At 65.1% G+C, this 115,343-nt stretch carries 92 protein-coding genes and 3 tRNA genes (2 of these 95 running past the window's edge); 37 read left to right on the top strand and 58 right to left on the bottom strand.

The features are described from left to right. On the top strand, nucleotides 1–1,395 hold the 3' portion of the coding sequence (locus KTJ89_RS08100; RefSeq protein ID WP_259357343.1) for a bifunctional sugar phosphate isomerase/epimerase/4-hydroxyphenylpyruvate dioxygenase family protein. 507 nt of this gene lie to the left of the window's left edge; only the last 1,395 of its 1,902 coding nucleotides appear in the window; its start codon lies off the left edge, out of view; the stop codon is at nucleotides 1,393–1,395. Between the two features lie 24 nt (nucleotides 1,396–1,419). On the opposite strand, the gene KTJ89_RS08095 is transcribed toward KTJ89_RS08100, so the two are convergent. Continuing rightward, nucleotides 1,420–2,217 carry a DUF8548 family protein gene (locus KTJ89_RS08095; RefSeq protein ID WP_259357342.1) on the bottom strand — a complete coding sequence of 266 codons (798 nt, stop codon included), beginning with the start codon at nucleotides 2,215–2,217 and terminating at the stop codon, nucleotides 1,420–1,422. Between the two features lie 269 nt (nucleotides 2,218–2,486). On the opposite strand from KTJ89_RS08095, the gene KTJ89_RS08090 reads away from it, so the two are divergent. Further along, nucleotides 2,487–2,804 carry a transcriptional regulator gene (locus tag KTJ89_RS08090; protein WP_092010600.1) on the top strand — a complete coding sequence of 106 codons (318 nt, stop codon included), beginning with the start codon at nucleotides 2,487–2,489 and terminating at the stop codon, nucleotides 2,802–2,804. A gap of 223 nt (nucleotides 2,805–3,027) precedes the next feature. On the opposite strand, the gene gap is transcribed toward KTJ89_RS08090, so the two are convergent. The 13 genes from gap to KTJ89_RS08025 form a co-directional block, all read right to left on the bottom strand. Continuing rightward, a complete protein-coding gene (gap, locus tag KTJ89_RS08085; RefSeq protein WP_259357341.1) occupies nucleotides 3,028–4,023 on the bottom strand; it encodes a type I glyceraldehyde-3-phosphate dehydrogenase in 996 nt (331 codons plus the stop codon). Nucleotides 4,024–4,265: 242 nt separating this feature from the next. Beyond that, entirely contained in the window at nucleotides 4,266–5,363 is a 1,098-nt protein-coding gene (locus tag KTJ89_RS08080) for a GlxA family transcriptional regulator (protein ID WP_259357340.1), read from the bottom strand. A gap of 45 nt (nucleotides 5,364–5,408) precedes the next feature. After that, a complete protein-coding gene (locus tag KTJ89_RS08075; protein ID WP_229663963.1) occupies nucleotides 5,409–5,777 on the bottom strand; it encodes a carboxymuconolactone decarboxylase family protein in 369 nt (122 codons plus the stop codon). A 189-nt stretch (nucleotides 5,778–5,966) separates the two neighbouring features. Further along, nucleotides 5,967–7,886 (bottom strand): serine hydrolase domain-containing protein, encoded by a 1,920-nt coding sequence (locus KTJ89_RS08070; protein ID WP_259357339.1) that lies wholly within the window; start codon nucleotides 7,884–7,886, stop codon nucleotides 5,967–5,969. Between the two features lie 282 nt (nucleotides 7,887–8,168). After that, nucleotides 8,169–9,641, bottom strand: coding sequence for an outer membrane protein assembly factor BamB family protein (locus tag KTJ89_RS08065; RefSeq protein WP_259357338.1), 1,473 nt, complete (start codon nucleotides 9,639–9,641; stop codon nucleotides 8,169–8,171). Between the two features lie 194 nt (nucleotides 9,642–9,835). Then, a complete protein-coding gene (locus KTJ89_RS08060) occupies nucleotides 9,836–10,456 on the bottom strand; it encodes a response regulator (protein ID WP_259357337.1) in 621 nt (206 codons plus the stop codon). Then, nucleotides 10,453–11,790: a sensor histidine kinase gene (locus tag KTJ89_RS08055; RefSeq protein ID WP_259357336.1), complete on the bottom strand. Its 1,338-nt coding sequence runs from the start codon at nucleotides 11,788–11,790 to the stop codon at nucleotides 10,453–10,455. The genes KTJ89_RS08060 and KTJ89_RS08055 overlap by 4 nt, the downstream gene beginning before the upstream one ends. Nucleotides 11,791–11,916: 126 nt before the next feature. Continuing rightward, the gene (locus KTJ89_RS08050) at nucleotides 11,917–14,190 is read right to left on the bottom strand and encodes an MMPL family transporter (RefSeq protein ID WP_259357335.1); all 2,274 of its coding nucleotides are present in this window, start codon (nucleotides 14,188–14,190) and stop codon (nucleotides 11,917–11,919) included. A 138-nt stretch (nucleotides 14,191–14,328) separates the two neighbouring features. Further along, nucleotides 14,329–14,895 carry an isochorismatase family protein gene (locus KTJ89_RS08045; protein ID WP_259357334.1) on the bottom strand — a complete coding sequence of 189 codons (567 nt, stop codon included), beginning with the start codon at nucleotides 14,893–14,895 and terminating at the stop codon, nucleotides 14,329–14,331. Between the two features lie 108 nt (nucleotides 14,896–15,003). Continuing rightward, a complete protein-coding gene (locus tag KTJ89_RS08040; RefSeq protein ID WP_259357333.1) occupies nucleotides 15,004–15,894 on the bottom strand; it encodes a siderophore-interacting protein in 891 nt (296 codons plus the stop codon). Between the two features lie 147 nt (nucleotides 15,895–16,041). Beyond that, nucleotides 16,042–16,728, bottom strand: a complete 687-nt coding sequence (locus tag KTJ89_RS08035) for a GrpB family protein (RefSeq protein WP_259357332.1) — start codon at nucleotides 16,726–16,728, stop codon at nucleotides 16,042–16,044. A gap of 3 nt (nucleotides 16,729–16,731) precedes the next feature. Then, a complete protein-coding gene (locus KTJ89_RS08030) occupies nucleotides 16,732–17,220 on the bottom strand; it encodes a DoxX family protein (RefSeq protein ID WP_172171684.1) in 489 nt (162 codons plus the stop codon). 69 nt (nucleotides 17,221–17,289) lie between these two features. After that, on the bottom strand, nucleotides 17,290–18,438 hold the full coding sequence (locus KTJ89_RS08025) for a CPBP family intramembrane glutamic endopeptidase (RefSeq protein WP_259357331.1): 1,149 nt from the start codon (nucleotides 18,436–18,438) through the stop codon (nucleotides 17,290–17,292). Nucleotides 18,439–18,647: 209 nt separating this feature from the next. On the opposite strand from KTJ89_RS08025, the gene KTJ89_RS08020 reads away from it, so the two are divergent. Further along, nucleotides 18,648–20,195, top strand: coding sequence for an APC family permease (locus tag KTJ89_RS08020; protein WP_259357330.1), 1,548 nt, complete (start codon nucleotides 18,648–18,650; stop codon nucleotides 20,193–20,195). A 27-nt stretch (nucleotides 20,196–20,222) separates the two neighbouring features. Here the strand turns inward: KTJ89_RS08020 and KTJ89_RS08015 are convergent, their stop codons facing one another. Further along, complete coding sequence (locus KTJ89_RS08015; protein WP_259357329.1) at nucleotides 20,223–20,735, bottom strand: GNAT family N-acetyltransferase; 513 nt, start codon at nucleotides 20,733–20,735, stop codon at nucleotides 20,223–20,225. A gap of 130 nt (nucleotides 20,736–20,865) precedes the next feature. On the opposite strand from KTJ89_RS08015, the gene argG reads away from it, so the two are divergent. Both argG and KTJ89_RS08005 read left to right on the top strand, forming a co-directional pair. Then, nucleotides 20,866–22,287 (top strand): argininosuccinate synthase, encoded by a 1,422-nt coding sequence (gene argG / locus KTJ89_RS08010; protein WP_139467983.1) that lies wholly within the window; start codon nucleotides 20,866–20,868, stop codon nucleotides 22,285–22,287. 240 nt (nucleotides 22,288–22,527) lie between these two features. Next, complete coding sequence (locus KTJ89_RS08005; protein WP_259357328.1) at nucleotides 22,528–23,334, top strand: DNA alkylation repair protein; 807 nt, start codon at nucleotides 22,528–22,530, stop codon at nucleotides 23,332–23,334. A 34-nt stretch (nucleotides 23,335–23,368) separates the two neighbouring features. Here KTJ89_RS08005 and KTJ89_RS08000 read toward each other — a convergent pair whose 3' ends face one another. Together KTJ89_RS08000 and KTJ89_RS07995 are read right to left on the bottom strand one after the other, a co-directional pair. Beyond that, nucleotides 23,369–24,094, bottom strand: a complete 726-nt coding sequence (locus KTJ89_RS08000; protein WP_259357327.1) for a hypothetical protein — start codon at nucleotides 24,092–24,094, stop codon at nucleotides 23,369–23,371. Between the two features lie 100 nt (nucleotides 24,095–24,194). Then, nucleotides 24,195–24,267: transfer RNA gene (locus tag KTJ89_RS07995), tRNA-Arg, on the bottom strand. A 374-nt stretch (nucleotides 24,268–24,641) separates the two neighbouring features. Between KTJ89_RS07995 and KTJ89_RS07990 the strand changes: the two genes are divergently transcribed. Then, nucleotides 24,642–26,474 carry a phosphoenolpyruvate carboxykinase (GTP) gene (locus tag KTJ89_RS07990; RefSeq protein WP_172171692.1) on the top strand — a complete coding sequence of 611 codons (1,833 nt, stop codon included), beginning with the start codon at nucleotides 24,642–24,644 and terminating at the stop codon, nucleotides 26,472–26,474. A gap of 139 nt (nucleotides 26,475–26,613) precedes the next feature. On the opposite strand, the gene KTJ89_RS07985 is transcribed toward KTJ89_RS07990, so the two are convergent. The 5 genes from KTJ89_RS07985 to KTJ89_RS07965 all read right to left on the bottom strand — a co-directional run bounded on the left by KTJ89_RS07985 (nucleotide 26,614) and on the right by KTJ89_RS07965 (nucleotide 32,673). Beyond that, nucleotides 26,614–27,276 (bottom strand): hypothetical protein, encoded by a 663-nt coding sequence (locus KTJ89_RS07985; protein ID WP_259357326.1) that lies wholly within the window; start codon nucleotides 27,274–27,276, stop codon nucleotides 26,614–26,616. A gap of 511 nt (nucleotides 27,277–27,787) precedes the next feature. After that, the gene (locus KTJ89_RS07980) at nucleotides 27,788–28,021 is read right to left on the bottom strand and encodes a hypothetical protein (protein WP_172171696.1); all 234 of its coding nucleotides are present in this window, start codon (nucleotides 28,019–28,021) and stop codon (nucleotides 27,788–27,790) included. Beyond that, nucleotides 28,018–29,427 (bottom strand): inorganic phosphate transporter, encoded by a 1,410-nt coding sequence (locus KTJ89_RS07975; RefSeq protein ID WP_172171698.1) that lies wholly within the window; start codon nucleotides 29,425–29,427, stop codon nucleotides 28,018–28,020. The genes KTJ89_RS07980 and KTJ89_RS07975 overlap by 4 nt, the downstream gene beginning before the upstream one ends. A 265-nt stretch (nucleotides 29,428–29,692) precedes the next feature. Further along, nucleotides 29,693–31,108, bottom strand: a complete 1,416-nt coding sequence (locus KTJ89_RS07970) for an aspartate aminotransferase family protein (protein ID WP_259357325.1) — start codon at nucleotides 31,106–31,108, stop codon at nucleotides 29,693–29,695. An 80-nt stretch (nucleotides 31,109–31,188) separates the two neighbouring features. Then, entirely contained in the window at nucleotides 31,189–32,673 is a 1,485-nt protein-coding gene (locus KTJ89_RS07965; protein WP_259357324.1) for a CoA-acylating methylmalonate-semialdehyde dehydrogenase, read from the bottom strand. Nucleotides 32,674–32,786: 113 nt separating this feature from the next. Here KTJ89_RS07965 and KTJ89_RS07960 point away from each other — a divergent pair, with 113 nt between their 5' ends. Beyond that, on the top strand, nucleotides 32,787–34,484 hold the full coding sequence (locus KTJ89_RS07960; protein ID WP_259357323.1) for a PucR family transcriptional regulator: 1,698 nt from the start codon (nucleotides 32,787–32,789) through the stop codon (nucleotides 34,482–34,484). Nucleotides 34,485–34,571: 87 nt separating this feature from the next. Here the strand turns inward: KTJ89_RS07960 and KTJ89_RS07955 are convergent, their stop codons facing one another. The 6 genes from KTJ89_RS07955 to KTJ89_RS07930 all read right to left on the bottom strand — a co-directional run bounded on the left by KTJ89_RS07955 (nucleotide 34,572) and on the right by KTJ89_RS07930 (nucleotide 39,852). After that, nucleotides 34,572–35,576 (bottom strand): Ldh family oxidoreductase, encoded by a 1,005-nt coding sequence (locus KTJ89_RS07955; protein WP_139467960.1) that lies wholly within the window; start codon nucleotides 35,574–35,576, stop codon nucleotides 34,572–34,574. A gap of 105 nt (nucleotides 35,577–35,681) precedes the next feature. After that, nucleotides 35,682–36,773, bottom strand: a complete 1,092-nt coding sequence (locus KTJ89_RS07950) for a proline racemase family protein (RefSeq protein WP_139467959.1) — start codon at nucleotides 36,771–36,773, stop codon at nucleotides 35,682–35,684. Nucleotides 36,774–36,902: 129 nt separating this feature from the next. After that, nucleotides 36,903–38,150: an FAD-dependent oxidoreductase gene (locus KTJ89_RS07945; RefSeq protein WP_259357322.1), complete on the bottom strand. Its 1,248-nt coding sequence runs from the start codon at nucleotides 38,148–38,150 to the stop codon at nucleotides 36,903–36,905. 166 nt (nucleotides 38,151–38,316) lie between these two features. Continuing rightward, complete coding sequence (locus KTJ89_RS07940) at nucleotides 38,317–38,919, bottom strand: OmpA family protein (RefSeq protein ID WP_139467957.1); 603 nt, start codon at nucleotides 38,917–38,919, stop codon at nucleotides 38,317–38,319. Beyond that, complete coding sequence (locus tag KTJ89_RS07935) at nucleotides 38,916–39,533, bottom strand: hypothetical protein (protein ID WP_139467956.1); 618 nt, start codon at nucleotides 39,531–39,533, stop codon at nucleotides 38,916–38,918. The genes KTJ89_RS07940 and KTJ89_RS07935 overlap by 4 nt, the downstream gene beginning before the upstream one ends. A gap of 230 nt (nucleotides 39,534–39,763) precedes the next feature. Next, nucleotides 39,764–39,852, bottom strand: a tRNA-Ser gene (locus KTJ89_RS07930). A 375-nt stretch (nucleotides 39,853–40,227) separates the two neighbouring features. Between KTJ89_RS07930 and KTJ89_RS07925 the strand changes: the two genes are divergently transcribed. Next, a complete protein-coding gene (locus KTJ89_RS07925; RefSeq protein WP_259357321.1) occupies nucleotides 40,228–42,750 on the top strand; it encodes an LCP family glycopolymer transferase in 2,523 nt (840 codons plus the stop codon). Continuing rightward, entirely contained in the window at nucleotides 42,747–45,095 is a 2,349-nt protein-coding gene (locus KTJ89_RS07920; protein ID WP_259357320.1) for an FAD/NAD(P)-binding protein, read from the top strand. The genes KTJ89_RS07925 and KTJ89_RS07920 overlap by 4 nt, the downstream gene beginning before the upstream one ends. Nucleotides 45,096–45,461: 366 nt before the next feature. Here KTJ89_RS07920 and KTJ89_RS07915 read toward each other — a convergent pair whose 3' ends face one another. Both KTJ89_RS07915 and KTJ89_RS07910 read right to left on the bottom strand, forming a co-directional pair. Next, nucleotides 45,462–47,852 carry a YhgE/Pip family protein gene (locus tag KTJ89_RS07915; protein ID WP_259357319.1) on the bottom strand — a complete coding sequence of 797 codons (2,391 nt, stop codon included), beginning with the start codon at nucleotides 47,850–47,852 and terminating at the stop codon, nucleotides 45,462–45,464. Continuing rightward, the gene (locus KTJ89_RS07910) at nucleotides 47,849–50,809 is read right to left on the bottom strand and encodes an MMPL family transporter (RefSeq protein WP_259357318.1); all 2,961 of its coding nucleotides are present in this window, start codon (nucleotides 50,807–50,809) and stop codon (nucleotides 47,849–47,851) included. The genes KTJ89_RS07915 and KTJ89_RS07910 overlap by 4 nt, the downstream gene beginning before the upstream one ends. 63 nt (nucleotides 50,810–50,872) lie before the next feature. Here KTJ89_RS07910 and KTJ89_RS07905 point away from each other — a divergent pair, with 63 nt between their 5' ends. Genes KTJ89_RS07905 through KTJ89_RS07895 form a run of 3 tightly spaced genes read left to right on the top strand, consistent with a single transcriptional unit; the run spans nucleotide 50,873 to nucleotide 52,733 of the window. Beyond that, entirely contained in the window at nucleotides 50,873–51,016 is a 144-nt protein-coding gene (locus KTJ89_RS07905; RefSeq protein WP_259357317.1) for a hypothetical protein, read from the top strand. A gap of 2 nt (nucleotides 51,017–51,018) precedes the next feature. Next, nucleotides 51,019–51,675, top strand: a complete 657-nt coding sequence (locus KTJ89_RS07900) for a TetR/AcrR family transcriptional regulator (protein ID WP_259357316.1) — start codon at nucleotides 51,019–51,021, stop codon at nucleotides 51,673–51,675. Between the two features lie 41 nt (nucleotides 51,676–51,716). Further along, nucleotides 51,717–52,733: a hypothetical protein gene (locus KTJ89_RS07895; RefSeq protein ID WP_259357315.1), complete on the top strand. Its 1,017-nt coding sequence runs from the start codon at nucleotides 51,717–51,719 to the stop codon at nucleotides 52,731–52,733. 15 nt (nucleotides 52,734–52,748) lie between these two features. On the opposite strand, the gene KTJ89_RS07890 is transcribed toward KTJ89_RS07895, so the two are convergent. Both KTJ89_RS07890 and KTJ89_RS07885 read right to left on the bottom strand, forming a co-directional pair. Then, nucleotides 52,749–53,996: a C45 family autoproteolytic acyltransferase/hydrolase gene (locus tag KTJ89_RS07890; protein WP_259357314.1), complete on the bottom strand. Its 1,248-nt coding sequence runs from the start codon at nucleotides 53,994–53,996 to the stop codon at nucleotides 52,749–52,751. A gap of 44 nt (nucleotides 53,997–54,040) precedes the next feature. Continuing rightward, the gene (locus KTJ89_RS07885) at nucleotides 54,041–55,123 is read right to left on the bottom strand and encodes an MBL fold metallo-hydrolase (RefSeq protein WP_259357313.1); all 1,083 of its coding nucleotides are present in this window, start codon (nucleotides 55,121–55,123) and stop codon (nucleotides 54,041–54,043) included. Nucleotides 55,124–55,434: 311 nt separating this feature from the next. Here KTJ89_RS07885 and KTJ89_RS07880 point away from each other — a divergent pair, with 311 nt between their 5' ends. Both KTJ89_RS07880 and KTJ89_RS07875 read left to right on the top strand, forming a co-directional pair. Continuing rightward, nucleotides 55,435–56,871, top strand: a complete 1,437-nt coding sequence (locus KTJ89_RS07880; protein ID WP_259357312.1) for an APC family permease — start codon at nucleotides 55,435–55,437, stop codon at nucleotides 56,869–56,871. Between the two features lie 276 nt (nucleotides 56,872–57,147). After that, the gene (locus KTJ89_RS07875) at nucleotides 57,148–57,687 is read left to right on the top strand and encodes an MOSC domain-containing protein (protein ID WP_374990265.1); all 540 of its coding nucleotides are present in this window, start codon (nucleotides 57,148–57,150) and stop codon (nucleotides 57,685–57,687) included. 315 nt (nucleotides 57,688–58,002) lie between these two features. Here the strand turns inward: KTJ89_RS07875 and KTJ89_RS07870 are convergent. Next, a tRNA-Ser gene (locus KTJ89_RS07870) sits at nucleotides 58,003–58,090 on the bottom strand. A 205-nt stretch (nucleotides 58,091–58,295) separates the two neighbouring features. Next, complete coding sequence (locus KTJ89_RS07865) at nucleotides 58,296–60,806, bottom strand: maltokinase N-terminal cap-like domain-containing protein (RefSeq protein ID WP_259357310.1); 2,511 nt, start codon at nucleotides 60,804–60,806, stop codon at nucleotides 58,296–58,298. 266 nt (nucleotides 60,807–61,072) lie between these two features. Between KTJ89_RS07865 and ilvA the strand changes: the two genes are divergently transcribed. From ilvA to KTJ89_RS07840, 5 genes are all read left to right on the top strand, one after another. Next, a complete protein-coding gene (ilvA, locus tag KTJ89_RS07860) occupies nucleotides 61,073–62,344 on the top strand; it encodes a threonine ammonia-lyase IlvA (RefSeq protein WP_139468263.1) in 1,272 nt (423 codons plus the stop codon). A gap of 102 nt (nucleotides 62,345–62,446) precedes the next feature. Beyond that, nucleotides 62,447–63,451: an NAD(P)H-quinone oxidoreductase gene (locus KTJ89_RS07855; protein WP_259357309.1), complete on the top strand. Its 1,005-nt coding sequence runs from the start codon at nucleotides 62,447–62,449 to the stop codon at nucleotides 63,449–63,451. Nucleotides 63,452–63,454: 3 nt separating this feature from the next. After that, the gene (locus tag KTJ89_RS07850) at nucleotides 63,455–64,060 is read left to right on the top strand and encodes a proteasome activator (protein WP_259357308.1); all 606 of its coding nucleotides are present in this window, start codon (nucleotides 63,455–63,457) and stop codon (nucleotides 64,058–64,060) included. After that, nucleotides 64,057–64,629: a hypothetical protein gene (locus KTJ89_RS07845; protein ID WP_259357307.1), complete on the top strand. Its 573-nt coding sequence runs from the start codon at nucleotides 64,057–64,059 to the stop codon at nucleotides 64,627–64,629. Before KTJ89_RS07850 ends, KTJ89_RS07845 begins: the two co-directional genes overlap by 4 nt. Continuing rightward, the gene (locus KTJ89_RS07840; protein ID WP_259357306.1) at nucleotides 64,626–65,468 is read left to right on the top strand and encodes an HAD family hydrolase; all 843 of its coding nucleotides are present in this window, start codon (nucleotides 64,626–64,628) and stop codon (nucleotides 65,466–65,468) included. The genes KTJ89_RS07845 and KTJ89_RS07840 overlap by 4 nt, the downstream gene beginning before the upstream one ends. 68 nt (nucleotides 65,469–65,536) lie before the next feature. Here the strand turns inward: KTJ89_RS07840 and KTJ89_RS07835 are convergent, their stop codons facing one another. Further along, nucleotides 65,537–66,397, bottom strand: coding sequence for an HAD family hydrolase (locus KTJ89_RS07835; RefSeq protein WP_259357305.1), 861 nt, complete (start codon nucleotides 66,395–66,397; stop codon nucleotides 65,537–65,539). A gap of 108 nt (nucleotides 66,398–66,505) precedes the next feature. Then, nucleotides 66,506–67,786, bottom strand: a complete 1,281-nt coding sequence (gene serS / locus KTJ89_RS07830; RefSeq protein ID WP_139467941.1) for a serine--tRNA ligase — start codon at nucleotides 67,784–67,786, stop codon at nucleotides 66,506–66,508. A gap of 81 nt (nucleotides 67,787–67,867) precedes the next feature. Here serS and KTJ89_RS07825 point away from each other — a divergent pair, with 81 nt between their 5' ends. From KTJ89_RS07825 to KTJ89_RS07815, 3 genes are all read left to right on the top strand, one after another. Then, the gene (locus tag KTJ89_RS07825) at nucleotides 67,868–68,983 is read left to right on the top strand and encodes a diacylglycerol/lipid kinase family protein (protein WP_259357304.1); all 1,116 of its coding nucleotides are present in this window, start codon (nucleotides 67,868–67,870) and stop codon (nucleotides 68,981–68,983) included. A gap of 222 nt (nucleotides 68,984–69,205) precedes the next feature. Next, a complete protein-coding gene (locus KTJ89_RS07820) occupies nucleotides 69,206–71,395 on the top strand; it encodes a hypothetical protein (RefSeq protein WP_259357303.1) in 2,190 nt (729 codons plus the stop codon). Nucleotides 71,396–71,636: 241 nt separating this feature from the next. Next, entirely contained in the window at nucleotides 71,637–72,959 is a 1,323-nt protein-coding gene (locus KTJ89_RS07815) for a lipoprotein 17-related variable surface protein (protein WP_259357302.1), read from the top strand. A 145-nt stretch (nucleotides 72,960–73,104) separates the two neighbouring features. Here the strand turns inward: KTJ89_RS07815 and KTJ89_RS07810 are convergent, their stop codons facing one another. From KTJ89_RS07810 to KTJ89_RS07780, 7 genes are all read right to left on the bottom strand, one after another. Continuing rightward, nucleotides 73,105–73,980: a DUF1206 domain-containing protein gene (locus KTJ89_RS07810; protein ID WP_139467939.1), complete on the bottom strand. Its 876-nt coding sequence runs from the start codon at nucleotides 73,978–73,980 to the stop codon at nucleotides 73,105–73,107. Nucleotides 73,981–74,129: 149 nt separating this feature from the next. Continuing rightward, entirely contained in the window at nucleotides 74,130–74,570 is a 441-nt protein-coding gene (locus KTJ89_RS07805) for a heat shock protein transcriptional repressor HspR (RefSeq protein WP_062241058.1), read from the bottom strand. Nucleotides 74,571–74,584: 14 nt separating this feature from the next. Next, a complete protein-coding gene (locus KTJ89_RS07800; protein ID WP_259357301.1) occupies nucleotides 74,585–75,601 on the bottom strand; it encodes a DnaJ C-terminal domain-containing protein in 1,017 nt (338 codons plus the stop codon). Between the two features lie 181 nt (nucleotides 75,602–75,782). Continuing rightward, nucleotides 75,783–76,457 (bottom strand): nucleotide exchange factor GrpE, encoded by a 675-nt coding sequence (locus KTJ89_RS07795; protein ID WP_139467937.1) that lies wholly within the window; start codon nucleotides 76,455–76,457, stop codon nucleotides 75,783–75,785. Then, nucleotides 76,457–78,319, bottom strand: a complete 1,863-nt coding sequence (dnaK, locus tag KTJ89_RS07790; protein ID WP_139467936.1) for a molecular chaperone DnaK — start codon at nucleotides 78,317–78,319, stop codon at nucleotides 76,457–76,459. Before dnaK ends, KTJ89_RS07795 begins: the two co-directional genes overlap by 1 nt. A gap of 220 nt (nucleotides 78,320–78,539) precedes the next feature. Continuing rightward, nucleotides 78,540–79,187, bottom strand: a complete 648-nt coding sequence (locus tag KTJ89_RS19360; RefSeq protein WP_374990264.1) for an AAA family ATPase — start codon at nucleotides 79,185–79,187, stop codon at nucleotides 78,540–78,542. Nucleotides 79,188–79,265: 78 nt separating this feature from the next. Beyond that, the gene (locus KTJ89_RS07780; RefSeq protein ID WP_259357299.1) at nucleotides 79,266–80,294 is read right to left on the bottom strand and encodes an ABC transporter substrate-binding protein; all 1,029 of its coding nucleotides are present in this window, start codon (nucleotides 80,292–80,294) and stop codon (nucleotides 79,266–79,268) included. A 135-nt stretch (nucleotides 80,295–80,429) separates the two neighbouring features. Here KTJ89_RS07780 and fepB point away from each other — a divergent pair, with 135 nt between their 5' ends. Further along, complete coding sequence (gene fepB / locus KTJ89_RS07775) at nucleotides 80,430–81,461, top strand: Fe2+-enterobactin ABC transporter substrate-binding protein (RefSeq protein ID WP_259357298.1); 1,032 nt, start codon at nucleotides 80,430–80,432, stop codon at nucleotides 81,459–81,461. A gap of 145 nt (nucleotides 81,462–81,606) precedes the next feature. On the opposite strand, the gene KTJ89_RS07770 is transcribed toward fepB, so the two are convergent. Together KTJ89_RS07770 and KTJ89_RS07765 are read right to left on the bottom strand one after the other, a co-directional pair. Next, nucleotides 81,607–82,875, bottom strand: coding sequence for an alpha-hydroxy acid oxidase (locus KTJ89_RS07770; protein ID WP_062241048.1), 1,269 nt, complete (start codon nucleotides 82,873–82,875; stop codon nucleotides 81,607–81,609). A gap of 88 nt (nucleotides 82,876–82,963) precedes the next feature. Further along, nucleotides 82,964–84,652: an L-lactate permease gene (locus KTJ89_RS07765; protein ID WP_259357297.1), complete on the bottom strand. Its 1,689-nt coding sequence runs from the start codon at nucleotides 84,650–84,652 to the stop codon at nucleotides 82,964–82,966. A 239-nt stretch (nucleotides 84,653–84,891) separates the two neighbouring features. Between KTJ89_RS07765 and KTJ89_RS07760 the strand changes: the two genes are divergently transcribed. Continuing rightward, nucleotides 84,892–85,677, top strand: coding sequence for a FadR/GntR family transcriptional regulator (locus tag KTJ89_RS07760; RefSeq protein WP_259357296.1), 786 nt, complete (start codon nucleotides 84,892–84,894; stop codon nucleotides 85,675–85,677). An 81-nt stretch (nucleotides 85,678–85,758) separates the two neighbouring features. Here the strand turns inward: KTJ89_RS07760 and KTJ89_RS07755 are convergent, their stop codons facing one another. Both KTJ89_RS07755 and KTJ89_RS07750 read right to left on the bottom strand, forming a co-directional pair. Further along, complete coding sequence (locus KTJ89_RS07755; protein ID WP_259357601.1) at nucleotides 85,759–89,418, bottom strand: efflux RND transporter permease subunit; 3,660 nt, start codon at nucleotides 89,416–89,418, stop codon at nucleotides 85,759–85,761. A 337-nt stretch (nucleotides 89,419–89,755) separates the two neighbouring features. Then, complete coding sequence (locus tag KTJ89_RS07750) at nucleotides 89,756–90,934, bottom strand: CobW family GTP-binding protein (protein WP_259357295.1); 1,179 nt, start codon at nucleotides 90,932–90,934, stop codon at nucleotides 89,756–89,758. 206 nt (nucleotides 90,935–91,140) lie between these two features. Between KTJ89_RS07750 and KTJ89_RS07745 the strand changes: the two genes are divergently transcribed. Further along, nucleotides 91,141–91,542 (top strand): Fur family transcriptional regulator, encoded by a 402-nt coding sequence (locus tag KTJ89_RS07745; RefSeq protein WP_259357294.1) that lies wholly within the window; start codon nucleotides 91,141–91,143, stop codon nucleotides 91,540–91,542. A 45-nt stretch (nucleotides 91,543–91,587) separates the two neighbouring features. On the opposite strand, the gene KTJ89_RS07740 is transcribed toward KTJ89_RS07745, so the two are convergent. Next, complete coding sequence (locus tag KTJ89_RS07740; protein ID WP_259357293.1) at nucleotides 91,588–92,592, bottom strand: GTP-binding protein; 1,005 nt, start codon at nucleotides 92,590–92,592, stop codon at nucleotides 91,588–91,590. Between the two features lie 69 nt (nucleotides 92,593–92,661). Between KTJ89_RS07740 and ykgO the strand changes: the two genes are divergently transcribed. Continuing rightward, nucleotides 92,662–92,784, top strand: coding sequence for a type B 50S ribosomal protein L36 (gene ykgO, locus KTJ89_RS07735; RefSeq protein ID WP_139467916.1), 123 nt, complete (start codon nucleotides 92,662–92,664; stop codon nucleotides 92,782–92,784). Here the strand turns inward: ykgO and mobA are convergent. Continuing rightward, entirely contained in the window at nucleotides 92,765–93,388 is a 624-nt protein-coding gene (mobA, locus tag KTJ89_RS07730) for a molybdenum cofactor guanylyltransferase (protein WP_259357292.1), read from the bottom strand. The two genes, ykgO and mobA, sit on opposite strands and share 20 nt — an antisense overlap. A gap of 143 nt (nucleotides 93,389–93,531) precedes the next feature. Between mobA and KTJ89_RS07725 the strand changes: the two genes are divergently transcribed. Next, nucleotides 93,532–95,256, top strand: coding sequence for an amidase (locus KTJ89_RS07725; protein WP_259357291.1), 1,725 nt, complete (start codon nucleotides 93,532–93,534; stop codon nucleotides 95,254–95,256). Between the two features lie 372 nt (nucleotides 95,257–95,628). On the opposite strand, the gene KTJ89_RS07720 is transcribed toward KTJ89_RS07725, so the two are convergent. Next, nucleotides 95,629–96,549: a helix-turn-helix domain-containing protein gene (locus KTJ89_RS07720; RefSeq protein ID WP_259357290.1), complete on the bottom strand. Its 921-nt coding sequence runs from the start codon at nucleotides 96,547–96,549 to the stop codon at nucleotides 95,629–95,631. Nucleotides 96,550–96,689: 140 nt separating this feature from the next. Between KTJ89_RS07720 and KTJ89_RS07715 the strand changes: the two genes are divergently transcribed. Genes KTJ89_RS07715 through KTJ89_RS07705 form a run of 3 tightly spaced genes read left to right on the top strand, consistent with a single transcriptional unit; the run spans nucleotide 96,690 to nucleotide 100,041 of the window. Then, complete coding sequence (locus KTJ89_RS07715; RefSeq protein ID WP_259357289.1) at nucleotides 96,690–97,937, top strand: MFS transporter; 1,248 nt, start codon at nucleotides 96,690–96,692, stop codon at nucleotides 97,935–97,937. A gap of 31 nt (nucleotides 97,938–97,968) precedes the next feature. Next, nucleotides 97,969–99,012, top strand: a complete 1,044-nt coding sequence (locus KTJ89_RS07710) for a zinc-binding dehydrogenase (RefSeq protein WP_259357288.1) — start codon at nucleotides 97,969–97,971, stop codon at nucleotides 99,010–99,012. 30 nt (nucleotides 99,013–99,042) lie between these two features. Then, nucleotides 99,043–100,041, top strand: coding sequence for a quinone oxidoreductase family protein (locus KTJ89_RS07705; RefSeq protein WP_259357287.1), 999 nt, complete (start codon nucleotides 99,043–99,045; stop codon nucleotides 100,039–100,041). A 17-nt stretch (nucleotides 100,042–100,058) separates the two neighbouring features. Here the strand turns inward: KTJ89_RS07705 and KTJ89_RS07700 are convergent, their stop codons facing one another. The 3 genes from KTJ89_RS07700 to KTJ89_RS07690 form a co-directional block, all read right to left on the bottom strand. Beyond that, a complete protein-coding gene (locus KTJ89_RS07700) occupies nucleotides 100,059–100,676 on the bottom strand; it encodes a TetR/AcrR family transcriptional regulator (protein ID WP_259357286.1) in 618 nt (205 codons plus the stop codon). Between the two features lie 52 nt (nucleotides 100,677–100,728). Beyond that, nucleotides 100,729–101,949, bottom strand: a complete 1,221-nt coding sequence (locus tag KTJ89_RS07695) for a glycosyltransferase (RefSeq protein ID WP_259357285.1) — start codon at nucleotides 101,947–101,949, stop codon at nucleotides 100,729–100,731. Nucleotides 101,950–102,056: 107 nt separating this feature from the next. Then, nucleotides 102,057–102,791, bottom strand: coding sequence for a DUF998 domain-containing protein (locus KTJ89_RS07690; protein ID WP_259357284.1), 735 nt, complete (start codon nucleotides 102,789–102,791; stop codon nucleotides 102,057–102,059). A 99-nt stretch (nucleotides 102,792–102,890) separates the two neighbouring features. Between KTJ89_RS07690 and KTJ89_RS07685 the strand changes: the two genes are divergently transcribed. The 3 genes from KTJ89_RS07685 to KTJ89_RS07675 all read left to right on the top strand — a co-directional run bounded on the left by KTJ89_RS07685 (nucleotide 102,891) and on the right by KTJ89_RS07675 (nucleotide 105,047). Further along, nucleotides 102,891–103,664 carry an isocitrate lyase/PEP mutase family protein gene (locus KTJ89_RS07685; RefSeq protein ID WP_139467912.1) on the top strand — a complete coding sequence of 258 codons (774 nt, stop codon included), beginning with the start codon at nucleotides 102,891–102,893 and terminating at the stop codon, nucleotides 103,662–103,664. A gap of 66 nt (nucleotides 103,665–103,730) precedes the next feature. After that, nucleotides 103,731–104,492, top strand: a complete 762-nt coding sequence (locus KTJ89_RS07680; RefSeq protein WP_259357283.1) for a VOC family protein — start codon at nucleotides 103,731–103,733, stop codon at nucleotides 104,490–104,492. Nucleotides 104,493–104,561: 69 nt separating this feature from the next. Then, on the top strand, nucleotides 104,562–105,047 hold the full coding sequence (locus KTJ89_RS07675; protein ID WP_259357282.1) for a hypothetical protein: 486 nt from the start codon (nucleotides 104,562–104,564) through the stop codon (nucleotides 105,045–105,047). Between the two features lie 492 nt (nucleotides 105,048–105,539). Here the strand turns inward: KTJ89_RS07675 and KTJ89_RS07670 are convergent, their stop codons facing one another. Continuing rightward, on the bottom strand, nucleotides 105,540–107,678 hold the full coding sequence (locus tag KTJ89_RS07670) for a RecQ family ATP-dependent DNA helicase (protein ID WP_259357281.1): 2,139 nt from the start codon (nucleotides 107,676–107,678) through the stop codon (nucleotides 105,540–105,542). Nucleotides 107,679–107,772: 94 nt separating this feature from the next. Then, nucleotides 107,773–108,246 (bottom strand): hypothetical protein, encoded by a 474-nt coding sequence (locus KTJ89_RS07665; RefSeq protein WP_259357280.1) that lies wholly within the window; start codon nucleotides 108,244–108,246, stop codon nucleotides 107,773–107,775. 148 nt (nucleotides 108,247–108,394) lie between these two features. Between KTJ89_RS07665 and KTJ89_RS07660 the strand changes: the two genes are divergently transcribed. After that, nucleotides 108,395–108,979: a TetR/AcrR family transcriptional regulator gene (locus KTJ89_RS07660; RefSeq protein WP_259357279.1), complete on the top strand. Its 585-nt coding sequence runs from the start codon at nucleotides 108,395–108,397 to the stop codon at nucleotides 108,977–108,979. Between the two features lie 37 nt (nucleotides 108,980–109,016). Here KTJ89_RS07660 and KTJ89_RS07655 read toward each other — a convergent pair whose 3' ends face one another. Continuing rightward, nucleotides 109,017–109,916 carry an ArgP/LysG family DNA-binding transcriptional regulator gene (locus tag KTJ89_RS07655; protein ID WP_259357278.1) on the bottom strand — a complete coding sequence of 300 codons (900 nt, stop codon included), beginning with the start codon at nucleotides 109,914–109,916 and terminating at the stop codon, nucleotides 109,017–109,019. A 70-nt stretch (nucleotides 109,917–109,986) separates the two neighbouring features. Between KTJ89_RS07655 and KTJ89_RS07650 the strand changes: the two genes are divergently transcribed. Then, entirely contained in the window at nucleotides 109,987–110,586 is a 600-nt protein-coding gene (locus tag KTJ89_RS07650; RefSeq protein WP_259357277.1) for a LysE/ArgO family amino acid transporter, read from the top strand. A gap of 93 nt (nucleotides 110,587–110,679) precedes the next feature. Further along, complete coding sequence (locus tag KTJ89_RS07645) at nucleotides 110,680–111,399, top strand: AAA family ATPase (RefSeq protein WP_259357276.1); 720 nt, start codon at nucleotides 110,680–110,682, stop codon at nucleotides 111,397–111,399. A 341-nt stretch (nucleotides 111,400–111,740) separates the two neighbouring features. Here KTJ89_RS07645 and KTJ89_RS07640 read toward each other — a convergent pair whose 3' ends face one another. Further along, nucleotides 111,741–113,918, bottom strand: a complete 2,178-nt coding sequence (locus KTJ89_RS07640) for a YhgE/Pip domain-containing protein (RefSeq protein ID WP_259357275.1) — start codon at nucleotides 113,916–113,918, stop codon at nucleotides 111,741–111,743. 40 nt (nucleotides 113,919–113,958) lie between these two features. Next, entirely contained in the window at nucleotides 113,959–114,816 is an 858-nt protein-coding gene (locus KTJ89_RS07635; RefSeq protein ID WP_259357274.1) for an ATP-binding cassette domain-containing protein, read from the bottom strand. Between the two features lie 378 nt (nucleotides 114,817–115,194). Between KTJ89_RS07635 and KTJ89_RS07630 the strand changes: the two genes are divergently transcribed. Further along, a protein-coding gene (locus KTJ89_RS07630) for a tellurite resistance/C4-dicarboxylate transporter family protein (protein WP_259357273.1) crosses the window boundary here: on the top strand, nucleotides 115,195–115,343 show its 5' end (the start). It continues 931 nt past the right edge of the window; the window shows 149 of its 1,080 coding nt (coding positions 1–149); it begins with the start codon at nucleotides 115,195–115,197; its stop codon lies off the right edge, out of view.

Here is a 115,343-nt window from a genome sequence, read left to right as displayed (position 1 = left end):
CTCTCCCGCGGTACGGACCTGTCACGCATCGCCGAGATCCCGGGCGAGAAGATCTTCTTCCTCCAGCTCGCCGACGCTCCGGCCCTGTCGATGGACGTGCTCAGCTGGTCCCGTCACCACCGAGTCTTCCCCGGCGAAGGCTCGTGGGACCTCACCGACTTCCTCGCTCGCGTCGCCGGGACCGGTTATGCCGGACCGGTGTCACTCGAAGTCTTCAACGACTCCTTCCGACAGGCCGACACCCAGCGCACCGCCGTCGACGGACTGCGTTCCCTGCGGTGGCTCGAGGCGGCGACCGCGGATCAGGTGTCTGAGGACAATGACCCGGGTTCGGCCAGCGGCACTCCTGCAGCCGCCGGTGAGGGACGAGTGCGTCTCGACCTGCAGCGACTGCCCGAGGTCGCCGAACCTCGCGGCGTCGACTACGTCGAGCTCGGCACCGACGACCTCGGGGCACTGACCCGGCAGATCCACCAGCTCGGATTCCGCTTCGTCGGATTCCACCGCACGAAGCCGCACGTCCAGCTGTGGCGTCGCGGACAGGCACGCATCGTCGTCACCGAATCCGCTGGTGTCGACCCCGTGGAATCCGAGCCCTCTGGCGCACCCACCGGATCGGGAACCCATCTGCACGGCATCGGCTTCGCCGTGGCCGATGCCGACGCCGCGATCAATCGGGCGATTCTGCTCCAGGCGACCGAGGTCCCCCGCGACCAGGCCCATGACGAGGAGATCCTGCGCGGCGTCTTCGCTCCCGACGGGTCCGAGGTATTCTTCGGCAACGGAACCGGCATCGACCCCACGTGGACCGAGGAGTTCGGCAACGTCCCCGACGATCGCCGCTCGGCCATCGACCACGTCAACCTCGCACAGCCGGCCCACCACTATGACGAAGCGGTGCTCTTCTACACCTCTCTTCTCGCGCTCCACGCTCAGGTCTCGAACGATGTGCCCAGCCCCTCAGGTCTCGTCCGGTCGCAGGTGATGGCAAGCTCCGACGGGGCGATCCGCATGCCGCTCAACCTCGCGCCGCGTTCTGCCGAAACTTCGACGACCGGTGGCTACCCCGAGCACGTCGCTCTCGCCTGCGATGACATCTTCACGGCCGCAGAGACCGCGGTCTCACGAGGGTTGGACTTCCTGCCTGTTCCCGAGAACTACTACGAGGATCTCGAGGCTCGTTTCGATCTCGCCCCCGATCTGCTCGAACGGCTGCGGGCGAACAACATCCTCTACGACCGCGACGGCAGCGGCGAGTTCCTCCATTTCTACACCTCGACGATCGGATCGGTGTTCTTCGAGATGGTCGAACGCCGCAATGACTACCAGGGATACGGCGCCCCGAACGCGCCGGTGCGGCTGGCCGCACAGCACCGGCGCAACGCGGGTCGCTGAGCCGAGCGCACTGCTCGACACGGTTCAGAAGGGCCTGCCCGCCACCGGTTCCGGGCTGAACTCCCAGACCGAACTGGACGTCTCAGGACCCTCGATCGGACCGTCAGCCGGCAGAAGGTCCTCGTCCTTGAACAGTGAGAGGATACGGCCGTGCGAAGCCTGCCAGACGATCCTTCGGACGGCTGACACCTCGGTGTCGAGCACGCGGGCGACTGCGTGGATCTCATCGTGCACGTAGTCGACGGTGAGATCGGCTTCGGGGTCGGCCACCTCGGCGAGGTATCCGACCACCTTGTCGTCGACCTCGAACTGAGGGCACCCGGCGAGCATCAGCAGGTGGAGCCACGTGATGCCCGAGCTCTGGCTGGGCAGAGCTCGCCAGGCCTTCGAGACGTCGTTGTAGAACGCATCGTTGCCGACTCCCTCGCCGACCGCTTCAAGCAGATCACCGACATCATCGATCCCATAGTCGGCCATGACTCGGGTGGCGTCGTCGACGACCTCGGCCTTGAGCACCGCTCCCGGGCGGGTGCTGGCCGGTTTGAGGTTGCACGCCTCGAACTCAGCCCACGGACGTGCCCCACCTGCGGCGGCGATCGAGTAGCGCAGCGACTTCGCTCCATGGGTGTCTCCGTGCTGGGCGATGTACCGGGCGACGACTTTATCCACCGCCGTCGGGTGGGAGCCCGTCGAATAGATTGCGTCGAGGATGCACAGCGCGAGGCTCGCCGGGTAGCTCGGTGTCATCGTCTGGCCGAAGTCGCCGAGGAACTCTCCGCACCTCTGCGCCAAACGAGCGACGCTGTTGGTCGTGATCATCATTGTTCTGACCTTCCGTCGTGCGCCGCACCCTGCGACGCGTCACCTCCGACTCCGATGTCGGATGCGTGGACAGAACATTAGACCGCGGCACTGACATGACTTGCTCGGGAATGAATAGAACACCATTGGTCCGCAGTTTCACCTGCTTCTACACACTGCACCGGGCTGAGATGTGCGCAGCGATCCCAATTCGCCGCCGGCGGCGAATCAGGCCAAGAGGCCGGTCGCCCGTCCTTGGCAGCCATCATGGCCTCTGGCAAAGTGGAGCCATGAGCACAGAAGAGATCATCATCGACGGTCCCCTGGCACGCGCAACGCGGATCCTCTGCCAGGTCTCGGCCAAGCACGTGGCAGACAAAGCTGAGATCGACAAGTCCGAACTCAAGGACTACGAAAAGGGGACAGCGGACCTGACCGCCGAGCAGGAGCGTCGACTCATCCTCGCCCTCGAACAGTACGGCGCGCGGTTCATTCCCGACGGCAAGGAAGGCGGCTACGGCATCCGCCTGAAGTTCAGCCGCGCAAAGGTCCGCGCCATCGAACGCTGGGAAGACGAAGGCGGCACCCCCGGCGCCGACGACGTCTGAGCGCCGCGCGCAGACGCAGGGCCTCCTCGGTGAGGCGAAGCCCTGCCAGGGAGTCCCCTTGTGACTTCCGGGAATTCCGTTGCGACGACTGTGGCCTCGAATCCGCGCGGAGCGGATTCGAGGCCACAGGTGCATCCGTCGGCGCCGAGCAACCACCTCGGCGACGTTCGAAGTCACCGGCGGATATCGCCGATGAAGATCAGGCGAGTATCAGCGGAGAACGTCAGTTCTTGCTGATGAACTCGAGGTTGTCGACGACACGATTGGAGAAGCCCCACTCGTTGTCATACCAGGCAACGACCTTGACGTGGCTGCCGACGACGCGGGTGAGTGCGGAGTCGAAGATCGACGAAGCGGGCTGACCGACGATATCGGAGGAGACGACGGGCTCGGTCTCATAGTCGAGGATGCCCTTGAGCTCACCCTCGGCGGCCCTCTTGTAGGCGTCGAGCACCTCGTCGCGGGTGACCTCACGGGAGACGGTCGTGTTGATCTCGACGATCGATCCGACCGGGACCGGCACGCGGATGGCATCGCCGGACAGCTTGCCGTCGAGCTGCGGGAGGACGAGGCCGATTGCCTTGGCCGCACCCGTCGAGGTGGGGATCATGTTCTCGGCGGCGGCGCGGGCACGGCGGGGATCCTTGTGCGGGCCGTCCTGGACCATCTGGTCACCCGTGTAGGCGTGGACGGTGGTCATGAAGCCCTGCTCGATTCCGGCGAGGTCGTCGAGGACCTTGGCCAGCGGGGCCAGGGCGTTCGTCGTGCAGGAGGCGTTGGAGATGACGGTGTGCTCGGGCTTGTACGCCTCGTTGTTCACTCCGTAGGCGAGGGTGACGTCGGCACCCTTCGAGGGAGCGGAGACGAGGACCTTCTTCGCGCCGGCGGTGATGTGGGCGCTGGCCTTTTCGGCCTTGGTGAAGCGGCCGGTCGATTCGAGCGCGATGTCGATGCCGAGCTCACCCCAGGGCAGTTTGGCCGGATCCTTCTCGGCGAAGACCTTGATGGCCTTGCCGTCGATGACGATCTCATCATCCGTGGCCTCGACGTCATGGTTGAAGCGCCCGAGGGTGGTGTCGAACTTCAGCAGCCGAGCGAGATCGTCCACGGGGCCCAGGTCGTTGATGGCCACGACCTCGAGCTCGCTGCCGCGCTCGATCAGCGCGCGCAGGGTGCTGCGTCCGATGCGACCGAAACCATTGATGGCGATGCGAGTCAATGTCACTCCTTGTAGATGTTGAACACGGGATTCGTCTTGATATCTCCATCATGGGCGATTTCCACAAACGTCAACAGTGGCTAGACAGACAATCTACGCAAGGTTCTCGCCAGTCGTATTGCCAAAGGTCGAAAGTTTCTGGCCAGCGTTGTCTTCGTGTGATCTTGGCCCCTGAAATGTGCCGAAAAATGCTCCAGCTCGGCCCGGAAGTGTCAGATCCTCGCCCTGGCGAGCGCCCGCTTTCAGCCCTGGAAGGAGTGACGGTAGTCGTTCGGGGAGGTCGAGAGGATGCGCTGAAAGTGCATCCGCAGATTCGCACCCGTTCCGAGTCCCACCTGGTCAGCGATCTGCTCGATGCCCAGGTCGGAGTTCTCCAAGAGCTCCCGGGCGACATCGACTCGGGCTCTGAGAACCCACTGCATGGGTGTGTAGCCGGTGTCTTCGACGAAACGGCGGGAGAAGGTGCGCACGGAGACTCCGGCATTGGCGGCGAGATCCCGCAGGGTGATCTTCTCGCCGATGTGCTGAAGCGCCCATTCGCGGGTGTCGGCGAAGTCGTCGCCGAGCGGGTCAGGCACGCTGCGCGGCACGTACTGCGCCTGGCCGGCGCTGCGATAGGCGGCGGCGACGAGCCGCCGGGCGACCTGATTGGACAGTCCGACGCCGTGATCGCTGCGGATGAGATGGAGGCACAGATCGATCGCCGAGGCGGCTCCGGCGGAGGTCAGCAGCTGCCCTTCGTCGATGAAGAGGACGTTTTCGTCGACCTTGATCGAGGGGAACCGTCGGGCGAGCTCCTTCGCCGTCGACCAGTGCGTGGTGGCGCGTCGCCCGACGAGCAGCCCCGTGCGCGCGAGGACGAAGGTGCCGGTGGAGATGGCAGCGATCCGCGCGCCGCGTTCGAATGCCGAGAGCAGCGCCCCGATGACCGAGGCCGGAGGTTCTTCTGCCACCGCCGAGGTGGCACCCGGCAGGATGATCGTGTCCGCGGCCTCCAGGGCGTGAAGTCCCTGGTCGACGGAATAGTCGAGCCCGTCCGAACCGGTCACCTTTCCTGCGGTGATGCCACAGACCTCGACTTCATAGGGCCAGTTGCCTGCGGGCACGGTCGTCGGCCGTCCGCCGGGCACAGCGGAAGCCGCCTCACCGCTCGGATTCGGCTGGGAGCGCGGGGCCGCCTCGGCGCGGGTGCGGTCTGTGGCTGCGTTCGACTCCCGGCCGAAGACCTGGACGGGGACGCCGAGATCCATGGCAGACACCCCGTCCAGTGCCAGCACGAGGATGCGGTGCGGGCGGGAACGGGTTGTTCTGCGCGGAAGGGTGCGGGGCTCGTCACTCATGATCGCCTCTCAGTCTAGGCAATCGGGACTCGACCCGGGGCGAACTCAGTGCTCGTGGACCCCGGTGAGCTTGAAGCCCAAACGACCGTGGGCATAGGCTCCACCGGCACGAAGAGCCGAGGCAGTCCAGGCAGTCTCTGCCAGTTCGGTCTCCGTGGCGCCGGCCTTGACGGCGGCATTCGAATGCGCATCGATGCAGTAGGCACACTGGGTGGTCAAGCCGACGGCGTAGGCGATGAGCTCACGGTACTTCAGCGGGATTTCACGACCTTCGGAAGCGAAGACGGCGTTGTTGAACTCGCCGAAGGCCTTGAGGATGTCGGGAGTGGTTTCCTTGTAGGCCCTGTCGTACTTGCGGTCGTTCTCGCGGTCGAAGAAGTCGGTCATGGTCATATCTCCTGTGATCGGTGTCATTCCGATCCTCACGCTACCGAGTCCCCGCACCAATCGCTACGGAATTGTCACCTAAGAGGCGGATCGACACGTACACAGCTACGCCGGACGGGACTGCGGTCGGCGTGCCTCCTGTGGATAGATCCGCTTCGAGTATCCGCACAGTTTCGAGGTAGATCCGCCCGCAGGAGACACGCGAACCGCTCGGCCTCAGTACAGCGTGCCCTGACCGATGAGAGGGGCAGTCTGCGCTCCCGGCAGAGGCGGATCCTGAGTTGCAGCTGCGGCAGGCGTGATCTCAGGAGGTGCAACCGCTGCTTCATTCAGCGCAGCCCCAGCAGCTGCAGATGCAGGGTCTGCCGCTGCTGGGGCTGCCGGAATCGGGTCTGCGGGAGCCGGTGCCACGGGGGCATCTTCCGCCGGGGCGGGCAAGGTCTGTGCAGGGACCGATTCGACGGATTCCGCAGCCGCCTGCACCGCTTCGGCTGGTGACGCAGCCACCGGAATCGACTCCGCGGCCAGGGCCTCGGCGCTCTCCGTCTCGGGGCTGCCGATACTCGGGTCTGCGGGAGCAGCTGCGCTCGGCACTGCAGGCGCGGTGCCCGGTACAGAGTTCCGGGGAGCCGCCTCGGTGGGGGCAGGGTCTGCAGGCGTCTGACCTGCGGTCGGGACCGCCTTGGCGATGGCTTCGAACATGGCCAGGGTGCCGTGCTGAGCCGCGAGGCTCACCGGTTCTGGGTCGCTCGAGAGCTTGATGCCGACGGTCTGAGTGGCGCGGTCGATGTAGAGCATCTGGCCGTGGATGCCGATGCCGATGACGACGTTGCGGTCGGCCGAGGGCATCCAGAACTGGCTGCGGTACATTCCGCCCGGGTAGGAGCGTCCGGACGGAGACGCGGCGAAGACCTCAGCGGAGTCCTCGGCGCCAGTGAAGATGTCTTCGACCCATTCCGCCGAGAGCACGCGTTCGCCGTTGTCAGTGGTGCCGCCTCGGGCGATCATCTCACCGAAGCGGGCGAGGTCGCGCAGGGTGGCGCTGATGGCACCGTCGGCGATCGATCCGCCCCACCGGTCCTGGCAGACCTGGGCGGCGTGGGCGGCGCCGATCCGCGACCACACGTATTCGCTGGCGACGATGGAGAACGGCTGGCCGGTGACCGCCTCGGCGATCCAGGCGAGCACATCGGTTTCGCAGCTGCGGTAGACGAAGGCAGAGCCGTGTTCGCGGTCGCTGGTCAGCCCGGTGAGGAAGTTCTTGATCCCCTTCGCCGAGGCGGCCGATCGAGGCGCGAAATCGACGGCTTCGAACAGGGCTCGGATCTCAGAGCCCTCCTCGAGGTATTCCTCGGAGAACTTGATGCCCGAGCGCATATCGAGCAGATCGCGAATGGTGGCTCCCGCGTAGCCGCTCTTGGCCAATGCGGGCACATGCGTGGTGACAAGGTCGGTGGGGCGCAGCAGTCCGGCGTCGGCGAGCGCACCGATAACGGTGGCGACGATGGACTTGCTCACGGAGAAGAGCATGTGCTGGCGGGCGGGCTTCATCGGCCAGGCGTATTCCTCGGCCAGCGCCACTCCGTTGCGTGTGACGAGCCAGGCGTCGGTGTGGGTGTTGGCCAGCACGTCGCCGACGGTGGTCCAGTCCTCGTCGGCGGCCGGCCATTTCTCGCGGTCGATCGTCAAGGACCGGAAGTCGTTGTCTTCGGTGACGTATTCGCGCACCGGCCCGATGCCGCGCGGGATGCCGCCGGTCGGGAAGATCTCCTGCATTCGGGTGAGCGCGAAGGCGAAGAACTCGGGCCATTTCCAGGTGTCGAGGTCGATGCTCTCGAGCACCGCTTCCGATGGGTCGACGATCGCGTCTTCACTGGCAGAGGTGAGTTCCCCGACGTGCGGCAGGGTGATGTCCAACGCCGAGGCGTCGACATCATCGACTCCGGACTGCACGGTTGCAGGGTCCGCGGAAACCGAGGGCTGCTGGGAGTCCGCGTCCGCAGATCGACCGGGAGCCGCCTCGGTGGCGGTGTCTGTGGATGTGCCGATGCCCTTGGTATTGCCGGACAATGCACCGATTCGTCGGTTCGGCGGGGTCACCGGGCGGGGCGGAAACGTCTCGTCTTCGCCTGCCATGTCACCTCCACTGTCTCGACCTGGACCGCGCTGCGCATGCGCGCGGCTGTCCCGATGTGCAGGGAACAGACTACCGGCACGAGGTGAAACTCCGTAGTCGAGAAGAGCCGATTGGGGCGATGCGGCGTTCTCCGTCCCGATCGTCTGCGTCTCTCACCTGGAGTGACGGTAATGGTGATTACCTATCAGTTATTCATCTGACAGTTGGTCACAGTGCCGATGCGGCGCGCTCGGCTTCCGACTCACTGGCGCCGCCTCGGCCCGCAACGGCGGTTCGGCGTTTCACGTGTCGACCACAGCCCACATCGTCGTCGATTTCTCACCGGCGACGAGAATGGTGCTGTAGCCGGAGGTCAGCTCATCGTATTGGTCGGCCTTGTGCTCTTCGACGAGTCTGCCGGTATCCGAGTCGTAGAAGCTCGTCTTCTTATTGTCAGTGAGCACGACCAGCCCGACGTCGGGCAATACTCCCTCGCCGCCCCACGGAGTCGTCGATCTGTAGTCGCCAGCATTCCACGCCGTCTTCCCGGTCGCTGCATCGATGGCGACGACGCCTCCGTCGGGACCCGGCGCGAGTACCGCAGCCTTCCCTCGGCTGTCGAAAGGCACTGTTCTGGGAGCCCCCGAGTACAGCACGGTATCGAAAGCCATCTCCGGTGCATCCGCGAACCATCCTTCCGGCGACCCGTCCGAGCCCTGATATTTGACCGCCGAAGCGAACAGCTGCAGCTGCAGACACGCGGCCCGGCCTTCCGGCGTAAAGGTGAAGTCGGTCGAACACATCGGATCGGTCGTGTCCTCCATCGTCGCGGCGTTAGGGCCGGAGTCGGCGGCCAATGTCGCGCTGTCGGTCTCTTTGAGTCCAGCAGGAAGGGTCAGCTCAGCTGCTCTGCTGAACGCCTGGCTCATCGGGTCATCGGGGTCCTCGGCTCCGAAGAGGTAGGTCAGCGTGGTCTCATCGCTTGTCGGAAAGACGTCGAAGTGCTCGACTCCGGAGTCGTCGATCGCTCGAGCTTTGGTGATGGGAACAGTGGCATGGCGCCCGGTGTCCAATGAGATCCGTGTGACCATGGAGTCCTCCCCGGACTGCCATGACATGACTGCGTTCTTGCGGTCCGGCGCGAGGTGAATCAGGGTGCCGCCGAAGGTCCGACCGTCATCATCGATCGACAGCGACGGCCAGGCTTCAGCCCCTGTCGATGGGTCAAGGGCGAACAACACCGCATTGCCGGCTTCGGAGGTAGGTGTGCAGTGCCCGTCCATTCGCATGCCGCTGTATTCGAGCAGGAGCAGGTCATCTTCGCCGAGGCGGTTGCCGAGCCCTGTCGACCGGGAGCCGAACGCCATCTGTTCATGACACGCATCGTCGGGGCCGGGAATGTCGAATGACCAGGCTTCCTCGCCGTCTTCCCAGGTGTAGGCAGTGACCGTTCCCGAGTAGTCGTTGACGATCACCAGGTCTCCCGCGGAATAGGCTTCTGAGCCTCCGCCTTCGTCATTGATGTAGGCGTCGATGCTCCACAGCTCTTCTCCGGTGGAATCGATCGCCCGCAGCTTCTCTTCGACCCAGTCGATGACGAGCGCATGCCCCGCACCATCGTCGACGGTCAGTGTGGCGAAGTAATCGAGCTCGACCGGTTCGGCCAAGGTCGGGGTCGTCGTCGGCGATGGTTTTCCCTCTGGTTCGCCGCCGATGCTGCAGCCGCTCAGCGCCACTAAACCTGCCGCCACAACCGCCGCCCACATCCGCTTCATAATGCGTTTCTCCTGCTCATACCCCTGTGCATAGCTTGATCATATGCGGCGGCATTCACATTGGCACTTCGGGTGTGGTGAGCATAGAACCGCGCACTCGCCGAAAAACGGGCTGCGTGTCGAGAAACGGGGGTGCACATGCGTTTCTCGACGCTCAGCCCGTTTTTCGGCGGAGACTGCGAGAAGCGCGGCCGCTAAACCAGCCCCTGGTCCTCGGCGACTCGGATGGCGCGGGCCCGCGAGTCCACCCCGAGCTTCGTGAATACATTGACGAGGTGGCTCTTCACCGTCGCCTCGGTGACGAAGAGCTCCTGTGCGATCTGCGCATTCGAGGCCCCTGTGGCCAGAAGTTTGACGACGTCGCGTTCACGCCGGGTGAGCTTCGGGCTGGGGTTGCGCATCGCGGCGAAAACCTTCGACGAGATCTCCGGAGGCATATAGGTCTCCCCCTTCGCCGCTTTCTCGATCGCGGTCGAGATGTCCCCAGGGTCGATGTCCTTGAGCAGGTAGCCCGAGGCCCCGGCGTTGATCGCGGCGATGATCTCCGAGTCGAGGTCGAAGGTGGTGAGGATGAGCACCGCCGGCGGATTCGGCTTCGCTCGCAGCCGCTTCGTCACCTCGATGCCGTCGACCCCCTGCCCCAGCCGCAGGTCGCAGAGGACGACGTCGGGGTCGAGTTCGTCGACGACCGTCAGCGCCTCCTCACCGCTGCCGGCCTCACCGACGACCGCGATGTGGTCCGGAGCGTCGATGACGGACTTCAGGCCCGCCCGCACGACCGGGTGGTCGTCGACGAGGATGACTCGAATGCTCATGCGTTCTCTCCTGTGTCGGTGTTCTCGCGTGTGCCGTCTCCCTCGTCAGCAGTGCTGAGCCCCTCACCCCGGGTGTGCAGCTGGGACTGGCTCGGCAGGGTCGCGGAGATCGCAAAGCCGGATCCCTGACTCGATTCGATGACGAGTTCACCGCCGAGTTCGCGCATCCTTGAGCCGATGAAGTCGAGACCGAATCCCGAATCGGGGTTCCGCTGCCGATTGTGAGGATCGTCCATTCCGACGCCGTCATCGACGATGTCCATCCTGATCGCCCCGTCGAGGTCCATGAGGCTGACCATCACTCGTGTGGCCTGCGAATGCTGCCGAACGTTGGCCAGCGCAGACTGCGCGGTCCGCAGCAGCGCCACCTCCGCCTCGGCGGACAGAGTCGGCAGGGTCTCGTCGACGTCGAGGCGGCCCCTGATCGTACTGTCCTCCTCGAGCCGGGCGAGCAGGCGGCGGATGGCAGCGGTCAGTGCGCCGTCCTCAAGTTCGGCCGGGGCGAGCGCAGCGATGATGCGGCGGACGTCGCGGGAGCTCTGCGCGGCGAGCTCCTCGACCTGGGCGAGCACCTGCCCGGCGTGATCATCGGTGGTGCGCTCCGCCTCGGCGTGGGCGATGAGGCGGATCGACGAGATCGACTGCGCGATCGTGTCGTGGATGTCGCGGGAGACGCGGGTCCGCTCCTGGATCTCGCCTGCGTGGCGCTGGGTGAGAGCGAGCTCGTCCTGGAGGTCGAGCAGGTTCTGGTGTGCGAGCTCAAGCGAGCGCAGCAGTTCCTCGCGGCGGCGGCCCTCGCGCAGGAGTTCGATATAACCGCGGGACAGCCCGAGAGCGAACACGGCACCGATGAGGGAGCCGATGATGCTCGGGGTCGGCACCTGCCCGTAGTGCGCGAGTGGGGCGACGATTGTCGCGATGTAGGTGAGTGCGGTGAAGACGACGGCGATGCGCAGGGAGAAGAGGTGGCCTGCGAGCAGCCAGAGGAGGAAGGCGACCCAGATGAACTCGGCGGAGACGAGCAGGGTGCACAGCCAGGCGGCTGCGAGGACGATGAGCCACCATTTCGCGAGGACCAGTGCGCCGGAGCGCGCTGCGCGGACGGCGCCGAGGGCGTACCAAGCGAGGAAGACGACGCTCACGGTTACGGCAGCGAGCATCGGTGCACCGGCAGAGACCGCGCGGATACAGGAGATGAGCATGAGGACGAGCGCGATGGCGTGCTGACCGAACTCCATCGTGCGTTCCGTCCATTTGCGTGCGCCCACGCTGCCACCTTCCTGCAGATCGGCCTCGGCGATGAAACTGCCGAAGCGGTGATCCAGTGCTGTCATGATCTCCCTGCCAACTCAATCACATCCGAAACCCCGGTGGTACGACAAATGCGCGGCCCGATGCGAAAACCGAGGAGGCCCGGGCGACGATCCGCGTCGTCGCCCGAGCCCACCCAGCGTGACGGCTCAGTGCCTGCCGTGGTGAATCCCGGAACCGGAGTCCGCGAATTCCTTCTCGGCGAGCAGATGGGTGGAGTGTTCGTCACCGTCAGCCGCACCAACTGCCGCACGCTCGTGGAAGTGCGTAATCGCCTTGTTGGGCCACCACATCTTGTCGCCCACGAGTCCGAAGAGCGAGGGGACGATGATGGTGCGGACGATGATCGTGTCGACGAGCACGCCGACGCCGACAATGAGGCCGAGCTGGCCGAGCACCATGAGCGGCAGCATGCCCAACGCCGCGAATACTCCGGCCAGAACGATGCCGGCACTCGTGATGACGCCGCCGGTGTGGGCGACGGCTTCGACCATGCCCTGGCGTCCGCCGTGGAGGACGGACTCCTTCTTCGCACGGTGGGCGAGGAAGATCGAGTAGTCGATGCCGAGTGCCACGAGGAAGAGGAACGCGAGGATCGGCACCTGCGCATCGAGTGCGGACTGTCCGAAGATCGTCCGTGACAGGAATGCTCCGAGTCCGATCGCCGCGGCCGAGGACACCACGTTGACGAGCAACAGAGTGAACGCCGCGATGGGGGCACGGAGGATGACGAGCAGGATGATGAAGCTGATCGCCAGGACCATCGGGACGATCGTGACGAAGTCCGTCTGGTTTCCGTCGCGGGCGTCGAGCTCCGTGGCCGCGGCGCCGCCCACCTCGGCGTTCGCTCCGTCGATGGCGTGGACGTCGCCGCGGATGTCCTCAACGAGGTCGAATCCCTTCGTGCTGTCGGGTGCATACTCGCCGGTCACCATGATCTTCGTGACCGAGGTGCCGTCGATGTTCGTGTCCTCGATCGCCGAGGCGCGCACGACGCCGTTCATATCGTTGACCGAATCGGCGACCTCATCGGCATGGTCGGTATCGGCGACGATCCAGATCGGCTGGGATTCCCCGGGCGGGAAGTGGTCGGCCAGGACATCGAGTCCCTGCGCGGATTCGGACTGGACCCGGAACTTCTCGGTCTGGTCGAGACCGATCGAGGATCCGATGAACCCGGTGGCCATGACACCGAGGATGACGATCCCAGCACCGAGGTGGAGCCCCGGCCTGCGGACCACGCGGGTGGCGATGGTCCGCCAGATCGAGGTCTTGGCCGCACCCGCACGGGCGGTCGCACCCTCAGGTGCGGTGGCACGGCCGGCGGCGGCTGCCTCAGCGGGGGTGAGCTCTTCATCCGTGCTCTCCTCGGCCTTCGGGATGAAGGGCCAGAACATCTTCTTGCCGCAGATCGCGAGCACGGGCGGCAGGGCGAAGAGGACGGCGGCTGCGGAGACGAGCAGGCCGACGGCCGCGGTGATGCCCAGGCCGCGGGTGCCGGGGATGATCGCGAAGACGAGGCTGAGCAGGGACAGCACGACGGTGAGGTTCGAGGCGAGGATCGTCGTGGCGGTGTGCGTCCAGGCGTCAGCGAGCGCGCGGCGGTGGTCGGTGAAGCGGCGCAGCTCCTCGCGGTAGCGGGAGATGAACAGCAGCGCGTAGTTCGCTCCGGCGCCGAAGACGAGGACGCTGATGATACCCGCGTCGAACTGCAGGTCGAGCCAGTCGCCGACGGCCGCGGTCACGGTCGAGGCGAGTCCGTCGGCGGTGCCGATGACGATGAGAGGCAGCAGCCACAGGATCGGTGAGCGGTAGGTGATGATGAGCAGGAGGGCGACGATGACGATGGTGACGATGAGCAGCGTGAAGTCCGCGCCGTTGAATGCCGAGGCGATGTCGGCGCCGATCGCGGGACCGCCGGTGACCAGCAGGGACATGCCCTCATCGGTCAGTCCTGAAGCGGTCGGGTCGTCGGCGATGGCGGTGCGCAGGTCGTCGACGGTCTCGGCGGTGTCGGAGTTCGTCAGGCCGACCGTGATGGGCACCATGAGCAGCGCGGCCTGTTTGTCGTCGCTGAGGATCGGTCCGGTGACGGTCTCGGTGGATTCGTCGCCGACGGAGTCGCCCAGCGAGGAGCCGAGCTTCTTCAGCTCGGCCTGGTCGTCGGCGGAGAGTTCGGATCCGTCCTCGTTCGAGGCCACGACCATGACGGACTGTTTGTCCGCCTCGGGGAATTTGTCGAGGATCTTCTGTGCCTGAGTCGATTCGGAATCGGCCGGTGCGGTTTCGTTGGGCCGGTCTTCTCCTGCCCCGGACAGGAGTCCGAAGAGCAGGGCGACGAGGACGACGATCCCGCCGAGGACGAGCCACGAACCGCGCTTCGATGTCAGCGTATGTGCGGTTTTCGCCAGTGGTGAGTTCATGACTCCAGTCCATCAATCTATGGAGTCACACACATCGCCTGTGAGTTCGGATTCGATCTGCAACTTTCGATGGAGAAAACGCGCTGAACTGGGGCGATAGGTTTTCTGAGGGTGGAGGTTCCGCGGAGAGTCGGCGACTCAGACGAGCTCAGCGCCCGCCTTCTCGACCTCCGAGAGGGCGGCTCTGCTCGACTCGCCTCCGACGCCCGCGACGAGGTCGGTGAGCACGCGAACGCTCAGCCCCGCGCTCAGCGCGTCGAGTGCGGAGGCGCGTACGCAGTGGTCGGTGGCGATGCCGACGACGTCCACCTCGGTGATGGTGAGATCGCCAAGAAGCTCGCCGAGGCGGCTCCCCGTGTCCGTGATCCCCTGGAAAGCCGAATAGTCTGGTTTGCCTTGGCCCTTGCGGACTTCATGGGTGATGGCCGCGGTGTCGAGGAGAGGATCGAAAGCTGCGCCGTCGGTGCCTGCGACGCAGTGGACGGGCCAGGAATCGACGAAGTCCGGGGAGTCACTGAAGTGGCCGCCGTTGTCATTGTCGGCATCGTGCCAGTCACGGGAAGCGATGATGGCATCGTAGTCCCCAGCATGTGCTGTGAGGTGAGCGCTGATGCCTTCGGCGACGGCGTCACCGCCGGTCACGCCGAGCGCGCCGCCTTCGGTGAAGTCATTCTGGACATCGACGATGAGGAGTGCCTTGGCCATGCCTTGAGCATAGGCGTTTCTGCGTGGAATTCCAGAGATGTGGCGAATGGGGACGGAAATCCAGTGCTGTGGCGAATCGGAGGGTCGAGCGATTCGTGTCGGCGCGGCTCAGCCGGTGGGTTTGTCGGCGAACCAGTAGAACTGGGAGAACTGCTGCGAACGCCCCAGCCCCAGATCGCCCTTGGCGAAGCGACGGACCTCTTTGACCATGCTCCTCTCCCCCGCCGCCCAGACGTACAGTCCGGCGCTATCGAGGTCGAGTCCGCGCAGGTGATCGGCCACGGATCGATCTGTGCGATGCTGCGGGGCCGCCTCGGCGCTCACACCCTGACTCACCCAATGCCACGTCGCGTTGGGGTGTGCCGACTGCGGGAGCCCTGGCACCTCGGCCGGGTCGGCAGTGATCGCCACGGTGATGGCAATGTCGGCGGGGACGGCTTCGCACCAGGAATTGATGGCCGGCAGCGCGGTGAGGTCCCCCACCAGGAGGAGGCGGGAGGTGTCGTCAGGCAGGTCGAGACGGGCCGGGGTGAGGGCGGCTTCGATGGTGTCACCTGGGCGGACATGAGCCGCCCAGCGAGCAGCGGGACCGATGTCGGACGTGGATTCCGCCTCAATCGGGCTTGTCGAGGCTGCCGGGCCTGCCTGACCCGCAGAAACTGCCGGGTCCGCCGGAATTGCCCGGTTTGCCGGGCCGCCCGAATCGGCTTCCCCGAGGTCACCGTGGAGGACGAAGTCGAGGCTGAACGTCCCGGCGTGGAGGTCGATGGCCGAGAACGTGTAGCCGCGCTGACTCAGGTGGCCCTCGCCCTTCTCCGGGTGCGGGAACCACAGCCGGGTCCACAGAGTCGGGAAGACCTCATCGAGTTGGGCCAGCAGTTCGGCACCGGAGAAGTGGATCCGACGGTAGGTCGGGGTGAAGTCCGTGACCCCGGTGACGACCACTTCGTGATTCGTGATGCGCATCAGCCGCATCACTCCGCGTTGCCAGTTGACCATTCGCTCCACCCCTCGTTCGCAAGTCTTTGCTTAGCCTACCCTAAGCAAACGGCGACGGGAGTGTGAATCAGCGGATCAGACACTTCGGGACGGGAGTGTATGTGGAGTGGATCAGATCCATCGGAACTGGTGCATCAGTGGAGTGGGTCAGCCCCAGCCTCGGGCTTCGAAGATGCGGTGGTAGATCTCGCGGACGACGGCCTGCTTGCGGGCGTTGTAGCCCATGACCGTCTCCCCGACCGCGTTCGATTCCGCGGCCGATGTCCGCTTCACCGACTCGTAGGCCTCGCGCTCGACCGCATGCTCCCGCAGCCGATCTCGGAAGAGCCGCATCCGTGCCACTTCCGCGCACCGGGGTCCGAAGACGTGCAGATTGCATCCCGGCTGCCCGGGTTCCGGGTCGAGCCGCTTGAACATCCGATGCTCGTACCACGCAGGTTCGCGGAGGGTGAGACCGAATCCCGCTTCGGCGAGCGCGGGGACATAGTCATCTTCGGCCGCGGGGTCGGCTACGACGAGGGCGATGTCGATGATCGGTTTCGCGGGCAATCCCGGCACCGAGGTGGACCCGACGTGGTCGATGCCGACGAACGCACCGCTCGGGCTCAGGGCCCGACGGATCCGGTGGGCCGCCTCGGCGAAATGATCGGTCCAGACGGGGTCGTGGTCAACGATGGCGATCACGGACGGCGGCGTGGTCGGTCGCGTCCAGAGATCGGGATCCTTGACATCGTTGAAGGTGATGATGTCAGCGATCGCGGCTGACATCGGATCGGCGGACACACCGCCCGCGGCCTCCTGCTCAGAGGAGTCACCAGCGGACGGCTGCGTCATGCCTCAGGCCTGCTTGAGGGCGTGCTTCTCGGCCTTCTTCGCAGCTTTCCTGGCAGCCTTTGCGGCCGCCTTGTCGATGGCCTTCTGGTTCTCACCGGCGCCGATGAGGAGCAGCAGTCCGCCGAGCGCGGCGAGGTTCTTCGAGAACTGGGTCTGGTGAGCCTTCGCCTCTCCGCCTTCCATCTCCCAGAAGGAGTGTCCGGCGAGCGTGGTCGGGATGAGGGACCCGGCGAGTGCGAGTGCCGAGAGGCGCGGCTTGATGCCCAGCAGCAGGGTGGTGCCGGCGAGGATCTGGACGCCGCCGTTGATGCGCACGAGCAGCTCGTTGTCGTCGGGCAGCCCGGGCACGTATTCGCGGATGGCGTCCAGGGTCGACTCGGCCATCGCTGCTTTGCCTGCCGGATCAGTGACGGCCGAGTATCCGCCGCTGATGAAGATCGGTGCGGTGAACACGCGTCCGGCGGTCTGCAGCAGCGAAGGTCCGAAGGTCATATGGGGCTCCTGTGGGTTTGGGATTCCGGTTGATCGGGTTTTGAGCCTAGCCGACGCCGGGGCCGAGCCTCAAGATTCGGCGCCGGCCTTCGCTTTGATGCCCAGTTCCGGCTGCTTGCGGAACTGGCCGGTGACGACGAGCACTGCGATGACGACCGCTGAGACGATCCAGCCTGCGACTCCGAGGAACGCGACAAGCGCCGGATCCGGAGTCGGCGCACCTGCATCGACGAACAGGCCCAACAACATGGCCCCGCAGCCGTTGAGTGCCGCATGGGCGAATACGGCCGGCCAGACGGATCCGGTGCGCAGGCGCAGCCAACCGAAGAGGACGCCGACCATGATGCAGCCGCCGACCATGAAACCCACACCGGCGATGTCGGGGCGGCCGAAGTTGTAGCCGAGCAGGATCAGCGGTGAGTGCCACAGCCCCCAGACGACGCCGATGATGAGCAGTGCAGGCCAGGTGCCCAGGGGACGCAGACTGGTGAGCAGCCATCCTCGCCAGCCGAATTCCTCGCCGATCGTGACACCGACATTGGCCACCGAGCTGACGAACATGAGCAGCAGGTAGATGGCGATGGCGGCGGCAGTCGGCAATGAGTCCGTGCCGGGAATCGTCTCCAGCTGCGCCGTGAACCCGGACAACCCGTCGAGGTCGAGGGCGAGCCATCCGAAGGCCGCGCTGACCAGGTAGCCGAGGACGACGAGCACCATGATCCCGAAGAAGGCGGCGATGGTCATCCCGATGACTCGGCCGAAGCTGCGCAGCGGCCAGAAGCCGAAGTAGCGCGGAGCACTGGCCAGGACCTCTCCCCTGGCACGGGCGCGGCGGCGCTGGACGATGGAGGCAATGATGCTCGCGATGAGCGGAGTGAACATCATGGCGCTGCCGCAGGCCAGAAGCAGAACGGGATCGCCGATCCCCTCCGCGGAGAACCACAGCGGCAGGCAGGCCAGCCAAGCGAGCCCGAATGCGGTGACGGTGAAGATTCCGATCTCGAGCCACGGGACCCGAGCGGGCACGACGGCGAGCGGCCGTCCTTTCGCGTCGACATCCTCGGCGGGGGTGTGCGATCCATCCATCGCCGAGGCGGCAGAACCGGGCATGGAATCCGTCGTTCCGGGCCGGTGGGGTTGGATAGTGGGTTGAGGTGATGGCTCGGTCGGTCCGGTCGCCTCGGCGAATCCGTTGTGACTGTGCGTCTGCGTGTTCACGGTTCCTCCTCGATCCTGCACTGTGCCCACCGATTCGGCGGTGGTCCGTGCCTGTGATTCCACGCTATGACTCGTCGTTGTTCGACACCTCCGCCGCGAGGATGAAATAGCAATCAGCCGCGCGGGCGAGAACGCTTCCGCAGGTGAGAATCGGAGATACGATGCGAACAGCACAGAATCAACGACGATTCGAATGAAGGAACATCACCATGTCCGATCTCCCCTCGAACGCCCACCACCCCGCAGGCGTTCACAACTCCACCGGCAACCGGGCCGGCGACCACCTCTCCGATTCCGACCATCTGGCCGTCCTCGGCTACGAAGATTCCTTCGAACGGTCGATGAGTCCGTGGGCGAACTTCGCCCTCGGCTTCACCTACCTCTCCCCTCTCGTCGGTGTGTATTCGCTGCTGGCAGTGGCGCTCTCAACCGGTGGTCCGCCCTCGATCTGGTGGATCGTCATCGTTGCCTGCGGACAGCTGCTCGTCGCCCTCGTGTTCGGTGAAGTCGTCTCCCAGTTCCCCATCGCCGGCGGAATCTACCCATGGGCCAGGCGGCTGTGGAGCAAGCGATATGCGTGGATGGCCGCATGGATCTACATCTGCGCACTCATCGTCACGATCACCTCGGTGGCGGAGTTCGGTGCCGGGTTCCTCGCGAGCCTCTTCGGCCTCGAACTCAGCCGCAACTCCACACTGTTCCTCGGCCTGGCGCTGCTGGTGCTGGCCTTGGCGATCAACTTCTCGGGCACGAAATGGCTGGCCCGCATCGCGCGCATCGGCCTCTTCGCCGAACTCATCGGCGTCATCGGACTCGGCCTGTTCCTGCTCATCTTCGAACGCAAGCACAGCTTCTCCGTCTTCTTCGACACCATGGGCACCGCCGGCGACGGCAGCTACTTGCCCGTCTTCATGGGAGCCGCAGTCGCCGGGCTCTTCCTCTTCTACGGATTCGAAGCATGCGGTGACGTCGCCGAGGAAGTGTCGAATCCGGCTCGCGGCATCCCGAAGGCGATGCTCATGACGATCCTCGTCGGAGCGGTCTCGGCCCTGTTCTCCTTCGGCGGGTACGTGCTCGCGGCACCGAATCTCGAGGAGATCGTCTCCGGTCAGGTCGCTGACCCGATTCCCGCGATCCTCGAGGGCAGCCTCGGTGCGGTGGGGGCGAAGATCTTCCTCGTCGTCGCTGTCCTCGCATTCATCTCCTGCGTGCTCAGCCTGCAGGCCGCCGCGTCGAGGCTGATCTTCAGCTTCGCCCGCGACGGAATGATGCCCGGACACCGGTGGCTGTCGAAGGTCACCGACGGGACGAAGATCCCGCACAATGCGCTCATCGTCGCCTGCACGGCACCCGCTCTGATCTGCGTGCTCATCTGGTTCAACGACGGAATCCTCGTCGCCGTGACCTCGTTCGCGATCCTCGGCATCTACCTCGCATTCCAGATGGTCGTCCTCGGGGCGCTGCGGCAGCGGCTGCGCGGGTGGAAGCCGGCGGGTCCGTGGTCGCTGGGCGGTTGGGGCATCATCGTCAATTTCGCCGCACTGGCCTACGGCATCTTCGCGATGGTCCTGCTCTCGCTGCCCGGCGACTCCGGATCGTTCTTCGCCGACTGGATCGTGCTCATCGGTCTGGTCGTCGTGCTTGTCGCCGGATTCATCTATCTGTTCACGGCACGTCCGGATCGGAAGTCCGACGCTCCCGAAGGTGACGCCATCGCCGTCGCCGAGGCGATCCGGGCACACCGCGCGAAGCAGTAACTCACGCGGGTGGGGCGCGGCCCCGGATCAGACCCCGAACTCTGGCGCGAAGGCCAGGGCGCCCGCGGGTACCTCGCCTCCCAGCGGCATCGCCATGAGCGCTTCGTCGGGAACGTCGACGTGCAGGGTGATGCCGAAGCCTGAGGCTGGGGTGAACCCGAAGCGCGGATAGTACTCGGGGTGGCCGAGGACGACGGCGAATGCCTCACCACGGCGGGCCGCCTCGGCGAGGAGCGCTTCGATCACCGCAGTGCCTGCGCCAGTGCGCTGGTGCTCGGGCCGTACGGAACAGGGCGCCAGGCAGACGCCTGGGGCCTCGCCGAGGAAGCAGCGGGAGAGCATCGCGTGGGCGATGACCTCACCTTCGAGCACTCCGACGAACGACAAGCCCTCGACCCCATTGCCGGATCCGCGGAGGGCGTCGACGAGTTCTGCCTCGTCAACCTGGCCGAATGCAGCTGCGGTCAACGCGTGGATCGCGTCGAAGTCGCCGGAAGTCTCAGGGCGGACGGTGAACTGAGGTACGGGAGGATTCGTCACCCGCTCACGATAGCAATCGTCGGGGCCGCCTCGGCGAGATTCCATCGCCTCACTCACCCCACTCACATAAAAATACATTCCAATGCATAACAATTCGACAATCGACGGAGACTCACGTTACGCTGGTGACATGTCGAAAGTACTGTCTTCGCTCCCAGTCGGTGAGCACGTTGGAATCGCCTTCTCCGGCGGTCTGGACACCTCCTGCGCGGTCGCGTGGATGCGCCACAAGGGCGCCATCCCGTGCACATACACGGCCGATATCGGCCAGTACGACGAGCCCGACCTGGAGTCGGTGACCGATCGCGCCAAGGAATACGGTGCCGAGATCGCTCGCTTCGTCGACGCCAAGCGCCTGCTCGTCGAAGAAGGCTTCGTCGCCCTCCAGTGCGGTGCGTTCAACGTCCGTTCCGGAGGCAAGACCTACTTCAACACCACTCCCCTCGGCCGCGCTGTCACCGGGACCATGCTGGTCCGCGCCATGAAGGAGGACGGCGTCGACATCTGGGGCGACGGCTCGACCTACAAGGGCAACGACATCGAGCGGTTCTACCGGTACGGCCTCATGGCCAACCCGAAGCTGCGCATCTACAAGCCCTGGCTCGACTCGGAGTTCGTCGACGAGCTCGGCGGCCGACAGGAGATGAGCGAATGGCTCGTCGAACACGGCTACCCCTACCGCGACTCGGCCGAGAAGGCCTACTCCACGGATGCGAACATCTGGGGCGCCACCCACGAGGCGAAGACCCTTGAGTTCCTCGACGCCGGACTCGACATCGTCGAACCGATCATGGGCGTCGCCGCCTGGCGCGATGACGTCGAGGTCAAGTCGGAAGAGGTCTCGGTCCGCTTCGAAGCCGGCCGCCCAGTCGCCATCAACGGCGAAGTCTTCGACGATCCCGTTGCCCTGGTCTTCAAGGCCAACGAGATCGGCGGCCGCCACGGGCTCGGCGTCTCCGACCAGATCGAGAATCGCATCATCGAGGCGAAGTCCCGCGGCATCTACGAGGCCCCGGGCATGGCACTGCTGCACGTGACCTACGAACGCCTGCTCAACGCCATCCACAACGAGGACACCATCGCCCTCTACCACGAAGAGGGCCGCCGCCTCGGCCGCCGGATGTATGAGGGACGCTGGCTCGACCCGCAGTCGCTCATGCTGCGCGAATCCATGCAGCGGTGGGTCGCCTCGGCGATCACCGGCGAGGTCACCCTGCGCCTGCGCCGCGGCGACGACTACACGATCGTCAACACCGAGGGCCCGAACCTGTCCTACCACCCGGAGAAGCTGTCGATGGAGCGTGTGGGCGACTCCGCCTTCGGCCCCGAGGACCGCATCGGCCAGATGACCATGCGCAACCTCGACATCGCCGATTCGCGTGCCCGCCTCGAGCAGTACGCCGCCATGGGCATCGTGTCCGGTCCGACCTCGGAACTCGTGGGCTCACTGGAGGCCGGCGGCGCCGAGGAGATCGCGAACTCCAACGCCGAGGTGGACGAGGCAAGCGACCTCGCCAACCTCTCCTCGGCCTTCGACGCCGGCACGGACTGAAGTCCTGACCGGACGCAGGGCCCGGACGGACTGAGGTCAGCCCGAACCGAAGGTCCCCAGAACTTCCGGAGACACTGCGCAGCATGAGACTCGCGGCCTCCGGTTGAGAACAGAGAACGGCCGGCAGGCGCGCTCCCCGATCATCGCGCTCGACGGAGTCCGCCTGTCGGCCGTTTCGCATTCACTGCGATCTGCAGCGCCTGTACCCACTGGCAGCGGGGCCATGGAAAGATTCACTCCATGAATTCCGATTCCCGGAACAAGGCCCACACCCTCGCCGAGGCGGTCGACCGAGATCTGCGCGCCCGTGGCGGCAGCGAACGGGCCCAGAAGGAAAGGGCCTACCTCAAGAGCGAACTCCTCCATTACGGGGTGAGCGTCCCGGATACCCGAACCGTCGTTCGCGCGGCATTGCGCGGAACAGCGCTTGGCCACAATGAGGTCATCGAACTCGCCCGACTCCTCTGGGCCGTGCCGATGTCGTCGGACGACTCGGCTGCGAGTGCCGGGCCGACAGACACAGGTGAAGGGGCGACAGGCCACCTCACACCCGTCCACGAACGTCGCGCCGCGGCGACGATGGTGCTCATCCAGTCGAAGGACCGCCTCGGCGGCGGGGATGCGGATTTCATCGAGGGCCTGCTCCGCGAGGCGAAGACCTGGGCGCTCGTCGACCCTCTGGCCGGGGACCTCGTCGGGCCGTTGAGCGAACGGGATACTGCCTTCGACCCCGTTCTTGAGCGCTGGGCGAGCGATGGGGATTTCTGGATTCGCCGCTCGGCCCTGCTGGCGCACCTGGTCCCGCTGCGGCACGGCCGCGGCGACTTCGACAGGTTCTCCCGATTCGCCGATGCGATGCTCGAGGAAAAGGAATTCTTCATCCGCAAGGCCATCGGCTGGGTTCTGCGCGACACCTCGCGCAAAAGCCCCGACCTCGTCTTCGACTGGATCCTCCCACGCGCCAACCGGGCCTCGGGAGTGACGATCCGAGAGGCCGTCAAACGCCTGTCGACTGAACAGCGAGAAGGTGTGCTTGCCGCCAGGTGATACAAGGCTCGGCCGCGAGCGACCCGAGTCCCCACTATCTGATCCTGCCCCTGCCGACCGGAGGGTGGCCGGGCAGTTGTCGTGCCGCGTCCTCGGGGTTGCCGGTCAGCTCGACGACTCCGCGATCGAGCGCGGCCTTGGCCAGCTGCGAATACCCCGCCGCCGAGGCGGCCCGAGCGATCGCCTCGACCGCCGACCTCGCGGACTGCCGACCGGTCCCTGAGAACCAGATCCAGCGGCCGTCGATCGACCGTGGAATCGGGTCGAGGGCCAGCGTGAAACGTCTGCGTCCGCGCCTGGCATCCTCGGCCGAGCAGGCGACGAAGTGGACACCGTTCTTCGTCCACCAGGACGCCCGCAGGGTCGACTGCGCGATCTGTCCCTGGAGTCCGACCTCTTTGAGATATCTGTTCGCGCCGGCGACCCCGGCAACGCTGCCGGGCGTGATCTGCTGATAGGGAATGGCGTAGGGACGAACCCCCGGAGCTACGGAGCCGACAAGGATCCCACGCTCGCAGACGATGAGCCGCTCACCCGAGAGATAGAGAAGGATCAGGCCGAACATCACCGCGAAGATGATGCCCGGAGCAACCGCCAGCAGCGGCGTCTCCCCCGGGTTGATCAATGTCAGAGCTGTGAAGATCACCCACCCGAGGACGAACCCCGTCACCGTCTTCAGTCCTGGGCGGTCGGCGAACACCTCGATAACCTCACCGAACTCCTCCCGGTGACGGCGGGCTTTCCTCAGCTCAGCACCCAACAGAACCCAACCTTCGGATCGACGCCCGGATCAGCCTGACTCCAGGCACACGAAAAAGTCCCTCACCAGCAATCCTGCCAGGTGAGGGACTCTCCTTCTGTGCGCCACGAGGGATTCGAACCCCCAACCTTCTGATCCGTAGTCAGATGCTCTATCCGTTGAGCTAGTGGCGCATGTCGCTCGGACTCACGCCCTGCAACTCGAACAACTATACACACCAGTTTCGCTGAAGCTCAAATCGCACCCACGTGCGCTTCGCCACATTCGCACTCACGGTCAGAGCCACCTCGGCGAGAGGGGATGAAATCGCAGATTTCAGCCGTCGATCATCGCCGAAACAAACCGTCAATCACTTGAAACGACACGTCATCCGATTGTTGCTTTTACGTCAATGACCCTCTGGCTGTGATCCAATGCACATCTTCGAGTGACCGAAACGCGCGTTTTTCGCTTCCGCTCCCATCCTACGGTGGATATGTACCAACCGCTCGACGGACGCCAGCCGCCGGAGACGAAACCCCACACCCGATTGACCAGGAGACCACTCATGACTGTCCTCGACCATGATGTCGTCGCTGACCAGCTGAAGAACGCACCGACCGAGAACAAGTCGGTGCTCTCGTTCGTCAGCCGGATCGCCGCCCTGACCACCCCGGACGACATCGTCTGGATCGATGGTTCCGAAGCACAGAAGAACGAGATCGCTGAGAAGCTCGTCGAAGCCGGCACCATCCAGCGCGTCAACGGCACCAAGGACTCCTACTACGCGGCTTCCGACCCCGAGGACGTCGCCCGCGTCGAGGGCCGGACCTACATCTGCTCCGAAGACGAGAAGGATGCCGGTCCACTCAACAACTGGGTCGCTCCCGCGGAGATGAAGGAAACGCTCAACGGTCTGTTCGAGGGTTCGATGCGCGGCCGCACCATGTACGTCATCCCCTTCGTCATGGGCCACGCCGAGGCGGACCAGCCGATGTTCGGCATCGAGGTCACCGATTCGGCCTACGTCGTCCTCTCCATGCTCGTCATGGCTCGCTCGGGCAAGTACGCCCTCGATGCGATCGACGCCCAGGACGCGAAGTTCGTCGAGTGCGTCCACTCCGTCGGCGCTCCGCTGGAAGAGGGACAGGAAGACGTCGCCTGGCCGTGCAACACCACCAAGTACATCACCCACTTCCCCGAGGACCGCGCCATCTGGTCCTTCGGCTCCGGCTACGGCGGCAACGCTCTGCTGGGCAAGAAGTGCTACGCGCTGCGCATCGCCTCCGCGATCGCCCGCGACGAAGGCTGGCTGGCCGAGCACATGCTCATCCTCAAGCTGACGAACCCCGAAGGCGTCGTCAAGTACGTCGCCGCGGCGTTCCCCTCGGCCTGCGGCAAGACGAACCTCGCCATGATCGAACCGACCATCCCCGGCTGGAAGGCCGAGACCCTCGGTGACGACATCGCTTGGATGCGCTTCGGCGAAGACGGCCAGCTCTACGCCGTCAACCCCGAATTCGGACTCTTCGGAGTCGCCCCGGGCACCGGCTACACCACGAATCCGACCGCGATGCGCGCCATCGAGGCCGGCGGCAACATCTTCACCAACGTCGCACTGACCGACGACGGTGACGTGTGGTGGGAAGGCAAGACCGACGAGGCACCTGCTCACCTCACCGACTGGAGGGGCAACGACTGGACGCCCGAGTCCGACACCCCCGCCGCTCACCCGAACTCGCGCTTCTGCACCCCGATCGCGAACGTGCCGACCCTGGCTCCCGAGTGGACCAACCCGAACGGTGTGCCGATCTCGGCCATCCTCTTCGGCGGTCGCCGCAAGACCACGATGCCGCTCGTGACCGAGACCAAGGACTGGACCCACGGAGTGTTCATGGGCTCGGTGCTCTCCTCGGAGACCACCGCGGCTGCCACCGGTGCCGTCGGCGTCGTCCGCCGCGATCCCATGGCGATGCGTCCCTTCATCGGCTACAACGTCGGTGACTACCTGCAGCACTGGATCAACATCGGCAACACCGAGGGCGCTCAGCTGCCGAAGATCTTCTACGTCAACTGGTTCCGCCGCGACGACGACAACTCGTTCCTGTGGCCCGGATTCTCCGAGAACTCGCGCGTTCTCAAGTGGGTCTTCGAACGCGTCACCGGCACCGCCGATGCTCAGGAATCCCCGCTCGGCCTCACCCCGGTCGAAGGCGGCCTGGACACCGAAGGCCTCGACTTCACCGACGAGCAGCTGCGCAAGGCTCTCGCCATCAAGCCCGAAGAGTGGGAGACCGAACTCGGGCTCATCGAGGAATGGTACGCCGAGCTCGGCGATTCGGTTCCGGCCGAACTCCGCGCCGAGGTCGACAACCTCCGCCAGCGCCTCGGCCTCGCCTGAGTCGTTTGGCTGAGTTGCCTAGCTGTGTGGCTAGCCTGAGTCGTTTGGTTTCATCGCTGACAGTCTGAGCCGTCCGTTCATCGACAATCCCCCAACCGCCGCCGAGGTGGTTGGGGGATTGTCGTGTTCCGGTCCGAGTTCAGCGATGCGCCGTATGCGCCACGTGAACCTCACGGAGAAATACCAACACATCACGCGGTTTCGCTTTGAGCTCCCTTGATACGCGATATGTGACCAACTCCGGCAACCTGACGTTGCCGATCAGCGCGTTCCGATGAGCGGTCACACCGCGGGCCGTGATCGTTACGACCAGTGCGTCCGGGAGCATCCCTTTCCTCCACTGGAACTCTCCCCCGATGTCGACGATGCCTGACCACGGCGTTGCGAACTGCCTGACCCGCCCGCCAGGCTTCCAGCATGAGGACTCCACACCCCATCTCGACACGACGAACTGTGGTCGCACAACGGGAAAGACAAAAGTCCACAACAGCGCTCCGACGCCGAACAGCGCCAAACCGATGGCGAAGACCGCAAGGAGGAAGAAGACCGGCCACCCGCCGAAGCCAGGGGACATCGGGTTCCAGGTCGAAGCGGGGGTGACGGTGAACGTGAGGATGATCGCTCCGACGAACAGCCAGCTGACGAGTGCGAGGGCGAAAATCTTGACTAGATTTGTTCGCAGTACGACGCGTCCATCGCGCCGCATTGCTGCATGCCATTGGTCGATGCGCCGGCGATCGGCTTTGGCGATTTCCTTCTGCAGATCGGCGGATTGCCGAGGATTGTGCGGTGGAGTTCTCACAGATCGAGTCTAAGCCGAGGCACCAGGGTCTCAGGAAAGCCACCCGCAGCTGCTTTCACTGAGCCGCCCCGATTCCAACGCTCGGGTATCCCGCACCGTCAGCGGCATAACTACACGGCAGTGGCACTTCCTCTCGTGACGCAGGGATGCTTCATGCACATAGTCCGGAGCATCCCTCACCGCTGCTGTCGCTAGGCACCGGTGGGAGCAAAACACCGTCGCAGCGGCACGTTGCACCATTGCAACTGTAGGCACAGCCACTAAGGGCGAGGGATGGTGCGCTAGAGGGTGTACGCGACGCTACCGGTGAGTGATGGTCGTCCAAAAGCAGCTTGCCGACGGCAAGCGATCGCTGCCTGAGCCGTCACGCGGGGATCACCCAGAGAGCTCAGGCGAGCACTTCAGAAACGACACGTGGCCTGCAGCACGGAGGCGTCAGGCGCCGTGGCGAGCACCCCAGAGAGTCCAGGCGAATTACTCCCGAAGCGTCAGACGGTCGGCCCCTGAAGTGTCAGGCGCCGTGGAGGGCCGGGACGATGAGGTAGACGCCGAGCAGCACGACTGCCCCGCAGATGCCGAAGACCGCCCAGTAGCCGACCGGCAGAGCCGAGCTGCTGCGGCCCTCCTCGACACGGTCGAGGTGCGCGGCGCGCATCCGCACTCCGACGGAGAACAGCGTGATGACGATGATGGCCGAGACCCATGTCGCGGCCGCAACGATGGCGAACGAACTCCACTCGATCATTTCGCGTCTCCCTTATCGCTCGCATCTGCCCGGCCCGCATCTGCCCCGGTGTTCGAGGCCCGGCCCGCATCGGCTCCGGAAGCAGATCCGGTCGACGATGAACTCGTCTTCGCAGCCTCGGCGGGAACCGCCCCGTTCTTCTTCGCATCGCGGTGGGCACGGCGCTTCTCTTTCGCCGCCTGCTTCTCCGCCCAGGCCTCGTATCGAGCTTCTCTCTTCTCCTGAGCACGTTTGCGGTTGCGGTCCTTACGCAGCTTGCGCTTGCGGCCGCGGATGTTGACGGCCTCGCCGACGGTGTCGAAGTTCGAGATGTCCGTCTCCTCGACCCGGCGGGAACTGAGGTAGATCCACAGCACCACGACCACGGCGACGACCGTGTCGACGACGACGCCGACCGTTCCCAAGTGAGCGATGCCGGCTGCGATCCCGCCGACGATCGCGGCGGCCGGAATCGTCAGCAGCCAACCGGAGGCGATACGTCCGGCCGTCGACCACTGGACATCGGCGCCCTTGCGGCCCAGTCCCGAACCGAGCACGGAACCGGAGGCGACTTGAGTCGTCGACAGAGCGAAGCCGAGGTGCGAAGAGGCGAGGATAGCCGCAGCCGTCGACGTCTCGGCCGACAGTCCCTGAGCGGGCTTGACCGTCGTCAGCTTCGTGCCGAGGGTGTCGATGATGCGCCAACCGCCGACATAGGTGCCCAGCGCGATCGCCAGAGCACACGCGGTGATCACCCAGATATGCGGGCCGGTGCCGTGCTCCTGCAGGTTCGCGGAGACGAGCACGAGGGTGATGACGCCCATCGTCTTCTGCGCATCGTTCGTTCCGTGGGCGAGCGCCACCAGCGAGGACGAGAAGATCTGCCCGTACTTGAACGGTGCACGGCGAGCGGTCTTGCCCTCCTCGTTGCGGCGAGTGATCGCGTAGGCGATCTTCGTGCACAGATAGGCGCTGAACCCGGCGATGAGCGGGGCGGCCAGAGCCGGGATGACGACCTTGGACAGGAACACTCCGTAGTCGACGGAGTTGAGTCCGGCACCGACGATGGCCGCACCGATGAGGCCGCCGAAGAGTGCGTGGGACGAGGATGATGGTAGGCCGAAGCGCCATGTCGCCATGTTCCAGATGATGGCGCCGATGAGGCCGGCGAGGATGAAGTCGGGAGTGATCTGGACTCCCCCGCCGCCTTCCTTGATGATGCCGCCCGAGATGGTCTTGGCCACCTCGGTGGAGAGGAAGGCACCGACGAGGTTGAGGATCGCGGCAAGCGTGACCGCCGTCTTCGGTTTGATGGCCCCGGTCGCGATCGGTGTGGCCATGGCATTGGCCGTATCGTGAAAGCCATTGGTGAAGTCGAAGAACAGTGCCAGTGCGATGACGAGCACGACGACGAAGATGATTTCCACTAATCGACCTTGGGTGTAGACACTATTCGGACCGTGGATGATGCAGCTGACGGCCAGCCATCACTATCCCGCAGAAGTCTACCCACAGATTCAACCGCTCTTCACCCGCAATTCGACCCTACTCCACCTGATTCACCTTTTGTTCACTTTTGACGTGCGCAAACGGGCCCCGCCCGGCTGAGAGTGCAATAGCACTCACATTCCGAACGGGGCCCGAAACCAGCAATCCCTCGCCGAGGCGATGCCCCCTTCTCGCGGGACGAATCTACTCCGTGACGTACCGATCCGCGACGTCGAGTGCCCGATCCAGGGCGGCGAGTCCGAACCTGACGTCCTCATCCGGGGTGTTCAGCGGCGGCACGACGTGGATGCGGTTGAAGTTCGCGAACGGCAGCACGCCGTCGGCTTTGAGCGCTGCGATGATCTCGTTCATCTCCGGTGAGCTGCCGCCGTAGGCCGCCAGCGGCTCCTTCGTCGACCTGTCCTTCACGAGCTCGATGGCCCAGAAGCAGCCAAGACCCCGGACATCCCCGACCGAGGGGTGGCGCTGCGCCATCTCCTGCAGAGCCGGACCGATGATGTCCTCGCCGAGGCGGTCCGCATTGGCGATCATCCCCTCGTCCTCCATCGCGGTGATCGTCGCGACCGCTGCCGCGCAGGCGAGCGGATGTCCCGAGTAGGTCAGTCCGCCCGGGTAGGCCCGGTCGCGGAAGGTCTCGAAGATCGCATCCGAGATGGCGACCCCGCCGAGCGGGACGTATCCGGAGTTCACGCCTTTGGCGAAGGTGATGAGGTCCGGGGTGACATCCCAGTGGTCGAGGGCGAACCAGCGGCCGGTGCGGCCGAACCCGGCCATCACCTCGTCGGCGATGAAGACGATCCCGTACTTCGCCGTCAGTTCCCGCACGCCTTCGAGATAACCGGCCGGCGGGGCGTAGATCCCCGCGGTGCCCGGCACGGTCTCGAGGATGAGGGCCGCGATATTGCCGGGCCCCTCGAGGGTGATCATGTCCTCGAGGTGGGCGAGCGCCCGCTGCGTCTCCTCGGCCTCGGACGACGAGTTGAAGTACGACCGGTACGGGTAGGCGGGCATGAAGTGGACGATGCCCTCAGCGGAGTAGTCGTTGGCGAACCGGCGCGGGTCGCCGGTGACGTTGACGGCCAGCTGCGTGCCGCCGTGGTAGCTGCGGTAGGCCGAGAGCACCTTCGTCCGACCGGTGTGCAGTCGGGCCATCCGGATCGCGTGCTCGTTCGCGTCGGCTCCCCCGTTGGTGAAGAACACATGATCGAGGTCGCCCGGGGTGCGTTCGGTGATGAGTCGGGCCGCCTCGGAGCGGGCGTCGTTGACGTGCTGCGGCGCGATGGTGCACAGCTTGCCGGCCTGTTCCTGGATCGCCGCGACCACACCCGGGTGCTGATGGCCGATATTGGTGTTCACCAGCTGCGATGACATGTCGAGCAGCTTCCGGCCCTCGCCGTCCCAGACGTAGGGACCTTCGGCGTCGACGATCGTCATCGGCTGGAACGGCCCCTGCGCCTGCCAGGAGTGGAAGACGTGCGCCCGGTCGAGCTCGTGGGCGCGGCGCCCGGCCTCGAGGAGGTCGGGGTCGATCCGGTCGGCGCCGGTGCTTTCAGTATCGAGGTGCGATTCGGTGAGCGGGGAATCCGCGGTGGTGGTCATGTCAGGGCTCCTTCGCCGAGGTGGTTCGTCGTTGTGTGAACGTCCGCCCCGGGTCGGGGCGGACGTCCGTGGTGGTCGGTTCAGTCGTTGGTCGGGAATCCGAGGTTGAGGCCGCCGTGGCTGGGGTCGAGCCAGCGGGAGGTGACGACCTTCCCGCGGGTGAAGAAGTGAACTCCTTCGTCGCCGTAGGCGTGGGTGTCGCCGAACAGCGAGTTCTTCCATCCGCCGAAGGAGTAGTAGCCGACGGGGACGGGGATGGGCACGTTGATGCCGACCATGCCGACCTCGACCTCGTTCTCGTACCGGCGGGCGGCTCCGCCGTCGTTGGTGAAGATCGCGGTGCCGTTGCCGTACGGGTTGGCGTTGATGAGATCGATGCCTTCGTCGTAACCGGGGACGCGGACGACGGCGAGCACGGGCCCGAAGATCTCGTCGGTGTAGATCGACATGTCGGGGGTGACGTTGTCGAAGAGGGTCGGGTTGAGGAAGAATCCCTCGGCCGGGGTGTTCTCTCGGCCGTCGAGGACGACGGTGGCTCCCGCCTCGGCGCCGGCATCGATGTAGCCGGCAACCTTGTCGCGGTGGGCGGCGGTGACCAGTGGTCCCATGTCCGGCTCGGTGGCACCGTCACCCACGCGCAGTGTCTTGGTGCGTTCAGCGATCTTCGCCACGAGCTCATCGGCGATGGAGTCGACAGCGACGACCACGGAGATCGCCATGCAGCGCTCACCTGCGGCGCCGTAGCCGGCGTTGACGGCGGCGTCGGCGGCGAGGTCGAGGTCCGCATCGGGCAGGACGAGCATATGGTTCTTCGCTCCGCCGAGCGCCTGGACGCGCTTGCCGGTGGCGGTGCCGTTCTCGTAGACGTATTTTGCGATCGGGGTCGACCCGACGAAGGACACCGAGGCGACCTCGGGGCTCTCGAGGATCGTGTCGACGGCTTCCTTGTCACCGTGGACGACGTTGAACACGCCATCGGGCAGCCCGGCTTCCTTCCACAGCTCGGCGAGCCAGTTCGCGGCCGAGGGGTCCTTCTCCGAGGGCTTGAGCACGACGGTGTTTCCGGTGGCGATGGCCACGGGGAAGAACCACATCGGGACCATGGCCGGGAAGTTGAAGGGAGAGATGATCGCGGAAACGCCGATCGGCTGGCGCAGGGAGTGGACGTCGATGTTCGTCGAGGCGTTCTCCGTATGACCGCCGCGCAGGTGGCCCGCGATGCCGCACGCGAATTCGACGACTTCCTGGCCGCGGGCGACCTCGCCGAGAGCGTCGGAGACGACCTTGCCGTGTTCGGCGGTGATGATCTCGGCCAGTTCCTGCTTCCGAGCGTTGAGCAGTTCGCGGAAGTTGAAGAGGACAGCGGTCCGCTTAGCCAGGGACGTGTCGCGCCAGGCGGGGAACGCGGCGGATGCTGCGGCGATCGCCGATTCCACGGTGGCCTTCGACCCCAGGGCCACCTGGCCGCTGACGACTCCGGTGGCCGGGTTCGTGATATCGCCGAGGCGGGTGTCGGTGTCCGCGGTGACGGTCCGTCCGTTGATCCAGTGGGAGAGCGTTGCCATGAAGAGTCCTTCTGCGTCGTCGGTACGTCGGTTGAGTCCATCCTCTGTCCGCTTTGCCGATCTCGGAAGTGTCAGAATGTCAGAATCTTCGCCCTCGGCTTTACACTGTGTCAATGGACACTGCACGGGAGTCGAGCGGGGCATCGTTGAGCATCGCCGGTCTGCTCGAGTTCGAGGAGATCAGGGCTGCAGAGCCTGCGGTACTTGCCGGCGAGGCAGGCCTCGACCGGGCTATCCGCTGGGTCCACATCGCCGATTCCGAGCATGTCGAGCGCTTCCTCGAGGGTGGTGAGCTCGTGTTGACCACCGCCACGGCCTTCCGCCACTCGCCTGCGGCGATGACGGAGTTCCTCGACCAGCTCGAGCGCGCAGGTGCGGCTGGGACGATCATCGAACTCGTCGATGAGAACTCGACCCACGATGAGGAAGCGCGCGAGATCGCGGCCGCGGCCGCCTCGGCGAGGGAACTGCCTGTCATCGTCCTGCCGCGTCGGGTGAAGTTCGTCAGGATCACCGAGCTCGCGCACCGCAGCCTTCTCGCACAGCAGATCTCGCGGCTCGAACATGCCCGGGAGATCCACGAGACGTACACGCAGCTGAGTCTCGATCGGGCCGAGGCGCAGACGATCGTCGACCGCACTGCAGAGCTGTTGGGCACGGCGGTGGTCCTCGAGGATGTGTCCCATCGGGTTCTCGCGCATTCCGGCCGTGGTTCGCAGGCTCTCGCGCAGAAGTGGGTCGACCTCGTCAGCGGTGCGAGTACGACGCCCGGCGGTCACGCGCCGGCGCAGTGGCGGCAGACGCCGGTGGGGCTGCGTTCTCGCCGGTGGGGCCGGCTCGTCGTACCCGGCGCCGCCGAGTCCGTCGCCGATCTCGAGCAGGTCATCGAACGTGCGGGTGAAGCCCTGACGCTGACTCGAATGGCCGATCGCGATGAGCAGGATCTGCTGCTGCAGGCCCAAAGCGGCCTGATCCGAGAGATCACGGACTCAGAGGGCATCGACGAGCGTTCGGCAAGGGAGCGCGCCCGCTCTCTGGGATTCACTCCTGCGGAAGGAGCCGAACTCACCCCAGTGGTCGTCCGCATCGATCGTGAGGCCGACACCGATCCGACTCGGGTGCAGCTGCAGGAGCGCGGCCTGACGCAGGAGATCGCCTCTGCCGCCTCACGCCTCAATCTGTGTCTGCTCATGACGAGCCTGCAGTCAGGCGTGTTCGGGTTCGTTGTGGGGCCCTGTCGCGGGAGAAACCGACGATCGCAGCCGAGTCTGCGCGGTGCGGAGGAAGCCGATGAACGGCTCACCCGTCTGCTCGCCGAGCTCGATGGGCTTGCTGCGAGCTGGGTGGTCGGGGTCGGCCGTGGCAGCACTTCTCTGCTTCGCGCTGTCGCCGGTTTCGAAGCCGCTTCTCACGTCGCCGAGGTCGCGTCGACGCTCGATGTGCGTGAGCGTGCGTTCTACCGCTCCTCGGACGTGCGCATCCGCGGGCTGCTGTCTCTGCTGGCCGAGGACTCCCGGCTGCGTGCCTTCGCCGAGGGAGAGCTGGGGCCGCTGCTCGGCGAAGACGGACGCCGGGACGGCGTTCTGCCATTCGCTGCGAACGCCGCAGACGACGGACTGCTCGACTTCCTCGAGCTCTACCTCTCCCATGGCGGCAACAAGTCGGCGATGGCGCGGGCCGGGCATCTGTCCCGGCCCGCGCTCTACGCACGGATCAATCGCCTGCAGGACCGCCTCGGCGTCTCACTCGACGATGCGGAGTCACGCACGGCACTGCACGTAGCGCTGCTGTGGTGGCGGATGTACGGCTGAGGACCGTACTCGACGGAGTCGGCGACTCCCTCCAGCGGGGTCGTGTGCTGCCCGGGACAGAGCAGGCTTCGGCCGGTCGACAGAAGTTCAGTCGAATATAGCGCGAATCGTGTCGGTGACGGGGATTCCGCGTTCGGCCGCCTCGGCGCGATTGGCGTAGCGACGGTCACCGGGCTGACGGTCCATGCCCGCATCGCGGAGCATGTCGACGAATTCGCGCACCCGAGCGAGGTAGGCGTCGTTGCCGCCGCGCTCGGGATCAATGACGATGAAGAGCTGACCGGTCCGGAAGGTGTGGGCGCCCTCGGGGGCCTCCGCGTCGACCTCATAGGTGAAGGCACCGCCGGTCAGCCCTGCGGCAAGCGTTTCGATCATGAACGACAGCAGCGCACCCTTATGTCCGCCGATCGGGCGGATGCCGCCGCCGTCGAGGATGGCGTTCGGATCCGTGGTGTCCGCGCCGGTCGAGTCGACCCCGGTCCCGACCGGAACGTCCTGGCCTTCTGCCCGCAGCAGCTGCAGATCCCCGTGGGACATCGACGACGTGGAGAAGTCGAAGACGATCGGGTCCGCGTCAGCCACGGGTGTGGCGAAACCGAACGGATTGGTACTGAAGACCGGACGAGTGGCCCCCTCGGGAACAACGGCGAGCTTGCCGCTGGCGATCATCCCCATCGCCACCCGACCGTCGCGTGCAAATGCCTCGAGGTCGGGCCACAGGGCACTGAAGTGATGGGTGTTGCGCAGAGCGATGACGGCGACACCGGTGTCGTCGAGCGCCTTGTCGATCGTCGGCCCCGCCTCGGCAAGTGCAGGTTGAGCGAAACCATTGTGACCGTCGATGCGGATATAGGAAGGGCCGACGACGTCGATGCTCGCTTCTGCTGCCCCATCTGCCCAGCCTCGATTCAATGAATCGAGATAGCCGGCGACCCTGAAGACTCCGTGGCTGAGAGTGCCGTCGCGTTCGCAGGTGGCACAGTTGGTCGCCAGCACTCTCGCAACCGCCGAAGAGGCTCCTGCGGCGGTGAGCTTGGCTTCGATCGCCGAGACAAGATCATCGAAAGAGATGCGGTCGGGTTCGTTCGTCATTGTGCGCTCCTCGTGTGCAGCGAATCGTGTCGGCTTCGACCATTGGCCTTGATCAGCAGACTACCGCTCGAACAGTCATCGATCCTGCCCCGCCATATCCGCGTCTCAGCCGTCGACTCCTGGTTCTGCTGCCCTCGTACCGCCGCTCCAGATGTCTCCGACGGTGAAGCCGACCGGAAACGGATCATCGGCCTCGAGCACGAGCTGTTGGAATCCTGTGATCCACCCGCGCCCGGTAATCGAAGGGATGACGGCTGGACTACCGCCGATCTCGGTCTCTTCCTTCACCACGGCGGTGAAGGTCGTACCCATCATCGATTCGTGGACGAATCGCTGACCGACGCGCAGTTCGCCGCGGGCGTGTTTGGCCGCCACTCGCCCGCTCGTCCCGGTGCCGCACGGCGAGCGGTCGAAAGTCCCAGTCCACGTGCTCGGATCGTCGAGGTCGACTATGCCGTTGGGCAGGACGACGGCGTTGCGTCCGTCGGTGCCCTCAGTTCGTGCGGGTCCGTGGATCAGCGGCAGACCGATCGAATCGATTTCAGGGATGAGGGGATGCCTCACCTCGAAGGTCTCGTTCGCCGCCTGCCGCAACACGCTGGCAGCCCTGATGATCTCCTTGGCATTGCCAGGATCAAGATCCACGCCGAGGTTGTCCGACGCAGTCTGTACGTAGAACTGACCGCCGAAGACGATGTCGACGGGAATCGTCCCGTACCCAGGCACCTCGAGAGGCAGGTCGAGTCCGTGGACGAAAGCCGGGACATTGTCGAAGGTCACCGATTTCGCTCGGCCGGCCTCCACCTCGGCGCGGACCGTGACGACACCGGCGGCGGTATCGACCCGCAGCTCGGTGACCGGTTCGCTGACGTCGACGGACCCCGTCTCGATCAGCGCCGTGACGGTGCAGATGAGGTTCGATCCGGACATCGGCTTGAACCCGCCCTGCTCCATCACGATCATTCCGAAATCGCAGCTCGGATCCGTCGCAGGCACGACGATCGGCGAGCACAGGCCGGGATAGCCGCGGGGTTCGTGGAGGATGAGGTTCCGGAAGTCGTCGAGGTGCTCTTCGCAGTATCGGAGCTTTTCGCCCATCGTGGCACCTTTGACCCGCAGTCCCGAGCCGATGAGCACTCGGCCGGGTTCGCCGGCCGCGTGAACATCGACGGCCTGGATGAGCTGTCTGTTCTTCACGTTCCCTCGTCTCTGCTCGGGCGGGCCTCAGCCCACGACTTCGCTGCCGGCGACTTGCTGTGTGGTCATGGAACTTTCCTCATTTCGTGTGGGGTGTCGGCGAAGAGGTTCGATGCCGACGAGAGACGTTCAGAACCGGTTCGGTGAAACCCGGGCGAGAACTTCGTCTGGCAACGTCGAGCTTCCGTCAGTCATGAGTCCGGCCAGCAGACGGGCAGATCCCGGTGCCAGTGTCAGACCGAGCATCGCATGTCCGGAATTGATGTAGGCGTTCTTCACAGAGTCAAGTCGTCCGATGACGGGAAGGCCGTCAGGTGTCATTGGGCGCGACCCTGCCCATGGAGCCAGTTCTCCCTGACCGTCGCCCCAATCACGGAATGACTCCTGCGCGGAGCGGCGGATCGCACCGACGCAAACCTCGTTGACATCGTCGTCGGTACTGCCGAACTCCATCGTGCCTGCCAGCCGGAGCATGCCGTCCAGCGGAGTGACTGCGACTCGTGCATCTTCGAGGGTCAGCGATGTGCGCAGCTGAATCGGGGCCGGTGAGTAATCGATGCTGTAGCCCTTGCCGGAGTAGATCGGGATCTTCTGGCCGAGTTGCCTGGCCAATGCGCCGGACGGGACACCGGCAGAGATGACTAGAGCGTCCGCCTTGATGACCTCCGCGTCGGAGGTGACAACTGCGGTCACAGCGTCGCCTGAGCGAACAAAGCGTCCGACGCGAGTGTCTTCTCGCACGGCGACCCCGAGATCGGAGAGTTTCGTGAGGAGACCCGCCGTCAGAGAATCGGGTTCGATCTGTCGGTCAGCGGAGAAGGAGAGACCGTGGCGGATGCGTTCGCTGAGAGCCGGTTCGGCCTCGCGGACTTCGTCATCATGCAGTCGCCGCGGCCGGTGGCCGGCGGCCTCGAAAGCAGGCAAGCTCGCACAGTGCTCGTCGAAGCGTTCCCGAGTCTCGAAAGCCAGCAGCACACCGCGGTCGTGCATCTCGAAGTCGATGCCTTGAGCCTGATACTCATCGAAGAGATCGTTCGCATCCTCGCCGAGGCGCAGGTGGAGGTCGAGTCCGGCTTCGAAGTCACGTGCGTTGCAGTGCCTGGCCATCCGCAACAGGAAACTGAGATAGCCGGGCGCAAGGGACGGCTTGATCGATAGTGGGCTGTCGGGTTTGAGCATCCATCGGATCCCCTGAAGCAGCACACCCGGGGCAGGCACCGGGGTGCTCTCGGCGATGGCGATCTTTGCGGCATTTCCGTGAGAGGCGCCCGAACCGCAGCGGGCAGCCTCGATGACTGTGACGTCGTGTCCGCGCAGCGCAAGTTCGTACGCGATGGTCAGCCCGACCACACCGCCTCCGACGATGACTGTCTTCAATCGGTTGCCCTCCATTGGTCCCCGAATCGGCTGTTTCGCGGTCCGATCAGGGCCGACGTCACCGAAGCTGACTTTTGTATGACCATCTATTGAGAGAGACGCTATGCAGTGCGGTCAGGTTCGTCAATGGCCTCAGCCGCTCTTCCCGGACAGCCCCAGATCAGGCTCAGCCTTCGTAGCGGATTTCGACGCGACGGTTCTTCGCCCGGCCCTCGGGGTCGTCCTTGCCGTTCTTCTCGTTCGACTCGACGGGCTCGGACTCGCCGAAACCCTTTGCCGTCACGTCAAGGTCCGAGTCCTCCGAGGTGAGCACCTCGGCGACGGCTTTCGCTCGGTCTTCGGAGAGCTTCTTGTTGTAGTCGTCTTCGCCTTTGGAATCCGTATGCCCGCCGACGGTGATCTCGGAGTCGGACGGCAGATCCTCGACAAGGTCCTTGATCTTCTTCTTCGCTGTGTCGCTGAGCTCAGCCGAGTCGAAGTCGAAGAGGATATCCGTGTCGAGCGTGACCACGGTATCGCCGCCACTGGCTTTGGTTGTCTCCACGTCCTCGATGCCTTTGTCCAGGTCATAGATCTCCGGTTCGAGTTCGACAATGCTCTTGTCGATCTGCGACTGGTCGGGATCGGTGAAGTCCTCCGGAGTCGGGGCATCTCGGTTGGCGATGTCCTGCGAAGTCACTGAGTCTGCGAACGCGAGTGCGGGTGGACCGGCGACGACAATGCCGGCAGCAAGAATCACCGCTGCAGGACCGACGGCTGCCGGCTTCACGAGATCTTCACTCCGGTGGCGAGGTTCATACCGTCAACGACGGAGACCTCGACCTCATCGACATCCGGCGGCGGGGCCGCGAAGACAGCGAAGGCGTAGTGGGTCTGGCCGGGTTTGAACTTCGTCTGTTGGACATTCGTCTGCGCTCGCTGCGGGAACTTATCCAACACGTTGTGCTTGCGCAGGTTCTGCGAGTCGACAAGGAACGGCGCCCAGCTCCCGCCCAGATAGCCGTAGAGATCGTCACCGTCGTCGTCCTCGTCGGTCTGATCAGAGTTCACACTGAACGCGAACTGGGCCACGACCGTCTCGCCCTGACGCTTCAGAGGGAACAGCTCGACAGTCATCGTTGCCTTGTCATCGCCGTCAACGGCGGCGGGAATCTCCTGGGAAGCGACAGGATCGGGAAGATCCTTCGGATCGAGGCCGGCCGCCTCGGCGGATCCGGATTCACCCTTCGAACCTGCGGCCTCACCGGACTCCTGCGCAGCGCCTTGGGTCTCGGCACCCTCGGCGTTCGGCTCCTCTGTGTCGTCTCCGGACGAGCAGGCGGCCAGGGTCAGCGCCAAAGCTGCGGCGGCAGCGGACAGAGCTGTCTTGCGGATCAGGGGCATAGCGATGGGAGTTCTCCTCAGTACTCGCCGGAGCAGCATCTCTGCTGGTGAGCTCCGGTGGCGCGGGGGCGGACGCGGATCAACTTACCCCGGACAGGTGAACTTTCACTACATCGAACGTAAGTCGAGACGAACAAAGGCGTCGGTACTCGCGGGCAAACGCGATTCTGTGGGAACGCAAGAACCCCTGCGCCCGAATTCACATCGGATCGCAGGGGTTCTGCCAAACGCGGAGCCGGTGGGATTTGAACCCACGGTCCCCCTATTGGAGGACTTCACCTTAGCAGGGTGACGCTTTCGGCCGCTCAGCCACGACTCCATCTGCAATGCTGCGATCCGCTCCGGAGAAATGCATACCGACAGACCCTCCAGCACTACGGGATACAGCCTAAGGGAAAGGAGCCATCCAGGGCAAAGCGCAACCGCGGAGAGTGGGCTTCGTCATAGTCGAACCGACCCGTGACGGGCGCAAATCCGGGCCGAACGTCCCCTTTGTACCGCTCCCCCACACCGGAATTCCAGCATTCATCAATGTCCAGGCGTAAAATCGGCGTGATGTGCTTTGCGGTCTGGTCTCAGATCCTCGCAGAAACACCGGTCGGAAAACCGATAGCCGCGGTGTGCCCTGTGCCGGAAACGAGAACGGCGAGCGGGCCGTATTGCACGAGCAGACAGTTTTTGAGGAGTAGACAACTTGCCAGAGTTTCCCCCTGACAAGCGCGGACCGTATGGGAGCGACCCCGATTCCCAGACAACAGGTCGTCGGCTCCGTGCCTCCTCTCGCCCCCGGTTCCGCGGCGACACCGCCGCCAGTGAAAGCGACTCGACACCGCAGTCGAGCTCGCCGCAGCAGAATTCTCGGCAGTCTGAGCCTCGCCGCTCGGACTCCCAGCGTCGTGACTCCAAGCAGCTGCCGACCTCGGCGGTGAATCCTCGCCGGTCCCGCACGAACTCGGACCACAACCCCGGCCAGAACTCTGGTCAGGACTCCACACGGTCCGCCGACGCCCGATCCGACTATTCGTTCCGCACAAGCTCTCGCGGATCCGGAGAGCAGTCGGACAATCGACTCGGCGACAGCACCCGTGACACAGGATCAGCGACCCGCTCGCCGCATGCACCGCCTCCGCGCCCGGTCGCCCCACGCACTCGCCGCGAAGCCCGCATGCTACGAGCTGCCGCCGCCAGCGGAGCCTCCGCGGCCGGAGTGGCCGCGGCAGCAAGCTCGAACACACAGGACGATCCGGGCGCCGGCTCACGGCGCGATCCTGCCCACGATGCCCCACGCACATTCGCACGGGACGAATCGGCCGCCTCGGCGAGGGATTCCCGCGGTGACAGCCATGCTGACAACGACGCCGATACGGACACCGCTCCGACGACTCGCCGCGACGCCCGTGAACGGCACGCGGCCGAATCCCGAGGCCGGGGCCGAAAGAAGTCATCCGCCACACGGGGCGCGCGCAACGCCGCGGCCGCAGCAGCGGTCGGTGCGGGCGGCACTGCGGCAGCAACCGGCGCATCGTCTGCCGCGAGAGGAGCCGACGACAACGGCTCCGCCCACGACGAGAAGTCGACCGGTCACGGACCGGGACGGGCCCGCCGCCATTCCTCCCGCCTCGGCGAATCGTTCCCCAGCCTCGTCGGCTGGACCTCACTGAGCACCCTGCTGCCCGGTGTCGGACTGCTGCGCACACGCTTCCGGCCCGCCGGGCTCATCGTCTTCGGTCTCTTCGTCCTCACTCTGCTCGTCGGGCTCGTCTACCTGCTGGTCAAGGGACCGGTGCGTGCGATCGCCACGATCGTCGCCAGCCCCTCGCTGCTCAACTTCCTCGCCATCGCCGCCGTGCTCGTGGCCGTGATCTGGATCCTCGTGATGGTCGTATCCCACCTCGGGCTGCGCCGCGGACACCGATACCGGCCCTGGCAGAACAAGATGGCCGGCGTCCTCGTCGTCTCCCTCGCCCTCATCATCGGCATCCCGCTCGGCGTCGGCTCGGTCTTCGCCCGCGTGCAGTCCGACACGGTCGCCAGCCTCTTCGGCGACAGCACGGGCAAATCCCACAGCGCCGAAGAACTCTGGGCCGACAAGCCCTATATCAACGTCTTCCTCATGGGCCGCGACAACGGCGACGATCGTGAGGGCACCCGACCGGACACGATGCTCGTGGCCTCCATCGACACGAAGACCGGCAACGCCGCGCTCATCTCCGTGCCCCGTAACCTCGCGTTCCCGGTCTTCCCCGAAGGCAGCGAGCTCGAAAAGGCGTGGCCCGACGGATTCCGCCCCTCCGGTGACTCGTCAGAGGACCTCATCAACGCCGTATGGCAGTGGGGCGAACAGAACCCCGACAAGATCGGAAACCCGCACGGACTCGAACCGGGCATGTGGGCGACGATGCAGGCCGTCGAAGGCTCGTTGGGTCTCAAGCTCGACTATTGGTCCTCGGTCGACATGGCCGGATTCGAAGACGTCGTCGACGCCATCGGCGGAGTGAAGATCGACGTCGAACGCCCGATCCCGATGGGCGGCGGAAAATCGATGTCGGGTGTGAAGAACGAGATCTACGGCTGGGTCGATCCGGGCCCGCAGACGCTCAAGGGCAAGGACGCACTCTGGTACGTCCGCTCCCGTGAAGGCAGCGACAACTACGACCGCATGTGCCGTCAGCAGCGGATGCTCAAGACCACTCTCGAGCAGATCGACCCGCAGGAGATCGCCACGGCCTATCCGAAGCTCGCGAACTCAGCGACGCGGAACATCGCCACTTCGATCCCACAGAACGAGATCCCGGCCTTCATCGAACTCGCCATGATGATGCAGAAGGGCGACGTCACCACAGTCCAGATCAACAATGACGTCACCCCGACCTACGACCCCGATTACGATGTGCTCCACAAGTGGATCCTCGGCGAAGTCAAGGGTGCGTCCGACGGCGAGGAGACACCGAAGCCGACGAACGACGGCAGCAAGTCCCAGGAATCCGAGGACAGCACCGGCTCGACCGAGGACAGCACCGAAGACACCGCCACCGATGAACCGGCCGATTCCGCGGATGGTTCCACGGACGAGGCCGGCGCCGAGGCGGACGCCACCGAAACGGCAACGCCGGGTGAGCCCAACGCCGAAGGCAAGTGCTACCCGAAGGGCTTCAAGCCCGGTGACGACTTCCCCGGCTACCCCGGGCCCAACGGCGGAACCGGCGAGCAGGGGTGAGTCAGGCTCCACAGACTCCCGCCCCCGCGGTCGCGATCATCGGCGTCGGACCGCGAGGTCTCACCGTTCTGGAGAGGCTCGTGGCTCTGGCTGCGAAACGCTTCGCCGGCACCGTCGGCGCGTCCCGCAGCGCGGCTGACGCCACCACCGAGACCGCGCTGACCATCCACCTCATCGACCCGTACCCGCCCGGCGCGGGAATCGTGTGGCGCACCGACCAGCCCGAGTCTCTGCTGATGAACACCACCATCGCCGAGCAGACCGTCTTCCCCGATTCCAGCTGCAGCTTCCTCGGCCCCGAAGAAGCACCGACCGGACCGTCCATGGCCGAGTGGTACCTTGCCAACGGCGGCACCGAACCGCTGCACTCGACCTTCCCCAGCCGCAGTCTCTACGGCCGCTACCTCCGCGACGCCTACCGGCGCATCCGCGAGGGCGCACCGGACTTCATCGAGATCGTCGAACACCCGACGAAGGCCGAATCCGTCATCGACCTGCCCGCGATGGACCTCCCCCAATCGGTGGCAGAGAGTTCACGGGCCACTGTCCCCGAGCAGCTCGTGCGCTGCCAGAACGGCACGACGATCGTCGCCAGCGCCGTCGTGCTCGCCGTCGGTCACATCCCCAGCGCCCAGCCGGAGGAGCGCGCCCGCCTCGCCGCTTTCGCCGAACTGGGCGGCGGACTGTACCTGCCGCAGGGTCTGCCCGCGGAAACCCCCGTCACCGAGGTGGCCCCCGGTGAGCGGGTCATCGTCCGTGGCATGGGGCTCAACTACTTCGACCTGCAGACCCTGTTCACTCATGAGCGCGGCGGTCGCTATGAGACGCAGCCCGGCGGACTGCTGCGGTATGTGCCCAGCGGTGACGAACCGCGGCTGGCGCTGGGATCACGACGCGGAATCCCGTACCGCAGCAAACCGATCTGTCATGAACATCCTCGGCGGGACTGGCCCCTGCGGTACTTCACGAAGGACAATATCGCTCTGCTCGCCGGGATCGAGCACCTCGACGGGGAACGCAAGGCCGGTGCCCGATTCAATGATCAGCTGTGGCCGCTCATCCTCGCCGACCTGCGTCTGGCGTACTATCACACGCTCTCCCAGGTCCGTCCCGAAGCGTTCGCCGATGACCCCGGCCAGCTGCGCGAGGCCATCGGCGAAGCCGTCTCACGTCACCTGACCCGGCGCACCTGGCAGGAAACCCACCCGCAGTCGGGCGAAGTCGGTGCCGGCGAGGCTCGGACAACTGCGCCCGCTCGTGCCGCGGCAAGCGCTACGGCCACGTCCGGTGCTGCACGAACAGTCGGCGCCACGGCCACGTCCAGCGCTGCTCGAACAGCCGGCGCCACGGCCACCGAGGATGCCGCCCGTCAGGGCCGCGTCACCCGTGAGGCCTTCGCCTGGTCGGAGATCGAAGAGGCACTCGTGCCCGATCCTGCCGACCGCATGTCACTGCACACCCTGCTCAACCCGCTCGAAGGTGAGCTCTTCACCAGCCGCGAACCCGGCGAGCCTGGTTCCCTGCACGAGTGGATGCTCGATTTCCTGCGTACCGACCTACGCAACTCTCTGGCAGGTCCGACCGGCAGCCCGGAAAAGGCGCTCTTCACCGTGCTATGGCAGTCCCGGCTGCTGCTCAAGGAGCTCATCGTCGCAGGTCACATCGACCGCGTGAGCATCGACATGGAGATCCTCGGCTGGTTCGAGGGCTTCGTCTCCGGCATCTGCGATGGGCCTCCCCCGCAGCGGATCGCGGAACTCATCGCCCTCGCCGAGGCGGGAATCGTGTCCTTCATCGGCCCCGATATGCGCATCGAAGAAAGCCCTGACGCTCTCCGCGAGAATCCAGAGGCGCCCGAAGCTGAGGCAGAGACCGCAAGTTCCGGCATCGCCGCACGCCCGGACGGGGTCGATAGCACCACTGCCAAAGCAAAGGGACTCACCAATGAGGCGCAGAAGCCGCGGCCAGAGATCTTCACGGTCACCTCGGCGCAGGCCGCGGGAGCGATCACGGGCAGCGTCGTCATCGATGCCGCGTCCCCGACGAACTCCGTCTCGCGCGCTGCCGATGTCCTGCTCTACGGAATGCTCGAACGCGGTCAGCTCACCGCGGCCCGCCTGACCTTGGACGACGGTCGAGAGAAATTTCTCAACGGACTCGCACTCACGTCTCGGCCGTACCGCACCATCGATGTCGAGGGCAACGTCCACCCGCGCCGGTTCGCTCTGTCGATCCAGCTGTCGTCGAAGCAGTGGGGGTTGGCGATCGCAGCGAACCCGGGCACGAACGCGGCCACGCTCAACGACTCGCACGCAGCCGCCGAGGCGATCCTCGACCTCCTCTGAGGCCGCGTACTCGTCCTCTTCTAAAGCTCAGCAGGCTCTTCCCCGGACGCCAGTCGCCGAGAACTCTCGGCCCATCCGCGTCTCCGCGGACGCTGACGACCCACCCGCGACTCCGCTTCCGCCGCCAGCACACTGTCCATCAGCGGACCACACCACCCGCGACAGTTGCCGAACTCCGCGCCGCGCAATGCACGAGGCGAGTTTCGGTACACCCTTCCCTGTATTGCACATGGAGGAAAGTGGGGCGGCCGAGCATCGAACGCGAACAGCCCAGTCTAGGGTGAATGGCCCAGTTTCAAACATGGGCTATTCAACTCAGACTGGGCTGTTCGCAGAGGCGCCGCCGCGCCGCGGCCGCCCCGGCGGCTACGCCATTTCGAGGGCGGCTTCGGGCTTCGTGGTCCGGGCCCGGACGATGGCCAGCAGCGACATCACGATGCCGATGACCGCCCAGGCCAGCAGTCCGCCGTATGCGGCAGCCTGCCCGCTGGTGCCCGCGGCGATCGCTGCGAAGCCGTTCATCGACGGAGTCAGCGGCAGGATCGGCGCAACGAAGTCGAAGAACTGCGGCACCGCCCCGATCGTCCGACCCGCCACGGCCAGCACGACGGCGATGACCGACAGGAACCGGCCCACTCCCCCGAACCACGCTACGAGTGCGAAGTTCAAGATCATGAACACGATCGCTGAGACGAACGTGAGCACTGCGATGTCGAAGCCTTGGATCGCGTCGATGTCCATCACGGTGACCGCGAGGATCGAGAGCACGAGCGCCTGCAGCACCCCGACCACGAGGCCGGGCAGCAGTCCGCGCGCCCACACGGCGAGCGAGGACTTCGTCGAGAGCAGAGCCCATGCCGGGATCGGCTTGAGCACCGTGTAGGTGACGAGTCCGCCGATCCACAGGGCGAGCATGATGAGCAGGGCGATCGTCGATCCCGCCAGCACATCCGTGACGCTGTCCGTGTCCGGGGATTCGATATTCGCCGAGGCGACCTTGGCCAAGCGGTCACGTTCCGGAGCCGTGTAGGACGGCACTTCGTCCGCACCTTCCTTGACGCCGTCGGAGAACTTGCTCACGCCCTTCGCGTACTTGCCCGTACCCTCATCGAGCTTGTCGAGGCCTGCTGAGAGTTCGGAGGTGCCGGTTGCGGCCTCGGAGACACCGTCGGTGTACTTGCCGACACCGGTGCTGTATTCGCTCAGCCCATCGCTGAGCTGACCGGCACCGTCGGAGAGTTCCGAGGAACCGTCGGCGACCTTGCCGATGCCCTTGGACAGGGCCGGCATACCGTCGGCAAGCTGCTGGTTGCCGTCGGCGACGCCGGCGGCACCGTCACGCAGTCCCTTCGAGGCCTCGAGCAGCTTCGGGGCGTTCTTCGAGATGTCCTCCATGCCCTTCATCAGGTCACCGAGACCGTCCTCGAGTCCCTTGACGAACTTGGTCACGCCGTCGGACAGTTCCGAAGCACCCTTGGCGAGGTCATCGGACCCGCCGAGGAGGGACGAACCGTTCTGCTCCTGCTCGAGCCCGTCGACGGCCTGGTTCAGACCACCCGAGGTGCCGTTGAGCAGCCCCTGTGCGTAGGCCTGTTCGATTCCCTGACAGACCTGGTCGGGGGTGCCGGTCGGGCACATCTCGGCCCGTGCCTGCTCCGCCTCGTCCTTTGTCATGATGCCGGCAGCCACGAGCGCGTCGAGATCAGGCTTCGTCCCGGCCAGCTGATCGGCCTTGTCCGCGCCCTCTTTCAGCCCGTCTCGGTACTGGTGCAGTCCGTCGGAGAGGCCGGAGGCGCCCTTGGACACGCCGTCGGCGCCCTTCTCGAGCTCCTTGCCGCCCTTGGTGATGTCACCGAGACCGCCTTCACCCGAGTCGCCGGATCCGGCGAAGCCCTTGATGATCTCGTCGATGGATTTCGTGTATTCGTCGACGCCGTCGGAGAGCTCACCGGAGCCGTCGGCCAGCTTCTGCGTGCTGTCGGGCAGCTTCGAGGTCTTCTTGTCGAGTTCGTTCAGGCCCCCGGACATCTCCGAGGCGCCCTTGGACAGTTCGCCGGCGCCCTTCGACAGCTCCGTGGCTCCGGACTTGAGCTCGCCGCCGTTGTCACTGAGCTGCTTCATGCCTTTGGACAGCTCGCCGGCGCCTTCGGCCGATTGTCCGGTGCCTTCCTTGAGGCCTTCGGCACCCTTGTCGAGTTCCCCGGCTGCGTCGCCGAGGTCCTTCATCTGATCGCCCATCTTATTGAAGCCCACGTAGATGTTGTCGAGGTAGTTCTCGGTCATCTGCGTGTTGAAGGTCGTCCGCGCCACCTCGGCGACGGATCGGGAGATCTGCGTATCGAGCGCGGGAGCGGTCCCGGAGACGTCGACGTCGAGTTGCGTCTGCGTCGCCGACTTCGCATCATCGACCGAGGTCACAGCGCGGGAGAACCCTTCGGGGATCGTCAGCTTCGCAGCGTACGTGCCGTCGGACAGCCCGTTCTGCGCATCCTCTTCGTCGGTGATGACCCAGTGGATGTTGTTCTCGTCCTCACCCACCAGACCGCTGGTCAGCTGACGGCCGATCGGCACGGTCTTGCCGTCGACCTTCGCACCGTCGTCATTGTTGACGATGGCGGCTTCGATGGTCTCGAGCCGATCGCCGCTCTTCCACGTGGCGAGGATGAATCCGGCCGCCACGATGATCGGGATGAGGACCAGGCCGAGGAGGGAGAGCCAGTTCACCGGCTTCTTCGAGTTCGCACGTTCGAGTCTCACGACTGCACACCTTCCATGTTGGTGCTGTCGACGGCGTGGGTGTGTTCGCCGTCTGATTCGCTGTCGGTTCCGCCCCGCTCATCGGGTCGAGCCTCGTCGAGGTCGAGGTGGAAGTAGTTCGTTTCGGGATCGAAGATCCCTGTCACATCCCCGTCGGGCAGGCCGAGGATGACGGTGGTGCCTTCGGCGACGAGCTGCGGCAGCAGATCGCGCAGGTCCCGTGCCGGTCCGGCCGATTCCCGTGCCCCGGCCGCGAGCTTCTCCGCCCCGTCGATGACGAGCAGATCCGGCGCCGAGGCGGCCATCCGAGAGATGTCGCGCGGACTGATCATCCGGTCGGCTTCGCCCCGGTTGAGGTCGAGGTAGGGAACCTGTCGGCGGACCCGTCCGGCGTGTTCGGGCAGGACGTTCTGGCCGATCTTCATCTCCCCGGCCGTGAGTCCGACGCGGCCGGACACGGCGAGCAGGAGGGCTCGGCGGGAATCGCCGCCGGCGACGAGGATCTGGCCGGGCAGCAGGGAGATGTCGACGCGGGCGAAGCCGCGGTCTCCGGAGTACACGCCGATTCCGCGTCCGTAGACCCGGTAGTCCGAGTTCGGCTCCGGCCAATCGCGCAGGGCCACTTCGTGGGCGAGGCCCTCTCCTTCGACGTCGAGGCGCGGCAGGATCCGATCGAGCCACCTCGGCAGCCACCAGGCCTTGTCGCCGAGCAGCTGCATGATCGCCGGCACCAGCGACATGCGCACGAGGAAGGCGTCGACGAAGATGCCGGCGGCCAAGGCGAGCGCGATCGACTTGATGATCGGTTCGCCGGCGGGCACGAAGGCCGCGAAGACGGAGAACATGATGATCGCCGCGGCCGAGACGACGCGGGCGGAGGACGCGAAGCCGGCCCTGATGGCGTCCTTGGCCGAGGAGCCGTGGACATAGGCTTCGCGCATGCCCGAGACGAGGAACACCTCGTAGTCCATCGCGAGGCCGAAGAGGATGCCCATGACGATGATCGGCAGGAAGCTGATGACCGGTCCCGTCCCGTCGATGCCCAAGGGGCCGGCGAAGAGTCCGTCGTGGAAGACGAGGACGACCGTGCCGAAGGAGGCGAAGACGGAGAGGAGGAACCCGCCGGTGGCCTTGATCGGCACCGCCACGGAGCGGAAGACCATCATGAGCAGGATGATGGAGAGTCCGACGACGAAGATGCCGAAGGGCACCAAAGCCTTGCCGAGCTGGTCCGAGACGTCGATCTGGATCGCGGTGGCACCGGTGACGGCGGTGTCGAAGTCGAAGTCGTCCTCGATCTCCGTGCTCAGGTCCCGCAGCCGATCCACAGTGTCGAGGGTCGCCGGGTCGTCGGAGGCGGTCGTCGGAATGATCTGGAAGAGCCCGACGGTCGCGTCCCGGTTCGGGGTGGCCATGATGACCTGCTCGACGCCGTCGACCTTCTCGATGCGCTTCTCGATCTCCTCGACGTCTCCGAGCGGATCATCGCTGGTCACGATCTGGCTGGTCATGACCAGGGGTCCGTTGTAGCCGGGCCCGAAGTGCTCGTCGATGAGGTCGTAGGTCGCCCGCGCCGGGGTGCCCTGCTCCTGGTCGCCTGCAGTGGGCAGGGACAGCTGGAGCTGGGTGGCAGGGATCGCGAAGAGCGCGAGGCCGCCGACGATGACGACGATCGTCAGCAGCGGGATCTTCGTGACGACCTTGAGCCACCCGGCGAAGAACTTGTTCATGATCGTCGGCGGGTACGGGTCGCCGCCCTCGGCGCGCGCCTCGTCGGCGATCCTCTCCCGCAGCGCCGGGTCGGTCGCCTCGGCGGGGGTTCCTGTGGAACCGTCGCCCGCCTCGGTGCCGGTCGATGATCCCTTCGCCGAGGCGGTCGTGCCCGTCGTCGCCCGCTGAGCGGCCGCGGCGTAGGCCTTCCGGTAGCGCTTCGTCGGCTTCGGGGTGATCTTGGACTTCACGAGTCCCAGCAGGGCGGGGACCATCGTCAGGGAGATCATCACGGCCACGGCGACGGAGCCGGAAGCGCCGATGCCCATGATCGTGAGGAAGGGGATTCCGGCCAGGGACAGGCCGAGGAGTGCGATCATCACGGTCATGCCCGCGAAGACGACGGCGGACCCGGCCGTCGCGACTGCGCGTCCGGCCGCCTCGACGGGGTCGTGGCCTTCGGCGAGGAGGTCGCGGGCGCGGGAGACGATGAAGAGTGCGTAGTCGATGCCCACGGCCAGGCCGAGCATGAGCGCGAGCATGATCGAGGAGGAGTTGATCGTCGCGAATGCGGTGCCGCCGACGATGAGCAGCACGGAGATGCCGACGCCGATGAGCGCGGTGATCAGCGGCATTCCCGCGGCGCGGAAGGAACCGAGTGTGAGCAGGAGGACGATGAAGGCAATGACGACGCCGATGCCTTCGACCCAGGAGATCTCGACACCGGTGATCTGGAAGAGCTCACCGCCGCCTTCGACCTGCGCTCCCGGCAGGGCATCGCGCAGGGGGTCGAGCGCCTCGATGAGGTTGTCGCCGGCGTCCTCCCCGACGTCCTGCTGAGTGCCGTCGTATTGGACGGAGATCATGGCCGCCGTCTCGTCCTTGCTGATGGCGCCCTCGACGAGGTCGGAATACGGGGAGGTCACCGTGTCAACATGCGGGAGGTCCTCGATGCGGTCGATCTCGTCTTCGATCGCATCCTTGTACTTCGCATCTTCGACCGAATCGCCGTCGTCGGCGACGACGATCACCGAGGCGGAGACGCCGGCGGCTTCGGGGAACGTCGACTTCATCGAGTCCAGAGCCGTCTGCGCCTCCGAACCCGGGAGTGTGAAGTCATTGTCGAAGTCCTTGGAGAAGGCGGCGACTCCGGCTCCGACGAGGACGAAGATCAGAAGCCACGCGGCGATGAATCGCCACGGGGTCCGATACGCACGACGGCCCAGGGCGTAGAGGAAAGTTGACACGAAAACCTCGATACAAAAGTGTATTGGATACAGTATTGTATTGTTGTGCAATACCCACCCTCCATGCAAATGGATCCCAGGTTGAGCGGGGATTCCCATGAGATGCTCAGGCGCCTCGCTCTCCGCCACGCCGTCGCTGCCGGCTCCGATGCCGGCGCAGAGAACTGCACCACCTTGGCCATCGCCGACCCCACCGCAACGAAATGACGATGAACACAGACGAACTCAGCCCACGCAGACGCCAGACCCGATCCACCCTCGTTCAGGCCGGCACCTCGGTCTTCGCCGTCCGCGGCATCGACGGCGCCTCGATCGAGGAGATCTGCGAGGCCGGAGGCCTGACCCGAGGGGCGTTCTATTCGAACTTCTCCAGCCGTGACGATCTGGTGCTCGCGATCATCGAGATGCGCATCTCGGAGAACCTCGATCGCCTCGATGCCACGATCCAGCGGTGGTCCGAGCAGCTCATGGCCACTGCCGAGGTGCCGGAGATCAAAGCGCTGATGACGCAGTTCATCGACGATGTCTTCAATGAGAAGAAGCAGACCGTGGCCGAGACGATCACGGAACAGGAGATCGAGCTCTACTGCCTGCGGGTTCCGCATCTCCACGCCCGCTATGTCGAACTCAACGCCACTCAGCTCGATCGGCTGGCCGCACTCGTGACCACGGCCCTCGATGTCGCCGGCGCCACGACGAAGCAGCCGCTCGGCGACTTCCTCACGGTCATCATCTCCGTGTTCAACCGGATCGCCCTGACTGCGGCGGCCGGGAAGAAGATGGACGAGCACGTCGACATCGATCCGAGCCTCATCGTCGAGGTCCTCATGCACCTCATCGATTTCTGCCCCGACGACGAGAGCTGAACGCGCTCGACGAACCGGCTCGAGGCACTAAGGTGGTGCCCGTGAACGAACTCCAGCGCGAATTCTCTGCTTTCATCAACAATATGGACGTCCGCCTCGGCGCGTTCGTCCTCGCCGACCTCCCCGAAACCTTCGAGAAGGAGGACGGGGAGACCGTGAAGTTCCCGAAGGACTTCGGGCCGAAATCACTGCCGATGCTCGAACTCTTCGTGCTCTCGAAGTTCCCGAACACCGAAGAGATCCTCAAGCCGGAGAACCGCCGCTTCTTCGAAGGACTCATCCGCTACCTCGGCGAAACCTATCTGCGTGCGATCGGCGGCGTCTGGGACCACGACGAGTCGACAGGCAACGGGATGCCATTCATCCGCCCCGACAATGCCGACGGTCCGGCCGCCGGTGAGCCGATCCCGCTGGTGGGCATCGTGCTGGCCGCCGTCGATCAGCGCAGCGCCGAGGTGTTCACCGCAGTGCTCGACAAGGCCAGGGAGCTCCTCGGCGGGGACGGCCAACCGCGCCGCAAGTGCACGGGGCTCTCCCTCGGGGTGCTCAACGCCGAGAACTCGAGCGAGGAGGAGGTCGAATTCCTCACCCGCTTCATCGGCACCGTCGAACCGGGCATCGCCGCCTGGACTCAGGAGCAGGCCGATCCGAGTTCGTGGGGCTTCGACCGGGAGAGCCTCGCCCGTCTGGGCAAGCAGGTCGCGGTCCGCTACGACGGCCCCGACGACATGATCGCCGAGGACGAGACCCCCTTCACCGCCGGTGCCATGCGCTTCATCGGTGAGACGGTGCGCCGCGTCGCCTTCGGCCAGTGGCGCTACGGCGCCGAACTCGAAGCCGATGATCCGCGCAGCAAGCAGCCGTTCATCCGCTTCGTCATCGGCGATCAGAATCTCGACCTCGTGCCGTGGCGACTCATCCAAGCCGCACTGGAGAACGACGATGCGATCGCGTCTGCCCTCGACGCGGTCATCGAGATGCGCGAGCAGGAAGCCGCCGAGGCGGACGAGAGTTCCGATGATTCCGCCAGTGCGACGGACGGAGCAGACGAGAACTGAGCGGCCGCCGCCGGTTCAGAGTTGGAAGCGGCGGTTTCCGTGCAGACCGTCGGCCGGTGACCCGGGTGCGAGGTCGATCTGTTTGCGCGCCGGATCGATGCGCACGCTCACCAGGGTCGCCGAACGATCCCCGTAGGCGGCGCCGGGCGCCGGAGTGCAGCACACAGGCGCGTCTCCCGGTCCAGTCGTCAGCAGCTTCGTGAGATCTCCGACCGCGACGGGCGCGTTCTTCGCACCGTCGGTCGAGGCAGCGCCGTCGGGCTCAGCGGCACCGTCGGTATGGGCGGCGCTGTCGGACTCGGCGGCACCATCAGCAGGGGGCTCTCCGCCACGCGCCAGCGCACGTTCGGCTTCGAAGCGCACGACCGCCTCGGCGAGGTGACGGTACCGTTCCTGCGAGGTCGAATCGGGGCGCAGCTCGAGCCCACCGTCGAGCAGATCCGGGTGCAGGAAATGGTTTGTGTGGATGAGGAATCCGGACTCCCCCGTCTCCCCATCGGCCACGCTGCCCGCGCGGGCCCGTCGCTCGCGCTTGAGTGCACCGGCGATCTCGACCTGGACGGCCGCCTCGGCGGTGATGACGGTGATGATCGACGATGATGACGTCGGGGCGGAGTCGATGATCTCGAGCGCCTCGGCGAGGGTGCCCGCTTCGGCCAGGACACGGGCGAGGATCATGTGGATGGGCACTCCACCAGGCGCATCGTTCCGGTGCTTGAGGATGTTAAGCAGGACGCCGACGCCGGCCTCGTTGAGACCGATCTTGCCGAGCATTCCGAACTCGGCGATGCCCACATGCCGGTGCTGCCCGGGCACGGCACCGACATCGTTGAAGTGCCACAGAGTGGAGAAGTCCGCCGCCCAATCCCAGTTCTGTGCGGCCACGGAGGCGCCCGGGCTGGTGTGGCTCACGGTCGAGCATTCGGTCGGCGCGGCCGGTGCCTGGGTCATGATCTCGGTCCGGGCGACGATCTCCATGAGCTCCGTGACGCCGATGCCCGCTCCGGCGGCTACGGCTTCGACTTCCTCGGCGCCGGTCGGCCACCATTGCTGGAGTCGCTGCCAACTCGACGTTGCTGCCGAGTGCACGGCCGCCTCGGTGATGGACAGATGCGAGAAGTAGCGCCGATACGCGTCCAGGGTGGAGGCGATTCCCGTGCGCAGCTCCTCGCCACGGCGGTGGCCGCGTTCGACGTGGTCGCTCGCATGGACGGCGAAGGTCACGGGCCGCACCTCGGCGGCGGGAACGAATTCGGTGCTCATGCTGGTTCCTCCTTGCTGTCTCTCTTCTTCAGGCCGGGCCCGGCTCAGTCCTTGCCGACGAGAGAGCCGACGCCGATGTCGATACCGAGATAATGCATGTGCGCGGCGGTTTCGGCAAGGGCGGCGAAGAGGTTGAAGTTGTGCAGGCTCTCGAAGCCGCGGGACCAGTGCAGGCCCGCCGCGATCGAGTAGACGCTGTGGTCGTCGGTGGCCTCCATGCGGGCGCGGATCTCGCCGAGGCGCTCGTGATGGTGTTCGACGAGTTCGACCTTGCGGTCATGGAGTCCGGTGAAGCGGAAGCCGTGGGCCGGCAGCACCGCCACGTCCTCGTCGAGCTCGCCGATCTTTTCCAGTGAGCGCAGATAATCGCCGAGGCTGTGCGTGATCGCCCCGGAATCGAGGCCGATGTTCGGGGTGATCGTCGGCAGCACATGGTCGCCAGAGAAGAACAGTTTGCCCTCGTCGCGGACGAACGCCGAGTGCCCGTAGGTGTGCCCCGGCGTCCACATTGCCGTCACTCGACCTTCGTCGAGCGGGAGTTCGGTGCCGTCATCGAGGACGTGGATGTTCTCGGGCAGCCGGCTCATCGCCTGTCTGTACAGGTCCATCGAGGCGCTCTTCGACCTGCCCTTGCTCGATCCGACCTGGAGGCTTTCGACTTCGGCCCAGCGGTCCTCGGGGACACCATAGGCGCGGGCGATGTTGAGGTTGGGGTCGATGCCGGTGCCGAGGTCGACGGCGTTGGTGTAGAAGCGTTTGATCGCGCGCAGGTCCTCGCCGTGCATGGCGACCCAGGCGTCGGGGTTCTTCGCGAGGAGTGCGGGCACGAGCCCGATGTGGTCGCGGTGATAGTGGGTGATCGCGATTCCGTGGATATCGGTGACCGTGAAGCCGAGGTCGTCAAGCGCCGAGGTGAGCGCCAGGTACTGATCCTTGCCATCCCAGCCCGGGTCGATGAGGACGACGCCGGAGCCGTCGGCGAGGGCATAGCAGTAGGTGTAGACGAGAGGGTTGTTGGGGATCGGGACCGGGAGGGCCCAGACACCTTCGGCGACCTGTTCGACCGGCGGCAGGACTCGATCCTTCCATGCCGCCGACTGCTGGGAACTGAGCGTTTCGATCGCCATACTGCTCTCACACCTCTCGTGGGGCCACATTGTCCGTTGACTGCAATCTACTCTGTTTCGCGTCGGCGCTGACGGTTCGTTCGATAACTGGGCACGGCACCACCCGATCTGACTACCGATATCGTTGCCGATATTGACGGTTTTCATCGGAAAGGTCACGATTTCACACTGATACCCGTCCCGATCCTCGGCGATGGTTTCGTTTTCAGTACCTTGAGCGTTAAGATCATGACGCACATCACTTCCGGGCCGGTCATCGATGGCGACGTCGACGGCCCGGCGGGCGGCAAGACTCATTGGGGAGGATTGATATGGCTGCCTCTGGCTCACTGAAGCGCAACCTCGGACTGTGGTCCATCGTCGGACTCGGGCTCGGCTATATGACGCCGACGGTCGTCTTCGACACGTTCGGAATCGTCTCCGAACAGACGAACGGAGCAGTTCCGGCGGCGTACCTCGTGGCTCTCATCGTCATGATCTTCACGGCCTTCAGCTACGGCAAGATGGTCAGGGTCTTCCCGACCGCGGGGTCGGCCTACACCTATACGCGGGAGACGATGTCACCGGGGCTCGGCTTCCTCGTCGGGTGGACCTCCCTCCTGGACTATCTGCTGCTGCCGATGGTCAACTGCCTCATCATCCGGCTCTACATGGAGTCGATGGTCCCCGATGCGCCCCCGTGGGTGTGGGTCATCGTCTATACGATCGTCATGACCGGCATCGTCCTGTCCTCGATGCGGGGAACGGCGAACATCAACGGCGTCCTCCTCGTCTTCGCGGTCGTCCTCGTCGCCACGTTCTGCGTGCTCGCCGTCATGCAGCTCAACGCCGGCGAAGGGGCCGGAGTCGTCTTCAGTCCGGAGCCGTTCATCCATCATGGCGTCCACCTCGGCGCGGTCCTCACCGGTGCGACTGTCGTGTGCTTCTCGTTCATCGGCTTCGATGCGGTGACGATGTACACGAACGAGGCGAAGCACGTCAGCCTCATGCCGAAGGCGATCATGCTCACCGTTCTCGCCGGCGGTCTCATCTTCCTCGTCGCCGGCTATTTCGCGCAGCTGCTCTTCCCCGACAATTCGCAGTTCACCATCGTCGACGATCCGCTGCCGGAGATCGGCATGATCACCGGCGGCCACGTGTTCCAGCTGTTCTTCGTGGCTGCGGCATTCGCTGCGACCGCCGCCTCGGGGCTGGCCTCGCATGCGTCGGTGTCGCGGATGATGCTCGTGATGGGTCGCAACGGGGTGCTGCCGCGCAGGGCCTTCGGATACATCAACCCGAAGACGCACACTCCGGTGTTCAATATCGTGCTCGTCGGTGCGGTGTGCCTGCTGGCGATGTCGTTCAGCCTCGAACTCATCTCGGCGCTCATCAACTTCGGTGCGCTCATCGCCTTCACCTTCGTCAACCTCACTGTCATTGCGCACTACGCCTTCCGGACCAAGCAGGTCAAGGACTTCAAGTCAGCGTTCAGCTACGTCGTGATGCCCGCCATCGGAGCGATCCTCACAGGAATCCTGTGGGTGAGCCTGCACGGGACCGCGCTCATCGGCGGTCTCGTGTGGCTGGCGATCGGCATCGTGTACCTGGCAGTGCTGACCCGCGGATTCAAGCGTTCGGTGCGCAGCTTCGACGACCCCGAGGCCGATGCCGAGATGTCCGAACCAGAGGCGCCTGAGGCCGGGGGCGGCGCTGGGACGCCCGGGGCTGGCGAGGCTCCCGAGGCGGGAGCGCCGGTCCGGGACTGAGCGGTCGGCACCTGAGTGCACTATCGACCTAACGGTGCCTATGAGCGGCTTCGAAATTCATACGCGGTGATCTTGATCAGTGCGCATGAATTTCGAACCCGCGAGTTACGACACTTAGCGCTGGGCGTGCCGTTCAAGCGCTGCATCGCTGAAATCCCGTCGTTCAAGGCGAAGCGCGGTTATCGGTAGGTCTGCCTAGCGAAAAGCGCGCTCGGCCTTGAACGAGCGGAAGTGGAGTCTCTGTCGCGGGGCTGGCCCCATGGGAGAATCAGTTCCATGGTGTCCTCGGTCCGCGCAGTCCACTTCAGCCCTACGCATGACTTCAGCAAAGAGCCGATGCCCTCGATCACGCTCATCGAGGGCATCGGCGTCGCCGGTGACGCTCATGCAGGGACGACCGTTCAGCATCGCAGCAGAGTGGCCAGGGACCCGAGCACACCGAACCTCCGACAGGTCCACCTCATCCATGGCGAACTCTTCGACCACCTCAGCGACGAGGGGTTCACGGTGGAGCCGGGCAGCCTCGGGGAGAACATCACCACGGGCGGAGTCGATCTGCTCGAACTGCCGGTCGGCACTCGACTGAGAATCGGTGAGGCGACGGTGGTCGTCACCGGCCTGCGCAACCCGTGCCGTCAGATCGATGACCTGCAGCCTGGCCTGATGAAGCGCCTCGTGTTCAAGGACGACGATGGCCATGTTCGCCGGCTTGCCGGAGTCATGGGCATCGTCGCCCGGGGCGGGGTCGTTCGTCCGGGCGACGCGATCGTCGTCGAACTTCCACCCTTGCCGCACTACCCGCTCACTACCGTCTGACAAACTCACTGAAGGCACTGGGACACCCGGCGCTTCCGGCGGGCCTGGCCAAGAAGGGCCCTTGCGCGACCGAGTCTGCGCGACTCGGTCTGCGGCAGCGGCAGCGCTAGGACCGTCGTTCAAGCGCTGCACCGCGGGAATCTCGTCGTTCAAGGCTAGGTGCGGTTATCGGTAGGTCTGCCCAGCGAAAAGCGCGCTCAGCCTTGAACGAGCGGAAGCAGAGGATTCGCCGCGCGTGATGAAGCGCCGTAGTGAGCAAGTGAAAGCCCCCGGGCTCTTCGCTGTTGACGATGAGCCCGGGGGCTTTGCACTGGGCGGAAGCGGTGGGATTCGAACCCACGGTGCGGGGTTGCCGCACAACGGTTTTCAAGACCGTCTCCTTCGGCCGCTCGGACACGCTTCCCTCAGTTCCTCCATGCCTGTGACAGCGATGGAGCGAACCCGGCCTGCTCGACGCGAGGTCGAGCCACCATAGTTTCTCACAACCGCAACAGCATCTGCCAATTGGCGGATGCGCACACGAATGTCACCAGCTCAGTCAGCGACTGGCTCAGTCCGCGACCTTCACCGAGGCAACCGGCACCGTGGCGACGAGTCCGCGGAGGCGGTCAGTCCTTCTTGCGCTTCTTCATCCGGTTCCGCTTACGCTCGGTGCCCAGGAGGTCATCGAACACAGACCCGCCGGCAGGCTTCGGATCGTCCCGGGACTTATCCATTGATTCGTCGGGCCGTGCCGCGGAATCGTCGCGACTCTTGTCCGGCCGCTCGGAGATCTGCTCGCCGAATGTTCCGCGGTCGCTGCCGGAGTTCTGCGAACGTTCGCTCCACGTGTGGCCGAGCTTCGGTGCGTCCTTCGGCTTGGCCGGCTGCGATTCGTGTCCAGTGCTGTCGGCGTCCTCCGAGGTGGCGCCGCGCGCCGCGAACGAGGCCGGAACTCGTCGGACCGGAGCTTCCGATTCTTCCTCGTCGACGAATTCCTCGTCTTCAGCAGGAGCTGGAGCCACTTCGGGCGCATCGTCCTGGGGCGGGACCACGGTCTTGTCCTCGACATCGTCGATGTCGGAATCCGCGACCGCGTCAACGGTGTTCTCCGCAGTATCGGCGACCTCGACCTCGTCCGCTTCGATTTCACTGGCTTCGGTCTCGTTGGTCGCGGAGTCCCCGGCTTCGGGCTCACCAGCTTCAGACTTGTTAGTTGCCAAATCCTCGGAGCCTGAGTCATCGGAGTCTGAGTTCGCGATTGCGGCCGCGACGGCACCGGAGGTTCCACGGGGCGCCGCAGAGACCGACTCCGAATCGGCGGCGGTCGCCTCGTCGGCGGGTGGAGCCACGGCGAACGCATCGCTCGACGCCACTTCCAAATCCGAGCTCTCGGCACCGGCACCACCGTCAGCACCGGCTGCGTCGCCGGAAGCTGGAGAGTCCTCGGCCGCATCGGACCCCGCCTCGCCGGAATCAGACCAGTTGAGGCGGGCCTCAGCAGCCTCCTCGGTGCGGGCGGGCTTGCCCTTGAGAACGAGGGTGAGCGTGGCCAGCGGCACGGACAGCCAGTTCGGGCGGTTGCGCAGCTCGGTGACGACCTCGACGAGAAGCCGGTCGACCAGCGCCGCGCGCAGCACGGGATCGCTCAGCCCGATGCTGTCGCCGCGCGCCCGCGAATATCCGGACAGCAGCGAGTTCTGGACCTGCGAGGCCCACAGGTACTCGGGCGAATCGAAGATCGCGCGCAGCGCTCCCGGATCGTTGCCGAAGCCGCTGACGACCAGCGAGCCGTCCTCGGAGTCGAGCGCGTCGGTGCGCTGCAGACGAGCGAAACCGGCAGCGTAGTCGATGCTGCGCAGCAGAGCCACGAGGTCGAAGGCGGCGGGCTTGGGGTCCGAGTCCGTCGAGTCCGTGAACTTCACGACCGAATAGCCGTCGGTGGACGAGCTGACCACATGGTCGAGCGTCAGCTCGCCGTGGATCTTCTGCAGGGTGCCGATGGTTTCGAGGCTCTGCAGCCTGGCACGGTGGCCGCGCAGCTCCGGCACCAGCGAATCCAGGGCCAGGGGTGCCCGGCCCAGCGCCCAGTCGATGCGTTCGACCCACTTCTGCACCAGCTGCTTCGTCGGTTCTCCGGCGCCTTCGACGACACCGAACTCGGCGGCCATGTCCGTGTGCAGTTCGCCGATGCGCCGCCCCATCTCTGCGGCGTGGGCGTTGTAGGCCCCGATCGAACCGGAGTCGACGGCGCACACCGTGTTCACGGCTTCTCGCCATGCGGGTTCGGCGTCGACATCGACGTGGGAGAGCAGCGCCATCGGCGCCTCCATCTCCTGGACCTCGAACATGTCGTACCAGCGGCCCGAACCCCAGCCGATGACCTCGGGCACGCTGCGCGAACCCGCCTCGGTGAGCAGAACCGGAATCGTCAGCGACGACGGCATTCCGTTCTCGAGGACGCGGAAGAACGAGAGCTCCAGCGGCTCGTATTCGTCGTGGATGATGACGGTCGACTTGTGCTGCCCGGAGTCCGAGACCTCGATCGGGCGGATCTCGACGGGCATGACGTCCTCCGCCCCCACCGTGAGGTCACCAATCGATGGCTTCGGTGGGACCGCCTCGGCGGCGGTGTTCGTCGATCCATTCGCCGAGGCGGCCGCCCCGTTCGCGGTCACGGGGAACGGCATGGGCGCACGGTCCCGGGCCTCGGTCTTCTCCTGGCTGTGGCGCAGGGACTCGGTGGACAGCTGCCCGCCGTCGAAGACCTTGCGCTTCGTGATCGCGTCGGCCATGAGGTTGACGAAGACGGGATCGGCGGCGCCGTCGTAGACGTAGACGGTGCCGAGCGCGAGGTCGTCGATGCGGCCGATGAGGGCGTGGCGCAGGTGCATATCCTCGGCACCGCGCAGGGTCAGGGGGATGTTGAGGCGACGCAGGGTGGGACCGTCGCCGACGGAGATGACGGTCACGAGACCGGCGAAGCCCCCGAGCTCCTCGGCGGTGTAAGTGAACGCGCGGGCCACCGACATGGGGGTGATGTCGGGGTCGGTCCCGAAATCTGCTGCGAGCTTGGGAAACCACGGCTGTCGGGGTATCCAGCTGGCTAACAGTTGTTCGAGCTCACTGCTGATGGCCATGACGTCTCCTAGAAGGGATTACGGGCATCCTCCATCCAATCATGATATGGGGTGTTCGCGGTCCAGGGCGCACCCGAAACCCCGAAGTCGGGAGCCGAATCACCGGGTTCGGGTAGGTGCGAGGCGGGTACGGGAGGGACGCGGTACTGTCATAGCGGGGGCGGGCCGCGGCGAGTTCTCAGCGGCCCCGCAGTTGTCCTCATATCGATACGAGTTGCCAAATAGCAAGACAAAGGGCGCACAATAGTCTGGTGGTTGAAACAGACATGACTCCCCAGAAGCTCACACTCGCCGGCGAGGTCGAGGCGGCTGCGCTGCGAATTTCCGATTCCGTCATCCTGTCGCCACTTCAGATCTGCGAGCGGTTGACGACCGCGACCGGTTCCACGGTCTACCTCAAGCGCGAGGACCTGCAGATGGTGCGGTCCTACAAGATCCGCGGCGCCTTCAACTTCATGCTCCAGCTCGATGCCGACGAACGCGCCCGCGGTGTCGTCTGCGCCTCGGCGGGCAACCATGCCCAGGGATTCGCCCGGGCCTGCAAGGAACTGGGCATCCAGGGCACGATCTTCGTGCCGAAGACGACGCCGAAGCAGAAGATCGAACGCGTCCGCCACTTCGGCGGGGAGCAGGTGACCATTGAGATCGCCGGCTCCACCTACGATGACGCCTCGGCGTTGGCGCACCGGTTCGCCGAACGCAATGAGGCACTCCTGGTCTCGGCCTTCGACGATATGCGCACCATCGCCGGTCAGGGCACCGTGGCCGCGGAGATCCACGCTCAGCTCGAGACCGACCCGGATTACATCATCGTTCCCGTCGGCGGCGGCGGAGTGCTTGCGGGAATCGCCGCCTATGCGGCCGAACGGATGCCGAACACGAAGGTCATCGGCGCCGAACCCGCCGGAGCCGCCTCGATGATCGCAGCGCTCAAGGCCGGCCACCCCGTGACCTTGGAGAACATCGACCGTTTCGCCGACGGCACCGCAGTGCGCCGGGCCGGCAACATCACCTATGACGTCATCGCCGACCTCGGCCTCGACATCCGCCCCGTCGCCGAGGGCGCGGTGGCCACCGAGATGCTCGATATGTACCAGGTCGACGGAATCATCGCCGAACCCTCCGGTGCTCTGGCCTCGGCCGGGATCGGCGGCCCGGACTCGGACAAGCCGATCACGATCGAACCCGGGTCGACCGTGGTGTGCCTGGTCTCCGGCGGCAACAACGACATCTCCCGCTACCCGGAGATCCTCGAACGCTCACTCGTCCACGAAGGCCTCAAGCACTACTTCATCGTCGACTTCCCGCAGGAGCCCGGTGCCCTGCGCCGGTTCCTCAACGAAGTGCTCGGTCCCGAGGACGACATCGCGATGTTCGAGTACGTCAAACGCTCCGACCGGGAGACCGGACCGGCGTTCGTCGGCATTCAGCTCGGCTATGCCGAAGACCTGCCGAACCTGCTCGAGCGGATGGAGGCCTCGAATATCGAGGTCGAGCGCGTCCACCAGAACTCGCCGATGTTCCGCCTCTTCGCCTGAGCGGCTTCGCTGCCGCCCTGCCTCATCCCGAGTCGCCCTCCACCGAACCCAACCTCGCGGATGCCCCTGCCCACTCGCGCACCCAGCTACTAGAGTGGACGCATGCGCGCTATCACGATCTCCTCCCCCGGTGAGCCCGAGGTCCTGCAGGTCACCGACGAACCCACGCCAGACATCGCCGCCGACGAGGTCCTCGTCCGCGTCCATGCCGCCGGCGTCAACAGGGCCGACCTGCTGCAGCGCCGCGGATTCTACGATCCCCCACCAGGGGCCACCGAGATTCCCGGCCTCGAGGTCTCCGGCACGATCGAAGAACTCGGCGCCGACGTCACCGGCTGGTCCGTCGGCGACCGGGTGGCGGCTCTGCTCTCAGGCGGCGGATACGCCGAATACGTGCCCGTTCCCGCAGGTCAGCTGCTTCCCGTCCCCGCCGGCTTCGACCTCACCGAGGCGGCCGCCCTGCCCGAGGTGCTGTCGACCGTCTGGTCCAACATCGTCGGCCGCGCACAGGTGCAGGCCGGCGAATGGCTGCTCGTCCACGGCGGCGGCTCCGGAATCGGCACGGCCGCGATCCAGATCGCGCGCCACCTCGGCGTGAAGATCGTCGTCACCGTCGGCTCGGAGAAGAAGGCCGACTTCTGCCGCGAACTCGGTGCCGATGCCGTCATCAACTACCGCGAAGAGGACTTCGTCGAACGCGTCCACGAGATCTGCACCCACGACAACGGGTCGACAGGAGCCGATGTCATCCTCGACATCATCGGCGCGAAGTACCTCGAGCGCAATATCAAGGCGCTGGGCACCGACGGCCGTCTCGTCATCATCGGCATGCAGGGCGGAACGAAGACCGAGATCAACCTCGGCTGGCTCATGCAGCCACGCAAGTCAGTCTCCGCCACGACCCTGCGGGCGCGACCGAAGGACCAGAAGATCGCCATCGTCGCCGAGGTGGCCGACCGTCTCTGGCCGGCTGTGGTCTCGCGCGACATCCGCCCCATCATCCACGAAGCCATGCCGTTGGCCGACGTCGTCCATGCTCATCAGACGTTGGAGGACGGGGCGAACATCGGAAAAGTTCTGCTCATCGTCGATGAGGAAGGTGCATGACCAATGACTGAGAATCCCGAGTCGGCAGACGGCATCCAGAACTCCGCGGGTGAGACGAGCACTTCGGACGCAGCGAACACAGACGAGGCGGGGAACGCGAACGGTGTGTCGAACGCCGACGGAGCGCAGTCCGGCCTCGCCAAGGCGCAGCACGATCAGGCGGATGTCTCGTCACCGGCGAAGGTGATGCGCATCGGCACCATGGTCAAGCAGCTGCTCGAGGAGGTCCGCGGTACCGAGCTCGACGAGAAGGGACGCGAGCGCCTCGCCGAGATCCATCGCCGCTCCATCGACGAACTCGAAGATGGGCTGTCAAAGGACCTCATCGAGGAACTCGAGCGCCTCGACCTGCCCTTCGACTCGGCCGACGGTCCCCCGACGACCTCGGAGCTGCGGATCGCCCAGGCTCAGCTCGTCGGTTGGTTAGAGGGTCTCTTCCACGGCATCCAGACCGCGATCATGGCGCAGCAGGCCATGGCCCAGCAGATGGCCGGTCGCGGCCAATTGCCTCCGGGAATGGTTCCGCCCGGAATGACACCGTCCGACGGGCAGCCCGGCGAAAAGAAGGAGTCGGACCGCGACGATCGCGGCACCGGCAACTATCTGTGAAGCGCTTCTTCTCCGGTCTGCGCAAGAAGGCGACGACGGCCGCGGTCAAGGACGATGACCGGTTCGGCACCGGTCTGTGGCGCCACAACCGCGACCGCTTCATCCGCGCCGTCGACCGGTATTACACCACCGCGGTGGCCCTCCACGAGTCACGCGACTCCGGTGGCAGCGCCACGTCGGGAGCCGCCTCGGCGGGATCATCCGACGGCACGGCCACGGCCGCTTCGGCGAAGGATCCGATCGACGTCATCGTCGGCGGCACCCACCGGCTCAACGCACTCGTCGACGTCGTCGACGACCTCACCGCGACCCTCCACGCCCGCCACCCCGTCACCGGTCAGGTGGTGCCCGGGCCGGCTCGGCAGGCCGTCGGCGACGCACCGGAGCTGCTGACGAAGGCCTCGTCGAAGGTCGGCGAGGCTGTGCTCGCGGCGTCGATGGCACGGTCGGACGGGCCATCGGGACGGTCGATCGACTCGAGCGCCGAGGCCACGGTTCGGTTCATCACGGACGCCGAGGAGCTGCTGGGGCGGGCGCGGGAGATTCTCGCTAGGGTGGAGGCATCATGAGACCTCCGATCAGCCCCGATATCCTGCCGCCGGATGACTTCGACCTCGGCCTCGTCGCCAGCGATATCGACGGCACTCTGCTGCTGAACTGGAAGCCGATCTCGACGGCCACCATCGATGCGATCCACCGCTGTCAGGATGCGGGAATCCCGTTCGTGCTCGTCACCGGGCGGCCCATCCGATGGTTAGCGCCGATCGCCGAGCAGATCCCCGACCTCGGTCGCGTCGTCTGCCTCAACGGTGCGGTCGTCTACGACATCGCATCGCAGTCCGTCGTCGATGCCCACACCATCGATACGGAGACACTCACGGAGATCACCGAGGCGGTCCGCGTCGATCATCCCGAAGCCCGGTTCGCCTACGAGACTCTCAACGGCGGTTTCATCGACCGGGAGTTCGTCACCGGTCGACCGCGTGAGGCCAGGATCATCGACGATGTCTCCGAACTCGCCGGCGAGGACGTCGTGAAGGTGCTCGTGCGTCTGGAGACGAGCGATTCGCAGGCGATGCACGACCTCATCGATCCGCTCGTCGACGGCACTTGCCATGCCTCGTTCTCCGAGCCGGACAACGGCCTCGTCGAACTCGCACCGTTCGGGATCACGAAGGCGAAGACGCTGTCCGACCTGTGCGACCACCTCGGGGTGGCACAGTCGCAGGTGATGGCGTTCGGGGATATGCCCAATGACATCGAGATGCTGTCGTGGGCCGGGCACGGGGTCGCGATGGGCAATGCGCTGGGATCAGTCAAGGCGATCGCTGCGGCCGTAACGGAGGCCGTCGACGACGATGGCGTCGCCCGCTACCTCGACGCCGTCTTAGACACCCGCCCCAACTAGTCCTAATTGCTACCTGACGGCGGCCCAGCAACCTCGCGCGAGGTAGCTGGGTCGCCGTCAGGTAGTAATTAGGGGCGGGTGTTGGTGGTGCCCTCTGCCTCGAGGAGCGCTGAGTCGAGGCTGAAGTAGTCGACGAGGGCGGTGGCCAGTCCGTCGTCGTCGACCGAGTCGGTGACCACGCTCGCGAGCACCTTGAGTTCGTCCTTCGACTGCCCCATGACAATTCCGTGTTCGACCCATTCGATCATCTCGAGGTCGTTGAGTCCGTCTCCGGCCCCCACAGTGTGAGCGTGCTTGACCCCGAGTTCCTCGGCCACGATCTCCAGACCGCTGGCCTTCGAGACCCCGTCCGGGGCGATGTCGAGCCAGTTGCTCCAGCCCACCGAGTAGCTGACCTCATGCAGTCCGAGCGAGTCCACAGCGGCGGCGAACTCCTCGGCGGTGCCGTTGACCTCGCGCATGACGATGCGGGTGGCCCGCTTGGTCAGCAGCTCGTCGAAGTCGACGATGTCGAGTGTGTCGGATTCGGCGAGTTCGCCGACCGGGAACGCCCCAGACGCCCACCGGTGCAGGTCCGGATCCTCGACGAGGAACAGTGCCGTCGGCAGCGCCGCGTGCATCTGCTCGAGCGCATCCTTCGGGTCGAAGGACACGACATGGTGCAGCTCCCACCCCAACGGCAGCTCCGGGTCGAGGCGGACGACGACCGATCCGTTCGAGCACACGACGAAACCGTGCTTGAGGTCGAGCGCGTGGACGACCTCGAGCGCTCCCGGCAGGGCACGGCCGGTGGAGATCACAAGGTGGTGGCCCTCCTCGGCGAGCCGATCGAGCACCTGTTTCACCGACTCCGACAGGGTTCCGTCGTAGCCGACGATCGTGCCGTCGACATCGAGTGCGATGAGGTGCGGGGTCAATGTGTCTCCCAACGTATGCGTGAATCTTCTTGTCGTTCTTCCCGGCGCCGAGGCGACCGAACCCAACCGAGTCCCGCCGAGTTCCGCCGCACGGTCAGTGCCCCGCGTCCCGGCACAGGCTCAGTAGCGCGGTCCTTCCGGTCCCTGTGCGGTCATCCCGCCGAGGTAGGGTCGCAGCGCCTCGGGCACCGTGACCGAGCCGTCCGCCTGCTGATGGTTTTCGAGGATCGGCACCAGCCAGCGGGTGTTGGCCATGGTTCCGTTGAGGGTGGCGACGGGGCGGGTCGATCCGTCGCGGCGTTCGCGGATCTGCAGGCGGCGGGCCTGGAATGTCGTGCAGTTCGACGTCGAGGTCAGTTCCCGGTAGGTGCCCTGAGTCGGCACCCAGGCTTCGCAGTCGAACTTGCGGGCGGCCGAGTCACCGAGGTCGCCGGCGGCTGTGTCGATGACCCGGTAGGGCAGCTCGCACAGTCCGAGCATCTTCTCCTGCAGGGACAACATCCGCTCGTGTTCGGCTTCGGCGTCCTCGACCGGGACGTAGGCGAACATCTCGACCTTCTGGAACTGGTGGACGCGGATGATTCCGCGGGTGTCCTTGCCGTAGGAGCCGGCCTCGCGGCGGTAGCAGGAGGAGATGCCGGCGTAGCGCAGCGGACCGTCGGAGAGATCGATGATTTCGTCCATGTGGTAGCCGGCCAGGGGCACCTCGGAGGTGCCGACGAGGAACAGGTCGTCGGCTTCGAGGCGGTACACCTCATCGGCGTGCTCACCGAGGAACCCGGTGCCGCGCATGACTTCGGGACGGACCAGGGTCGGGGTGATGGTCGGGCTGAACCCGGCCTCCTCGGCGACGTCGCGGGCGAGGTTGAGCAGAGCCATCTCGAGCTTCGCGCCGAAACCGGTGAGGTAGTGGAAACGCGATCCGGAGACCTTTGTTCCCCGCTGGGTGTCGATGGCCTTCAGCTTCTCACCGATCTCGAGATGATCGAGCGGTTCGAAGCCGTCTTGGGTGAAGTCGCGGGGAACGCCGACGGTCTTGAGCGTCACGAAGTTCTCTTCGCCGCCGGCAGGGATGCCGTCGATGATGAGGTTCGGGACCTTTGACACGAGCTGGTCGAAGGCGAAAGTGGCTTCTTCGGACTCCGCGGACAGCGACTTCACGGCCTCGGACTTCGCCTTGCCCTCGGCGATGAGTGCCGGCTTGTCCTCTTTCGGTGCCTTCGCGATCTGGGAGGAGAACGACTTCTGATCCGCTCGTGCGTCTTCGAAGGCGGTGATGGCCGCGCGACGAGCGGAATCGGCGGCGATGACCTCGTCGATGAGCTCGACGGATGCCCCGCGAGCCTCCTGCGATGCCTTGAACAGGGCCGGGTTGTCTCTGAGAAGCGCTAGATCGATCACCCTCTCAGCTTAACGGGCCGGGCGTGTTTTCGACATTCGGCACTCAGCCTGCACACGACCGGAGCACTGTAGATTTGGGACATGATCATCGAGTTGGACCCCCTGATGACCTGGGTCATCGTCATCGGTGCCCTCGCCGTGCTCGTGGCCGCGTTCCTCATCGGCCGCCGCAACGGCGTGCGACGCACGCTCAACACGATGAGACGCTACGCCCACCCGGCGAACCTCGCCGACGAGGCAGTCGATGATGCGGCCCGATACCGTGCCGCGCTCATCGTCAATCCCACAAAGACCGATGTGCGCAAATTGGCCGCCACCGCCGAGGCGATCTGTCGTTTCGAGGGATGGAACCCTCCGCTCGTGCTCGAGACCACCCCCGAGGATTCCGGTGAGGGGGCCACGGTCCGTGCCCTCGACGAGGGAGTCGACGTCGTCATCGCCGCCGGCGGGGACGGCACCATCCGTGCGGTCGCCTCGGCGCTGGCCGGCACCTCCACTCCGCTGGGGATCGTGCCGTTGGGGACCGGGAATCTGCTCGCCCGCAATATCGACCTCGTCCTCGACAAGACGGAATGGGCGCTGCGGATCGCGCTGTGGGGACGCAACCGGGAGATCGACGTGGGGACGGCGAAGATCGCCCCCGACGGCGATACCCATGTCTTCACCGTGATGACCGGACTCGGCTTCGACGCCGCGGTCATGGCCGATACCAATGACGATCTCAAGGCCCGCCTCGGATGGCTCGCCTACGTCGAAGCGGGATCGCGGAAGCTCACCGGCAAACCCAGTCATGTCAAGGTCACCTTCGACGACGAGTATCGGATCTCGGCAAGGGTGCGTTCAGTGCTCGGCGGCAACTGCGGCCGATTGCAGGGAGGCATCCAGCTGCTTCCGCAGGCCGTGATCGACGACGGCATGCTCGACGTGCTCATCGTCAGCCCGAAGAACCTCGGCCAATGGGTCGGCGTGCTCGCATCGATCGCCGGCCGCCGAGCCTCACGCGGGCTGCACACGAACATCCGGAAGTGCCGAAAGGTCGTCATCGAAGCCGGCGACGAGGTCGATATCCAGATCGACGGAGACCCGCTGGGACAGTCGTCCTACCTGGAGATGGAGGTCGACCCCTCCGCCCTGACCGTCCGCGTGCCCACCGTCGAACAGCGCAAGCAGATCCGCGCCGAGGCGTGGCCTGTCTAGTTCGCAAACGCTGAATTCGCGCGGTCGACCCGTCCTTTCGCCGAGGCTGCACTGACGGTCATTCTTTTACCGACGAGTAGGTCACGAAACGGTTAAAGAAATTCACCTAAGTGTTACCGCTTCTAAACCTGAACAAAACGTACAGAAATAGTTTGGAAAACCCTCAGAACCTAGGATGAGTGCCGTATCACACCCCTCGCCACAGAGATTGAAGGCACTCCAATGAAGAAGATCATCCTCGCGCCGGCAGTCGCGCTAGCGTTCACCGGGCTTGTCGCGAGCCCGGTCGCTGCCGCGGAATCGACGTCTGCCCAGTCCGCCTCCACGCAGAAGGCCGAGCAGAAGAAGGTTGAAGCCGCAAAGGCCGAAGCCAAGAAGAAGGAAGAGGCCAAGAAGGCCGCGGCTGAGAAGGCTGAAGCCGAGAAGAAGGCAGCTGCAGAGAAGGCGGCAGCCGAAAAGAAGGCCAAGGAAAAGGCCGAGGCTGCCAAGAAGGCCGCTGAGAAGAAGAAAGCGGATGAGAAGAAGGCCGCCGAGGACAAGGCAGACAAGAAGGACGAGGCAAAGAAGCCTCCGAAGAAGGTCGATCCGAAGCCCGCTCCTGCCCCCAAGGACGAGGACAAGGACTCCAAGGACGACGACAAGTCCGAGGACAAGGCCAATCCGATCAATGCCTCGGTGCAGGTGACCTCGGGTGAAGTCACCGCCGAGGAGCTCCACGAGGACGGTGTGACCGTCAAGGTCACCGGCCTCGAGAAGGGCGACAAGGTCGCCGCCAAGTCCGGCCTGACCGGCCCGGCGACGACCGCTCAGGGATCGACCGCAACGATGAAGCTGCGCTCCTCCAAGAGCGCCGAGTCCCTCACCTCCGGCCAGCAGAGCCTTGCCGTTCAGGTCGAGCGCAAGAATGCACAAAGCGTCACGGAGACAACTAGCTTCTCGTACGCCCCGTTTGCAGATGACGGGACCGCCCCGATCGACGCCAAACTCTCGGTGTCCCCAAACGAGATCACCGCAGAAGATCTCGCCGACGAGAGCAAGGGCGTCGACGTCACTGTTACCGGCCTTGAAAAGGACGACACAGTCACTGACAGCCTGACCGGCAAAGAGAAGACTGTGCAAGCCGATGGTGATTTCACCTTCAGCGTCTACTACAAAGGCGATCCCGCGGATCTCGAAAAGGGCCCCGTCGATTTCACCGTCACCATCGACCGTGAGGACGAGGAATCAAAGACCCTCAACGGCACCATCAACGTCGTCGACGAAACCAGCGAGGTCGACCCGACCGTCAAGGTCGACTCGAAGGAGATCTCGCTCGAGGACTTCAAGAAGGACGGTCTGAAGTTCAGCGGATCCGGGTTCACCCCGAACGGAACCGTCAGCGTCAAGGGCGAGGCCGTCTCAACGCAGCGTGCCGCCGCACCGCAGGCTGACGAACTGCGCGCTGACGAAAACGGTGATGTCGAAGGCGTTGTGACCGCTCCCGAATCTCTCGAAGCCGGCACCTACTCGCTGACTTTCATCGACGATGAGACCAGCACCGCCAGCAACTCCGTCGAGGTCACCGTCACCGACGAAGACGAGGACGCCGTCGATCCGATCGACGCCTCACTCAAGGTCGATCCCAAGGAAATCACGGCCGCGGATCTCGCCAACAAGGACAAGGGCGTGACAGTCACCGTCTCCGGCGTGAAGAAGGGCGACACGATCACCGACTCACTCACCGGCAAGAGTGAGACCGCAGATGCCGACGGTGACTACAAGCTCCACCTCTGGTACGAAGGCAACCCCGCGAACCTCGAGGTCGGCAAGGTTCCGTTCACCGTCACCATCGACCGCGAAGGCACCGAGTCGGAGACTCTCAACGGCAACATCAACGTTGTCGGCGAAGACGACGGTGAGACCGAGGCTCCCGCCGAGGCGACCTTCAAGGTCTCGCCGAAGACGATCGAGGCGGCGGACTTCGCCAATGAGAAGAAGGGCGTCACCCTCGCCGTCGAGAACTGCGAGCCCGGCGCAGACGTCCACTTCGAGGTCAACCCGAAGGGCATCAACGTCACGGCCTACGAGAACACCGTCAAGGCTGACGACGAAGGCAATGCCTCCGTCAACGTCTTCGGCACCTCGTCGGATGTCTCCGCCTACGTCGGTGCGTACACTGCGACCGCGACCTGCGGCGACGACACCATGAAGGACTCCTTCACGGTCACTGAAGGCGCCAACGGCGGCGGATCTGACGGCGGAGACAACGGCAATGCTGGCAACGGCGGCGGAGATGACGGCAGCCAGTTGCCTCGCACCGGTGCCGACCTCGGTGGACTGACAACGGGAGCCCTGCTCCTCCTCGTCGGTGGCGCCGCGATCGCACTGACCGGCCGCAAGAACAAGTTCGGACAGACTCCGACGAGCTTCTGATCCGAGCCAGGCGGATGGCCTGAATCGAGTGGGAGGGGCGGCTCAGCACACGCTGAGCCGCCCCTCCCACTGTTCTGCAGTCTGTGACGAACCGGGTGTTCAGGGTGAATGAAGAATGAACTCTGCAACAGAGCCGACGTCAGTGCTGAACAAAACGACCACAACTATGTGTGTGGTGAATGTTGCATTACTGTTACATTCGTAATACTTCACACCCAGCTGTAATTTTCTAAGGAAATACATGAAGAAGCTCGCCCTCGCCCCCGCGGTGGCCATCGCCATCACCGGCCTGGCCGCATCCCCAGTCATCGCTGCTCCAAGCTCGGACAGCTACGCGCACACTGTCGTCAAGAACTCCGGCGACGCCCAGGAGAGCACTCCGTCTGAATCACCTGAGGCTGAAGCGCAGGCTATCGAGGCGAAGGTGACGACCTCCCCCAAGGAGATCACCGCCGAGGATCTCGCCAACAAGGACAAGGGAATCGTCGTCACGATCACCGGCCTTGAAGCCGGAGACAAGATCTCGGATTCGCTCACCGGCGAAGCAGGAAGTGCTGAGGGCGATACCTTCGAATACAACATCTACTCGACTCAGCCCGCCGAAGACATCGAGAACGGCAAGGTCGACTTCTCCGTCACGATCACTCGCGATGGCGAGGAGCGCACCTATGACGGGCTGAGCTTCTCCGTCGTCGACGACACAGACGAGCCCGAGGCTCCCGAGGTCGACCCGAAGGTCTCGCTCAACGCCGACAAGTTCACGGAGAGCGAGTTCGCAGAGAACGGCATCAAGGTCACCGGTGAGGGCTTCACCCCGAACAGCAAGGTCACCGTCGTCGGCGGCAACGCAACGTCGCCGTTCGCGACCAAGGAAGTCGAAGCCGACGACGAAGGAAAGATCTCCGCAACCCTGAAGTTCGAGGGCGACGAAGCGCTTCCGGCCGGCGACTACTCCGTCTGGGGCGTCGACCAGGAGTCGGAAACCAACTCCCCGGCTCAGGACTTCGTCATCACCGAAGACGAAACCGAAGAGCCCACCGCTCCGGTTGAAGAAGCCAAGCTGACCGTCTCCCCCGAGTCGATCACGCCTGCTGACTTCGTCAAGGAAGACAAGGGCGTCACCCTCGCCGTCGAGAACTGCGAACCCGGTGAAGACGTCCGCTTCCTCGTCAATCCCAAGGGCGAGTCGAGCGTCACCGCCTTCGACAAGACCGTCCAGGCTGACGACGAAGGCAAGGCCAACGTCAACGTCTATGGCACCAGCGCCTCCAACGCATCGGCCTACGTCGGCGAATACGACGTCACCGTCACCTGCGGCGATGACGAACTGATCGGTGACTTCTCGGTCGAGGAGGACTCGAACGCCGGCGGCGGCGATGAAGACGGCAACGGTGGAAACGACGATGGCGACAACGGAGATGCCGGCAACGGCGGCGACCTGCCCCGCACCGGTACCGAGCTGACCGGCCTCGTCGGCGGCGCCGGCCTCCTCCTCATCGGTGGAGTTGCAGTCGCCATGACCATGCGCCGCAAGAAGGTCGCCAAGGATCCCGCTGAGATCTGATGGCGACCGACTTGAGAACGTGCCGGCTCGACTGAGCCGGGCGTGAGTCGAAGAAGGGCGCGAACCCAGTTGGGTTCGCGCCCTTCTTCGTATCTCAGCGGCTAAACATCAGCGGCCAAACATCTGCCGCCGGGCAGAAGACTGCTCAATCCATGCGGTCGTACCTCGAGCGCAAGGCGAGGAAGACTCCGTAGAGGACCAGGCCCAAGCCCACCGCCAACAGCAGGTACGGCCCGAACGGCTGATCGCGCATGCCCTTGAGCGCACCGTCGATACCAGTGAACTCCTCCGGATCACCGGTCGCCGCAGACACCACGATGAGGATGCCCACCGACAGCAGCGTCGCACCTTTGCCCAGATACCCGACAACACCGGTGAACCCGACGAGGAAGCGGGTGAACGCGCTGCGCGGCCGACGAAGCTCATCTTTCCACTTCCGGCGCAGACCATTGATACAGAACACGATGCCGATGAGCGCAATCACGGCGCCGGCAGCCATGAGGATATACAGTCCGCCCGGGGCCTTCGCCACGGTCGTCGAGGCCTGTGAGCTCGCTTTGCCCGAGTCCGATCCTCCGCCGAAGACGAACTGGGAGAAGGTCGCGGCAACCACCACATAGGCAATGGCAGAACCGACCGTCGAGAAGAAGTCGATCCACTGTTTCCTCCCCTGCTTCTCCTGCGGGTCGCGAGTTCCGGCACCGCGCAGCGACGACGCACCGAAGAACGCGTTGACCAAGCACCACAACGCCATCAGCGCACAGCCGAGGAAGCAGATGACGATCAGCACCAGGCCGAAGGGCTGTGAAGCGATCTGTCCGACCGCTCCGGCCTGGTCGGCTTCGCCGCCGCCCTGCCCCAGGCCGATCGTCACGGCCGTCGCACCGAGGATCGCGTGGACCAACCCATTGGCAATGAAGCCCGCGCGGGCCACACGCTCGAACCAGCGGCTGTCCGCGGCTTCCTGAGCCGCCGAATCGGCACTGTCGGCGACCTGTCGAACCTTCTCTTTCTCGTTCACAGAGTCAGTGTCGCACAACACGTGTACTTTTCTGCGCCGCAATGAACTGGATTCGTCGAGCAACGCGAAAAGGCGGAGTGCGCACCGAAAGTTCGGTTCGCACTCCGCCTCGACGCTGTTCTCAGCGTCCCAGTCGGGCCTCGTCAGGATCAGCCGCGTCGGTACCGGTTGTACAGCACCAGAGCTCCCGGCTCAGGGCGACCCTGTGGGCGTCGTCCCCTCGAGATCGAGACGACGTCTCCGCCCACGGTTCCGGCCGCGAAGACACGCGCATCGCGTTCCTGCGCCGACCGGCGTGCCCGAACCTCGTCCTCAAGCTCCTCGTTGCGGCTCTTGAGCGCATCGACCTGATTCTGCAGGTCGATGATCTTCTTGATCCCGACGAGGTTGACTCCCTCGTCCTGCGACAGCTGCTGGATCAGTCGCAGCTTGGCGATGTCCTTCCCGGAATAACGCCGGCCCCGGCCCGCAGTGCGTTCCGGAGAGACGAGACCCAGTCGGTCATACTGCCGCAGCGTCTGTGGGTGCATGCCCGCCAGATCCGCGGCCACCGAGATGACATACACCGCCGCACTCGATGAAATGTGCATTGTGATTCACCACCTCAGCTGGCCTTGGCTTTGTCCAGCAAGCCGGCGCGTGGGTCCTCACCTTCAGTGGCGGCCTTGAACGACTCGACCGCTTGCTTGGCTTCCTTGGACAGGTTCTTCGGCGCCACGATCTCGACTGTCGCCAGCAGATCGCCGGTGCCCTTCTTCGTCTTCACACCTTTGCCCCGCACGCGCAGGGTCCGTCCCGACGGTGTACCCGGTGCGACCTTGACCTTGACGGGCATCCCGCCCAGAGTCGGCACCTTGACCTCGGCGCCGAGGGCCGCCTCGTCGAAGCTGATCGGCAGATCCATCCGCAGGTTGTCACCATCGCGGGTGAAGACCGGGTGCGGGCTCACGTGCACGGTGAGGATGACGTCACCGGGCTCGCCGCCGTTGGGGCTGGCCTTGCCCTTGCCGGCCAGGCGGATCTTCTGTCCGTCCTTGACCCCGATCGGGGTGCGCACGGTCAGCGGCTTCCCACCGGGCATGTTCAGCTTCACCGAGGCGCCGTCGATGGCTTCGGTGAACGACAGCGTCGTGCTCGACTTGATGTCGCCGCCCTTGACCGGAGGCTGGTAGCTGCCGTATCCGCCGCCACCGCCGAAACCTCCGCCGAATCCGCCGAGCAGATCCGCCAGGTCCGGGGGAACGTCTCCCCCACCGCCGTAGGTCGTGCGGGTCCGGGTGCGTCCGCCGCCTCCGAAGAGGTCGGAGAACACGTCGTCGAATCCGCCGCCGGCAGCCCCGCCGGGTCCACCGGAACCGGCGCTGAACCTGGCGCCGCCGCCCATGGCGCGAACCTGATCGTACTGGGCCCGGGATTCCTTGTCGGAGAGCACCTGGTGGGCCTGGCCGATCTCCTTGAACTTCTCCTCGGCCTTCTCATCACCGGGGTTGGCGTCCGGGTGATACTTGCGCGCGAGCTTGCGATAGGCCTTCTTGATCTCGGCATCGGAAGCATCCTTGGAGACGCCGAGGGTTTTGTAGAAGTCCTTGTCGAACCAATCATTCTGAGGTCCGGTATTCACCTGGCACCTCCTTTCCTTCCAATCAATCCTGTCATCAGGGTATTCACTTGTCCTCTCACAATCCGCATCCCCGGGGCGATGCCCCGGAGATCCGGACCGCCGCCGAGGCGGTTCCCCGGCCCCGCACGTCGGTGAACCGGCGTGCGGGGCAGGCAGCCGCCTCGGCGATCATGGTCGCTGCTCAGTCCTCCGGCTGCTGGACACCAACGCGGGCGGCGCGGATGATGCGCTCCCCGATCCGGTAGCCCGGCTGCATGACCAGGAAGAGCGTCGGATTCTCGACCTCATCCGAAGGCTGCTGCATGAGCGCTTCGTGGATATTCGGATCGAACTCGTCGCCGACCTCTCCGTACTGCTCGACGCCGAGCTTGTTCAGCGATTCGACCAGCTTGTTCACGTGGGTCTCGAAAGGCCCGGTGACATCGCCGTTGTCGCGAGCGAGCTTGACCTCGTCGAGCACAGGAATCAGGGCCTCGACGACCTTGATCGTGCCGCCGAGCGCCGCACGCTCACGTTCGCGGTCGGCCCGCATCCGGTAGGCCGCATATTCGGCGTTGATTCGCTTGAGGTCGGCCAGGTATCCCGCTGCCTCCGAACCCGGTTCGGGCTCGGCCTCCGGCTCGATGTCCTCGAGACCCGAGGCATCGGACGGGATGTCCACACCGAGGTCGCTGGCATCGGCCGCGGCAGCCTGTTCGGCATTCGGGTCCGCGGTCGGCTCCTCGCCGGCCCCGGCCGAGGCCGACTGGGCGTCGGCCTCGGGACGGACCTCACCGGTGTTCGGATCGACCCGGCGCTTGTCACTGAAGGTGAAGCCTGGCTCCTCGGACGACTTGTCGTTGCCCTCGGCAGTCATTACTTCTTCTCCTCATCCTCATCGTCGACAACTTCGGCGTCGACGACATCGTCGTCTGCGCTCGCATCGGCTGCGCCTTCACCGGCAGCTTCGGCGCCTTCGGCACCGCCCTGCTGGCTGTAGATGGCTTCGCCGATCTTCTGCTGGTTCTCCACGAGCTTGTCGTAGGCGCTCTTCACGGCGTCGTCGTCTTCACCCTTGAGGGCTTCCTTGACGGCGTCGACATCGCCCTGCATCTCGGTCTTGAGCTCTTCCGGCAGCTTGTCGGCATTGTCGGTCAGCAGCTTCTCGGTCTGGTAGGCGAGGTTCTCCGCATTGTTGCGGACGTCGGCAGCCTCACGGCGCTTCTTGTCCTCTTCTGCGTGCTCCTCGGCCTCGCGGACCATGCGGTCGATGTCTTCCTTCGGCAGTGCCGAACCGCCGGTGATCGTCATCGACTGCTCGGTGCCGGTGCCCTTGTCGGTGGCCGACACGTGGACGATGCCGTTGGCGTCGATGTCGAAGGCGACCTCGATCTGCGGCACACCGCGCGGAGCCGGAGCGATACCGGTCAGCTCGAAGGTGCCGAGGTTCTTGTTGTCGCGAGTGAACTCACGCTCACCCTGGAAGACCTGGATCGACACGGAGGGCTGGTTGTCCTCAGCGGTGGTGAAGGTTTCCGAACGCTTGGTCGGGATCGGGGTGTTGCGCTCGATGAGCTTGGTCATCACGCCGCCCTTGGTCTCGAGTCCGAGCGAGAGCGGGGTGACGTCGATGAGCAGGACGTCCTTGCGCTCACCCACGAGGACACCGGCCTGAACGGCGGCGCCGATGGCGACGACCTCATCGGGGTTGACGCCCTTGTTGGGCTCCTTGCCTCCGGTGAGTTCGGTGACGACGGCGGAGACGCCGGGCATACGGGTCGAACCGCCCACGAGGACGACGTGGTCAATGTCGCTGACGGAGACACCGGCGTCCTTCATGACTGCGTGGAACGGAGCCTTGGTGCGCTCGAGGAGGTCCTTGGTCAGGTCCTCGAACTTCGCACGGGTGAGGGTCTCATCCAGGTGGATGGGTCCGTTCTCGCTCATCGACAGGTACTGCAGCGAGATGTTCGTGCTGGTGGCCGAGGACAGTTCCTTCTTGGCCTGCTCTGCGGCTTCCTTGAGGCGCTGCAGAGCGGTGGCATCCTTGGTCAGGTCCACGCCGTAGTTGTTCTTGACCTGCTCGACCAGCCAGTCGACGATGCGCTGGTCCCAGTCGTCACCGCCGAGGCGGTTGTCACCGGAGGTCGCGCGGACCTGAATGGTGGAGAAGTCGTCTTCGTCCTTGCCGACTTCCAGCAGGGAGACGTCGAAGGTACCGCCACCGAGGTCGAAGACGAGGATGAGCTCGTCTTCCTTGCCGCGCTCGAGGCCGTAGGCCAGAGCGGCAGCAGTGGGTTCGTTGATGATGCGCGAGACGTTGAGGCCGGCGATCTCACCGGCGTCCTTGGTTGCCTGGCGCTCAGCATCGTTGAAGTATGCGGGAACGGTGATCACCGCGTCGGTGACCTTCTCCTGCAGGTACTCTTCGGCGTCGTGCTTGAGCTTCTGGAGGATGCGGGCCGAAACTTCGGGGGCCGTCATCTTCTTGCCGCCGATCTCGGTGGACCAGTCGGTGCCCATGTGGCGCTTGACCGATGCGACGGTGTTCTTGATGTTCGTGACGGCCTGGCGCTTGGCGATCTCACCGACGAGGGAGTCGCCGTTCTTGTTGACTGCCACGACGGACGGGGTCGTGCGACCGCCTTCCGCGTTTGCGATGACCTTCGGGTCGCCGCCCTCGAGGACGGTGACGACGGAGTTCGTGGTTCCGAGGTCGATTCCGACTGCACGTGCCATAGTTTTCTCTCCTTACAGATCGTGAGTTCCTGCGACTCGAATGTGTGCGATCGGGTGGCTCCGGTTCTTGAGTCAGAACCACTCGACCGCACACATTGAGCCAACCGGACTCAAGTATTCTCTTCGAGGTTCCGACCGTCAAGTCGGCCTCATCAAAGTTGCGTACACCAGACTCAACTTTGCTGAGGATGGTTTTATTCCGGCGGGAGAGGATTTCTTTTCAGACAGCCGCTGCGGTATCGAGCAGGCCGAGAACATCATCGACAACAGCACCCCGATGCGACAGCACGACACGGCCCCAGGGCTCACCGTCACCGAGGCTGTCACCACGAAGGATGCGCTCGCGCAGTTCGCTCCAGCGCCTCCAATGTCGGTCGAAGGCGCGTCGCCTGACAAGCCTCTTCCGCTGCGCCTGACCGCGAAGCGCGGAATCTCGATCAGTATCGATGAAGACAATCATCGGTCGATATCCGAGAATTCCTGCAAGGCTCACAATGAGTCGGCGACTCCATCGGCGGGTGCCCGGATCATGGATGACCAGCGGTCCGCCGCCCCTGTTGAGCATGAGCGCAAGCACGCGGAGATGGGCGATCGTGTGGAGAATCGGTCGAACAAGCGCGTACGGCAACCACGGCACCCACTGACGCAGCTGACGTCGCACGCCCTCCGGGTCTGCCGACCGCACCCGAGGCGATCGGCCCCGTAATACTCTGAGCGCTTCGGTCTTGCCTGCCCCGGGAACCCCGGCGATGACAACGAGAGGAGTGACCGCAGCACTGCCCGATGGGCCGCTTTCGCGCCCTTTGAAATTCCGGTCGAGTTCCTTAACGAACCCGTCGTCGCCTCTCGCAGCGGCTGCTGATCCCATGGTGACCTCTCCGAGTCAGATGATGAGAGTCAGCATAGAGGCGATTTCTTCGCCGTCACTGCGAAATCTCTCGGAGATTCACTCGCCGAGGTGGCCCTCCAGATCATCGAGGATCTGACCGGCCCCGGTCGGGCCGAGTCCGAGGAACCAGACATCGTCATTGACGCGGATGGCCTTGCTGTCCTGGACCGCGTCGAGACCCTTCCATTGGCTCGACTCGAGTGCCTTCTTCTCCCCGGTCGCCTCCGGATCGCCATAGCTGGTGTAGAAGACATAGTCGCCGGCCGCCTGGTCGAGGTTCTCCGGAGAGATCTCGACGGCGAGCTCGTCGACGTCCTGATTCTTCGGGCGCTTGAACCCGGCATCGTGGAGGATGACTCCGATGAGCGACTGATTCGCGTACAGGCGGAGGCGATCAGGCATGAAGCGCACGAGCGAGATCGTCGGGTCGCCGTCGACGGAGTCCTTGAGCTCTCCAGCCTCGCGAGCGTACTCCTCAAGCTCCTTCGTCGTCTCGTCTTCCATGCCCATCGCCTCACCCACGAGGCGGAAGTTCTCCTTCCACGGGAAACCGGGACGGATCGAGAACACCGTCGGAGCAATGGAGTCGAGTTCGTCATAGAGTTTGTCGGCGCGCAGCTGGCTACCGAGGATGAGGTCAGGTTCGAGTGAGGCGATCTTCTCGAGATCAAGCTCCTGAATCGTGCCGACCGTCTCGACTCCCTTGACCTGGTCTTCGAGATAGCTCGGCACCGGGCTGGCGCCTTCGGTCGTCACCATGCCGACGGGTGTGATGCCCAGCGACAGGACATCGTCGAGCTCTCCCGTGTCGAGGACGACGACGCGCTCGGGCTTCTTCTCGATCTCCGTCGTGCCATTCGCATGCTTGACCGTCCGCGGGAAGACCCCAGCCTCGGCATCGCTGCCGAGCTTCGCAGTCTCCTCATCAGCAGTGCCGAAGGCCTCGCCTCCTGTCGCAACATCTTTGTTTCCGGCGTCCCCGTCGGCGCCCTTGTCACCCTCGGCGGCACAGCCGACAGCGAACAGGGCAATGGTCAGAGCTGAGGCGGCCACAGCAACCGCCCGATTCTTCAGAGTCGATTTCACGAAGATGAGCCTACCCTAAGTGGATACTTCGCTCGACACGCCGCACCTTCCGCTGAATCGCACCACGAATGCAGTTTCCCGGGCCTACTTAGGTTAGGCTCATCTTCGCAAGCGAACATTCTCGAAAGGTTCCCTATGTCCCGCGTCAAACCCGGCAGCACACGCGTATTTGCCGCAGTCACCCTCGCCACCGCTCTCAGCCTCAGCGCCTGCGGCGGGTCCGGCTCTTCCGACTCCGGCGATGGCGACACCGCCGCCGACGGTCAATGGCCCCTGACGATCACGGACGACGCCGGCCACGAAGTGACCATCGACGAAGCTCCCGAATCGATCGTCTCCACCTCGGTGACTCTCACCGGCAGCCTCCTCGCCGTCGACGCACCGGTCACCGCCTCCGGGGCCACCATGCCCAATTCCCCCGTTGCCGACGATCAAGGCTTCTTCACGCAGTGGAGCGACGTCGCGAAGGAGAAGGACGTCAAGGCCCTCTACCAGGGCGACCCCGATGTCGAGGCCGTACTCGCCGAGGAACCTGACCTCATCGTGGTCTCGAAGACCGGCCAGGACTCAGCGAACGCCATCTACGATCAGCTCAGCGACATCGCTCCGACCGTCGTCATCGACTACGGCGACAAGGACTGGCAGGAGGTCACCACCAAGCTCGGTGAGATCACCGGCCACGAGGATGAGGCGAAGAAGGTCAACGACGAGTTCGGTTCCCGCGCCGAGGAGGTCAAGTCCGCCATCGACGCCCCGAAGCAGCCGGTCACCGGCATGATCTTCAACGAGAAGGCCAAGGGCGGAGGATCCGGGGCCAGCGCGAACATCTGGACCCCGGAATCCGCTCAAGGCAAGCTCCTCCAAGAGGTCGGCTTCGAACTCGCCGAGGTCCCCGAAGGCACAGCCGGCCAAGGCGAAATGGGCAAACGTGCCGATATCGTCGAAGTCACCGGTGAGAACCTGTCGAAGGCCGTCACCGGCGAATCCGTGTTCCTGTTCAACGCGAACGAGAAGACCGCCGCGTCGTACGCGAAGAACTCGCTGGTCGAGAGCACACCGGCGGTGAAGAACGATGCCGTCTACCCGATGGGCCTCGACTCATTCCGCCTCGATTACTACTCCGCCACGAACGTCCTCGACCGCATCGAGGACGAATTCGGCAAGTGAGCGCCTGAACACGAAACGGACGGCCGGCAGCGACGATACTTCTCGCTGCCGGCCGTCCGTTCTCTGCCTATGGAGCCCCGTCTTGGCGGCCCCGGCGGGGCCGCCTCGGTGGTCGGATCGACCTCCGCGGGGCCGCCTCGGCGAATCAGCCCTTGGCCGGGCGGGAGCTGATGATCTCCGCGCGCTCGTCGCGGTTGAATTGACGCAGCTGGGTCACATGGGACGGGTTGAGCTCGGAGACATCGGCGACCTGGAGCAGGCGCATGGTGCGCTCGACCTGCTCGCCGAGGATCTCGATCGTCCTGTCCACTCCTGCTCGACCGCCGGCCATGAGGCCGAAGAGGTAGGCGCGGCCGATGAGCGTGAAGTCCGCGCCCAGCGCCAACGACGCGACGATGTCGGCGCCGTTGCGGATTCCGGTGTCGATGATGATCTCCACGTCCTTGCCGATCTCGCGAGCCACCTCGGGGAGGAGTTCGAAGGGCACGGGCGCGCGATCGAGCTGGCGCCCGCCGTGGTTGGACAGGACGATCGAATCGACGCCGAGGTCGGCGAGCTTTTTCGCATCCTCGAGCGTCTGCACGCCCTTGACGGAGAATTTGCCGGGCCACATGGCGCGGATCTCGGCGAGGTCATCGAAGTTGATGGAGGGGTCCATCGCCGAATCGAGGAGCTCGCCGACGGTGCCGCCGGTCTCCGACAGGGACGCGAACTCGAGCTTCGGGGTGGTCAGGAAGTCCCACCACCACCAGGGACGAGGGATGGCGTTGAGGATCGTCTGCGGGGTCAGCTGCGGCGGAATGGAGAAGCCGTTGCGCGTATCGCGCAGTCGGGCACCGGCGACGGGAGCGTCGACGGTGAAGAAGAGAGTGTCGAACCCGGCGTTCTTCGCCCGCTCGACGAGGCCGTAGGAGATGTCGCGCTGCTTCATCACATAGAGCTGGAACCAATTGCGCCCATGCGGGTTGGTCTTCTTGACGTCCTCGATCGACGTCGTGCCCAGCGTCGAGAGCGTGAACGGGATGCCTGCAGCCCCGGCGGCTCCGGCGCCGGCGGTCTCACCCTCGGTCTGCATGAGTCGGGTGAAGCCGGTCGGCGCGATGCCGAAGGGCATGGCCGAGCTGCCGCCCATGATCTGGGTCGAGGTGTCGACGTTCGTGACGTCCTTGAGGATCGAGGGGTGGAACTCGATATCGCGGAAGGACTGGACCGAGCGCTCCATCGAGATCTCACCCTCGGCGGCCCCATCCGTGTAGTCGAACGCCGCGGCCGGGGTCCGGCGCTTCGCGATTTTGCGCAGGTCCTCGATCGTCAGCGCATTCTCCAAGCGGCGCTTCTTCGGGTCGAGTTCGAACTTCTTGAACTTCATCAGCTCGAAGATCTCGGCCGGCTGAGGAATCTGCCTCTTGACCATGTTTTTCGCTCCTTTGATTAGGCGGTGGTTGAGAAGTGGGTGGTGGCTGGTGCGGGTGGTCCGATCGGCAAGACGGCGCCGCGCGGATTCAGGAGCCGGGGACCATCCAGGACAGCACCGTCGACTGGAGTCCGACGAGCAGACACATGGCGACGAGCATGCCCAGGGACCAGCCGATGACGCGGCGGAGGATCGAGGCCTCCTTGCCGAGCAGACCGACGGCGGTGGCCGCGATGGTGAGGTTCTGCGGGCTGACCATCTTGCCGAGGACGCCGCCGGAGCTGTTGGCGCCGACGAGCAGCAGCGGGTTGAGCCCGGCCTCGTGTGCGGCGGTCTGCTGCAGGGTCGCGAACAGTGCGTTCGCCGAGGTGTCCGAACCGGTCACAGCAGTGCCCAGCCAGCCGAGGATCGGCGAGAGGAAGGCGAAGAAGGCTCCGGTGCCGGCGATCCAGGTTCCGATGGTGATCGTCTGGCCCGAGAGGTTCATGACATAGGCCAGCGCGAGAACGGAGCCGACGGTGAGGATCGAGAACTTCATCTTCACGACGTTGACGATGAAGACATCGACGGCGTCCTTCGCCGACATCTTGTACACGATCGCGACGATGATGCCGGAGATGAGCAGCAGGGTGCCCGGAGAGGACAGCCATTGGAAGTTGTAGACCGTGCTCGTCGAGACTTCGCCGGCGGCGTTGAGGATGTTCCCATCCAGTCCGGGCCAGGGGATCTTCACATCGGTCGAGGCCAGCCAGTTGTTGAGTACCGGCACGAGTTTGGCCACGGAGAAGATGACGATGACGAGCAGATAGGGAAAGAGCGCGAGGAAGACGCGGGACCCGGTCAGCGGCGCGGTCTCCTTCTTCACATCAGTGGCAACGGCAGCAGAGGCACCGCCGGCATCGGGAGCATCGGCGCCTTCGTGTTCGCGCTCATCGGCCATGCGGTCGAGTGCGTCCTGACCGCCCTTCGGCTTCCAGAAGCGCAGCATGATGACGACGGCTGCGAGGCCGACGAGGGAGGCGATGATGTCGGTGAGTTCGACGGAGAGGAACGTGGCGGAGACCCACTGGGCGAGGCCGAAGGCGATGCCCACGACGAGGGCCAGCGGCCAGATCTGCTTCAGCCCGCGACGCCCGTCGACGAGCAGGACGAGGAAGAGCGGCACGACTGCGGCGAGGAACGGGGTCTGGTGACCGACCATGGCGCCGATGTCCTGGTAGTCGATTCCCGTCAGAGTGCCGGCGGTGATGATCGGGATGGCGATGGCGCCGAAGGCCACGGGGGCGGTGTTGGCAACGAGGACGACGACGGCAGCTCGCATAGCGGTGAAGCCGACGGCGACGAGCATGACACCGGTGATCGCCACCGGGGCGCCGAATCCGGCGAGCGCTTCGAGGAGGCCGCCGAAGCAGAAGGCGACGATGATGGCCTGAATGCGCGGGTCATCGGAGATGACGTTGATGACCAACCGCAGGTCCTCGAAGTGCCCCGAGCGCACGGTGAGTTCGTAGAGCCAGATCGCGGTGATGACGATCCACATGATCGGAAACAGTCCGAAGGCGAACCCCTGTGTCGCCGAGAGCGCGGCGAGTCCGACCGGCATTCCGTAGGCGGCGATCGCGACGATGAGAGCGACGCCGACGGCGGTCAGTCCGGCCCAGTGGGCCTTCCATTTGAGTGCGCCGAGGGTGACGAAGATCGTCAACAGCGGCAGGATCGCCAGCATGGACGTCCACAGCAGGCTGTCGGCCACCGGTGCGATTTCAGGTGTGTACATGGCTTCTCCAAATCGGCCGGGCCTGCCCACATCGGGTCCGTTCCCCTGTGAACGCGCTCCGAACTCGAATGATCGAAATGTTCAGTATGGCCTTTATGAGGTCAGACCATTAATCTGAGCATAGGACGAGGGTGTGATCTGCGTCAACTGTTTTCTTCCGGCGGCGGTTCCGGTCGCATCCCCACGAGCAGGACGACGAGCAACGAGAGGCATGACATGATGGCGCGGTGGAGACGACCATGAACGATGACACGAACGAGGTCCGCCCGGAACAGACCGGCAGCGCCGAGGCGGCCACCGGTCCCGAATGGAAACCCGTGAACCGGGCGAGCACCTATGAGCTCGTCATCGATGCCATCGAAGAGCAGATCATGACCGGCTCACTGGGCGTCGGAGATCCTCTGCCTGCCGAACGCGACCTGGCGACGAAGCTCGGCGTCAGTCGCGCCAGTGTGCGCGAAGCGCTGCGGGTGCTCGACAGCCTCGGCGTCGTTCGGTCATCTGGCGGGTCCGGTCGTGGTGCCGGCACGTTCATCGCCGCCATGCCCTCGGCCGCGCTCACTCGTTTCCTCCGCCTTCATGTGGCGCTCACGAACTTCAGCATCGATGACGTGACGGAGACGCGCATCCAGCTCGAACGCTCGAGCGCGATTCTCGCGGCGACCCGTGCCGATAAGGACGCACTGGCGGAGGTGAATGCGCAGCTGGCGATGATGGACACTCCCGGCATCAGTTTGGAGACCTTCAACGACGCAGACACCGCCTTCCACGTCGCCATCGCTCAGGCTGCGGGCAATCAGCTGTTCTCCGATCTCACCGGGGCCATCCGCACCTCTCTGCGGAAGTCGATCTTCTCCTCGTTCAGCCGCGTCGACGACCAGCAGGCGCTGATGGCGAAGCTGCAGTCCCAACACCACGGGATCATGGACGCCATCAGCGCCGGTCGCGCCGAGGAGGCTGCGGCCCTGACCGAGGAACACATCCGCTTCGCCGCCTCACGCTTACCCGGCCTCTCCGACACCTAACCCACCCCAATTGCTACCTGACGGCGGCCCAGCAACCTCGCGCGAGGTTGCTGGGCCGCCGTCAGGTAGTAGTTAAGGGGTTTACTGGTCGTCGGAACGCTGGGCCACCTCGGCGGTTTCCGCTTCGATCCGCGCTTGGTTCTCGGCCCGTTTCTTGGCGCGCTTCTCCTCCTTATGTACCGCCCGGACCTCTTTGCGCCGTTCGACGAGGAGGTAGAGAGCGGGGACGAGGATGAGCGTGAGCACCGTCGACGAGGTGAGCCCGCCGATGACGACGATCGCCAGGGGCTGCGAGATGAACACTCCCCCACCGGTCAGCCCCAGCGACATCGGCACGAGGGCGAAGATCGTCGCGGCCGCGGTCATGAGGATCGGGCGCAGGCGCAGTCGGGTGCCGTGGACGATCGCGTCCATGAGGTCGAGCCCGTCCTCCCGCAGCTTGTTGATGAGGTCGATGAGCACGATCGCGTTCGTCACGACGATGCCGATGAGCATGAGCAGACCGATGAGCGAGGGAATGCCCAAGGGTGTGCCGGTCGCCAGCAGGAGCAGCACGGCTCCGGTCGCGGCGAACGGAATCGACACCAGCAGGATGAGCGGCTGGACGAAGCTGCGGAACGTCGCGATCATCACGAGGAACACGAGCACGATCGCCACGGCCATCGCCATACCAAGCTGACCGAAGGATTCCGCCTGCTCCTGGCTGGCACCGCCGACGTCGAAACTGACTCCGTCGGGCAGATCCATGGTCTCGGTCAGATCGGTGGCCGCAGCGGTGACCGTTTCGAGCTGACCGCTGGACGGAGTTGCGAACACGGTGACCTTCCGGTCTCCGTCGGCACGGTCGATCGTCGCCGGGGTCTCGGTCTTCTTCACCTCCGCGATCTCGTCGACGGTGATCGGTTCGCCCTTGATGTCGGGGATGGCGGCCTGCTCATCGGCAAGCGCTTCTTCCTCCTCCTGGCTCTGCTCCTGTTCACGCTGGCCGTCGACGAGGTCGTCGATGGCGTCGTTGGCTTCCTTCAGTCCCTTCTCTGCTTGTTCGACGCCTTCGCGGGCCTGTTCCACCTGGTCGGCAGCCATGTCGCCCGGGCTCGGAGCCGGCGGCGGATTCTCGGCATCGCGCAGGGCCTTGCGGGCCTGTTCGAGCTGGTCGGCCGCGTTGTCACGAGCTTCACGGGCAGACTCAAGCTGCTCGGCCGATTCGTCAGCGGCCTTGCGCTTGGCCTCCTCGGCGCGGGCATCGGTCTTCTCCTCGACCCGATCGGTCGCATCCTCCTGGGCGTTCTGCGTCTGCACCTCGGTGACGGGCAGTTCGAGAGCACGGATCTCGTCCGGGGTCGCATCCGGATGAGTCGGAGCGAGGGTGATGTCGCGCTCCTGGCCATTGAGGGTGATGGTGCCGGCCTCGACACCGTGGAGTGCGGAGGCGATGGCCTGCCCGACCTCAGCCTGGCTGAATCCGTAGTCGGCGGCTTTCTCCCGATCGACGTCGACCTCGATGACCGGCTGATCGGCGGCGAGGTCGTTGCGGGCGGACTGGACGCCGTCGGTGTCCGCCATCTTCTTCGTCACCTCGTCGGCAGCCTTTCGCAGCGCACCCAGGTCGGTGCCCGAAAGGGTGACCTCGACGTCCTCGCTGACGGAGCCGCCGGCGTCCTGGACGTCGATCTCGCCCGCGTCCTTCCCGAGGTCGTCGAGTTGGGTGCGGAGGCGGTTCGTCGCGACCTCGGCCTCGGAGTCTTCGGCCAGGGTGACGTTGAACTGGTTCTCCGCTCCGGATTCCGGGCCGTTGACCGTCGTCGAGTAGGTGTCGACGTCCGGATCATCGCCGAGCACGGCTTCCACGCGCTTCGCGGCCTTGTCACCGGCTTCGAGCGAAGCGCCGGCGGGGAGGGTCTGCGTGATGTACACGGAGTTCTGCCCGGCCGATCCGAGCAGGTCCGTCTTGAGGAAGGTCGCGCACATCATCGTGACAACGAAGATGACGACGGAGAAGGCGATGGTCCTCCAGGGGTGGTGCAGGGCCGAGATGATCGCCGGCAGGCTGCGCTGCTGGAGGCGATCGACTCGGCCGGAGGCCTCACCGTTTCCGGGTGCGGGAGCGACGACGGGTTCGACGGTCGCGTCCGGCAGCGGGTCCTTGCCCTTGGCCGCGCGTTTGGCGTTCTTCTTCTCGATCGCCTTCTGGCGGCGTTCGGCACGGGCCACCGAGCGACGGTGCTGCTTGGCCGCCCACAGCTCATAGCTGCGGTCGGTGGCGGCTTGCCGTTTGGGCGAGAGCGGTTTGGGGCTGCGGCGCAGGACCCAGTAGCTGAACACGGGGACGATCGTCAGCGCCACGACAAGGGAGGCCAGCAGTGCCAAGGACACGGTGACGGAGAAGGGCCGGAACAGCTGTCCGGCGATGCCGTCGACGAACGCGATGGGCAGGAACACGGCGACGGTGGTCAGAGTCGAGGCGGTAATGGCACCGGCGACCTGCTTGACGCTGGCGACGATGTCTTCGACCGTCAGGTCGCTCGTGCCCTGGCGTCTCCGGATGTTCTCGATGACGACGATGGAGTCGTCGACGACGCGGCCGACGGCGATCGTCAGGGCGCCCAAAGTGAGGATGTTCAGCGTGTAGTCGCCGACCATGAGGCCGATCATCGCGATGAGCAGCGACATCGGGATCGAGATCGCGGCGACGATGGTCGAACGGAACGAGCCGAGGAAGGCGAGGATGACGAAGATCGCGAAGATCAGGCCGAGTCCGCCTTCGACGGAGAGGTCGTGGATAGATTTCTCGATCTCCGGAGCCTGATCGAAGATCGTCGAGAATTCCGTGTCCTCGCCGAGCTTCGGACCGACCTTGTCGAGGGTGTCGGCGACCTTGTGGGAGACGTCGACGACATTGGCGTCCTGGTCTTTGGTCACCGACACAGTCACGGAATCCCTGCCGTCGGCACGGGACAGGGAGGTCTTCTCGACCGAGTCGAGGTCGACGTCGGCGACCTCACCCAGCAGTACGGTGCCGTCCGCGGTGCGCAGAGGCGTCTTCTCGATCTGCTCGACGGCGTCGACCTCAGTGCCGACCTCGACGGCCATCGACGTGTCGCCCTGTGAACTCTGGCCAGCGGGAACGACAGTGCCGGCGGCTTCGAGCTCATCGGGCACGGAGGATTCGACGACGTTCTTCTCCGCCACGTCCTCGGGGCGGAAGGTGATGGAGACTCGCTGCTCGTCCTGGCCGGTGACCTCGACGTTCGAGACTCCGTCGAGAGCGCGGAGTTCGGGGACGAGGTCAGTCTCAAGACGGTCACCGAGGGTGGCGGAGTCCCCGCCGGAGACGGCGAACATCGTCACCGGGACCTCATCCATCTGATACGACAGCACCTCGGCTTCCGCATCGGCGGGCAGGTCGGACTTCACACCGTCGACGGCCGAGCGGACGGCGTCGGTCATCTCTTCGGAGTCCTTGCCGAAGGGCCAAGTCACCTCGGCGGTCATCATCCCCGACGAGGTGGAAGTGGTCACCGATTCGAGCTCTCCGACCCCGTCGAGCGCGGTCTCGAGAGGCTTGGTCACGGTCTCCTCGATCACCTCCGGTGAGGCGCCGGGGACGGTGGCCTGCACCGAAGTGCCGGGCAGGTCGACCGAGGGCATCGTCTCCTGGTTGAGTGAGGTGGTCGCGACAATGCCGAAGACGGCGATCACGAGGGTGAGCAATCCGACGATGAGGCGGTTCTTCAGACTCATCCGGGTGATCAGGTGCACGGGGTTCCTCCGGGTTCGGGGGTGTGAGCAGGGCGCTCCAGTCAGTCTTCCAAGCGGATCGCCTCAGCGGATCGCCCAAAAGTAGGCAACGGTGTCCCCCAAAAGGATGAATTCTCACTGCTGTTCCCGGCAGGTCGATCACGGCCGTTCGGTGGGGCACGTTCCGACCCTAGAAGCGGTCACGGGTGCCCGGCACGGGAGTTGTCCCCCAGGACACCCTCAGGAAACACGGAGGAAAACCGGAGGATCCCCTCCTCTTACTACCTGACGGCGGCCCAGCAACCTGGCGCGAGGTTGCTGGGCCGCCGTCAGGTAGCAATTAGGTGTGGAGGCGGACGTGGTGGAGGAGGCGTTCGGAACGGTCACTGTCTGATGCCGCGACATCCAGGCCTCCGGCGGCGTCGACGTTGAGGGCGGCGGTCAGAGTGGCTTCGGCCGCCTCGGTGTCGAAGTCCTCTCCGATGGCGACGAGGACGCTGTCGGCATCTGGCCGATCACCATTCCCCGCGCTTAAGGACGGCGTCTTCGGGACAGGTCGGGCCGCCTCCGCGACGTAGACGTTCGGACCCACAGCCTGCACATCGAAGCTGCGCCTGCGAGATCCCACAGCCGCGAGCACGGTGCCCTTCACCCGGTACACCCCGGGCGGGAGGTCTTCGACGAAATCCATCACCGCATCCGGATCGACAGGACCGCTGCCGGTGACGGTCACCGACTGGGCATGTCGATGCGGCAGGAATTCCGCGTCGGCCTCGTCGTCACCGAGCTCGTCGGCTGCCGCCTCGGCGTAGGCCTGACGCAGCAGTTCCCGGATCGGCAGCTCAGGTTGGATCGGGTCGTCACCGGCGTCGGAGCCGCTTCGGCGAGGATCCTGCTCTCCTTCGCCCGGGTCGAAGATGAGTGTGGGGTCGAGGCGGGCGTGGTGGGTGCCGATGACGATGACGCGCGGATTGCGTTCGTGGACGCGGGCGCGCACGGCCTCGACCGTGGTCTCACGGTCGGCCACCGGCACCTGGTCGAGCTTGTTGACCAGCACCAATGTCGTCGCGGCGAAGCGCAGGGGCGGCAGGCTCGAGGTATCGATGGTGTCGAAGTACATGGTGGCGTCGACGACGTCGATGACCCCGCCGAGGTGGAATCGGTGGTGGCCCATGCGCGTGATCATGCGGGCCAGGGTCAGGGGTTCGGCGAATCCGCTGGCCTCGACGATGATTGCGTCGAGGCGCAGCTCGGGGTTCGTCATCGCCACGAGCGCGTCTTCGAGCTCGGAGTCATCGGTCAGGCAGCACACGCATCCGCCCGAGATCGACAGCGGTTCGTCGACCTGGCCGACGACGAGTCCGGCGTCGATGTTGAGGTCGCCGAAGTCGTTGACTATGACGCCGATGCGGGCGTCAGGGTGGCGCAGGAGGTGGTTGAGCAGGCTCGTCTTTCCGGCACCGAGGTAGCCGGTGAGCAGGATGACCGGGATCGCCGGTCTGCGGGTGGGGCCGCTCATTGCGCCTCCTCGGTGGTCGTGCTCGCTTTTCGTGCTCGGTGGCTCGACAGCGCGGGTTCCGCTGTGCGCGCGGGCCCGTCACTGCGGCGGGTGAACCGCCCGTTAATGGTAACGTGTTTCATTATTTCTCTCGCATATGCGCGTTCATGCATATGCCCCTGTGACGTCGACGATGAGTTCGACAGAGACGATAAGGGAGGACTCCCATGGCAGCTCCGCAGAAGAAGACGCGCAGCACCGCACAGAAGGCACTCATCCGCTCTGCCCTTGAGACCGAGACCCGCTTCGTCTCCGCCAAACAGCTCCACCGCCGCCTCGAAGACGAAGGGGCCAGCGTCGGCCTCGCCACCGTCTACCGGCAGCTCAATGCGCTTGCACGCGGCAGCGATGCCGATACGATCACCATCGCCGAGACCCAGCTCTTCCGCGCCTGCGCGCAGACCGAGCACCATCACCATCTCGTCTGCGAGCGCTGCGGCACCGCCGTTGAGATCGACCCGCCGAGTGAGGACTGGATGCGTCAGATTGCGGCATCGAACGGCTTCGAGATCACACACCACGTCTTCGAGATCTTCGGCCTGTGCGCCGAATGTCGGGCGTCCGGCTGAGCGCAGCCGGAGCACCGCCCCGGCGTCAGACTAAGACCGCTGGCGTCATCCGCGGTGCGCGGAGTCCCATGCGGGGAACTCGTCGTGATACTCCAGCCAGGCCATCGGACCCGCCAGAAGCTCAGCATTGGTGAGGACGGCGCGGTCGAGCGCTTCACACAGCCCCGCCTCGTCGAGGTCGAAGCCGATGAAGGCGAGATCCTGACCGAGCGCCAACAGCTCTGCACCAGGCAGCGGATCAGCGGTCAGCGGTGAGAACGTCAGCAGCGTGCCTGCCTGATCCCAATGCGCGGTCACATAGGGTCGGGAGGCAAGCTTCGCGAAGCCGGCCGAACGGACGATTCGCCCCCAGCAGCCTTCGCCGAGAGCCGCACTCAGCACTGCCTGCAGTCGCTGCGGGTGGAAGGGTCGCGCTTGTTCGAAACGGCAGGCGCGGACACCTCCCGACCGAGCCGGGGGCCGAAACTCCGAGTTGAGTATCGCCGTCCACCCCGCGGCGGGAGGTCGGTGCCCGAACTGCCAGCACACCGGCTCATGCACCGCGCCGTCGCGCAGGAGAAAGCGCTCGGCCTCCGGTGCCAGGTGCGCGATCAGCCCGATGGCCGCCTCGGCCCCGGCCGATTCGGCAGCATCGGGCGCCAGCAGAGCAAGTGTCGAGGCGAATTCGATCTGCGCAACCAGGGCTCCGGCGCGCGCTTCCGAATCGAGATCGCTGCGCAGGCAGGCAAGGTCGAGCACGCAGACGAGGTCGGTGAGCACGGCTCGCGTGTCGGGAGCACTCAGAGCTCCGATGATCTCCGCACAATCCGCGTCCTCCCCGTATTCGAGGACGAACCCGTGCACCCCGGATGTCATTCCGACCAGATCGACGAGGCGGTCGATCGCCTCGATGCCCTGTTCCGTCTGCTCCGCGGGCACGAAGACAAAACCGCGATCCCTGGCCAGACCCATCGCATAGCGCCTGCGCTCAGCCGCGCAGAGTCCGACGACGGCGATCGCTTCGATTCCGTCGACGATGGGACTCCGGCCGCGTTCGTCTGATCCCTGCATTCGCTTCCCTTCGCTGGAGAACATAGTATTATCTCTAATGATACTCATTCTCACTAAGGAGTCGCATCCATGAAGGTTCGTCGTTCGCTGCGTTCGCTGAAGTCACTGCCCGGTTCGCAGGTGGTCCGCCGCCGCGGCCGCGTCTACGTCATCAACAAGAAGAATCCTCGATTCAAGGCCCGTCAGGGCTGAGCCGGGTTCGAATCGCTTCGAGCTCGGCTGCAGTGTCGAAGTCGCTCACTACCTCCGGGTCCACAGCGACCGCGACCGGCTCGAGTCCCGCGAAGAGCAGCTTCACCGCCCCATCCATCGGGTCGCCGATCTCCGTGAGACGGGCACGCAGCAGCCGAGTCGGCCAGGCCGCGCAGAGGAACTGCGTCTTTCCCCGATCGTCGGCGCCCGTGGCCGGACGTCCGGTGGCACGACACGCAGAGATGAGCTCACCGAGGTGGCCCGCCGTGATCAGCGGCATGTCCCCGGCCAGGACAAGGGTGACATCGGCCGTCTCGGACGGAAAGTCCGCCTCAGTCGGCATTGCCGCAACCGCGGCTGCGATCCCGGCCAAAGGGCCCGCGAACTCGGGTTCTTCCCGCACGACGCGGACGCCTTTCTGCTCCGCCGCCGAGAGTCCGTCTGCTGGTCCGGCCACCCACACCTCGGCGTCGGCTGCCGCACCGCGGATGCTCTGGAGGATCCGGGAGATCGTCGACCGTCCGTCGACCTCGACGCCGGGTTTGTGAATACCGTCGAAGCGTCGCGAGCGACCGCCGGTGAGAATGATCGCGTTGACCGTCATGCCTCGATCGTACAGACCGCGAATACCACTCTCAGTGTCCGGCAAACAACGAAATCCGCAGCCCATCCTCGGCGAATCAGCGCTACTCTGGGCAGGAACACACCCACATCGCGCACGCACCGTCGAGTGCACGGAGGAAGATCATGTCGAAGTTCGATGTCGTCGAAGCGTCCGTCGCCGATCTGCGAGCCGCCCTCGAGGACGGCCGCACCACCTCGGTGGAGCTCGTCGAGGCCTATCAGGACCGGATCGCCGCGTTCGACGGTCCCGACACCGACACGAAGCTCAACTCCGTGATCGTGAAGAACCCGCAAGCCCTCGCCGAGGCGGCCGCCTCCGACGAACGGCGCGCCGCGGGACAGACGCTCGGCCCCCTCGACGGGATTCCGTACACCGCGAAGGACAGCTATATGGTCGCGGGCCTCACCGTGGCCTCCGGATCCCCGGCCTTCGCCGATCTCGTGGCACAGAAAGATGCATTCACGATCGAACGGCTGCGCGCCGGCGGCGCCATCTGCTTGGGTCTGACGAACATGCCGCCGATGGCCAACGGCGGCATGCAGCGCGGGCTTTATGGTCGCGCCGAAAGCCCGTACAACGCGGATTGGCTGACCAGCGCCTTCGCCTCCGGTTCCTCGAACGGCTCGGGCACGGCCACGACGGCGAGCTTTGCGGCCTTCGGCCTCGGTGAGGAAACCTGGTCATCGGGCCGAGCCCCGGCGTCGCACAATGCGCTCATCGCCTACACCCCCTCTCGCGGGGTCATCAGCGTGCGCGGAAACTGGCCGCTCGTGCCGACGATGGACGTCGTCGTCCCCCACACTCGCACAATGGCCGATCTGGCGGAGGTTCTCGACGTCATCGTCGCCGACGACGAACAGACTCGCGGGGACTTCTGGCGCGTCCAGCCCTGGGTGGACATCCCGAAGGCGAGCGCGGTGCGCCCGGACTCCTACTCTGCGCTCCTGCCGGAATCGCTCGCGGCGGCTGGGTCGGTGTTGGCCGGCAAGCGACTCGGCGTGCCGCGGATGTACATCAACGCCGATGACGAGGCCGGAACGAACCCGGACGGCGGTATCGGCGGGCCCACGGGACAACGCGTCGAGACGCGCGCCTCGGTGATGGAGGTGTGGAAGGCCGCCCGAGCCGATCTCGAATCGGCCGGAGCCGAAGTGGTTGAGACCGACTTCCCGGTCGTGAGCAATTACGAGGGCGACCGGCCCGGCGCCACGACGATCGCGACGCGGGGGTTCGTCACCGCCGCCTACCTCGAACGGGAGATCAATGATCTCTCGTCGTGGGGGTGGGATGACTTCCTCGCCGCGAACGGCGACCCGAATCTCAACACCCTCGCCGAGGTGGACGGAGCCAAGATCTTCCCCCATCCACCCGGTGCGCTGCCGGATCGCTACGTCGGGTTCGACGATGACATCGCAACCTACCCGGAGCAGGTGCGCACGAATCGCTACGCCTCGGTCACGGAGATCCCGGAGCTCGAGTCCGGTGTGCGCGGGCTCGAGGAGACCCGCCGGGTCGACCTCGAGGAATGGATGGATGAGCGGGGCCTCGATGCGGTGATCTTCCCGGCGATGGCCGATGTGGGACCGGCCGATATGGATGTCAATGAGGCTTCGGCCGAACTCGGTTGGCGCAACGGCACATGGGTGGCCAACGGCAACCTCGTGCCCAGGCATCTGGGCATTCCCTCGGTGACGGTGCCGATGGGCACCATGTCCGATACCGGGATTCCCGTGGGCCTGACGATCGCCGGGCGCGGCTGGGACGATTCCTCCCTCATCGAGATCGCAGCGGCGTTCGAGGCGACCGGGTCCCGTCGTGAGGGGCCGCCGCGGACCCCGCGGCTGTGAGGAGCACTGCGCTCACCGGCACATCACTGCGGTGACCTGATCTCGGAAGTTGCATCTGATGCATGATTCGTGCATCAGATGCAGCCTCTGGGTATGGACTCGAACGACGACCATCCGCCGCCCTCGGGTGGCGCGCTGCCGTTCGGCAACGACTCATTGCTGCGGTCGGCGGAGCAGTTCTTCGATGAGATGCTAGCCGGCTGGACTGCGCAGCAGACCTCGCGGATGCTGATGACGCAGACGATCAAGACCAGGACGTCGCCGGTTCGCCGACTTCTCCAACACCCCTCCGGCGGTGTTCGCCACGCTCGTCGGCGTCAACATCGGCGCCGCGACCCGCTGGGCCTCACTCGCCGGAGCCTCATGGAACCCCTACGTCACTTCGCCCCGCTGACCTTGTGCGTTACGGCCTCGATCGTGGGCAACGGCGCTCGGCGCGGGGTGCGCATTCCAGCTGGCGAGGAGTTTGAGGCGTTCCTCGTTCGTGGTGCCGGGCTCTGCAGTGTAGAACGACAGGTCATGCCAGGCGCGTTTCCCGGTGGGCAGGTCGACGGACTGGTACGTCAGCTCGATCTCGCCGACCTCGGGGTGCTGCAGTCGCTTGGTCCCCTCATGGCGGATGCGGATGTCGTGGGCGGCCCAGAACGCACTGAACTCCTCGCTCGCGGTGGACAGCTCACCGATCAGCTCCCGCAGCGCCTTGTCGTACGGTGCCCGGCCTGCCTCGGCCCGCAGCAGCGCGACGGTCGCAGCGGCCCCTGATTCCCACTCCACGAAGAAGTCCTTGGAGGACTCGTCGAGGAAGTGGTAGCGAGCGAAGTTCGCCACTCCGCCGATGGTGGTGGGGCTGTTGAACATGGGCGCGTGTAGGGCACGGCCAAGCGCGTTGGAGCCGATCACGTCGAGGCGGCCATTGCGCACGAACGCGGCGGACATCGTGATCGAGTCGAGCATCCACTGCACCCGAGGAGCCAACGGCACCTCGCGGCGACGGGCCGGCTGCCGGTGTGCAGGTTTCGCAGCGCGGGCGAGGTCGAGCAGGTACGTGCGTTCGTCTTCGTCCAGGTGCAGGGCGTCGGCGACGGCACCGAGGACGTCTTCGGAGACCCCGGCGATGTGACCCTTTTCAAGTTTCGTGTACCACTCGGTGCTTATGCCTGCGAGCACGGCGACTTCCTCGCGGCGCAGGCCTGGTACACGGCGGCAGGCGCTGGTGGGCAGGCCGACATCGGCAGGGGTGAGCCTCGCTCGCCGGGTGGCGAGGAAGTCGCGGATGTCGTCGCGGTTGTCCATGCCTCAACGATACGAGCCGAAAGCCGCGTGAGGGGGGGGGTCTTGGTTCTACCCCCGATAAACGCGACCTGTTCCACCTGGCTCCCAAGGCGTGTGATGGATACCGAACAGATCAGATTCCCGATTCTTCCGAGGTGCCCATGCACAACGAAGCTCCCGCAGCTTCTGACACCAGCAAGCCCGCTGCCCGCGGCAAGTCTGCTGGTGACCGTCTCCCGCTCGTCGTCTACATCCTTGCGGCGGGCACGTTCCTGATGCTCACGACCGAGTTCGTGATCGCGGGCATCCTGCCCGAGATCGCGGGCGACCTGGACATCTCGCTCGCCCAGGCCGGTTCGCTCATCACGGTGTTCGCCGTCGGCATGGTCATCGGCGCTCCCTTGCTGGCGCTACTGACGATGCGCCTGTCGAAGAAGCTCACACTCCTGATCGCGCTGGTGGTGTTCGTCGCCGGGCACGTCATCGTCGCCCTCAGCTCGGACCTCACGATCCTCATGGGAGCACGCTTCATCACCGCCCTGGCCACCGGCGCGTTCTGGGCCGTGTCCGCAGTCGTCGCCTCCAACATGGTCGGCCCCTCCCTGAAGTCCTCCGCGGTGGGCGTCGTCGCCGCGGGCGGGTCGCTGGCCACGGTGCTGGGTGTGCCGATTGGCGCGTTCCTCGCGCAGCACGTCGGCTGGCGCGGCACGTTCTGGGCGCTCGGGATCGCCGCCGCGATCGCCGTGGTGTTCATTGCCCGCCTCGTACCCGCGGACGCCCCGCAGCCCAAGGGCGCATCGGTGCTCGGCGGTCTCGCTGACCTCCGCTCGCCCCGGCTCTGGCTGGTGCTGGCCGCGTGCCTGACGACTACCGGTGGTGTGCTCGCCGCGTACTCGTTCGTTACCCCGATCCTCACCGACCAGGCCGGGGTGACACCGGCTCTAGTTCCGTTGGTGCTTGCCGGGTTTGGTATCTGCTCGTTCCTCGGCACTCTCCTTGGCGGACGCCTGGGCGATAAGCACGCCCACGCCGTGGTGATCGTGACCCCGGCGTTGACGACGCTCGTCCTTGCAGCGATGGCGGTCTTCACCGGGTCGACATGGACCACCGTCACCCTCGTGGTGCTGCTGGGTGCGTTCGGGCTCAGCGCGAACAGCGTCCTCATCCACCTCGCCGTCGGGCACGCCGGCCGCGCCGAGACCCTCGGCTCCGGGCTCGCGGTCGCCGCGTTCAATGGGGGCACCGCGATCGGCACCACGATCGCAGGCACCACTCTCACCAGCGGGCTCGGGCTGTCCGGTCCGGCCACTGTCGGCGCGATCATCGTCGCCCTCACCCTGATCCCGACGATCATCCTCGCGACCCTCGCCCGCAGGCACCGCACTGCTGAGCCCGTTTCATCTCACTGACCCCAGCATTCATTCACGAAGGAGAACCATCATGCGCGCAGCGCTCATGTACCAGGCCGGAGATGTCCGGATCGAGAACGTGCCCGACTCCCGGATCAAGTACCCCACCGACGCGCTGGTGCGGATCACCGCGTCCTGCATCTGCGGCTCCGACCTGCACCCCTACCACCAGATGACCGTAGAGGACGGCCCGGCCCGCATGGGCCACGAACTCATCGGCGTCGTCGAGGACACCGGTTCCGAGGTCACCACCCTGACCAAGGGCGACCTGGTGGTCTCCCCGTTCGCGATCTCTGACAACGTGTGCGAGTCCTGCCGGGAGAACTTGCAGACCTCCTGCACCCACGCGCACGCCGCGTTCTGGGATGGCATCGACGACGAAGGAGGCCAGGCCGAGGCTATCCGCGTGCCGCTGGCCGACGGCACTCTCGTGAAGCTGCCCGTCGCTCCGGATTCCGAGCTCATCCCGTCACTGCTGACCCTGGCGGATGTGCTCGGCACCGGCTACCACGCCGCGAAGATGGCCGGCATCACGCCGGGCCAGAAGGTCACCGTGATCGGTGACGGCGCGGTCGGGCTCATGGCCGTGCTCTCGGCCAAGCGCCTCGGGGCCGAGCAGATCGTCCTCATGGGCCGCCACAAGGCTCGTACTGACCTCGGACGGGAGTTCGGTGCCACCGACATCGTCGCCGAGCGCGGCGAGGAAGGCATCGCCAAGGTCTGTGAGCTCACCGGCGGGCACGGCACCCACGCCGTGTTGGAGGCGGTCGGGCACATGCCCGCCTACGAGCAGGCCCTCGGCGTCGTCCGCCCCGGCGGTGTCATCAGCCGCGTCGGAGTGCCCCAGTACGAAAACGCCGGGATCGGGTTCGCGAGCCTGTTCGGTCGCAACATCCGACTCGCCGGCGGCCCCGCCCCGGTGCGTGCCTACATTGAGGAGCTCATGCCCGACATCGTCAACGGCGCCATCAACCCCGGCAGGGTCTTCGACGCCACCACGGACCTCGACGGCGCACCGGGCGGTTACCATGACATGGACGAGCGCCGCAGCCTGAAGGTCCTCGTCCGCCCCTGACCGGCCTCACCCGAGAAGAGAGGAGCTCTCATGAATGGTCGGACAGCGCCTACGACCGTGCGCGGTGTCGTCATCGACCGCACGGGCGGTCCCGACGTCCTCCAACCCCGCACCCTGACCCTGCCCGCTCCCGGCCCCGGCGAGGTGCTGGTGCGGCACGAGCGGATCGGAGTGAACTTCACCGACATCTACCAGCGCCGCGGCACAGACCCCGTCGCCCCGCCCTTCACTCCAGGGATGGAAGCCGCAGGGATCATCGAGACCGTGGGAGCGGATGTTCCCGGTTTCCATCCCGGTGACCGGGTCGCCTACGCCCGGTGGCGCGGCTCATATGCCGAAGCCGCGATCGTCCCGGCCACGAGCCTGATCCCGCTTCCCGATGACGTCTCGTTCGAACAGGGGGCCGCGTTCGGGATGCAGGGCATTACCGCGCAATACCTCATCACCGAATTCCGTAAGCCCAGTGCCAGCGACACGGTCCTCGTGCACGCCGCCGCTGGCGGGGTCGGCCTCATGCTCGTCCAGTTCGCCAAACACTCCAGCGCCCGCGTCATCGGCACCGTCTCCACCCAGGCGAAAGCAGACGCCGCACGCGAGGCCGGCGCCGATGAAGTCATCAACTACACCGACGACGACTTCGCCGAGACGGTACTGCGCCTGACCGACGGTCACGGAGCCGATCTCATCATCGACGGGGTCGGGAAAGCGACCTTCAACGGAGACCTCCGCGCCGTCGCTACCCACGGCAACATCGTCGTCTTCGGTGCGGCCAGCGGCCCCTCCGACCCACTCAGCCCCGGAGAACTGATCGGCCGGTCCCGCACCGTCTCGGGTGGAGACGTCGCCGACGGCATCGGCACCCACGACGAGCTCCTGGCCCGAGCGAAGGACGTCCTCGACGGAATCGAGCAGGGCTGGCTCACCTCAGGCATCCACGCCACCCTACCCCTGGAGGACGCCGCAGAAGCCCACCGACTCCTCGAAGAACGCCACACGATGGGGAAGATCCTCCTCAATCCCACGATCTAAGCGATCCCGCCGGCACATCACTGCGGTGACCGGGATCGGACCTCCGCATCGTCGAGGACCCCGGTCACGGCAGCCAGAATGACGGCGAGCGCCTGCTCGTTGTCGACAGCGTCGGCCGGGGAGGCGATCTCGGCGCTCGGCTCCTTGGCCGCGGCACCGCTACGGGCGAAACCGGAGACGAGCTCGAAGAGCACCGCCACGGCGGAGTACTTCTGCCCGATGGGAGCCGGGTGGCCTGCCAGCAGTGACATCGCCGTGTCGACGGTGGCGCTGGTCCGCGGCCCGGTTGCGGCGGGGAGGCCACCGGAGGTCAGCCACGGATGGGCGACGTGGAGGTCGAGGAGTCCTTGCGCGAAAACGCGGAGATCTGCCCGCCACTGCCCCGTTGCGCCCACATCGGGCAGCTCGGCCAGCACGTCGTCGCGGATGCTGTCGACGAGTTCCTCCCGATTCTGAACATGCCGGTACAGGGCCGCCGCTGTGCTGTCCAGCTCAATGGCCACGGCTCGCATGGTCACAGCGTCGAGCCCGTGCCGGTCGGCGATATCGATCGCAGCCGCCACGATCACCGCCCGGTTCAGTTTCGGCGGACGGCCGATTCCACCGGTCGACTTGCCCATGTTCTTGTTCCCCACAGCCCTTGCGTTCTTCTCCACCACCGGGGGCTTATCAAACTTTGTATTCTTCTCACCCATCGCAGGCCGCCGCCCATCGACGCAGAGGTGCAGTCGAGTCGCCGTCGTCGAGTCGAGCACCAATCTCGGCCGCACGGCGCCGATAGCCCGAATTGCCGATGGCTTCGTCCACGCGGGTCTTCAGCCCGTCACGGCTCAGGCGCCTGCCGGTGAGCGGGGTGACCGCGGCGCCGAGTTCGTGGGCGCGCCGGGCCCAGAAGAACTGATCGGTGTGCAGAGGCAGCGGGACGCCGGGCGTTCCCGCGCGCAGACTGGCCGCGGTAATTCCGGCACCGGCCTGGTGCACGACCGCCGCCACCTGCGGCAGCAGCCAGGAATGGGGCACATGCTCGGCTGCGAAGACCCGGTCCTGGGCCGCCTCGGCGAGATTCTCTCCGATCTTTCCCTGCACGATCACTCTGCGGTCGGTGGATTCGGCGAATTCGGCGACAGCCGCGCCGGCGCCGGCATCGGCGTCGACGCTGCCCAAAGTGATGAGGACCGGAGCCGGTCCGGCGGCGAGGAAGTCGACGAGCGGGGACGGAGCCGTCCAGTTCTCGTCCTCGACGGGCCACCAGAATCCGTCGAGGCTCAAGGTGTTCGGCCAGTCGCTTGGACGTGGCAGGACTGAGGGAGAGATTCCGTGGTGGACAGGCAGTCCGGCGCGCAAGCGTCGACGAATTCCGGCAAGGCGGCTCTCCTTCGGCAGCCCCAGCTCCCCGCGGACATGTGCGATCGCCCCGCCGACGGGCGCGGGGAAACGTTCGACCAGTCGGCCGAAGCCGCGATTGAGTGCGGGTCCGAGGTCGAGGTTAGACGCGATCATCGGCGGGTAGCTTCGACTCGGAAGGCCCGGTTGAGGCAGGGCCTCGGCCGACGGAATGCTCAACGCTTCGGCGATGTCATGGCCATAGGGAGAGATCGGGTTGGTGATGACGACCCCGAAGCCACCGTCTGTGGCTGCGGCGAGTGCGGCGCGTGCGTGGTCGAGCATGTACGTCCGCAAGTGGGCGAGGTATCCCCGAGCGCCCGGAGCTGAGCCATCAGACTGCAGCGGCGGCTCGAGGGGAACCGCAAACGGCACGAGCTCGCAGCCTGCGGCGGTCACGCGCTGCTCATAGTCGGCGTGGGCGACGATGGTTGCTTCGTGACCGTCGGCGATGAGTCCGGAAGCGATGCGCAGGGCGGGTTCGACATCGCCGCGGGAACCGGGCGCGAGGATCAGGATCTTCATGAGCTTCCTTTGTGAACGTTGTTCACTAAGGATACCCGCACCGGTTTCGGCGTCACGATACGAGCCCTGGACCGAGCGGCCCGACCGGATCGATCACGAGATGGCATTCAGCGCCCGGAGGTGAGTTCGCGCTTTCGCCTGGAGGCGTCACGCAGCTGCATCCATCCAGCGAGGATGAACCAGATGAGGATCGGGTAGGACGCGGCTCTCTCGACGATGCCGACGGGCAGGTTCCAGGTCTCGGGAGCAGCCAAGAACAGTGCTCCGGCGAGACCGAACGCGCCCAGTCCGAGCGTGAGTCCGCCGAATTCGACGGGACCGATCCAGCGCTTCTCGGGCCAATGAGTCAAGGCGATGCCTGCGGCGAGCAGACCGAGATTCTGGATTCCGGATCCGCCGAAACCGAAGACAGCATGCAGAGTCGGATCGATATCGGCGGGGACCATCCCGGTTCCGGCCAACAGCATTCCGCCGGCGGCGAGTAGGAAGGATCCGCACCTGCCCCAGCGACTCGGGGCGATCCAGTCGTGCCAGATGAAGGCGATGATCGCGAGCATCGATCCGGCGATGATGGAAACACCGTTGACGAAGGGATGGGCCGGTGAGCAGACCTCGATCGGGGTTCCGACGTCTCCCCAGTCCCCGCATCCGGTCATCCCCAGATGGCTGATGGGCTGCTGAGTGAACGAATAGCCGCCTTCGGACATCAGTGCCGCGGGAATCTCGATGAGGATCGTGGCCATGCCGGCAAGCACGGCGAGAAGTGCCCATACCCGCTCGGGTTTGGGCGAAACGCGGATGGCGCCCGAACCGGCCACCTCTGCTCCTCCGTACGGCGACATCGGATGTTGTTCACGCTATCACTGCGCCTGCCTGAAACCTTCTGGTGAACCAGTCCGACCCCTGGCGTGTCGAGGCACAACAGTGGAAAAGTATTGACCATGGTCGATTACACGGTTCTCGCCGAACGCGCTTTCACCCTTCTGCAGGGACATCACCAGGACGAACCTCTCGTGCTGCCGACTGTCTGGGATGCCTGGTCGGCTCGTGCGATGGTCGACGTCGGTTTCAACGCTCTGAGCATCGGGTCGCACCCGCTCGCCGATTCGCTCGGCCACGGCGACGGTGAGCAGATGACGCTCGAGCAAGCGCTCGAGGGGATCTCACGGATCACCTCGGCGGTGGATGTTCCGGTCACCGCGGATCTCGAATCCGGCTACGACACCCCCGCTCCCGAGCTCATCGCCGGTCTCCTCGAGGCCGGAGCGGTCGGTGTGAATATCGAGGACACGGTGCACAGTCGCGGCAGCATGCGCAGCCCCGAGGAGCATGCCGAATACATCTGGAGTCTGCGCCAAGCGGCCGAGGCTCAAAGGGTCCACGTCGTCATCAACGCCCGGACAGATGTGTTCAAATATCCCGGCGACTTCGAGGATCCCACCGCCGAGGTGGTTCGACGTCTGCGTCTGTGCACCGACGCCGGCGCGGACTCCGTCTACCCCGTCCGTCTGCCCGATGTGGGCACACTCAAGTCGATCCTCGCGCAGATCACTCTGCCGCTCAATGTCACCGCGCACCCGATCAAGGGCGCGGTGCCCGAAGAACTCGACCTCTCACAGCTCGCTGAGCTCGGGGTCGGGCGCGTGACCTTCGGTCCGCTTCTGCAGGCGGCGCTGACCGACTGCTTCGCGGATTTCACGCGCGCTTGGCAGTAGGGTCATCCCGCTGCCGTCGGCACTATTCACTGCAACTCACCTCCACCCATCACAAGAGGAGACGCAATGCCTGCCAACCCCCGCGAAGGCCAGCCGATCTGGATCGACTATGTCTGTCAGGACTTCGAGGCCGCCCAGAACTTCTACAATCAGCTCTTCGGCTGGGAATTCACCGACATGGGTGAGGACTTCGGCCACTACAATATGATCACGAAGGACGGAGGCAACGTCGGCGGCGCCATGCGAGCCATGAACATGGACGGCACTCCGAGTCCGGAGATGCCCACGGCTTGGTCGACCTACCTGTACACTGGGGACATCTCCGGAGTCCACCAGGCAGCGTTGGGTGCCGGTGCTGCGGACGTCGTCGGCCCGATGCCCGTCGGCCCGCTCGGCCAGATGGCCGTCGTCGTCGATCCGACCGGTTCGCCCATCGGCATGTGGCAGCCCGGCGAGTTCTCCGGCTTCGATACTCCGCTCTCACCGGGAACTCCCGTGTGGTTCGAACTCATGACGACGAACTACCAGGCAGCGAATGATTTCTACGCCAAGGTCTTCTCATTCGACATCACTCCGATGGAGGGCTTCCCGTACTCGACGCACGGCGACGGTGACGCGGCTGTGGCCGGGATCTGTGACGCCAGCGAGTGGGCACAGAATTCCTATTGGCGCACCTACTTCAACGTCGAAGACGCCGATGCCTCGGCAACGAAGGTGACCGAGCTCGGCGGCAAGGTGCTCGCCGGTCCGGAAGACTCCCCGTACGGACGCATCGTCACGGTCACCGATCCGGAAGGCGCGACGTTCCAGCTCCAGCAGAATCTGTGACCGTCAGCCTCGCCGAGGCGGCCCGGTTCTGTTCCGGTCGGCTGCACTGCGGCAGTCGCTGAACCGCCCGTGACCTCTACCGACCGCTTTGAACCTCTGCGGCGACGATTCCTCAGCCTCGGGCTCGGGGAAATCGTCGCCGCAGCGGTCTTCGCTGTCGTTCCGACGCGTCTCGCTTTCGTCACGGCCGATCGAGCCGAAGCAGCGCTATGGGCAACACTGTCCCCGCTGCTCTTCATCCTCGTTCAGGCCGGAATCTACTGGCTGATCGCTCGGCATCATCTGCCGGCCCCGATTCCAAAACCGGTCGCTCGAATCTATCGGTTTCTGCGCGTCATCAACCCGCTCGTGCTTCTCACCTCACTCATCGGCATCGTCGTCGCTTGGCCCGGCGTTTCGCTCAGCGCGGTTCTCATCATCGTCATCTGGCTGTTTGCGGTCGCCGAATACATCAACTATTTCCATGTCCGGCTCTCCTACCCGTGGTCGAAGTGGACAGTGAAGGTCGGACGCCGGTCAACTCCGCGCCTGGTCAGAGACCTGCAGAGGAGTTAGAGGTACCGCTGCAAGTCATCCAGCACGCTTGATGGTGAGCTTTGAAATCATGCGGTCGCTGAATAGTCTCAGAATGAACATCGCGACAGTCTCTGTATTTATGGCATCTTCATTAGCCGACGTTTAAGCTCGAAACCAATAAGCCGACGGCCGAGAGTGTCGCACGACTGTAAGTCAAAGAGGGCGGATCCATTTGGACATCAGCACGGAACTGAACGGCAGGATCGAATACATAGTAATTCCAGCGATTCAGAAGCTGCTTACTGTTGCCGAATTCGAACAACTTACTATCGAATCTGAGGGGTCTAGGCTCGATCGATTCGTAGCGTCTATTCAGGCATGCGGAGAGACTCTCAGCGTCATCGTTTCAGATTCCTATATGCACGAAAGCATGGATGAGGCGCGAGATCGATTCTTCGAAGATCTTCGAGATGAAATATCGGAGACCGAATTCGGCTGGGGTCAGCTCCGGGACGGCTCGTCGAATTAACCTCAGGCCCGGAGTGCAAGGGCAAACGGCAGCACCGAGGTGGCTCCCGCCTTGCGCAGCAATCGTGCGCAGACCGTCATCGTCCACCGCGAGACGACCTCGTCGTCGACCAGCAGCACTGACTTCCCGGCCACTGCCTCCTCGATCTCCGGAGGAACAACGAAGGCCTCATAGAGGTCCTTGACGCGGAAGGCACTGTTGACATCAGGGGTGCCGTGGTCGCCGACCTGCAGCAACTCACCCCCATCGACAAGACGGCCGGCCGCGGCGAGATTCGCGGCCAGAGACCGCACCGTCACAGGACGGCGATTGCTCGGGATCGATACGACCACCTCGGGCCGTGTTCTCCAATTCCACTGTGCCAGGACTTCAAGACACCACTTGCCGATCTGACCGGGCACCTCTGCATCGGGAGCATCAGGGGCGAGAAACGAGCGCAGACTCTGCCCCTGTCCGAGGTCGGAGAGGCGGGCGATGGCACGTCCCTCCTCGGCGAGCTCTTCAGCCGGGATCCGACCCTTGAGAGGGACACCGATATTGGCCAATCCGCTGGGCCAGGTGCTGCGCGGCTCGATCGGCAGGCCGATCTTGTGCAGGTTGCCGGCCGCCGCTTGGCGCTGTTCGTCGGAGATCTCGGCAGAGAACCACACTCCCGCACAGTTGTCGCAGCGGCCGCAGGGTTTCGGGTCGGGATCGTCGAGCTGACGGATGAGGAACTCCATCCGACACTGCCCGGTCGCCTCATAATCGAGCATGGCCTGGGCCTCTTCGGCTCGGACGTCCGCGACCTTCTCATAGCGTTCCCGGTCGTAGGTCCAGCCCAACCCGGTCGAGACGTACCCGCCTTTGACCTTCGACACCGCGTCTTCGACTTCGAGGGTCTTGAGCAGCAGGTTGAGACGGGAGCGTTTGGTTCCGACCAAAGTTTCCAAGCGGGCCACGGACAGGGGGCCGTCCGCCTCGGCGAGGGCTGCGAGCACGGCGTTCGCATCGTCCTGGTTCGGCATCGATGCGGTAGCGAAGTACTCCCAGATCTGTTCGTCTTCTGCGCCGGGCAACAGCAGGACATCGGCGGAGTCTGTGGCGCGGCCGGCTCGGCCGACCTGCTGGTAGTAAGCCACGGCTGAGGAGGGCGCGCCGATGTGGATGACGAATCCGAGGTCCGGTTTGTCGAATCCCATGCCCAGCGCCGAGGTGGCCACCAGCGCCTTGATCCGATTGTCCTTGAGCTGCTGCTCGAGTTCCGCGCGTTCTTCGGCATCGGTCCGGCCCGTATAGGCGCGGACCTCGTGGCCTTGTTCGCGCAGCATTCGGGTGATGTCCTCGGCAGCGGAGACGGTGAGCGTGTAGACGATTCCGGACCCGGTGAAGTCGTTGAGATGGGAGGCCAGCCAGGCGATGCGGGAGCTGGCGTCGAGCTCTGGGAGGACGCCGAGGCGCAGGGAATCTCGGGCGAGTTCACCGCGGACGACTGTGGTGTCGTCGCCGAGCTGTTCGGCGACGTCGGTGACGACGCGGGAGTTCGCTGTCGCCGTCGTCGCGAGTACCGGGGTGTCACGTGGCAGTTCGGACAGAATCCGGCCGATGCGGCGGTAGTCGGGGCGGAAATCGTGGCCCCAATCGGAGATGCAGTGGGCTTCGTCGACGACGATGAGTCCGAGGAAGGCCAGCAGCTGGGGCAGCACTTCGTCGCGGAACTGCGGATTGTTCAGCCGTTCCGGGGAGACGAGGAGGACGTCGAGACTGCCGGCCTTGAGGTCCTCGAGCACGGAATCCCATTCGGTGACGTTCGAGGAGTTGAGACTGGCGGCACGGACTCCGGCACGTTCGGCCGCGGCGATCTGGTCGCGCATGAGCGCCAGCAGCGGGGAGATGATGAGACTCGGCCCGGTGCCCGAGGCCCGGAGCATCCGAGTGGCCACGAAGTACACCGCTGACTTGCCCCACCCGGTGCGCTGGACGACGAGGACGCGTTTCTTCGCCTGCACGAGGTCGCGGATGGACTCGAGCTGACCGTCGCGGAACTGTGCGTTCGGGTTCGCGGTGAGCTCGGCGAGGATGCGCTGCGCCTCGATCGAGAAGTCATCAGGGGTGCCGGGCGACTCGGCAACGGGTGGGGATGTCGGGGTGGATTCCGTCATGGGGCCAGTCTAGGTGGAGGGTGTGACACGGCAGGCCCATCCCCCAGTTGGCCTGGGCAAAGCATGTCCTTCACTTTCCCTTTGCTGCCGTTCCTCAGCGCAGCGCCAGCTCGATGCCCAGGGTGGCGAGCACTCCGAAGAGGACGCCCCAGAGGATGATCGAGATGACCTGCCAGAAGGCCACAACATTGCGGTTTGCACCGAAACCGACCATCGCGGACGAGGTGATCTGCGAGGGCAAGAGTGTCTGGCCGAGCAGCGAAACTCCCGGCACGCCGAATTTGTCGAACATGCGCTTGAGCCGCTGCCGTTTCGGCTTCTCCTCGGTCTGTTTGTTCTTCGTGGCTTTGTCGCGGATCGCACCGGCGCCGTAGACGAAGGCGAGCATCGAGATGACGTTGCCGATGATGGCCATGAGGATGGCGACCACGGGGTGGAGTCCGATCGCGACGCCGATGACAGCGCCGAAATACGACTCGACGAAGGGGATGGCCGAGACGAGCAGAATGCCCGCCCACTGCAGCCAGTCGGGGATGTTTCCGGCGAATTCCTGCAGACTGTCGATCATGAGGGCTCTCTCTTCTTCCGTTCGGGTCCTCTGGTCGGGTCAGCACACTGTTCCTGCCGCGCCGTTTCAACGCTTTGGCACACCGTACTAGTACAACGTACTATACACTGAGTTGAAGCATCGTTGTCAATGAAGCGAGGAGTCACGGTTGTCGAAGCGAGACGAGATCGTCGCTGCAGCCATCCGCCTGGCTGAGGGGTCGCAGCCTGGGCATGCGAACCTCAGCGTGCGCGCCGTGGCCAAGGAAGCAGGGGTCGGACCATCGACGCTGCGCCATTACTTCCCCACCCAGGCAGACCTCCACGAAGCAGTCGCTCGGCGCTCCATCGACACCGTCGTCAAGGACTTCTCCATCGCTGATGCGAACCGCGACCCGACCGACCGGCTCTACGAGTGCTGCGCCCAGTTCCTGCCGACTCATGAGCATCGAGATGTGCAGCTCGAAACCTGGTTCTCCATGCACTTGCATGCCCTTGGAGCGGAGAAGCGGGCAGTGTCCCGGCGCCTCCTCGAACACGGTCACCGTGTCACCTATGACAGCCTGCATCGCTGGCTGAATCTGCTCGCCGAGGAGGGGCATCTCGACCCGACTGAGGTGGCGCCGACCGCCACAGCACTCTTCACCACCGTCGACGGCATCGCCCTGCACTCGATCATCTCTCCCGAGACCATGACCGTCGACGCCGCACATGAGCAGGTCAAGTGGACGATCAGCAAGCTCCTCAGCTCCTGAGCGGATCAACAGAGGGCAGTTCAGCTCCGCCCCCGAATCACCGCATGACGGCGGCCGCGCGACGCAGTGCGTCGGTCAGTCGGGAGAGCTTGTCCGAGGCCAGAGTCCAGTGGTGCCAGTACAGCGGCACGTCGATATGCGGCTCCGCGCCGATCTCGACGAGGTCGGCTTCGAGATCGTCGAGCTGCATAACCGGCACCATCCCCCACCCGAGGCCTGCCTCCACGGCGGCCGCGAACTCCGCTGAGCCCGGCACGACCGACATCGGGGGCCGGCCCTCGACTCCGCAGCGCCTGAGGAACTCGAACTGCAGATCGTCGTCCTGTCCGAAATTCACCATCGGCAGTCTGGTCAGATCCGCCTCGGTGCCGGTGGAATGCCGATCGAACAGGAAGCGTTCGGCCACGGCGGTGTAGCGCATCGCCCCGAGCTCGGCGACCGTTGTCCCGTATCCGCCGGTCGCGGTCGAGGTGATCGTGCCGAGCACTTCTCCCGAGGCCAAGAGCGGCAGCGCCTTGTCCTGATCGACCATCTCGATGCGGACGACGACATCGTCCCAGCCGGCCGCCTCGGCGAAGATCGGGCGGAACCACGTCGCCATCGAATCGGCATTCACCCCCACCCGGAGCACCGTAGGCTCACGACCCCGGTCACCGGATCCGCCCGCCCCGAGGGAGTCGGCGTCGATGCCGTGCAGCCGGTCGAGCGCCTCGGACTCGAGCAGCTCAACTTGCCGAGCGTAGCGGAGGATCGCCTGCCCCGCCTCGGTGACGGTGATCGGGTTCGTTCGTCGGATGAGCACCTGCCCGAGGCGGGACTCGAGTGTGCGGATGCGCTGACTCGCCGCAGAGGCGGTGATGCCGAGAACGAAGGCCGCTCCCTCGACGGTGCCTTCGTCGACAGCGGCGGCGAGCGCCTTGACGTGATCGATGTTCATGAAGCAATTGTGCATCAGATGCATATTCTGTTGTTTTTCTTCTGAACTATCGGTCTCTACTGTTGAGTCCGTGTTCACTCATCTCGTCACCGGACTCCTCACCGGCTGGTCCCTCATCATCGCCGTCGGCCCGCAGAACGCACTCCTGCTGCGGCAGGGGATCCGGCGCGAGCACCTCGGCGTCGTCGTCACCATCTGCATCGTCGCCGACGTGCTGCTCATCGCAGCGGGCACGGTGGGGATCGGGGCGATCGTTCTGCTCGCGCCGTGGGCGCTCGAAGTCCTGCGCTGGCTGGGCGTGGGCTACCTGCTGTGGTTCGCGTGGACGAGCCTGAAATCGGCGCGTGAAGCCACCGGGCTGAAGGCGGACACTCATCAGCGGTCCCTCAAGTCCATCATCGTCACCACTCTGGCGCTGACGTTCCTCAACCCCGGCGTCTACATCGACACCGTCGTCATGCTCGGCAATCTCGCGAATCAGCAGGGTTCGGACGGGGTGTGGCCGTTCACATTCGGGGCAATGCTCGGCTCGATCAGCTGGTTCCTCGTCATCGGCTACGGCGCCCGTGGGCTCTCCCGTTACTTGGGGCGGCCGCGAGTCTGGCAGGTCCTCGACGTCATCATCGCCGTCGTGCTCGTGCTGCTGGCCGCGCGGCTGGCGCTGGGATAGCAGGGAAGTCGCCGCGGTGGGAGCTGGGGCTCGGGTCGGCATGCAGACGGAGGCTCCGCGGTCGTGTCGGAGCCGAGCGATACCGTCGCAGACATGGATCCCCGCATCGACCTGCCACTGCGTTCTGTGGCCGAGCATGCCCTGTCTCCTCCGAAGCTGAGTCCCTGGCTGCGTGATCTGCCGGCCGTTCGCGACGTTCTGTCCGGCTTCAAATTCGATCGGACGACCGTCTTCGTCGGCGAAAACGGTTCGGGCAAGTCGACCATCATCGAGGCCATCGCCACGGCTCTTGACCTCCCGCACGGCGGCGGCTCAGATTGGGAGGTGCGCGATCACGTCGAGGCGCCTCCCGAGCTGAGTGAACACCTGCAGATCGTGCGCGGAGCGACAACGAATCGCAGCGGATTCTTCCTTCGCGCCGAAACGATGCACGAGAACATGGCCTATCTCATGAGCGTCGGTTCGGTGCGCGGCTATCACTATGCGCAGCGCTCGCACGGCGAGATGTTCGTCGACATGCTCACAAGCCGCTTCATGGACCTCGGGCTATGGATCCTCGACGAGCCGGAGAGCGCGCTGTCGTTCACAGCCTCGCTCACTCTTCTCCAGCTCATCCGCGAACGCCAGCGCAATGGCCTGCAGACCGTCATGGCCACCCACTCCCCCATCCTCGCCCGAGCCACAGAAGCGAAGATCGTCGAGGTCGGCGACTGGGGCTTGCGCGAATCCGCGTGGGAGGACCTCGACATGGTCGATCACTGGCGCCGTTTCCTCCACGACCCGCAGCGATACCTGCGCTACCTCGACGACTGAGCCGCCGCCTACGCCCGCAACGCCAGAGGCGGCACCGCTCCTTACTCTGCTGACACGCGCAGTTTGCGCCCGGGAGACCCCCCAAACACCTCGGCGATGGTTGCTTGATCACCTCCCAACTGGATTTCGCTGGATTGTTTGGTCGATCCACGGCGTTTCGCCCAGCGAAAACACCGTGGATCGACCAAACAAATGCGCCGACAGCGTCTGGCATCCGCAACGGGCCACGCCCGCGCTGCGACGCCCGCGCTGCGATCAGGCCTGTAAGTCCGCAGCAGCCCTGTGTCCCGCAACAACTCTGCAGCCCGCACCCCAAGGCACGACCCTGCAACCGGCCCGGCCTACAGCTGCAGACTCGGGTGGAGCTGAGTGAGCGTGACCATACGCTTGCGGCTGCAGACCACGGTTGTGGCGACCAGACAGATTGCGGTCATCAGCAGCAGGACCACGGCCGCCTGCGCGGCGATGAACATGTCACCACCGGCAACCAGTGTGCGCAGACCGCTGACCGCGTGCGTCATCGGCAGGAACGGCGAGATGATCTGGAAGATCTTCGGCGCCGTCTCCACCGGATAGGTTCCGCCTGCCGATGCGATCTGCAGCATCAGCAGAACCAGGGCAATCAGCCTGCCGACACCACCCAAGGCCGCGACACACAATTGGTGCACGGAGTGGAAACAGGCCGCCACGAGCATCGAGAACAGCAGCGTCCACAACCACGAGCCGGCCGAGAAGTCCAAGGTGAAGGCGAGGATCGCATAGAGGACCGCAACTTGGGCGATGCCGAACAGCAGCCCAGGAACGTAGCCGGCCCATGCGATGCGCGACGAGGTGGCCGATGAGAACAGTGCTCGGTATGGGATGGCGTTGAGCACCATGTAGGTGATCATTCCGCCGATCCACAGAGCCAGGGAGACGAAGAACGCAGACAGTCCTTCGCCATAGGCATCGACGGCGTTGTCCTTGACCTTGTCTGCATCGACGGGAACCGCCACGACATCCGAACGGTTCTCCCGGTCCTTCTTGTCGTAGGTCGGGATCTGTTCGAGTCCTTTCTCCAACCCGTCGGCGAGTTCTCCGGAGCCGTCATCAAGCTTGCCCGCACCCTTATCGAGTTCGGTTGACCCGTCGACGAGCTGCTCCGATCCGTCCTTGAGATCACCGGCTCCGTCCTTGGCCTTCGCCGTGCCGTCCTTGAGCTGGACGGCCCCGTCATGCAGGTCACCGGCACCCTTGGCGAGCTTGCCCGCTCCGGCGTCGAGCTTGATCAGTCCGGAGTGGAGGTCATCGGCACCGGTCGCGACCTTCTGCGCTCCGTCGTCGAGCTGACCGATCTTCTTATCGGCCGTGCGGATCTTGTCCATCACGCCGTCGACCGCGTCGGTCAGCTTGTCCTCGAGGCTCTTGGCTTCATTCTTGGCATCGGAGGCGCGCTGGTGTGCGGAATCGAGGTCCTCGCCGAGGCCGTTGGCATCCTCGGCGAGTTTCTTGACGTTCGGGTCGTCCGGATAGTCCTCCTGCAGCTGCTTGATCCGGTCGTCCATGTCCCCGCGCACGGTGGTGCGGGCGTCGTCGAAGTCCCCTTCGGCGCGCTCGAGCTTCGGTCGCGCTCCGTCGACGACGTCATCGGCCTTGCGTTTGACGTCCTCGGCTTTCTTCGTCGCCTCATCGGCGGTATCTCGCAGCTCTGAGGTGCCGTCGGCGACCTGCCCGGCACCGTCGGCGAGTTTCTTCGAGCCGTTCTTCGCTTCGGTGGTGGATTTCGCCAGGGTATCGGCCCCGTCGGCGAGGTCGCCGCTGCCCTTCTTCAGCTCGCCCGCACCCTTATCGAGGTCGATGAGCCCGGTCTGCAGCGTTCCGATTCCTTTGTCGAGCTTCGTCGTCCCGTCCACGAGCTCTCCGGTGCCGTCGTGGAGTTGGCCTGCTCCGTCGTGCAGGTCGGACGCACCGTTTGCAGCTTTCTTCGTCTCCGAATGGATGTCGTTGAATCCGAGATAGACCTGGTTGACGTACTCGGCGGTCGTCGTCTTGCTCAGTCCGCCCTTGATCTCGGAGAGGATGGTCCCGGCCACCTGTCCGACGATGAAGTTGTGGGCGTCGTCGGTGCGCAGCTTGAGCCCTGCCTGCTCCGGATCGTCACCTCCGGTCGACACGAGCATCTCGGAGAAGTCCGAGGGGATCTCGAGGACCGCGAAGTATTTCCCTTCGGCCAGTCCCTCGTCGGCTTCCTCTTGGCTGGTCTCCTGCCAGTCGAATCCGCCTTCGCCCTTCGGCGTGATCTCGTCGACGAGTTCCTGACCGGCGTTGAGCTTCTCTCCGTCCGAGTCGGGCTTCTCCGCGCCGGTATCCTCGTTGACGATTGCCGCCTGCAGCTTGTCGAGGTGCTCGGTCGGGTTCCAGTTCGAGGCGAGGTACAGCCCGCCGTAGATCGACGGGATGACGATGATGACGATCATCGCCAAGCGCGTGATCGTGTGGCGTTTGAATCGTGAGAGTTCTAACCAGGGCAGGGAGAACATTCGGGAATCTCCTCGGATTCGTATACGTGGGGCAGGCAGTTCAGTGTTTGGACCCGCGATGAGCGGGAGGGTGGGGCGGCAGTTCGAGTTCGACCAGCGACGGCTCCGCGCGGAAGCCGAGCGATCTGGTGGCGATGTCGAGTTCGCTCGCGTCCTCGCAGGAGACGATGACCGTGAGCGGGTTCTCGGGATCCCGTGATCTGCGCAGCTGCTGGTAGATGAGGATCCCAGCCCAAGCACGGGCTCGGTCGGCGGATTCGCGCAGGTAGTCGATGTTGTCGATGACGACGACGGGTGGGCGGCTGAGGCTCGCCAGCCCGAATTCGAGGAAGAATTTCTGCAGCTCACTCAGCTCGGAGACGAATACCTCTCCGTCATCGTCGATGAGGAAGTCCGCGCGCTGGGCGTCCTGCTTCGAGAACGTCCCCGGCGGGAGTTCGTCAATGATCTCCGTAGCCGTGGTGAAGGTGTCCCGGATGAGACCGATGACCTCACGCAGGGTCGATTTCGACGCCCACGGCTTGTACCAGGGCTGGAGCATGATCTGTCGTTCGGCGACGTGCTGCGCAACCGTGAAATCGTCCTCAAGGTCCGTCAGCCCGCCGATATGTCCGACCGCAACCTGCCCGCGCACGTTGCGGGCCTGCTTGCGGATATCGATATCGCCGAGGCGGCCCTCCCCCGCGGAGACCCGCATCCTTCCAGCAAAGGACAGGAGGAGAGAGGTCTTCCCGCTGCCGGCGGGGCCACGGATGACAGCGATGGCACCGGTCGGCACCTCGAGGTCGATATCGGTGAACACATCGCCCTGTTTGCCGGACAGCGACCAACCGTGCAGCGCGACCGCTGGCGCGTCGATGTCGGTGTCCTCGGCGAGAGTGTCCGTTGTGCTCTCCATAGCCATCGCTCCCAATCGTCTGTGCCCTCGTCGATCCGGTCAGTGCCGGATAATTCTGCTGCGCGCAGGTGACTGCAGACTACGCCACCACCGGCACGTGAGGGTGTGGAGCGGGCGACTCCACGCGAAGTTACCCATTGGTAACACCAGTGAATTCTCTCATGAAAATGACGCGAGAGTGACTCGAGAAGACCCAGATGTCACGAATTGCACATCGATTCGCTGGACAGAGGCCATCGGGCGGACTCTCGGGTGGCCTCTCGGTGGGGACCGCGGAACGGTTCAGGAGGGCGGGACTGCAACGCGGTTTCAGGGGTGGGGTCGTACTATCGAAGACGTCGATGTCCCTCGACACACGACGACGAGAATGAGGAGCGGATGAGCACGGCCGATCGCAACCTCACCGGACTGCACAGACGGTGGGGGCTGAGCCCTTCGACACTGGCTCCCGGATGTTTCGCCTCGGTGATGGCGACCGGCATCGTGTCGATCGGTGCCGAGCTCAAAGAGCTGCACTCGCTGTCAGT

It is taken from the genome of Brevibacterium sediminis (assembly GCF_024895295.1).
Classification (GTDB): Bacteria; Actinomycetota; Actinomycetes; order Actinomycetales; family Brevibacteriaceae; genus Brevibacterium; species Brevibacterium sediminis.
The sequence above is the reverse complement of the archived record's forward strand: the minus strand, read 5'-3'. Positions and strand labels throughout refer to the sequence as shown.

Excerpts from the sequence above, each read along its gene's own strand:
- KTJ89_RS08095 (WP_259357342.1), bottom strand. The coding sequence starts at position 2,217 with ATGATGATCACGACCAACAGCGTCGCTCGTTTGGCGCAGAGGTGCGGA.
- KTJ89_RS08090 (WP_092010600.1), top strand. The coding sequence starts at position 2,487 with ATGAGCACAGAAGAGATCATCATCGACGGTCCCCTGGCACGCGCAACG.
- KTJ89_RS08080 (WP_259357340.1), bottom strand. The coding sequence starts at position 5,363 with ATGAGTGACGAGCCCCGCACCCTTCCGCGCAGAACAACCCGTTCCCGC.
- KTJ89_RS08075 (WP_229663963.1), bottom strand. The coding sequence starts at position 5,777 with ATGACACCGATCACAGGAGATATGACCATGACCGACTTCTTCGACCGC.
- KTJ89_RS08070 (WP_259357339.1), bottom strand. The coding sequence starts at position 7,886 with ATGGCAGGCGAAGACGAGACGTTTCCGCCCCGCCCGGTGACCCCGCCG.
- KTJ89_RS08065 (WP_259357338.1), bottom strand. The coding sequence starts at position 9,641 with ATGAAGCGGATGTGGGCGGCGGTTGTGGCGGCAGGTTTAGTGGCGCTG.
- KTJ89_RS08060 (WP_259357337.1), bottom strand. The coding sequence starts at position 10,456 with ATGAGCATTCGAGTCATCCTCGTCGACGACCACCCGGTCGTGCGGGCG.
- KTJ89_RS08055 (WP_259357336.1), bottom strand. The coding sequence starts at position 11,790 with ATGACAGCACTGGATCACCGCTTCGGCAGTTTCATCGCCGAGGCCGAT.
- KTJ89_RS08050 (WP_259357335.1), bottom strand. The coding sequence starts at position 14,190 with ATGAACTCACCACTGGCGAAAACCGCACATACGCTGACATCGAAGCGC.
- KTJ89_RS08045 (WP_259357334.1), bottom strand. The coding sequence starts at position 14,895 with ATGGCCAAGGCACTCCTCATCGTCGATGTCCAGAATGACTTCACCGAA.
- KTJ89_RS08040 (WP_259357333.1), bottom strand. The coding sequence starts at position 15,894 with ATGGTCAACTGGCAACGCGGAGTGATGCGGCTGATGCGCATCACGAAT.
- KTJ89_RS08035 (WP_259357332.1), bottom strand. The coding sequence starts at position 16,728 with ATGACGCAGCCGTCCGCTGGTGACTCCTCTGAGCAGGAGGCCGCGGGC.
- KTJ89_RS08030 (WP_172171684.1), bottom strand. The coding sequence starts at position 17,220 with ATGACCTTCGGACCTTCGCTGCTGCAGACCGCCGGACGCGTGTTCACC.
- KTJ89_RS08020 (WP_259357330.1), top strand. The coding sequence starts at position 18,648 with ATGTCCGATCTCCCCTCGAACGCCCACCACCCCGCAGGCGTTCACAAC.
- argG (WP_139467983.1), top strand. The coding sequence starts at position 20,866 with ATGTCGAAAGTACTGTCTTCGCTCCCAGTCGGTGAGCACGTTGGAATC.
- KTJ89_RS08005 (WP_259357328.1), top strand. The coding sequence starts at position 22,528 with ATGAATTCCGATTCCCGGAACAAGGCCCACACCCTCGCCGAGGCGGTC.
- KTJ89_RS07990 (WP_172171692.1), top strand. The coding sequence starts at position 24,642 with ATGACTGTCCTCGACCATGATGTCGTCGCTGACCAGCTGAAGAACGCA.
- KTJ89_RS07980 (WP_172171696.1), bottom strand. The coding sequence starts at position 28,021 with ATGATCGAGTGGAGTTCGTTCGCCATCGTTGCGGCCGCGACATGGGTC.
- KTJ89_RS07970 (WP_259357325.1), bottom strand. The coding sequence starts at position 31,108 with ATGACCACCACCGCGGATTCCCCGCTCACCGAATCGCACCTCGATACT.
- KTJ89_RS07965 (WP_259357324.1), bottom strand. The coding sequence starts at position 32,673 with ATGGCAACGCTCTCCCACTGGATCAACGGACGGACCGTCACCGCGGAC.
- KTJ89_RS07960 (WP_259357323.1), top strand. The coding sequence starts at position 32,787 with ATGGACACTGCACGGGAGTCGAGCGGGGCATCGTTGAGCATCGCCGGT.
- KTJ89_RS07955 (WP_139467960.1), bottom strand. The coding sequence starts at position 35,576 with ATGACGAACGAACCCGACCGCATCTCTTTCGATGATCTTGTCTCGGCG.
- KTJ89_RS07935 (WP_139467956.1), bottom strand. The coding sequence starts at position 39,533 with ATGCCCCTGATCCGCAAGACAGCTCTGTCCGCTGCCGCCGCAGCTTTG.
- KTJ89_RS07905 (WP_259357317.1), top strand. The coding sequence starts at position 50,873 with ATGCAAATGGATCCCAGGTTGAGCGGGGATTCCCATGAGATGCTCAGG.
- KTJ89_RS07900 (WP_259357316.1), top strand. The coding sequence starts at position 51,019 with ATGAACACAGACGAACTCAGCCCACGCAGACGCCAGACCCGATCCACC.
- KTJ89_RS07890 (WP_259357314.1), bottom strand. The coding sequence starts at position 53,996 with ATGAGCACCGAATTCGTTCCCGCCGCCGAGGTGCGGCCCGTGACCTTC.
- KTJ89_RS07885 (WP_259357313.1), bottom strand. The coding sequence starts at position 55,123 with ATGGCGATCGAAACGCTCAGTTCCCAGCAGTCGGCGGCATGGAAGGAT.
- KTJ89_RS07880 (WP_259357312.1), top strand. The coding sequence starts at position 55,435 with ATGGCTGCCTCTGGCTCACTGAAGCGCAACCTCGGACTGTGGTCCATC.
- KTJ89_RS07875 (WP_374990265.1), top strand. The coding sequence starts at position 57,148 with ATGGTGTCCTCGGTCCGCGCAGTCCACTTCAGCCCTACGCATGACTTC.
- KTJ89_RS07865 (WP_259357310.1), bottom strand. The coding sequence starts at position 60,806 with ATGGCCATCAGCAGTGAGCTCGAACAACTGTTAGCCAGCTGGATACCC.
- ilvA (WP_139468263.1), top strand. The coding sequence starts at position 61,073 with ATGACTCCCCAGAAGCTCACACTCGCCGGCGAGGTCGAGGCGGCTGCG.
- KTJ89_RS07855 (WP_259357309.1), top strand. The coding sequence starts at position 62,447 with ATGCGCGCTATCACGATCTCCTCCCCCGGTGAGCCCGAGGTCCTGCAG.
- KTJ89_RS07850 (WP_259357308.1), top strand. The coding sequence starts at position 63,455 with ATGACTGAGAATCCCGAGTCGGCAGACGGCATCCAGAACTCCGCGGGT.
- KTJ89_RS07840 (WP_259357306.1), top strand. The coding sequence starts at position 64,626 with ATGAGACCTCCGATCAGCCCCGATATCCTGCCGCCGGATGACTTCGAC.
- KTJ89_RS07825 (WP_259357304.1), top strand. The coding sequence starts at position 67,868 with ATGATCATCGAGTTGGACCCCCTGATGACCTGGGTCATCGTCATCGGT.
- KTJ89_RS07820 (WP_259357303.1), top strand. The coding sequence starts at position 69,206 with ATGAAGAAGATCATCCTCGCGCCGGCAGTCGCGCTAGCGTTCACCGGG.
- KTJ89_RS07815 (WP_259357302.1), top strand. The coding sequence starts at position 71,637 with ATGAAGAAGCTCGCCCTCGCCCCCGCGGTGGCCATCGCCATCACCGGC.
- KTJ89_RS07805 (WP_062241058.1), bottom strand. The coding sequence starts at position 74,570 with ATGCACATTTCATCGAGTGCGGCGGTGTATGTCATCTCGGTGGCCGCG.
- KTJ89_RS07795 (WP_139467937.1), bottom strand. The coding sequence starts at position 76,457 with ATGACTGCCGAGGGCAACGACAAGTCGTCCGAGGAGCCAGGCTTCACC.
- dnaK (WP_139467936.1), bottom strand. The coding sequence starts at position 78,319 with ATGGCACGTGCAGTCGGAATCGACCTCGGAACCACGAACTCCGTCGTC.
- KTJ89_RS19360 (WP_374990264.1), bottom strand. The coding sequence starts at position 79,187 with ATGGGATCAGCAGCCGCTGCGAGAGGCGACGACGGGTTCGTTAAGGAA.
- fepB (WP_259357298.1), top strand. The coding sequence starts at position 80,430 with ATGTCCCGCGTCAAACCCGGCAGCACACGCGTATTTGCCGCAGTCACC.
- KTJ89_RS07770 (WP_062241048.1), bottom strand. The coding sequence starts at position 82,875 with ATGGTCAAGAGGCAGATTCCTCAGCCGGCCGAGATCTTCGAGCTGATG.
- KTJ89_RS07765 (WP_259357297.1), bottom strand. The coding sequence starts at position 84,652 with ATGTACACACCTGAAATCGCACCGGTGGCCGACAGCCTGCTGTGGACG.
- KTJ89_RS07760 (WP_259357296.1), top strand. The coding sequence starts at position 84,892 with ATGAACGATGACACGAACGAGGTCCGCCCGGAACAGACCGGCAGCGCC.
- KTJ89_RS07755 (WP_259357601.1), bottom strand. The coding sequence starts at position 89,418 with ATGAGTCTGAAGAACCGCCTCATCGTCGGATTGCTCACCCTCGTGATC.
- KTJ89_RS07750 (WP_259357295.1), bottom strand. The coding sequence starts at position 90,934 with ATGAGCGGCCCCACCCGCAGACCGGCGATCCCGGTCATCCTGCTCACC.
- KTJ89_RS07745 (WP_259357294.1), top strand. The coding sequence starts at position 91,141 with ATGGCAGCTCCGCAGAAGAAGACGCGCAGCACCGCACAGAAGGCACTC.
- KTJ89_RS07740 (WP_259357293.1), bottom strand. The coding sequence starts at position 92,592 with ATGCAGGGATCAGACGAACGCGGCCGGAGTCCCATCGTCGACGGAATC.
- ykgO (WP_139467916.1), top strand. The coding sequence starts at position 92,662 with ATGAAGGTTCGTCGTTCGCTGCGTTCGCTGAAGTCACTGCCCGGTTCG.
- mobA (WP_259357292.1), bottom strand. The coding sequence starts at position 93,388 with ATGACGGTCAACGCGATCATTCTCACCGGCGGTCGCTCGCGACGCTTC.
- KTJ89_RS07725 (WP_259357291.1), top strand. The coding sequence starts at position 93,532 with ATGTCGAAGTTCGATGTCGTCGAAGCGTCCGTCGCCGATCTGCGAGCC.
- KTJ89_RS07720 (WP_259357290.1), bottom strand. The coding sequence starts at position 96,549 with ATGGACAACCGCGACGACATCCGCGACTTCCTCGCCACCCGGCGAGCG.
- KTJ89_RS07715 (WP_259357289.1), top strand. The coding sequence starts at position 96,690 with ATGCACAACGAAGCTCCCGCAGCTTCTGACACCAGCAAGCCCGCTGCC.
- KTJ89_RS07710 (WP_259357288.1), top strand. The coding sequence starts at position 97,969 with ATGCGCGCAGCGCTCATGTACCAGGCCGGAGATGTCCGGATCGAGAAC.
- KTJ89_RS07705 (WP_259357287.1), top strand. The coding sequence starts at position 99,043 with ATGAATGGTCGGACAGCGCCTACGACCGTGCGCGGTGTCGTCATCGAC.
- KTJ89_RS07695 (WP_259357285.1), bottom strand. The coding sequence starts at position 101,949 with ATGAAGATCCTGATCCTCGCGCCCGGTTCCCGCGGCGATGTCGAACCC.
- KTJ89_RS07690 (WP_259357284.1), bottom strand. The coding sequence starts at position 102,791 with ATGTCGCCGTACGGAGGAGCAGAGGTGGCCGGTTCGGGCGCCATCCGC.
- KTJ89_RS07685 (WP_139467912.1), top strand. The coding sequence starts at position 102,891 with ATGGTCGATTACACGGTTCTCGCCGAACGCGCTTTCACCCTTCTGCAG.
- KTJ89_RS07680 (WP_259357283.1), top strand. The coding sequence starts at position 103,731 with ATGCCTGCCAACCCCCGCGAAGGCCAGCCGATCTGGATCGACTATGTC.
- KTJ89_RS07670 (WP_259357281.1), bottom strand. The coding sequence starts at position 107,678 with ATGACGGAATCCACCCCGACATCCCCACCCGTTGCCGAGTCGCCCGGC.
- KTJ89_RS07665 (WP_259357280.1), bottom strand. The coding sequence starts at position 108,246 with ATGATCGACAGTCTGCAGGAATTCGCCGGAAACATCCCCGACTGGCTG.
- KTJ89_RS07655 (WP_259357278.1), bottom strand. The coding sequence starts at position 109,916 with ATGAACATCGATCACGTCAAGGCGCTCGCCGCCGCTGTCGACGAAGGC.
- KTJ89_RS07645 (WP_259357276.1), top strand. The coding sequence starts at position 110,680 with ATGGATCCCCGCATCGACCTGCCACTGCGTTCTGTGGCCGAGCATGCC.
- KTJ89_RS07640 (WP_259357275.1), bottom strand. The coding sequence starts at position 113,918 with ATGTTCTCCCTGCCCTGGTTAGAACTCTCACGATTCAAACGCCACACG.
- KTJ89_RS07635 (WP_259357274.1), bottom strand. The coding sequence starts at position 114,816 with ATGGAGAGCACAACGGACACTCTCGCCGAGGACACCGACATCGACGCG.